At 72.8% G+C, this 114,565-nt stretch carries 99 protein-coding genes and 1 pseudogene (2 of these 100 only partly in view); 35 read left to right on the forward strand and 65 right to left on the reverse strand.

Annotated elements, in window-relative coordinates; translation table 11 throughout:
- The 3 genes from OG933_RS39925 to OG933_RS39935 form a co-directional block, all read left to right on the forward strand.
- Positions 1 to 596, forward strand: the 3' portion of a protein-coding gene (locus OG933_RS39925) for an FAD-dependent monooxygenase (RefSeq protein ID WP_362530976.1). It extends 622 nt beyond the left edge of the window; only the last 596 of its 1,218 coding nucleotides appear in the window; the start codon falls outside the window, past its left edge; its stop codon occupies positions 594 to 596.
- A gap of 110 nt (positions 597 to 706) precedes the next feature.
- Positions 707 to 2,191 (forward strand): MFS transporter, encoded by a 1,485-nt coding sequence (locus tag OG933_RS39930; RefSeq protein ID WP_362530979.1) that lies wholly within the window; start codon positions 707 to 709, stop codon positions 2,189 to 2,191.
- Positions 2,188 to 2,793 (forward strand): TetR family transcriptional regulator, encoded by a 606-nt coding sequence (locus OG933_RS39935; RefSeq protein WP_405631960.1) that lies wholly within the window; start codon positions 2,188 to 2,190, stop codon positions 2,791 to 2,793. Before OG933_RS39930 ends, OG933_RS39935 begins: the two co-directional genes overlap by 4 nt.
- A gap of 25 nt (positions 2,794 to 2,818) precedes the next feature.
- Here the strand turns inward: OG933_RS39935 and OG933_RS39940 are convergent, their stop codons facing one another.
- Positions 2,819 to 4,543, reverse strand: a complete 1,725-nt coding sequence (locus OG933_RS39940; RefSeq protein ID WP_362530984.1) for a cholesterol oxidase substrate-binding domain-containing protein — start codon at positions 4,541 to 4,543, stop codon at positions 2,819 to 2,821.
- 136 nt (positions 4,544 to 4,679) lie between these two features.
- Here OG933_RS39940 and OG933_RS39945 point away from each other — a divergent pair, with 136 nt between their 5' ends.
- Positions 4,680 to 5,663 carry an aldo/keto reductase gene (locus OG933_RS39945; RefSeq protein ID WP_362530988.1) on the forward strand — a complete coding sequence of 328 codons (984 nt, stop codon included), beginning with the start codon at positions 4,680 to 4,682 and terminating at the stop codon, positions 5,661 to 5,663.
- 165 nt (positions 5,664 to 5,828) lie between these two features.
- Complete coding sequence (locus OG933_RS39950; protein WP_405633659.1) at positions 5,829 to 6,254, forward strand: DUF6328 family protein; 426 nt, start codon at positions 5,829 to 5,831, stop codon at positions 6,252 to 6,254.
- Between the two features lie 24 nt (positions 6,255 to 6,278).
- Here OG933_RS39950 and OG933_RS39955 read toward each other — a convergent pair whose 3' ends face one another.
- Both OG933_RS39955 and OG933_RS39960 read right to left on the reverse strand, forming a co-directional pair.
- Positions 6,279 to 7,331 (reverse strand): hypothetical protein, encoded by a 1,053-nt coding sequence (locus OG933_RS39955; RefSeq protein ID WP_405631964.1) that lies wholly within the window; start codon positions 7,329 to 7,331, stop codon positions 6,279 to 6,281.
- A 120-nt stretch (positions 7,332 to 7,451) separates the two neighbouring features.
- Positions 7,452 to 8,423, reverse strand: coding sequence for an LLM class F420-dependent oxidoreductase (locus OG933_RS39960; protein ID WP_362530993.1), 972 nt, complete (start codon positions 8,421 to 8,423; stop codon positions 7,452 to 7,454).
- 95 nt (positions 8,424 to 8,518) lie between these two features.
- Between OG933_RS39960 and OG933_RS39965 the strand changes: the two genes are divergently transcribed.
- Positions 8,519 to 9,985: a serine hydrolase domain-containing protein gene (locus tag OG933_RS39965; protein ID WP_405631966.1), complete on the forward strand. Its 1,467-nt coding sequence runs from the start codon at positions 8,519 to 8,521 to the stop codon at positions 9,983 to 9,985.
- Here OG933_RS39965 and OG933_RS39970 read toward each other — a convergent pair.
- The 9 genes from OG933_RS39970 to OG933_RS40010 all read right to left on the reverse strand — a co-directional run bounded on the left by OG933_RS39970 (position 9,974) and on the right by OG933_RS40010 (position 23,200).
- Positions 9,974 to 11,605, reverse strand: coding sequence for a serine/threonine-protein kinase (locus OG933_RS39970; RefSeq protein ID WP_362531000.1), 1,632 nt, complete (start codon positions 11,603 to 11,605; stop codon positions 9,974 to 9,976). The two genes, OG933_RS39965 and OG933_RS39970, sit on opposite strands and share 12 nt — an antisense overlap.
- A 363-nt stretch (positions 11,606 to 11,968) precedes the next feature.
- Complete coding sequence (locus OG933_RS39975; protein ID WP_362531003.1) at positions 11,969 to 13,024, reverse strand: polyprenyl synthetase family protein; 1,056 nt, start codon at positions 13,022 to 13,024, stop codon at positions 11,969 to 11,971.
- On the reverse strand, positions 13,021 to 14,256 hold the full coding sequence (locus OG933_RS39980; protein ID WP_405631968.1) for a tetratricopeptide repeat protein: 1,236 nt from the start codon (positions 14,254 to 14,256) through the stop codon (positions 13,021 to 13,023). The genes OG933_RS39975 and OG933_RS39980 overlap by 4 nt, the downstream gene beginning before the upstream one ends.
- 147 nt (positions 14,257 to 14,403) lie before the next feature.
- Entirely contained in the window at positions 14,404 to 15,903 is a 1,500-nt protein-coding gene (locus OG933_RS39985; protein ID WP_405631969.1) for a CAP domain-containing protein, read from the reverse strand.
- A gap of 172 nt (positions 15,904 to 16,075) precedes the next feature.
- The gene (locus OG933_RS39990; protein WP_405631971.1) at positions 16,076 to 19,063 is read right to left on the reverse strand and encodes an ATP-binding protein; all 2,988 of its coding nucleotides are present in this window, start codon (positions 19,061 to 19,063) and stop codon (positions 16,076 to 16,078) included.
- Positions 19,064 to 19,198: 135 nt separating this feature from the next.
- Positions 19,199 to 19,552 carry a UBP-type zinc finger domain-containing protein gene (locus OG933_RS39995; RefSeq protein WP_362531014.1) on the reverse strand — a complete coding sequence of 118 codons (354 nt, stop codon included), beginning with the start codon at positions 19,550 to 19,552 and terminating at the stop codon, positions 19,199 to 19,201.
- A complete protein-coding gene (locus OG933_RS40000) occupies positions 19,549 to 21,024 on the reverse strand; it encodes an ATP-binding protein (protein ID WP_362531017.1) in 1,476 nt (491 codons plus the stop codon). The genes OG933_RS39995 and OG933_RS40000 overlap by 4 nt, the downstream gene beginning before the upstream one ends.
- Complete coding sequence (locus OG933_RS40005; protein WP_405631975.1) at positions 21,021 to 22,697, reverse strand: FAD-dependent oxidoreductase; 1,677 nt, start codon at positions 22,695 to 22,697, stop codon at positions 21,021 to 21,023. The genes OG933_RS40000 and OG933_RS40005 overlap by 4 nt, the downstream gene beginning before the upstream one ends.
- Positions 22,698 to 22,843: 146 nt before the next feature.
- The gene (locus OG933_RS40010) at positions 22,844 to 23,200 is read right to left on the reverse strand and encodes a VOC family protein (protein ID WP_362531021.1); all 357 of its coding nucleotides are present in this window, start codon (positions 23,198 to 23,200) and stop codon (positions 22,844 to 22,846) included.
- Between the two features lie 61 nt (positions 23,201 to 23,261).
- Between OG933_RS40010 and OG933_RS40015 the strand changes: the two genes are divergently transcribed.
- Complete coding sequence (locus tag OG933_RS40015) at positions 23,262 to 24,134, forward strand: universal stress protein (protein ID WP_405631977.1); 873 nt, start codon at positions 23,262 to 23,264, stop codon at positions 24,132 to 24,134.
- Between the two features lie 15 nt (positions 24,135 to 24,149).
- Here the strand turns inward: OG933_RS40015 and OG933_RS40020 are convergent, their stop codons facing one another.
- From OG933_RS40020 to OG933_RS40035, 4 genes are read right to left on the reverse strand one after another with little or no spacing between them, the layout of a single operon-like run.
- The gene (locus OG933_RS40020; RefSeq protein ID WP_405631979.1) at positions 24,150 to 25,385 is read right to left on the reverse strand and encodes a DUF4032 domain-containing protein; all 1,236 of its coding nucleotides are present in this window, start codon (positions 25,383 to 25,385) and stop codon (positions 24,150 to 24,152) included.
- 9 nt (positions 25,386 to 25,394) lie between these two features.
- Positions 25,395 to 26,144, reverse strand: coding sequence for an MBL fold metallo-hydrolase (locus OG933_RS40025; protein ID WP_362531030.1), 750 nt, complete (start codon positions 26,142 to 26,144; stop codon positions 25,395 to 25,397).
- Positions 26,145 to 26,194: 50 nt separating this feature from the next.
- Entirely contained in the window at positions 26,195 to 27,406 is a 1,212-nt protein-coding gene (locus OG933_RS40030; RefSeq protein ID WP_405631983.1) for an acyltransferase family protein, read from the reverse strand.
- A gap of 55 nt (positions 27,407 to 27,461) precedes the next feature.
- Positions 27,462 to 28,091, reverse strand: a complete 630-nt coding sequence (locus tag OG933_RS40035; protein WP_362531036.1) for an alpha-ketoglutarate-dependent dioxygenase AlkB — start codon at positions 28,089 to 28,091, stop codon at positions 27,462 to 27,464.
- Positions 28,092 to 28,231: 140 nt separating this feature from the next.
- Between OG933_RS40035 and OG933_RS40040 the strand changes: the two genes are divergently transcribed.
- Entirely contained in the window at positions 28,232 to 28,888 is a 657-nt protein-coding gene (locus OG933_RS40040) for a TetR/AcrR family transcriptional regulator (RefSeq protein ID WP_405631986.1), read from the forward strand.
- A gap of 28 nt (positions 28,889 to 28,916) precedes the next feature.
- Complete coding sequence (locus OG933_RS40045) at positions 28,917 to 30,590, forward strand: FAD-binding dehydrogenase (protein ID WP_362531041.1); 1,674 nt, start codon at positions 28,917 to 28,919, stop codon at positions 30,588 to 30,590.
- Positions 30,591 to 30,693: 103 nt separating this feature from the next.
- Here OG933_RS40045 and OG933_RS40050 read toward each other — a convergent pair whose 3' ends face one another.
- Positions 30,694 to 31,053 (reverse strand): DUF488 family protein, encoded by a 360-nt coding sequence (locus OG933_RS40050; RefSeq protein WP_362531045.1) that lies wholly within the window; start codon positions 31,051 to 31,053, stop codon positions 30,694 to 30,696.
- A gap of 163 nt (positions 31,054 to 31,216) precedes the next feature.
- On the opposite strand from OG933_RS40050, the gene OG933_RS40055 reads away from it, so the two are divergent.
- Genes OG933_RS40055 through OG933_RS40070 form a run of 4 tightly spaced genes read left to right on the forward strand, consistent with a single transcriptional unit; the run spans position 31,217 to position 36,029 of the window.
- Entirely contained in the window at positions 31,217 to 32,635 is a 1,419-nt protein-coding gene (locus OG933_RS40055; protein ID WP_362531047.1) for a M1 family metallopeptidase, read from the forward strand.
- A 57-nt stretch (positions 32,636 to 32,692) separates the two neighbouring features.
- Complete coding sequence (locus tag OG933_RS40060; protein ID WP_405631989.1) at positions 32,693 to 33,451, forward strand: L,D-transpeptidase family protein; 759 nt, start codon at positions 32,693 to 32,695, stop codon at positions 33,449 to 33,451.
- 17 nt (positions 33,452 to 33,468) lie between these two features.
- Complete coding sequence (locus OG933_RS40065; protein ID WP_362531054.1) at positions 33,469 to 34,167, forward strand: response regulator transcription factor; 699 nt, start codon at positions 33,469 to 33,471, stop codon at positions 34,165 to 34,167.
- Positions 34,164 to 36,029 carry a sensor histidine kinase gene (locus tag OG933_RS40070; RefSeq protein WP_405631992.1) on the forward strand — a complete coding sequence of 622 codons (1,866 nt, stop codon included), beginning with the start codon at positions 34,164 to 34,166 and terminating at the stop codon, positions 36,027 to 36,029. Before OG933_RS40065 ends, OG933_RS40070 begins: the two co-directional genes overlap by 4 nt.
- A gap of 292 nt (positions 36,030 to 36,321) precedes the next feature.
- Here the strand turns inward: OG933_RS40070 and OG933_RS40075 are convergent, their stop codons facing one another.
- The gene (locus OG933_RS40075; protein WP_405631994.1) at positions 36,322 to 36,573 is read right to left on the reverse strand and encodes a WhiB family transcriptional regulator; all 252 of its coding nucleotides are present in this window, start codon (positions 36,571 to 36,573) and stop codon (positions 36,322 to 36,324) included.
- Positions 36,574 to 36,676: 103 nt separating this feature from the next.
- Positions 36,677 to 37,894, reverse strand: a complete 1,218-nt coding sequence (locus tag OG933_RS40080) for a saccharopine dehydrogenase family protein (protein ID WP_405631997.1) — start codon at positions 37,892 to 37,894, stop codon at positions 36,677 to 36,679.
- 177 nt (positions 37,895 to 38,071) lie between these two features.
- Here OG933_RS40080 and OG933_RS40085 point away from each other — a divergent pair, with 177 nt between their 5' ends.
- Positions 38,072 to 38,779, forward strand: coding sequence for a TetR/AcrR family transcriptional regulator (locus OG933_RS40085; RefSeq protein ID WP_405632000.1), 708 nt, complete (start codon positions 38,072 to 38,074; stop codon positions 38,777 to 38,779).
- Here the strand turns inward: OG933_RS40085 and OG933_RS40090 are convergent.
- The gene (locus tag OG933_RS40090; RefSeq protein ID WP_362531064.1) at positions 38,769 to 39,671 is read right to left on the reverse strand and encodes a LysR family transcriptional regulator ArgP; all 903 of its coding nucleotides are present in this window, start codon (positions 39,669 to 39,671) and stop codon (positions 38,769 to 38,771) included. The two genes, OG933_RS40085 and OG933_RS40090, sit on opposite strands and share 11 nt — an antisense overlap.
- A gap of 77 nt (positions 39,672 to 39,748) precedes the next feature.
- Here OG933_RS40090 and OG933_RS40095 point away from each other — a divergent pair, with 77 nt between their 5' ends.
- Entirely contained in the window at positions 39,749 to 40,363 is a 615-nt protein-coding gene (locus tag OG933_RS40095) for a LysE/ArgO family amino acid transporter (RefSeq protein ID WP_362272757.1), read from the forward strand.
- Positions 40,364 to 40,489: 126 nt separating this feature from the next.
- Positions 40,490 to 41,794: an MFS transporter gene (locus tag OG933_RS40100; protein ID WP_362531070.1), complete on the forward strand. Its 1,305-nt coding sequence runs from the start codon at positions 40,490 to 40,492 to the stop codon at positions 41,792 to 41,794.
- 14 nt (positions 41,795 to 41,808) lie between these two features.
- Here OG933_RS40100 and OG933_RS40105 read toward each other — a convergent pair whose 3' ends face one another.
- The 3 genes from OG933_RS40105 to OG933_RS40115 form a co-directional block, all read right to left on the reverse strand.
- Positions 41,809 to 42,264 carry a cyclic nucleotide-binding domain-containing protein gene (locus OG933_RS40105; RefSeq protein ID WP_362531073.1) on the reverse strand — a complete coding sequence of 152 codons (456 nt, stop codon included), beginning with the start codon at positions 42,262 to 42,264 and terminating at the stop codon, positions 41,809 to 41,811.
- A gap of 257 nt (positions 42,265 to 42,521) precedes the next feature.
- The gene (locus OG933_RS40110) at positions 42,522 to 44,021 is read right to left on the reverse strand and encodes an aminotransferase class I/II-fold pyridoxal phosphate-dependent enzyme (protein ID WP_405632002.1); all 1,500 of its coding nucleotides are present in this window, start codon (positions 44,019 to 44,021) and stop codon (positions 42,522 to 42,524) included.
- Between the two features lie 51 nt (positions 44,022 to 44,072).
- Positions 44,073 to 44,303: a hypothetical protein gene (locus OG933_RS40115; RefSeq protein ID WP_362531078.1), complete on the reverse strand. Its 231-nt coding sequence runs from the start codon at positions 44,301 to 44,303 to the stop codon at positions 44,073 to 44,075.
- A 192-nt stretch (positions 44,304 to 44,495) separates the two neighbouring features.
- Between OG933_RS40115 and OG933_RS40120 the strand changes: the two genes are divergently transcribed.
- The 5 genes from OG933_RS40120 (at position 44,496) to OG933_RS40140 (ending at position 47,720) form a co-directional block, all read left to right on the forward strand.
- Complete coding sequence (locus OG933_RS40120) at positions 44,496 to 44,939, forward strand: ATP-binding protein (RefSeq protein WP_362531080.1); 444 nt, start codon at positions 44,496 to 44,498, stop codon at positions 44,937 to 44,939.
- Between the two features lie 221 nt (positions 44,940 to 45,160).
- On the forward strand, positions 45,161 to 45,979 hold the full coding sequence (locus tag OG933_RS40125) for a SigB/SigF/SigG family RNA polymerase sigma factor (protein WP_054240930.1): 819 nt from the start codon (positions 45,161 to 45,163) through the stop codon (positions 45,977 to 45,979).
- Positions 45,980 to 46,022: 43 nt separating this feature from the next.
- Positions 46,023 to 46,277, forward strand: coding sequence for a DUF5133 domain-containing protein (locus OG933_RS40130; RefSeq protein ID WP_405632006.1), 255 nt, complete (start codon positions 46,023 to 46,025; stop codon positions 46,275 to 46,277).
- A 146-nt stretch (positions 46,278 to 46,423) separates the two neighbouring features.
- Positions 46,424 to 47,260, forward strand: a complete 837-nt coding sequence (locus OG933_RS40135) for a DUF1206 domain-containing protein (protein WP_362531087.1) — start codon at positions 46,424 to 46,426, stop codon at positions 47,258 to 47,260.
- Positions 47,261 to 47,288: 28 nt separating this feature from the next.
- Positions 47,289 to 47,720: a hypothetical protein gene (locus OG933_RS40140; RefSeq protein WP_020126252.1), complete on the forward strand. Its 432-nt coding sequence runs from the start codon at positions 47,289 to 47,291 to the stop codon at positions 47,718 to 47,720.
- Between the two features lie 18 nt (positions 47,721 to 47,738).
- Here the strand turns inward: OG933_RS40140 and OG933_RS40145 are convergent, their stop codons facing one another.
- Together OG933_RS40145 and OG933_RS40150 are read right to left on the reverse strand one after the other, a co-directional pair.
- Entirely contained in the window at positions 47,739 to 49,985 is a 2,247-nt protein-coding gene (locus OG933_RS40145) for an FUSC family protein (protein ID WP_405632009.1), read from the reverse strand.
- 29 nt (positions 49,986 to 50,014) lie between these two features.
- On the reverse strand, positions 50,015 to 51,391 hold the full coding sequence (locus tag OG933_RS40150; protein ID WP_054240935.1) for an NAD(P)/FAD-dependent oxidoreductase: 1,377 nt from the start codon (positions 51,389 to 51,391) through the stop codon (positions 50,015 to 50,017).
- Between the two features lie 228 nt (positions 51,392 to 51,619).
- Here OG933_RS40150 and OG933_RS40155 point away from each other — a divergent pair, with 228 nt between their 5' ends.
- Positions 51,620 to 52,114 carry a MarR family winged helix-turn-helix transcriptional regulator gene (locus tag OG933_RS40155; RefSeq protein WP_405632011.1) on the forward strand — a complete coding sequence of 165 codons (495 nt, stop codon included), beginning with the start codon at positions 51,620 to 51,622 and terminating at the stop codon, positions 52,112 to 52,114.
- A gap of 7 nt (positions 52,115 to 52,121) precedes the next feature.
- On the opposite strand, the gene OG933_RS40160 is transcribed toward OG933_RS40155, so the two are convergent.
- The 6 genes from OG933_RS40160 to OG933_RS40185 all read right to left on the reverse strand — a co-directional run bounded on the left by OG933_RS40160 (position 52,122) and on the right by OG933_RS40185 (position 57,958).
- Positions 52,122 to 53,855 carry a PP2C family protein-serine/threonine phosphatase gene (locus tag OG933_RS40160; protein WP_405632014.1) on the reverse strand — a complete coding sequence of 578 codons (1,734 nt, stop codon included), beginning with the start codon at positions 53,853 to 53,855 and terminating at the stop codon, positions 52,122 to 52,124.
- Positions 53,852 to 54,958, reverse strand: coding sequence for a SpoIIE family protein phosphatase (locus tag OG933_RS40165; RefSeq protein ID WP_405632017.1), 1,107 nt, complete (start codon positions 54,956 to 54,958; stop codon positions 53,852 to 53,854). The genes OG933_RS40160 and OG933_RS40165 overlap by 4 nt, the downstream gene beginning before the upstream one ends.
- Positions 54,955 to 55,401, reverse strand: coding sequence for an anti-sigma regulatory factor (locus tag OG933_RS40170; RefSeq protein ID WP_362531099.1), 447 nt, complete (start codon positions 55,399 to 55,401; stop codon positions 54,955 to 54,957). The genes OG933_RS40165 and OG933_RS40170 overlap by 4 nt, the downstream gene beginning before the upstream one ends.
- Positions 55,398 to 55,805, reverse strand: a complete 408-nt coding sequence (locus tag OG933_RS40175; RefSeq protein ID WP_362531102.1) for an STAS domain-containing protein — start codon at positions 55,803 to 55,805, stop codon at positions 55,398 to 55,400. The genes OG933_RS40170 and OG933_RS40175 overlap by 4 nt, the downstream gene beginning before the upstream one ends.
- Complete coding sequence (locus OG933_RS40180) at positions 55,802 to 56,701, reverse strand: STAS domain-containing protein (RefSeq protein ID WP_362531105.1); 900 nt, start codon at positions 56,699 to 56,701, stop codon at positions 55,802 to 55,804. The genes OG933_RS40175 and OG933_RS40180 overlap by 4 nt, the downstream gene beginning before the upstream one ends.
- Positions 56,702 to 56,779: 78 nt before the next feature.
- Positions 56,780 to 57,958: a PP2C family protein-serine/threonine phosphatase gene (locus OG933_RS40185; RefSeq protein ID WP_362531108.1), complete on the reverse strand. Its 1,179-nt coding sequence runs from the start codon at positions 57,956 to 57,958 to the stop codon at positions 56,780 to 56,782.
- Between the two features lie 96 nt (positions 57,959 to 58,054).
- On the opposite strand from OG933_RS40185, the gene OG933_RS40190 reads away from it, so the two are divergent.
- Positions 58,055 to 58,528 (forward strand): MarR family transcriptional regulator, encoded by a 474-nt coding sequence (locus tag OG933_RS40190; protein WP_362531111.1) that lies wholly within the window; start codon positions 58,055 to 58,057, stop codon positions 58,526 to 58,528.
- Positions 58,529 to 58,704: 176 nt separating this feature from the next.
- On the opposite strand, the gene OG933_RS40195 is transcribed toward OG933_RS40190, so the two are convergent.
- The 4 genes from OG933_RS40195 to OG933_RS40210 all read right to left on the reverse strand — a co-directional run bounded on the left by OG933_RS40195 (position 58,705) and on the right by OG933_RS40210 (position 67,282).
- On the reverse strand, positions 58,705 to 59,094 hold the full coding sequence (locus tag OG933_RS40195; protein WP_362531113.1) for an STAS domain-containing protein: 390 nt from the start codon (positions 59,092 to 59,094) through the stop codon (positions 58,705 to 58,707).
- 225 nt (positions 59,095 to 59,319) lie between these two features.
- A complete protein-coding gene (locus OG933_RS40200; protein WP_362531135.1) occupies positions 59,320 to 61,692 on the reverse strand; it encodes a SpoIIE family protein phosphatase in 2,373 nt (790 codons plus the stop codon).
- A 132-nt stretch (positions 61,693 to 61,824) separates the two neighbouring features.
- Positions 61,825 to 66,099: a HAMP domain-containing protein gene (locus OG933_RS40205; RefSeq protein ID WP_405632022.1), complete on the reverse strand. Its 4,275-nt coding sequence runs from the start codon at positions 66,097 to 66,099 to the stop codon at positions 61,825 to 61,827.
- 301 nt (positions 66,100 to 66,400) lie between these two features.
- Positions 66,401 to 67,282, reverse strand: a complete 882-nt coding sequence (locus OG933_RS40210) for an RNA polymerase sigma factor SigF (RefSeq protein WP_372481665.1) — start codon at positions 67,280 to 67,282, stop codon at positions 66,401 to 66,403.
- A 200-nt stretch (positions 67,283 to 67,482) separates the two neighbouring features.
- Between OG933_RS40210 and OG933_RS40215 the strand changes: the two genes are divergently transcribed.
- Both OG933_RS40215 and OG933_RS40220 read left to right on the forward strand, forming a co-directional pair.
- Positions 67,483 to 67,854 (forward strand): PRC-barrel domain containing protein, encoded by a 372-nt coding sequence (locus OG933_RS40215; protein WP_327181162.1) that lies wholly within the window; start codon positions 67,483 to 67,485, stop codon positions 67,852 to 67,854.
- Complete coding sequence (locus tag OG933_RS40220; protein ID WP_405632024.1) at positions 67,851 to 68,309, forward strand: ATP-binding protein; 459 nt, start codon at positions 67,851 to 67,853, stop codon at positions 68,307 to 68,309. The genes OG933_RS40215 and OG933_RS40220 overlap by 4 nt, the downstream gene beginning before the upstream one ends.
- Before the next feature lie 69 nt (positions 68,310 to 68,378).
- On the opposite strand, the gene OG933_RS40225 is transcribed toward OG933_RS40220, so the two are convergent.
- Both OG933_RS40225 and OG933_RS40230 read right to left on the reverse strand, forming a co-directional pair.
- A complete protein-coding gene (locus OG933_RS40225; RefSeq protein WP_405632026.1) occupies positions 68,379 to 68,825 on the reverse strand; it encodes an ATP-binding protein in 447 nt (148 codons plus the stop codon).
- A gap of 194 nt (positions 68,826 to 69,019) precedes the next feature.
- The gene (locus OG933_RS40230) at positions 69,020 to 70,924 is read right to left on the reverse strand and encodes an AMP-dependent synthetase/ligase (RefSeq protein ID WP_362531121.1); all 1,905 of its coding nucleotides are present in this window, start codon (positions 70,922 to 70,924) and stop codon (positions 69,020 to 69,022) included.
- 199 nt (positions 70,925 to 71,123) lie between these two features.
- Here OG933_RS40230 and OG933_RS40235 point away from each other — a divergent pair, with 199 nt between their 5' ends.
- Positions 71,124 to 71,213 (forward strand): DUF6480 family protein, encoded by a 90-nt coding sequence (locus tag OG933_RS40235; protein WP_362531137.1) that lies wholly within the window; start codon positions 71,124 to 71,126, stop codon positions 71,211 to 71,213.
- Here OG933_RS40235 and OG933_RS40240 read toward each other — a convergent pair.
- From OG933_RS40240 to OG933_RS40265, 6 genes are all read right to left on the reverse strand, one after another.
- Positions 71,182 to 72,270 (reverse strand): glutamate--cysteine ligase, encoded by a 1,089-nt coding sequence (locus OG933_RS40240; protein WP_405632027.1) that lies wholly within the window; start codon positions 72,268 to 72,270, stop codon positions 71,182 to 71,184. The genes OG933_RS40235 and OG933_RS40240 overlap by 32 nt on opposite strands.
- Positions 72,271 to 72,327: 57 nt before the next feature.
- Positions 72,328 to 74,532, reverse strand: a complete 2,205-nt coding sequence (gene glgB / locus OG933_RS40245) for a 1,4-alpha-glucan branching enzyme (protein ID WP_362531128.1) — start codon at positions 74,530 to 74,532, stop codon at positions 72,328 to 72,330.
- Between the two features lie 5 nt (positions 74,533 to 74,537).
- Positions 74,538 to 75,899: a maltokinase N-terminal cap-like domain-containing protein gene (locus OG933_RS40250; protein WP_020126273.1), complete on the reverse strand. Its 1,362-nt coding sequence runs from the start codon at positions 75,897 to 75,899 to the stop codon at positions 74,538 to 74,540.
- Between the two features lie 28 nt (positions 75,900 to 75,927).
- A complete protein-coding gene (gene treS / locus OG933_RS40255; RefSeq protein WP_327181155.1) occupies positions 75,928 to 77,664 on the reverse strand; it encodes a maltose alpha-D-glucosyltransferase in 1,737 nt (578 codons plus the stop codon).
- A gap of 32 nt (positions 77,665 to 77,696) precedes the next feature.
- Positions 77,697 to 79,652 (reverse strand): alpha-1,4-glucan--maltose-1-phosphate maltosyltransferase, encoded by a 1,956-nt coding sequence (locus OG933_RS40260; RefSeq protein ID WP_405632030.1) that lies wholly within the window; start codon positions 79,650 to 79,652, stop codon positions 77,697 to 77,699.
- Positions 79,653 to 79,727: 75 nt separating this feature from the next.
- Positions 79,728 to 80,027: a DUF5133 domain-containing protein gene (locus OG933_RS40265; RefSeq protein ID WP_078615557.1), complete on the reverse strand. Its 300-nt coding sequence runs from the start codon at positions 80,025 to 80,027 to the stop codon at positions 79,728 to 79,730.
- Positions 80,028 to 80,324: 297 nt separating this feature from the next.
- Here OG933_RS40265 and OG933_RS40270 point away from each other — a divergent pair, with 297 nt between their 5' ends.
- Together OG933_RS40270 and glgX are read left to right on the forward strand one after the other, a co-directional pair.
- Positions 80,325 to 80,843 carry a pep a2 gene (locus OG933_RS40270; RefSeq protein WP_362269995.1) on the forward strand — a complete coding sequence of 173 codons (519 nt, stop codon included), beginning with the start codon at positions 80,325 to 80,327 and terminating at the stop codon, positions 80,841 to 80,843.
- 53 nt (positions 80,844 to 80,896) lie between these two features.
- A complete protein-coding gene (gene glgX, locus OG933_RS40275; RefSeq protein WP_405633662.1) occupies positions 80,897 to 83,032 on the forward strand; it encodes a glycogen debranching protein GlgX in 2,136 nt (711 codons plus the stop codon).
- Between the two features lie 11 nt (positions 83,033 to 83,043).
- Here glgX and OG933_RS40280 read toward each other — a convergent pair whose 3' ends face one another.
- Positions 83,044 to 83,847 carry a VOC family protein gene (locus OG933_RS40280; RefSeq protein WP_362534297.1) on the reverse strand — a complete coding sequence of 268 codons (804 nt, stop codon included), beginning with the start codon at positions 83,845 to 83,847 and terminating at the stop codon, positions 83,044 to 83,046.
- A gap of 118 nt (positions 83,848 to 83,965) precedes the next feature.
- Between OG933_RS40280 and OG933_RS40285 the strand changes: the two genes are divergently transcribed.
- Entirely contained in the window at positions 83,966 to 84,133 is a 168-nt protein-coding gene (locus tag OG933_RS40285; protein ID WP_362534295.1) for a hypothetical protein, read from the forward strand.
- Positions 84,134 to 84,174: 41 nt separating this feature from the next.
- On the opposite strand, the gene OG933_RS40290 is transcribed toward OG933_RS40285, so the two are convergent.
- Positions 84,175 to 84,966, reverse strand: a complete 792-nt coding sequence (locus tag OG933_RS40290; protein ID WP_362534292.1) for a SigB/SigF/SigG family RNA polymerase sigma factor — start codon at positions 84,964 to 84,966, stop codon at positions 84,175 to 84,177.
- Positions 84,967 to 85,255: 289 nt separating this feature from the next.
- Between OG933_RS40290 and OG933_RS40295 the strand changes: the two genes are divergently transcribed.
- The 4 genes from OG933_RS40295 (at position 85,256) to OG933_RS40310 (ending at position 88,107) form a co-directional block, all read left to right on the forward strand.
- Positions 85,256 to 85,726, forward strand: a complete 471-nt coding sequence (locus OG933_RS40295) for a MarR family transcriptional regulator (RefSeq protein ID WP_362534290.1) — start codon at positions 85,256 to 85,258, stop codon at positions 85,724 to 85,726.
- Complete coding sequence (locus tag OG933_RS40300; protein WP_362534287.1) at positions 85,723 to 86,574, forward strand: ATP-binding cassette domain-containing protein; 852 nt, start codon at positions 85,723 to 85,725, stop codon at positions 86,572 to 86,574. Before OG933_RS40295 ends, OG933_RS40300 begins: the two co-directional genes overlap by 4 nt.
- A complete protein-coding gene (locus tag OG933_RS40305; RefSeq protein WP_405632032.1) occupies positions 86,534 to 87,394 on the forward strand; it encodes an ABC transporter permease in 861 nt (286 codons plus the stop codon). Before OG933_RS40300 ends, OG933_RS40305 begins: the two co-directional genes overlap by 41 nt.
- A 191-nt stretch (positions 87,395 to 87,585) precedes the next feature.
- Positions 87,586 to 88,107, forward strand: a complete 522-nt coding sequence (locus tag OG933_RS40310; protein WP_020127049.1) for a hypothetical protein — start codon at positions 87,586 to 87,588, stop codon at positions 88,105 to 88,107.
- Positions 88,108 to 88,141: 34 nt separating this feature from the next.
- Here OG933_RS40310 and hemC read toward each other — a convergent pair whose 3' ends face one another.
- The 12 genes from hemC to OG933_RS40370 form a co-directional block, all read right to left on the reverse strand.
- Positions 88,142 to 89,077: a hydroxymethylbilane synthase gene (gene hemC / locus OG933_RS40315; protein ID WP_362534278.1), complete on the reverse strand. Its 936-nt coding sequence runs from the start codon at positions 89,075 to 89,077 to the stop codon at positions 88,142 to 88,144.
- Between the two features lie 66 nt (positions 89,078 to 89,143).
- The gene (locus OG933_RS40320) at positions 89,144 to 89,617 is read right to left on the reverse strand and encodes a GNAT family N-acetyltransferase (protein ID WP_405632036.1); all 474 of its coding nucleotides are present in this window, start codon (positions 89,615 to 89,617) and stop codon (positions 89,144 to 89,146) included.
- On the reverse strand, positions 89,614 to 90,132 hold the full coding sequence (locus tag OG933_RS40325) for a hypothetical protein (RefSeq protein WP_405632038.1): 519 nt from the start codon (positions 90,130 to 90,132) through the stop codon (positions 89,614 to 89,616). Before OG933_RS40325 ends, OG933_RS40320 begins: the two co-directional genes overlap by 4 nt.
- Positions 90,133 to 90,212: 80 nt before the next feature.
- Entirely contained in the window at positions 90,213 to 90,989 is a 777-nt protein-coding gene (locus tag OG933_RS40330) for an NPP1 family protein (protein WP_142268651.1), read from the reverse strand.
- 155 nt (positions 90,990 to 91,144) lie between these two features.
- The gene (locus OG933_RS40335) at positions 91,145 to 92,101 is read right to left on the reverse strand and encodes an ATP-dependent DNA ligase (RefSeq protein ID WP_405633664.1); all 957 of its coding nucleotides are present in this window, start codon (positions 92,099 to 92,101) and stop codon (positions 91,145 to 91,147) included.
- A 109-nt stretch (positions 92,102 to 92,210) separates the two neighbouring features.
- Complete coding sequence (locus OG933_RS40340; protein ID WP_362534266.1) at positions 92,211 to 92,900, reverse strand: response regulator transcription factor; 690 nt, start codon at positions 92,898 to 92,900, stop codon at positions 92,211 to 92,213.
- Complete coding sequence (locus tag OG933_RS40345) at positions 92,897 to 94,144, reverse strand: sensor histidine kinase (protein WP_405632041.1); 1,248 nt, start codon at positions 94,142 to 94,144, stop codon at positions 92,897 to 92,899. The genes OG933_RS40340 and OG933_RS40345 overlap by 4 nt, the downstream gene beginning before the upstream one ends.
- 197 nt (positions 94,145 to 94,341) lie before the next feature.
- Positions 94,342 to 95,493 (reverse strand): histidine kinase, encoded by a 1,152-nt coding sequence (locus OG933_RS40350; RefSeq protein WP_405632043.1) that lies wholly within the window; start codon positions 95,491 to 95,493, stop codon positions 94,342 to 94,344.
- Positions 95,494 to 95,699: 206 nt separating this feature from the next.
- A complete protein-coding gene (locus tag OG933_RS40355; protein WP_405632046.1) occupies positions 95,700 to 96,740 on the reverse strand; it encodes a zinc-binding dehydrogenase in 1,041 nt (346 codons plus the stop codon).
- Positions 96,741 to 96,867: 127 nt separating this feature from the next.
- Complete coding sequence (locus tag OG933_RS40360; RefSeq protein WP_405632048.1) at positions 96,868 to 97,800, reverse strand: SGNH/GDSL hydrolase family protein; 933 nt, start codon at positions 97,798 to 97,800, stop codon at positions 96,868 to 96,870.
- Between the two features lie 442 nt (positions 97,801 to 98,242).
- Positions 98,243 to 99,292, reverse strand: coding sequence for a YncE family protein (locus OG933_RS40365; RefSeq protein WP_405632051.1), 1,050 nt, complete (start codon positions 99,290 to 99,292; stop codon positions 98,243 to 98,245).
- A 103-nt stretch (positions 99,293 to 99,395) separates the two neighbouring features.
- Positions 99,396 to 101,162, reverse strand: a complete 1,767-nt coding sequence (locus OG933_RS40370) for a hypothetical protein (protein ID WP_405632053.1) — start codon at positions 101,160 to 101,162, stop codon at positions 99,396 to 99,398.
- Positions 101,163 to 101,257: 95 nt separating this feature from the next.
- On the opposite strand from OG933_RS40370, the gene fes (OG933_RS40375) reads away from it, so the two are divergent.
- A complete protein-coding gene (gene fes, locus OG933_RS40375) occupies positions 101,258 to 102,556 on the forward strand; it encodes an enterochelin esterase (protein ID WP_405632055.1) in 1,299 nt (432 codons plus the stop codon).
- On the opposite strand, the gene OG933_RS40380 is transcribed toward fes (OG933_RS40375), so the two are convergent.
- The 8 genes and pseudogenes from OG933_RS40380 to fes (OG933_RS40415) all read right to left on the reverse strand — a co-directional run bounded on the left by OG933_RS40380 (position 102,537) and on the right by fes (OG933_RS40415) (position 113,355).
- A complete protein-coding gene (locus OG933_RS40380) occupies positions 102,537 to 106,436 on the reverse strand; it encodes an amino acid adenylation domain-containing protein (RefSeq protein ID WP_405632058.1) in 3,900 nt (1,299 codons plus the stop codon). The genes fes (OG933_RS40375) and OG933_RS40380 overlap by 20 nt on opposite strands.
- Positions 106,433 to 106,663, reverse strand: coding sequence for a phosphopantetheine-binding protein (locus tag OG933_RS40385; RefSeq protein WP_362534311.1), 231 nt, complete (start codon positions 106,661 to 106,663; stop codon positions 106,433 to 106,435). Before OG933_RS40385 ends, OG933_RS40380 begins: the two co-directional genes overlap by 4 nt.
- A 6-nt stretch (positions 106,664 to 106,669) precedes the next feature.
- Positions 106,670 to 107,299: pseudogene (locus OG933_RS40390) on the reverse strand (isochorismatase family protein); the annotation flags it as partial.
- A 15-nt stretch (positions 107,300 to 107,314) separates the two neighbouring features.
- Positions 107,315 to 108,943 carry a (2,3-dihydroxybenzoyl)adenylate synthase gene (locus OG933_RS40395; protein WP_405632061.1) on the reverse strand — a complete coding sequence of 543 codons (1,629 nt, stop codon included), beginning with the start codon at positions 108,941 to 108,943 and terminating at the stop codon, positions 107,315 to 107,317.
- On the reverse strand, positions 108,940 to 110,136 hold the full coding sequence (locus OG933_RS40400) for an isochorismate synthase (RefSeq protein ID WP_405632064.1): 1,197 nt from the start codon (positions 110,134 to 110,136) through the stop codon (positions 108,940 to 108,942). The genes OG933_RS40395 and OG933_RS40400 overlap by 4 nt, the downstream gene beginning before the upstream one ends.
- A 33-nt stretch (positions 110,137 to 110,169) precedes the next feature.
- A complete protein-coding gene (locus OG933_RS40405; RefSeq protein ID WP_362534232.1) occupies positions 110,170 to 110,949 on the reverse strand; it encodes a 2,3-dihydro-2,3-dihydroxybenzoate dehydrogenase in 780 nt (259 codons plus the stop codon).
- Positions 110,946 to 111,923 (reverse strand): ABC transporter substrate-binding protein, encoded by a 978-nt coding sequence (locus OG933_RS40410; RefSeq protein ID WP_362534229.1) that lies wholly within the window; start codon positions 111,921 to 111,923, stop codon positions 110,946 to 110,948. The genes OG933_RS40405 and OG933_RS40410 overlap by 4 nt, the downstream gene beginning before the upstream one ends.
- Before the next feature lie 133 nt (positions 111,924 to 112,056).
- Entirely contained in the window at positions 112,057 to 113,355 is a 1,299-nt protein-coding gene (gene fes, locus OG933_RS40415; protein WP_405632068.1) for an enterochelin esterase, read from the reverse strand.
- A 188-nt stretch (positions 113,356 to 113,543) separates the two neighbouring features.
- Between fes (OG933_RS40415) and OG933_RS40420 the strand changes: the two genes are divergently transcribed.
- Positions 113,544 to 114,565, forward strand: the 5' portion of a protein-coding gene (locus OG933_RS40420) for an iron chelate uptake ABC transporter family permease subunit (protein ID WP_362534225.1). The gene runs 4 nt beyond the window's last position; the window shows 1,022 of its 1,026 coding nt (coding positions 1-1,022); the start codon lies at positions 113,544 to 113,546; its stop codon lies beyond the right edge, outside the window.

Genomic DNA, 114,565 nt, shown 5'->3' on the forward strand with positions numbered 1-114,565 from the left:
CCCTGGCCGGACTCGGCCTCGACCGGGCGAGCGAGGGCGACGGACTGGCCCGGCTCGAGAAGCTCTTCGCGCACATCCTCGACGGCCGGCCCCTGATCGGCCGCGCCGCCGCCGACGGCAGCACCCAGTGGCTGACCTTCCGCACCCTCACCAACCGCAGCTGGTACCGCGGCAACCTCGTCCTCCTCGGCGACGCCGCCCACACCACGCACTACTCGATCGGCGCCGGCACCACCCTCGCCCTGGAGGATGCCATCGCCCTCGCCGACGCCCTGCGGGAGAGCGCCGACCTGCCGACGGCCCTCGCCCGCTACGAACAGGAACGCAAGTCCGCCCTGCTGTCGCTGCAGAGCGCCGCCCGCTACAGCGCCCAGTGGTACGAGAACCTCACCCGCTACATCCACCTCCCCCCGGAGCAGATGTTCGCCCTGCTCGGCCAGCGTCACTCACCCCTGCTGCCCTACGTCCCGCCCCAGCTGTACTACCGGCTCGACCGGGCCGCCGGACAGCTGGGCGCCCTGCGCCGGTTCAAGCGCTGGCTGGGGCCGAAGCTGGCGCGCGGCGCGCACGCCAGGGCGCTGACCTCGCGAAAGTAGCAGGGAGACCGTCACGGCGACACGGACGGGCATGGGGTGAATGGCAATTCACTGATACGGTGAATTGCCATTCACCCTTTTTCGTTTTCCTTCAGGCCGCTGGAGTGTCCATGGCGTCGCCCGCTCCGATACCCGCCCGGGCAAAGGGAACAGCCGGTCCGCGGGCCCGGTTCACCATCTGGGTCCTGGCGTACTGCGGCATTCTCATGGCGGTCATGCAGACCGTCGTCGTTCCCCTGCTGCCCGACCTGCCCCGGCTGACCGGCGCCTCGGCGGGCGCGGTCTCCTGGATGGTGACCGCCTCACTGCTGTCCGGCGCGGTCCTCACCCCCGTCCTCGGCCGCGCCGGTGACATGTACGGCAAGCGGCGGGTGCTGCTTCTCTCGTTCGCCCTGATGGCCGCCGGCTCGGTGATCTGCGCCCTGACCTCCGACATCGGCGTGCTGATCGCGGCCCGGACCCTCCAGGGCGCCGCGTCCTCCGTCGTCCCGCTGTCCATCAGCATCCTGCGCGACGAACTGCCGCCGGAACGCCGGGGATCCGCCGTGGCGCTGATGAGCTCCACCGTGGGTATCGGCGCCGCGCTCGGACTGCCGGCGGCGGCCGTGGTCGTGCAGTACGCCAACTGGCACGTGATGTTCTGGGTGACCGCCGCGCTGGGCGCGACCGGGGTCGCGCTGATCCGCTGGGCGGTGCCGGAGTCGCCGGTGCGCGAGCCCGGCCGGTTCGACGTGACGGGGGCGCTCGGGCTGGCGGCCGGGCTGATCAGCCTGCTCCTCGCCGTGTCCCAGGGCGGCCAGTGGGGCTGGGGGAGTGCCCGGGTCGTGGGTCTGTTCCTCGCCTCCGTGATCGTCCTCGGCCTGTGGTGGTGGCACCAACTGCGTGCCGAACAGCCCCTGGTGGACCTGCGGTTGGTGTCCCGGCCGAGGGTGGGCCTGTCCCATCTGGCGGCGCTCCTGACCGGCTTCGCCTTCTACGCCAACTCCCTGGTGACCGCCCAGTTGGTGCAGGCGCCCGAGGCCAGCGGGTACGGGCTCGGGCTGTCCATCGTCCAGACGGGCCTGTGCCTGCTGCCCGGCGGCATCACCATGCTGCTGTTCTCGCCGCTCTCCGCCCGTATCTCCGAAAGACGCGGGCCGCGGATCACCCTCGCCGTCGGCGCCGCCGTCATCGCCTCCGGGTACGCCCTGCGCATCGCCGACAGCCGCGACCTGTGGATGATCATGGTGGGAGCCACGGTCGTGGCGACCGGCACCACCCTCGCGTACTCGGCGCTGCCCTCGCTGATCCTGCGTGCCGTCCCGCCCGGACAGACCGCCTCGGCGAACGGCTTCAACGTGCTGATGCGCACCATCGGCCAGGCCACCTCCAGCGCCGCCGTCGCCGCCGTTCTCGTCCACCACACCGGCCTGGTCGGCGGAGTACCGGTGCCGACCCTGCACGGCTATCTGCTGGCGTTCGGCGTCGCGGGCGCGGTGGCCCTGGCCGCGTGCGCGGTGGCGCTCACCATCCCCGGCGACGTCGGACCGAAGGACACCCGGCGGGTCCGCGGCCGTACCCGCTCCGTCGGCGACGGGGCGTTGGAGGGAGCATGAGTGCCGTGAGCACTCCATCCGACGCCTCGGCCGCGACCCGGCCGCCGGTCCCCGCCCGGCGCGACGCCGAGGCGACCAAGGCGGCGATCCTGCGCGCCGCCCGGTACTTCCTCGCCCGACAGGCGCACGCCGACATCACCCTCAAGGCCGTCGCGGAACGCGCCGGGGTGAGCGCGCCGCTGGTCCTGAAGTACTTCGGCAACAAGGAGGCCCTGTTCGCCCGGGTGATGTCCTTCGAGGAGGACGCCGACGCCCTGCTCGACGCCCCGCTGGGGGAGCTGGGCGCGCACATGGTCCGGCATGTGGTGGCGAGCCAGCGCGAGCGCGGCGCCGACCCCGTGCTGCGCATCGCGTTCGCGCCCCTGCACGGCGACCACGGCGACATCCTGCGCGCCAACTTCCGCACCCAGGTCACCGAACGCCTGGCCGCCCGCCTCACCGGACCCGACCCGGGGATCCGCGCCGAACTCGCCGTGGCCACCGTGCTCGGCCTGGGCGTGATGTTCGGCATCGCCCGCGGGAGCGAGCTCAGGGCGACGCCGGTCGAGGACATCGTCGAGCGGTACGGGCCGACGGTGCAGGCCCATCTGGACAGTCGCTGACCGTCGCCGGTCGTCCCCGATCCCCCTAGGGGAACAGCCGCCCGTGCAGGGGCGCGCGGAACACCCGGTGCGGATCGAGCCGTTCCAGCACGGCGGCCGCCTCGTCCCACGCGCCGCCGAAGGACTCGGGCACCGCCGTCCCGAGCACCTCCCCGTCGCTCCACGCGGCCTCGTCCGTGTACGCCCAGCCCTTCGACCACTCCACCCGGGTGCGGGCGTGTGTGCCGTCGTACGTCGAGAGGAGGAAGCGCTCCAGCTCACGGTAGAACGCGTCGGCGTACGGCGTGCCCGGCAGTGTCAGCACGTCCAGCCACACGGCCGTGTCCCACTCGGGGTGGTCCGGGTCGGGCCGCAGTGCGGAGAGCGCCGGCGCCCGGGCACCGGTGAGCCCGGCCTCGGCCGGATCGTCGAGACCGGTCACCCGGATCTCCACCGACCCGTTGACGGGGAAGCGGCCCAGGGCGGCGTACGCGGTCAGCCGCTCCCGGTAGAAGGAGGTGAACTCGCAGACGACACGCTGGACCTGGTCCCGGCCGGTCAGGACCGCGTACCCGTTGGCGTGCACCCGCAGGGTGGTCGGCCTGATGTACAGCAGGGTGTTCTTCGACGGTCCCCAGATGTCCGCCGACAGGGTCGCCACGAGTCCGAGCGCGGCCACGTCGAGCTGGGCGTTGCCGAGCACCGGCGCCAGATACCAGGCCGCGTCCGCGACCATCCGCCCGGCCAGGTCCGCCACCGGCTTCGGCACGTTGTCGGAGAAGGGATAGGGGTACGGCGACGTCACGCGCCGTGAGGTGAGCGGCCTGGCCGGTTCGACGGACCACACCTTGAGCCAGGGGAACTCGGTGAACGCGAACCAGATCGCCTCGACCCGTCCCTCGGCCTCCAGGAAGGCCGCCAGACTCCGCCCCTGCGCGCCGGGCGCCGCGAACAGCTCCTTCGCCGGGATGTCCGTACGGCTCACGCACCGCAGGTTGCTGTTCGCCCCCACCCGCAGCACCACCTCGGTGACCAGCGACCGCCCGAGATGCGTCAGCAGCGCCGCGCAGTCCGCCTCGTCACGGCGGTACGTCCGCAGGGCGTAGGCCCCGCTGTCCGCGTCCCACACCACGGCCGTCAGGGAGAGCACGCGGTTGCTGAGCGAGCCGTACGTCTGTCCGGGCAGCCGCTGCTCGCCCCGTGCCGGTACGGCGGTGCCGTGCGCGTCGACGGCGAGGGCGCCGCCCAGGGTGAGGTCGCCGGGGGCCGGCGCCGCGGTGACTCCGAGACCGTGCCCTTCGAGGTAGGTGAGCAGGGCCTCCAGTGTGACCCCCGTCCCGGCCCGCACCTCGTCGGCCGACTCCAGGGCCAGGCCGGTCAGATGCGCCGCGGTGTCGACGAGCAGGACCGGCGCGTCCGCGGCCAGTCCCTCAGGGACGGTCAGGGGCGACCAGCCGTGCGAGGCGCCCCGGGGCCGGACCGTCCAGCCGTGCCGCCAGGCCCAGTTGACGACCTTCACCGCCCTGGCGGGGTCCTCGGGAGCGCAGGCCCACAGGCCGGTCACGGTGATCTCGCCGTCCCAGTTGCGGTACGCCGTGCGGGAGAGGGGCACGTCCGGGGGGAAGTCCGGCAGCTCCTGCGCCGCGACGGCCGGATCGGCGGCCACCAGGACAGGCGCGCCGAGCAGGGCGGCGGCCGCGGTGCCCAGGAGGCCACGACGGGTCCAGGAGGAGTCTCCCGGCTGATGGTTGCTCACTGAACGATCAGTCACGCGCTCACCGTAGGGGCCCGTCCGCACATACGGCCGCCGTCTCGAACAGCGTCACTCGTGAGGGTGAAAGATTTCCCGGTGGCAGGCCGGAGCGGCCCGTTCCGCACCACGTCACGGCGGATGACAGACTGACGCCATGGACGAGCGCGAATTCGGTAGGTCTGGTCAGCACGCATCCGTCGTCGGTCTCGGCACCTGGCAACTGGGCGCCGACTGGGGAGACGTCGACGACAAGGAGGCGCTGACCGTTCTGGAGGCGGCGGCCGAGTCGGGGGTGACCTTCTTCGACACCGCCGACGTCTACGGCGACGGACGCAGCGAGCAGACCATCGCCACGTTCCTGAGCGGTCGGCCCGACCTGCACGTGCTGGTCGCCACCAAGATGGGCCGCCGCGTCGACCAGATCCCCGAGAACTACGTCCTGGACAACTTCCGCGCCTGGAACGACCGCTCCCGCCGCAACCTCGGCGTCGACCGCATCGACCTGGTGCAGCTGCACTGCCCGCCCACCCCCGTCTACTCCAGCGACGAGGTCTTCGACGCCCTCGACACCCTCGTCGAGGAGGAGCGCATCGCGCACTACGGGGTCAGCGTGGAGACCTGCGCCGAGGCCCTCACCGCGATCGCCCGGCCGGGGGTGGCGAGCGTGCAGATCATCCTCAACCCGTTCCGGCTGAAGCCCCTGTACGAGGTGCTCCCGGCGGCCCGTGAGGCCGGCGTCGGCATCATCGCCCGCGTCCCGCTCGCCTCCGGCCTGCTCTCCGGCAAGTACACCAAGGACACCGTCTTCCCGGAGAACGACCACCGCGCCTACAACCGGCACGGCGAGTCCTTCGACCAGGGCGAGACGTTCTCCGGCGTCGACTACGCCACCGGCGTCGAGGCCGCCGTCGAGTTCGCCGCCCTCGCGCCCGAGGGGTACACGCCGGCCCAGCTGGCGCTGCGCTGGATCATCCAGCAGCCCGGCGTGACCACCGTCATCCCGGGCGCCCGCTCACCCGAACAGGCCCGCGCCAACGCGGCCGCCGCCAAGCTCCCGGAGCTGACCGGGGAGACCCTCGCGGCGGTCCGCGACCTCTACGAGCGGCGCGTGAAGGAGCAGGTCGAGGGACGCTGGTAGCCGGAAGCGGGGCGGCGGACGGAGAGAACCGCCGTTCACGGGGTACTCGCCGGGAGAGAGGGGACCGACCACTCGAACGGGAGGACAGTACACGTGACGGACACGGCGGCGAAGGCCGAGCAGCGCACGGGGCGGGACGAGACCGAGGAGGAGAGAGCCGACCGTATGTGGGGGGAGCTGATCCAGGAGATCAGGGTCGCCCAGACGGGCGTGCAGATCCTCTTCGGCTTCCTGCTGACCGTCGTGTTCACCCCGCGCTACGCGGACCTGCAACACGTCGACCAGGTCATCTACATCGTGACCGTGGTCCTGGGCGCCTGCGCGACGGGCGCCCTCATAGGTCCCGTCTCCCTGCACCGCCTGGTCTCCGGGCGCCGCGTGAAACCGCAGGCGGTGCAGTGGGCGTCCCGGCTGACCTTCGTCGGTCTGCTCCTGCTGCTCGCCACCATGACCGCCTCGCTGCTGCTGATCCTGCGCGTGGCCACCCACGACAAGTTCGTGCCCTACCTCGTCGCGGGTGTGTTCACGTGGTACGCGCTGTGCTGGTTCGTGCTGCCGCTGTGGACGCGCCGCCGCTACACGACGGGCTGACGCCTGACGTGCGCCGACGCCGGACTAACCGGCTTCGGGCGCGGTGCCCCGGGCACCGCGCAGCGCGGTGATGCAGCTGCCGATCGCCTGCTGGAGCTCCTCCAGTTGCTGGACCATGTCGTCCTCGTAGAACTCCTGCGCGTCGACGTCGTCGAAGGTGAGTTCCTCGAACACCTTCGTCGCCCGCTGGAGGCTGCTGTAGAACTTCGTGCGCCGCTCCTGGACGCGCAGCTCGGGGTCGGCCTCGACGGTCTCCACGACCAGGTTCTTCATCGTGTCGTAGGCATCGCTCGCCCACTCGCCCGCGTCCTCGTCGTCGTTGAGCTCGTCGAGCAGCGAGAGGTGGCGTTCGGCCTCCTGGCGCAGCTCGGCCGGCGCGTCGAGGGTCTGTCCGGCGGGCGTCTTGATCTGGCCGGACTCGGCGATCTGACGCACGTACCCGATGCGGTCGGCCGAGCGGCTCTCGGTGGCCACGGCCTTCTTGAGGTCGTCGGTGCGCACGACGTCCCGGGCCAGCTCGATCTGGAGATCGGGGTCCTCCTTGAGGCGGTCCAGGAGGGCGGCGCGGGCCGCGCGGGCGGTCGACGGGTCGGCGAGGATCGCGGCGCGCAGCGCGGTGGGGTTCTCCGCGACCTCCAGCGCCTTCGTCGGACGGATGCCCTCGGCCTCGGCGGCCTCCGCGATGGCGGTGCCGCGCTCCGAGCCGGCGCTGGACCGGGAGACGTAGTAGGTCAGCCACACCTCGGCGTCCGGCAGCTCGACCTCCTGGCCCGGCGCGAGCTCCTCGAAGTGCGGGACGAGACCGTCGTCCGCGGCCCGGTCCCAGGCCTTGTAGTACCGCATGACGCGCTCGGGGGAGCAGCCGGCCAGTTCGGCGAACTCCTTCGCCGACACCTTCGGCGTCTCGTCCGCGCTCTGCCCGCCCGGCCGGACGCTGCGCGCCACCATCAGGCCGAAGGCCCACCCGCCGGTCCGCGCGTAGACGCCGAACTCACGGGCGTCCCGCGCCACGAGGTCGGACAGGGGCGCGGGGGACGTCTCGGGGGACGTCTCGGGCAGGTCGATCGCCAGGGTCACGGATGACTCTCCTCTGCGGGCTGCTGGACGTAGGATCGGCACTGCGAAAGTGCAGACCGGCAGCCTATATGCACCTCTTGGCGATGCTTTGCCGGACCCGGGTGCGGGCCGCGCGGCCCGTCAGCCGAACGCCTTCCGCAGCGCGGGCAGCAGGGTCTTCTCCGACCAGTCCAGGTACGCGGGCTGGCTGTCCCCGCCGATCTGCACCAGGGCGATCTCCGTGAACCCGGCCTCGGCGTACGGGCGTACGGCCTCGACGAAGTCGTCCGGGTCGTCGCCGCAGGGGATCGAGGCGGCGACGTCGTCGGGCGTCACGAACTGGGTCGCCGCGTCGAAGGAGTCCGGGTGGGGCAGTTCGGAGTTCACCTTCCAGCCGCTGCCGAACCAGCGGAATTGGTCGTGCGCCCGCTGCACGGCCGCGTCCCGGTCCGGGCCGTGGCAGACCGGAAGCTGGCCCACCCGCGGCTTGCCCGCGCCGCCGTGGCGGTCGAACGAGGACAGCAGGTCCGCCTTGGGCTCGGTGGCGATCACGAGGTCGGCCAGCCGGCCCGCGAGTGCGCACGAACGCTCGCCGGAGACGGCGATGCCGATCGGCGGCGGCTCGTCGGGCAGGTCCCACAGCCGGGCCGAGTCCACGTCGTAGTGGGTGCCGTGCCGGGTCACATGCCCACCCTCGAACAGCGCGCGGATGATCTCCACGGCCTCCTCGAACATCTCGTGCCGCACGTCCACGGAGGGCCAGCCGCCGCCCACCACATGTTCGTTGAGGTTCTCCCCCGAGCCCAGGCCCAGCCGGAAGCGCCCCTCGGACAGCAGTTGCATCGTGGCGGCCTTCTGCGCCACCACCGCCGGGTGGTAGCGGAAGGTCGGACACGTCACGTACGTCATCAGCGGAATGCGTGACGTGGCCTGGGCGGCGGCGCCGAGCACGCTCCACGCGTACGGCGCGTGGCCCTGCGAGCGCAGCCACGGAAAGTAGTGGTCCGAGGTCACCGAGAAGTCGAAGCCCGCCTCCTCGGCACGCACCACGTGGTCGACCAGGTCACGAGGGCCGGCCTGTTCGGTCATCATCGTGTATCCGATTTGCACCATGGGGCCCGAGTCCCCGGCCACGGGGGGAGGAAACAGGCGCCCGTGACCGGAAAAAGACCGTCGATCATCGTCGTCGTCCGGGAGAGGATGCGGGTATGAGCGCCCGCCCGCTGCCTTCGAGCCCCCCGTCCGCCCAGGGCGTCGACGCCACCGGCGTTCTCGCCTTCCTCGACGCCGTCGAGTCCAGCGGGGCCATCGAGCCGCACAGCCTGATGATCCTGCGCCACGGCCGCCTCGTCACCGCCGGCTGGTGGCAGCCGTACACCCCCGACCGGCCGCATCTGCTGTACTCGCTCAGCAAGAGCTTCACGTCCACGGCCGTCGGGTTCGCCGTCGCCGAGGGGCTGATCGGACTCGACGACCCCGTGCTCTCGTACTTCCCGGAGCTCGACGCGGAGATCACCGACCCGCGCAGCCGCGCGATGCTGGTGCGGCACGTGGCGGCGATGGCGAGCGGGCACGAGGAGGAGACGTACGAACGGGCGCACGCGCTCGACCCCGACGACCTCGTCCGGGGCTTCCTGCTACTGCCGCCGGACCGCGATCCGGGAACCGTGTTCGCGTACAACCAGCCCGCCACCTACGCGCTCGCCGCGATCGTGCAGCGCGTCACCGGAGAGTCGCTCACCGCGTATCTGCGACCGCGGCTGCTGGATCCGCTCGGTATCGGCGAGGTCGCCTGGCTGACCGACCGCTCCGGCCGTGAGATCGGCTTCAGCGGGCTGCACGGCACCACGGACGCGATCGCCCGGCTCGGACAGCTGTACCTGGACCGGGGCGTGTGGGAGGGCGAGCGGCTGCTGTCCGAGGAGTGGGTGGCCGAGGCGACCCGCGAGCACACGGCGACGGCGCCCGGCGCGACGGCCGACGCGGACCGCGCCGACTGGGAGCGCGGCTACGGCTTCCAGTTCTGGCGCTCCCGGCACGGCTACCGCGGCGACGGGGCCTACGGACAGTTCTGCGTGGTCCTGCCCGAGCACGACGCCGTGATCGCCACGACGGCGGCGACCGACGACATGCAGGCCGTGCTCACCCTGGTCTGGGAGCATCTGCTGCCCGCGTTCCGGCCGGAACCGCTGACCGGCCGGGAGGACGCCGACGCGGCCCTCGCACGGCGCCTGGCGCACCTCGCGCTGCCCCCGGTCCCCGGCGCGCCCGCGCCGCCCGAGCGCGACGCGCAGTGGTCGGGCGCCGAGTTCACCCCCAGCGGCGGAGTCTGCGCCGACCAGCCCGGACTGACCGGCGCCGTCGTCACCGGGGGCACCGACGGCTGGACGCTGAGTCTCGTCGAGGAGCCGGGTGACCGGCGACTGGAGCTGCCCCTGGGGCCCGGCGGCGGGCAGCCGGGCGAGGAGCCGCCGCCCACCGCGGTGAGCGGTGGCTGGACCGACGGCGACACCCTCGCGGTGCATGTCGTGTTCCTCGAGACCCCGCACCGCCTGCGGGTGACCTGCTCCCTCGCCGACCGCACGTTCACCGCCCGCTGGGACACGAAACCGCTGCACGGCGCCCCGCTGCGCAGGCTGCGCGCCCCGCGCCGGGCACCCCGGTCAGGCGGCTGAACCCGGCCGGAAGGTCCGCAGGAACGTGTCCAGCGCCTCGCGGTTGGCGCTCTTGCCCCAGTCCGCCGCGGGTGTCGTCCAGCGCAGCGAGAAACTGCGCTGCCCGCCGAGGAGGAAACCGCGGCCGAACGTGCGCACCCGGGCGCCGTCGACGTCCACGAGCCACTCCATGTCGGCGGCCTTGTACCCCTGGTACGTCGTCGCCTCGATGTCGCCGAGCCGACGGAAACCGTCGTCCTTCTTCAGGTTGGGCTCGACGTCCTCGCGCCAGACGGCCACCGGGTCCGGCCCGGCGCTCTCGCTGTAGGTCACCGCGAGGGTGCGCGGGTCGCCGGACGCCCCGAAGGTGACGCGGTACGCCTCATCGGTGCCGCGCTTGGTCTCCAGCGGCTTCCAGCCCTTGGGGAGCGCGACCGAGAAACCCTCGGGCGCCCGGTACACGCGATAGCCCTCGGGGAGGGCGTCGGCGGTGGCGGGCGCCGAGGGGGAGGATTCCGGGGACTCGCTGGGCGACGGGGTGCCCGACGCGGTCGGCGTCGGCGTCGCGGAGTCTCTTTCGCCGGCGTCCTCGCCGGGTGTCGCGGCGGACGCGGACGGCCGGGCCTGCGCGCCGCCCCCCGCGGTGTCGTCGGTGTCGGGCAGCTGGTGGGTCACGGCGAGGGCGGCGACCGCCACGGTGACGACGGCCAGCGCCGTCCCGGCCGCCATGGCCCGGCCGCTCCACCGCGGACCGACGTACCGGGCGGCGGCGCAGGCCCGCTGCAGCCGGGGGGCCTGCATGACGGCGTGCGGGTCCTCGTCCAGCACCCGGGTGAGGGACTGGCGTACGACCGTCCTGGTCAGCCGCTCCCGGGAGTCCTTGCGCAGCAGCCCCTGCACGGTGGGGGTGAGCGAACCGGCCCGCAGCGGGGTGCGCAGCGGCAGCCGGTCCACCCCCTTGAGCGTGCTCTCGGGCCGGTCCCGGTCCCGGTACGGCGGCCGCCCCTCGACCATCGTGTACAGGATCGCGCCCAGCGCCCACAGGTCGGCCGCCGGGCCGATCCGGTCGTCCCGGGCCTGCTCGGGGGAGGCATACGCCGGGGCCGCCACCCGGGGGGCGAGGGTCGCGCCCGCCAGTCCGAACCCGGTGAGCACGAGGGGGCCCCGGGCCCGCACGAAGATCTGACCGGGGCTCAGCTCGCCGTGGGTGATGCCCTCGGCGTGCGCGACCTCGAGCACGTCCAGCAGCTGCAGCCCGATCGCCGCCGCCTTGGCCGGACTGAACGCTCCTTTCTGATCGAGGAGTTGACTCAGCGGCAGACCGTCGATCCACTCGGTGACGGTCCACAGGGAACCCGCCTCCTCCACGGCGTCGACGACCGTGGCGATCCGGCCGGGACACAGCCGCGCCATCGTCTCCGACATGCGCAGGACCCGGTCGGCGGCCTGGCGGGCCTTCTCCTCGCCCTGGCCGGCCGGCAGCCCGATCCCGGTGACCAGGCAGGGCCGGGCCGTCCCGGTGTCCTCGACGTACTCGCCGTACCAGCCGACGCGGTTCGTCTCCTGGTGGACGACGTCGATCAGCCGGTACCTCCCGGCGACCCACTCGTGCGTGGAGACGTGCGTCTTGACCATGGCCATCCCTCGCTGAACCGCCGGCACTCACCTTTCCCAGTGGTACGACCGGCACGAGGGGGTCCGTTCAATTGGACCGCAACTCCGGTGTGATTCCTGTCTTTTATTCAAAAAGGGCGCCGCTTTGAGTCGAGTGCATGTACGAGAAAGGGAATTGCCGGGGGTCGTCCCGCGTTCGTCCTGCGGTGTAACCGCCGGTAAACAAGTCGGCCGGCACTCGTCGCGGTTCTCGGGAACGGCCTTCTCGAGCGCGCTGCATTCCTGCTCGGCGGCCTTCCCGGCGATTTTCCCCAGCAGGCGGAGTCGCCCCGGTACAGCGGCCCGGTCGGGAACCGGCAGCACCTATTGCGCGAGCTCGGCCGGGCCGGGTCAGAGGTCCCGGCGCACCGCGAAACCGATCAGGGAACGCAGGTCGCGTACGGCGCCGGCGGTCAACGGGGCGTCCCCCAGCGCCGACTCGGCGGCGGCGATCTGCCGGCCCGCCTCGGCCAGTGCCGCGGCCCGGCCACCCGCCGCCTCGGCCAGCGCTGCCGCCTCACCCGGGTCGCCGTCCCGCTCCAGAAGCACGGCCAGCCGACGCGCGGCGGGAGCGGGTGAGTCCAGCGCGGCCAGCACCGGGAACGTCTTCTTCCGCTCGCGCAGATCGCCGTGCACGGGTTTGCCGGTGACCGACGGGTCGCCCCAGATGCCCAGCACGTCGTCGACCACCTGGAACGCGACTCCGAGATGCCGCCCCGCCCGGTCCAGCGCGGCCGCCGCGGCCGGGGACGCGCCGGCCAGCACGGCGCCCAGCGCGGCCGCACAGCCCAGCAGCGCACCGGTCTTGCCCTCGGCCATCGCCCGGTAGGCGTCCGGTCGCACCCGCTCAGGACCCGACCAGGGCCGCGCGGCGAACAGCAGGTCGTCGGCCTGCCCGCGGACGAGGTCCCCCAGGGCGCCGGACAGCAGGCGTACGGCGTCGGCGCCGGCCGGGGGCGGCTGGAGCGCGAGGGTCTCCACCGCCAGGGCGAACAGGGCGTCACCCGCCAGGACCGCCGGTCCCGTGCCGTACGCCTTCCACACCGTGGCACGTCCACGCCGGGTCGGATCGCCGTCCATGATGTCGTCGTGGAGCAGGGAGAAGGCGTGCACCAGCTCCACCGCCACCGCCGCGGGCACCCCGGCCCGGGCGGGCGCACCCGCCGCCTCGGCGCCGAGCACCGCGAGGGCCTGCCGTACGCCCTTGCCTCCGGAGCCGGCCGCGGGCACCCCGCCGACCCCGCACCAGCCGAAGGAGTAGCCGGCCATCTCGCCCACCCAGGGGTGCGACCGCCCGACGGCCTCCATGAGCGCGGGTCGCACCAACGCCCGGCAGCGGGCGAGGATCTGGGGAGCGCGGGACCGGGTCGCGGTGGCTTCCCGCACCGTCGTGCCGAGCGCGGTCACCGGCCGACCGCCGCGTGCTCGTCGGAAACCCTGGTCGTGGTCGTGGGTGTGGGTGTGGGTGTGGGTGTGGGAGTCGGAGTCGGCTCCGGTGTCGGAGTGGGGGTCGGTGTCGGCTTCGGTGCCTGTGCCTGTGCCTGTGCCTGTGCCGGTGCCTGTGCATCAGCCTGTGTCGCTGTCGCTGTCGCTGTCGCTGTCGCCGGGGCCGATGTCTCGACTCCCAGTTCGGTCTGTGCCCGGGCGACCATCTCCCGTGCGTGCCGCAGCCCGATGCGCTCCAGCTCCCGTGCCAGTTCGGCCAGTTCGGCCGCCGTCTCCCCGCGGTCGCGGCCCAGCCGGGCCAGCGCCTTCGTCAGGCCGAGCCGGGAGAGTGCCTCGCCGCGCGGCTCGCCCATGGCGCGGAACTCGTCGAGCGCCTGCGTGTACAGCCGCCGCGCCTCGGGGTAACGCCCCGCCCGGTACAGGACGTTGCCGCGCATCTTGTGGTTGTAGGCCAGCGCGCCGGTCAGGTTCATCGCGCGGCAGGACTCCTCGGCCTCCGTCAGCAGGCCGAGCGCGCGTTCGGTGTCCCCGTCCCGCGCGGAGACGATGTCGGCCAGCCCGCGCAGCGCCCAGGCGTGACCGCGGCGGTCCTCGGCGCCCTCGGCGATCCGGGCCGCCTCCTCGAAGAGGGCGTACGCCGTGTCGTGGTCGCCGGAGTTGCGGTGCATCTGCGCGATGCCCTCCAGGGCCCACACCGTGTGCCGCGCCTCGCCGCGCCTGCGCGCCTCGGCCAGCAACTGCTCGTGCAGCCTGCCCACGGCCTCGTAGTCGCCCTGGATGCGCCCGGTCTCCGCCAGCCCGGCCAGCGAGTAGCCGCGGACCACGATGTCGCCGCCCTGCTCGCCCAGCTCGGCCGCGAGCCCCAGCAGCCGCCGGGCCAGCGGGAACGCGCCCCGCTGCCGGGCCAGGGTGCCGCCGCTCCACAGGGCCCACGCCATCGCGGCGATGTCACCGGCGTCCCGGGCCGCCCGGTAACTCGCCTTCCAGGCCCGGTCGGCCTCCCGCACCTGTCCCAGGCGTCGGTGCGCCTCGGCGACCGCGAGCCCCGAGCGGGCCGCCTCGCCGTGTTCCCCGGCCCGCTCCGCCGCCCGCAACCGCTCGGTGCCGACGGCCAGTACGTCGTCCAGCGAGGAGTTCACGGACAGGGTGGTGAGAGCGCCCTGGTACTCCGGGGCGAATGCCTTGCCGTACATCGGTTCCCTTCGGCAGACCACCGGGTGTTCACGTATGCACTCTGTGTATACACGGTGGGTATAGTGCGGTGTGCTGCCGGTCAAGACGCGGGCACGGTGAGGGGGGTTGCCTGTGAGGCGTAGATCACCCCGGGGGCTGGTGGGGTGTCAGGCGCCGAAGAGCTGGGTCCAGTAGGTGCCCGAGGGGCCGCCGCCCGCGAAGCCGACGCCGATGTGGGTGAAGTCGGGCTTGCGGATGTTGGCCCGATGACCAGGGCTGTTCATCCAGCCGTCCATCACCTCGGCGGGGGAGCGCTGGCCGCAGGCGATGTTCTCGCCGATGGTCCGCCGGGTCGAGCCCGCGGCGGCGGCGCGGTCCCAGGGTTGGCTTCCCTCGGGCGAGGTGTGGGAGTAGTAGGCGCGCGCCACCATGTCCGCGCTGTGCGCCTGCGCCGCCGCCGTGAGCAGGGGATCGACGGTCAGGGCGGGCAGCCCGGCCCTCGCCCGCTCACGGTTGGTGAGGTCGACGACCTCGGCCGCGGTCCGGGCCAGGCCGTCCGGGGTGAGCGGGCTCGCCCACAGGGCGGTCCAGTAGGTGTCGCCGGTGCGTGCGTCGGTGGCCCGTGCCAGTGCGGCGTGCCGGAACGCCGGGTCGTGCAGGGTCTGCCGGGCCCGGTCGGTGCGCCGGCAGTACGCGACGAACTCGGCGGTGGTGCGGGGCCCGGAGACCAGGTGCTCGCCGACGGCGAGATACCGGTATCCGGCGGCCGTGACCCGCTGGTGCACCGAGACGCCGTCCGCACCCTCGGTGCCGAGCCGCCCGGCCGCGGCCAGGGCGGCCGCGTGCGCGCGGGCCGCGGAGGCGAGGCGGGCGTCGAGGGACACGGGTGGCGAACCGGCCGTGCCGCGGGAGGGGTTGACGAGGGCGAGGAAGCCATCGGGATCGGAGGCGGACACCGGGGAGCTGCGCGGGGTGGACGAGCCGCGCGGCGCGAAGGCGGGTCCCGGACTCTCGGGGCGGGGGCCGGTCGTCGGCTGTGGGCTCGCGGGGCGGAGGCCGGTAGTCGGCTGTGGGTTCGAAGGGCGTGGTGCGGTCGTCGGCTGTCGGCTCGCGGGGGCGGTGCCGCTCTGCCCGGCGTACCCGCGTGGGGGTCCGGCGGCGGTCCGTTCCCGCGTGGGCGGGCTGTCCTCCGCCACGACCTCCACCCCGAAGTCCCGGGCCAGGCCCGCCAGTCCGTCCGCGTACCCCTGGCCGAGCGCCCGCAGCTTCCAGCCGCCGCCACGCCGGTAGAACTCCGCGAGCAACAGCACCGCCTCGCCCTGTGTGGGCGGTGGCGTGAACCGGGCCAGTACGCGGCCCGGCGCGTCGGTGACATGCAGCGTGGGCAGGGGCAGCCGGGCCAGGGGTGTGCCCGGCTCGGCCGCGCCGACGACCAGCGTGACGCGGGTGGCGCCGGCCCGCAGCCTGTCGGGTTCCAGCGTCAGGGTGTCGCCCCGGAGCAGGGCTCCCGGCGCCTTCGGCTGGTTGTAGAACACGAAGTCGGCGTCCCCCCGGACCTTGCCGCTGTCGTCCGTGACGAGGGCGCAGACGTCGAAGGGGCCGGGCACCCGGGCGGCCAGGGCGCCGCCCGGGAGGGGCAGGTTGCCCCCGGGAACCAACACGTTCATCCTGCCGCCCCGATGTCGTCGTACCGGCCCCGCCGCGGGCCTGTCCGGACAACGGGCGGCAGGCCCACCGGGTTCCTCGCCCGCATTTGTACCCTCGCCCAGCCGCCCAGCCGCCCAGCCGCCCAGCCGCCCAGCCGGCCAGCCGGTCGTGGCCGGGCCGAGGGCGCCCGGATCAGCCCGACGCGCCGATCTCCGGTTCGAGCAGCCGCTCGCGGTAGGCGATCGCCACGGCCTCCGTACGGCTCGCCGCGCTCAGCTTGGCGAGGATGTTGGAGACATGGACGCTCGCCGTCTTGCCGCTGATGAACAGCTCCTCGCCGATCTGCCGGTTGCTCCGGCCGAGCGCGAGCAGCCGCAGGACATCCCGCTCCCGGGCCGTCAGGGCGACCGGACCGCCCCGGGCGGCGGGCCCGGCGTCCGTGAGGCGTCCACGCCGGAGCAGGTCGTCCGCCCGCTCCAGCAGGGGTGCGGCGCCCAGCCGTACGGCCGTCTCCCGGGCGGCACGGGCCTCGGTCGCCGCGTCCTCGCGGCGGCCGGCGGCCAGCAGGGCCTGCGCGTACCGCAGCCGGCAGCGGGCGAGCTCGTAGGCGTCGCCGTAGCCGAACGCCGCCACCGTCCTCTCCCAGGCCGCCGGGTCGGGCCCGGTGGTGGCCCATGCCCACTCGGCCTCCGCGCGGGCCAGCCAGGCGCGCCCCTCCGGACCCTGCGGCACGCCCGTCGCGCCCCGCAGGGCCACCGACCGGGCCGGTTCGAGGAGTTCCGTCGCGATCGCCGACCAGCGGTCGGCCGCCGCCTCGTCCCCGCCGCGCCGCGCCGTGGCCGCCGCCTCGGCGACCGCCGTGAGGGCGAGCGCGGTGAGCCGGACCGTGACGTCCGGGAGCATGCCCGCTTCGTCCGTGAGAGCCTCGACCGAGGACCGCAGCCGGGCCACCGCCGCCTCGGCGTCACCGCTCAGTACCGCCGCGTCGGTCAGCACGATGCCCGCGACGAGCGCCGCCATCCAGTCGAAACGCCCCTCGATCAGGGTCCGGGCCCGGTCGGCGACGCCCTTGTCGCCGCGTGCCAGGCCCACGTACAGGGCGGGACCCACCGCGAATCCACCCGACGCCGGCAGCACCGCCAGATCGGTCGTCGCCGTCCGCAGACACTCGTCCCAGCGGCCCAGCGTGTAGAGCACCAGCAGCTGGAGGTACCGCATCTCCAGCGGATACGGCGAGGACAGCAGCCCCGCCCGGCGGGCGCGGTCCAGGCCCTCGGCCAGCCAGGGCAGGCACTCCGCCAGCTCCCCGGCCTCGAAGGCGCCGATGGCCAGGGTGAACAGGGCCCGCATCTCCACCGGCGCGTTGCCGCCGCGCCGGGCCAGTTCACGCGCCTCCGTCAGCCGCGCGCGGCCCGCGGCGGAGCGGCGGCCGTCGCCCTCGAGGTTGGCCAGTGAGACCAGGAGGTCGGCACGCGCGTCCGTCAGGTCGAGTTGCTCGGCGGCGCGCAGCGCCTGGCGCGCGACCCGCAGGGCGGTCTCGGAGTCACCCACCTGACGGGCCGCCAGGACGTGCGTGGCGGCGGCCCACACCCAGGTCGGCGTCGGCGGTTCGGCGGGGATCATCGCCAACGCCTCGCTGCTGTAGGCGAACGCGGCCGTCAGACTGTCGACGCCCATGAGCGTGCCGGCCAGCGTGTACCGCACGCGTGCGGCGAGTTCGGAGTCGGCGTCCTGGCCGACGCCCGCGAGCGCGGCCCGGGTCAGGGAGACCGCGCGGTGCGCCTCTCCGGCGTGTGCGGCCGCCGCCGAGGCGCGCAGCATCAGCGTGACCCGGTCGGCCGCCTCGCCCGAGGGAAGGGCGGTCGCGGGCACCGACTCCCAGAGGTCGAGCAGGGCCTCCAGATGGCGCAGTTCCTCGGCGGGCGCGCCGACCCGCCGCGCGTGGTCGGCGGCCTCCAGCGAGGCGGCGAGGGCCTCGCCCAGGTCGTGGCTCTCGCGATAGTGGTGGGCGCGCTCCGCCGCGGTCTCGGCCCGGTGGCCCCGGCCGGCCAGCAGAGCGGCGAACGCGCCGTGCAGCCGCGACCGTTCACCCGGCAGCAGATCGGCGTACACCGCCTCGCGGGCGAGGGCGTGCCGGAAGGCGTACGCGCCGTCGTCGCCCGCGACCAGGAGCTGGTGGCCGATGGCCTCCCGCAGTGCCGACTCCAGCTCGTCCTCGGGCAGTCCGACCGCGTCCCGCAGCAGGTCGTGTTCCACCCGCCGGCCGGCGACGGCGGCGGTCCGCAGTACCTGCTGGGCGGTGTCGGGGAGTTGCTCGACGCGGATGAGGAGGAGGTCGGCCAGCCCGCTGGGCATGCCGCCGGCCTCCGTGTCCGTGGCCGCGAGCAACTCCTCCGCGTAGAAGGCGTTGCCCTCCGCGCGCTCCACGATCCGGCGCACCGTGGCGTCCGGCAGCGGCCGGCCCTCCAGGGCGCGCAGCAGCCGGGTCACCTCGGCGTCCGCCAGCGGCCGCAGCTCCAGCCGGTCCACGGCCGGCAGCCGCACCAGCTCCGCCAGCAGCGGGCGCAGCGGGTGCCGGCGGTGCAGGTCGTCCGCCCGGTAGGAGGCCAGGACCGCCAGCCGGTGACCGGAGCCGTTGCCGGTGGACCGCTGGAGGAAGCCCCGGCTGAGCAGGAAGCGCAGCAGGTCCCGGGAGGACTGGTCGGCCCAGTGCAGATCCTCCAGGACGAGGAGCAGCGGGGTGACGTCCGACAGGTCGGCGAGCAGCGCCGCCATCCCCTCGAACAGCCTCAGCCGCCCTTCTCCGCTGCCGGAGCGCGGGGCGGGACCCGCTTCGTCGGCGTCCGTGCCCGCGCCGAGCAGCCGGTCGACCAGGGGATGCGCGGCGAGGACGGCGGCGAACCGCTCGTCGGCGGCGAGCAGGCCGAGGATCTCGGTGAACGGCAGATACGGCAGCCCCACGTCACCGAGGTCGACACAGTGCCCGGTGAGCACGGTCATGCCGGAGCGGGCCGCCCGCGTGGCGACCTCGTCCAGTACCCGGGTCTTGCCCACGCCGGCGTCCCCGGCGATCAGCACCGCGCGCGACTCACCGCCCCGGGCGCGTTCGAGCACGCCGAAGAGCCGGGCGAGCTCCTCTTCCCGGCCGATGAACGGAGTGGCGAACACGGTCTGCGACACGACCCCATCCTGGCACGCGCCACCGACAACGCGGCCCGCGACCAGGAACGGAGCCCTGCCGGGACGATCCCGGGAGCCCTTCCGCGACGTGCTCGACGGCCCGCTGACGGTGGCTCGTTCTCAGCGGGCTCGTTCTCAGCGGTGCAGTGACTGCGCCCAGTTCTCCGGCACCCGCCCGGCCGGGCCCGGCACGGGCTGGTCCGCGGGGTGAGCGGCCGGAGCGGCGAGCTCGGGCCCGGACTCGTACAGCTCGTCGGTGGAGTAGTCCCAGAACCACTCCTCGCCCGGCTCGAAACTGCGCACCAGGGGATGCCCGGTCGCCTTGTAGTGAGCGGTGGCGTGCTGCGCGGGGGAGGAGTCGCAGCAGCCGACATGGCCGCAGCTCGCGCAGCGTCGCAGGTGGAACCACCAGCCGCCCGCCGCGTCGCAGTCCACGCAGCCGGCACTGCTGGGCGGGACGCTCGGGTCGATCGCGTCTACGTCGGTCATGCGGGCTCCTCGGCGGTCTCGGGGTCCGGTGCGCTCTCGGGGTCGGGGGCGGTCAGCGGCAGCAGCACCTGGAAGCGGGTGTCGCCCGGCACGGACTCCACATGGAGGTTGCCGTGGTGCTTGTTGACGACGATCCGCCAGGAGATGTCCAGGCCGAGCCCGGTGCCCTCGCCCACCGGCTTGGTGGTGAAGAAGGGGTCGAAGATGCGGCCCCGGACGTCCGGCGGGATGCCGGGGCCCGTGTCGCGGAACTCCACCAGCAGCCGGTCGCCCTCGCGTGCCGTCCGCACGGTCAACGTGCCCTCGCCGCCTGCGCTGTTGACGGCGAAGACGGCGTTGTCGACGAGGTTCGTCCACACCTGGTTGAGCTCCGCCGGGTAGGCCGGGATCGCCGGGAGCGCACGGTCGTAGTCCTTGACGACCTCGATGCGCTGCCCGATCTTGCCCGACAGCATCAGCAGCGTGCTGTCGAGGAGTTCGTGCACGTCGACGACCCGGTAGGGGGCGCGGTCGAGCTGCGAGTACTGCTTGGCGGCGTCGACGAGGTGCGAGATGCGGTTGGTGGAGTCGTCGATCTCGTCCATCAACAGCTCGGTCTCGACCGTGTAGTTGAGCCAGCCCATCGCGCCCGGCAGGGTGTCCTCGTCGACCGCGGCCGCGACCTGCTCCAGCCAGTCCACGTCCAGCCCGGCCTGTACGAAGGTCGGCGCGATCCGCCAGCCCTCCTGGATGCCGTGGTCGTCGAGCCAGTCGGTGAGGTCGTCCTCCCGGTCGGAGGCCTCCAGCGGGCTCAGCACCGGTGCCTTGGCGACCAGTTCGGCCGTCCGCTCCTGGATCTCGATCAGCCGGGTCAGTGCCTCCGCGTCATAGGCTCCGGAGGCGATGACGGCCAGCTTGTGCCGCATCTTCGCCACCCGCTCCCGCAGCGTCGCGGTGGCCCGCACGGCCGCCGCGGCCGGGTTGTTGAGCTCATGGGTCAGGCCCGCCGACAACGAGCCCAGGGCCAGCAGCCGTTCCCGCTGTCCGACGGCCCGCTGGGTGTTCTTCGAGCCGAAGAACAGCCCCTCCAGCAGGTGCGCCGCCATCGGGAACCACTCCCGCATGATGGCCGAGAACGACTCGGCGGGCAGCACGAAGAACCGCGTCGGCTCGGTCACCCGCATCGAGTTGTTGTAGACCTGCGGCACCTGGTCCCCCAGGTAGGCCTGCATGGCCCCGGCGTACACCCCGCGCTGGGAGGTGCGGCTCACCTCGATGTCGTCGCCGCCGACCCGGCGGTACAGCACGACCGAGCCCTCGACCATCACGTAGAAGCAGGTCGCCGGATCGCCCTCGGTGTACACCGGACCGGGCTCGAACCTCTCCACCCGGCCCTCGCTGCACAGCCGTCCGAGCTGCTCGGGGGAGAGCTTCTCGAACAGGAACAGCGAGCTGATCTCGGTCGGGCTGCACGGCATCAACTGCCCGCTCATGACTGCTCCAGGTACCGGTGGACGAGCATCACGGCCATGGCTCCCTCTCCTACGGCGGACGCGACGCGCTTCGCGGACTCGGCGCGCGCGTCGCCCGCCACGAACACGCCGGGAACACTGGTCTCCAGGTGGTACGGCGGCCGGTCCAGCGCCCAGTCCGCCGGCGGCCGCCCGTCCGGCGTCAGGTCGGGCCCGGCGAGGATGAATCCGCGCTCGTCGCGCAGCACCGTGCCGTCCAGCCAGCCGGTCAGCGGGGCCGCGCCGATGAACACGAACATCCACTGCGCGTCGACGAGTTCGGTCTCGCCGGTCGTCACGTCCCGCAGGGTCAGCTGCTCCAGGTGGCCGTCCCCGTGCGCGGCCGCGACGACCGTGCCGGGGCGCACGGAGATGTTGGGCGACTCGTCGATCTGCTGGATCAGGTAGTACGACATCGACGCAGCCAGGGACTCCCCGCGCACCAGCAGCGTGACGGACTTGGCGCCTCTCGCCAGGTACATGGCCGCCTGGCCGGCCGAGTTGGCGCCGCCCACGATGTAGACGTCCTGTCCCTGGCAGGAGGCCGCCTCGGTGAGCGCCGACCCGTAGAACACCCCGCAGCCGGTCAGGTCGTCGCAGCCCGGCGCCGCCAGCTGCCGGTACGACACGCCCGTCGCGAGGATCACGCTGTGCGCGGCCACCGCCGAGCCGTCCGAGAACCGCACGACGCGCGCGGAGCCGTTGACCTCGAGCCCGGTCACCTCGCGCGCGGTGAGGATCTCGGCGCCGAACTTGGTGGCCTGCCGCCGCGCCCGGTCGGTGAGCTGCGCCCCGGACACGCCGTCCGGGAAGCCCAGGTAGTTCTCGATACGGGAGCTCTGCCCGGCCTGTCCACCGGTCGCGGACCGTTCCACCAGCACGGTGCGCAGGCCCTCGGAGGCCCCGTACACCGCCGAGCCGAGCCCGGCCGGGCCGCCGCCGATCACCACCAGGTCGTAGAAGTCGGCCGTCGGCGTCGTCGCCAGCCCCACGTGGGCGGCCAGTTCGGGCGCGTCCGGCTCGACCAGGGGCGTGCCGTCCGCGGTGACCACCAGCGGCAGCCGCTGCCCGTCGACCCCGGCCGCGGCCAGCAGCCGCTGCCCCTCCGGCTCGTCGGCGGAGTACCAGCGGTACGGCACCTGGTTGCGGGCCAGGAACTCCCGCACCTCCGACGACCGCGCCGACCAGCGGTGCCCGACCACCTTCGTGGCGGGCACGGGCCGGTGGTCGCTCGACCGCCAGGCGTCCAGCAGATCGTCCAGGACGGGGTAGAGCTTCTCCTCCGGCGGGTCCCACGGCTTGAGCAGATAGTGGTCGAGGTCGACGACGTTGATCGCGTCGATCGCCGCGCTCGTGTCGGCGTACGCGGTCAGCAGCACGCGACGGGCGCCCGGATACACGTCCAGGGCCTGCTCGAGGAACTCGATGCCGTTCATCTGGGGCATCCGGTAGTCGGCGAGGATGACCGCCACCAGGTCGCCACGGAGTTTCAGCTCGCGCAGCGCCTCCAACGCGGACTCCCCGGACTCGGCGCGCACGATCCGGTACGTGCCGCCGTAACGGCGCCGCAGGTCACGGGCGACGGCACGGGAGACCCCCGGGTCGTCGTCCACGGTCAGGATGACGGTCCGCGCCGAATCGGCGGCCTGTGCCATACGTCTCCCACCCCGAGAGGGTCGTCACTCACGGCGGCACGGCGAAGCCCGCGCGCCGGCTCCGCCCATCGTATGTTCGATCGCGCCGCTCCGCTCCGGGATACCGGCGGACCGTGCGCTCCGAGGACAGGGCCGGGCACACACGGTCAAGACGGCCGCCGCGCCCCCAGCACGCAGAACTCGTTGCCCTCGGGGTCGACCAGCGTCACCCACGGCTGCTCGCCCTGTCCGATGTCCGTGTGGCGGGCACCCAGGGACAGCAGGCGGGTCACCTCGGCGTGCTGGTCGTCGGGGCGGAAGTCCAGATGGAGCCGGTTCTTGACCGTCTTCGTCTCCGGTACGGGCACGAAGATCAGGCCCGGCAGCCGGTCCCGCTCCGGTCGGATCTCGTACTCGTCGGACGCGTCGTTGATCACCACCCAGCCGAGGGCCGCGGCCCACCAGCGCCCCAGCGCCACCGGGTCGGCCGAGTCGACGACCACTTGCTCCCACTCGAGTGCCATGGCCGAAGCGTAGTGAAGACTGGGCCCGACGGATGTGATCACGACACGAGGAGGCGGCGGGATGACGGTCCCGATCACGGCAGGGGTCGACGGGACGGACGAGAGCCTCGCGGCGCTCGCCTGGGCGGCCCGCGAGGCCGTCCGGCGCGACCTGGAACTGCGGGTGGTGCACGCCTGGCGGTTCCAGCCGAACGCGGCGGCCGACGTGGCGGACCGGGACGCCCAGGAGCGGTGGGTGCGGGACTCCGTGCGGGAGGCCGTCGCGACGGTCGCCGAGCGGCACCCGGCGCTCTCCGTCACCACCGACGTCCAGGAGGGCAGCCCGGTCGAGACGCTCGTCGCCGCCGCGGCGGACGCGGAACTGCTGGTGCTCGGCTCGCGCGGGCACGGAGCGGTGGTCGGGTTCCTGCTGGGCTCGGTCGGCCAGCAGGTGATCGCCGAGGCCGCGCGCCCGGTCGTGCTGGTCCGCGCCGGTGACAAACCGTCGTCCGAGGTGGCCGGCCACGAGATCGTCGTCGGCCAGCACGGCGAGCCCGAGGACAGCGCCCCCGCGCTGCGCTTCGCGTTCGAGACGGCGGCCGCCCGGGGCGCGGGCGTCCGTGCGGTACGGGCCTGGACGCTCCCGCCGGTGTTCGCCTACAGCCCCGGCTCGCTCAAGCTCGCCGACGACGCCGGCGGTCTGGAGCCGTACGAGAAGAAGGCGCTGGCCGCGGCCCTGGAACCGTGGCGGGAGCGGTTCCCCGACGTGCCGGTGGTGGAACACGTGGAGATGGGCAGCGCCGGGCAGGTGCTGCTGTCGGTGTCCGGGCGGGCGCAGCTGATGGTGGTCGGCCGCCGCGCCCATCGCACGGCCGTGGGCGCCCGGATCGGCTCGGTGGCGCACGGCGTCCTGCACCACGCGGACTGCCCGGTCGCCGTCGTGCCCCACGACTGAGTCGCTCCGACCGACTCACTCCGGGATCGTCGGCTCCAGGGTCTCCCGTGCCTTGGGCAGGATCCTCATGATGTAGTCCTCGACCGCCGTGTCGAGCCCGATGTCGTGCTGCGCGTGCTCCGAGAGGTACCAGCGGTGTTCGAGGAGCTCGTGGTAGATCTCCGCCGCGTCCATGGAGCCGCGCAGCTCGAGGGGGACCGCGCGCACGGTGGGCCGGAAGACGTCCCGCACCCAGCGGTGCGCCAGCACCTCCGGACGGGCGGCGAGGGGGTCGCCCGGGGCGTAGTCGTCCTGGGTGGCCATCCAGCTCTCCAGGTCGTTCAGCAGCCGCCGGGCCTGGTTCTCCTCGGTGTCCAGGCCGGTGAGGCGCAGCAGCTGGCGCTGGTGGTGGCCCGCGTCGACGACCTTGGGCACGAAGGTGACCGTGTCGCCGTTGGAGGAGTGCTCGATCTGCATCTCGGCGACGTCGAAACCGAGCTCGTTGAGCCGGCGGATCCGGCGTTCGATGTAGTGGTACTTGCCCGCCGGGTAGACCGAGGTGCGGGTCAGTTCCTCCCACAGCGCCCCGTAGCGGGCGCAGATCTCCGTGCCGAACTCGATCGGGTCCACGGAGGGGTGCAGCGCCCCGGACGCCTCCAGGTCGAGCAGCTCGCCGCTGATGTTGACGCGGGCGAGGTCGAGGTCGTAGTCGCGCTGGCCGGGGCTCAGCTGGGGGTGCAGGTCGCCGGTCTCGGCGTCGACGAGGTAGGCGGCGTAGGCGCCCGCGTCCCGTCGGAACAGCGTGTTGGACAGCGAGCAGTCGCCCCACGCGAACCCGGCCAGATGCAGCCGCACCAGCAGCACGGCGAGGGCGTCCATGAGCCGGTGCATGGTCGCCGGGCGCATGGTCGTCTCGAACATCGAGCGGTACGGCATCGAGCCGCCCAGATGCCGGGTGACCAGCACCGATTCCAGCGGGACGCCGCCCTCGTCGGCGCGGCCGGTCACCACGGCCAGCGGGTCGACGGCGGGGATGCCGAGCCGGTCCAGGTCGCGCAGCAGCTCGTACTCGCGCAGCGCGGGGCGCTCGGCGAGCTCCTTGACGGCGATCACCTCGTCGCCGGCCTGGGCGTAGCGCACCACGTGGCGGGAGATGCCGCGCGGCAGCGGGACGAGGACCTCCTCGGGCCACTCCTCCAGGGGCAGGTGCCAGGGCAGCTCCAGCAGGAGTGCCGGATGCTCCGGGTTGGTGGCGCTGATCTGCAAAGCCATGGCCTGACCTTAGACGGCGCGTTCGCGGGCCTGCTGGGCCGCCGCCTTCACGGACCCCTGGTGCAGCGGACCGTGCCCGGGCAGCAGCAGGTCGGCCGGGAGCCCTTCGATCACGCCCAGGGACTCCACCGCGCGGGCGCGCTCGTGGTGGAACATGTCCGGCAGCAGCTGCGGTCCCGCCAGCCGGGAGGTCGGATGGCCGCTGACCAGGGCGTCGCCGGAGATGACCACGCCCGCCTCCGGGAGGTGGAAGACGGCGTGGCCGTCGGTGTGGCCGGGGGTGTGCACCGGGACCGGGCGGCCGGGCAGGTCGAGCGGGCCGCCGGCGCCGGGAAACGCCTCGGGCGCGGCGACCGGGTGCTGCTCGGTGCCGCCGGAGCGCAGCGCGTGCACCATCCACGGCAGGACGCCGGGCCGCCAGGCGTTCCTCAGCACCTCGCCCACGCTCACCTGCTGGAGGAACTCCCGTCGGGCGTGCGGCACTTCGGCCTCGTGCAGATACACCGGGGTGCCGTAGACGGAGCGCAGGTGCTCGGCGGAGCCCAGGTGGTCGTTGTGGGCGTGGGTGATCAGCACGGCCGCGACCGCCTCCGGCGAACTGCCCACGGAGGCGAGGGAGTCCAGGACCAGCTGCCGGTCTCCCGGGTAGCCGGTGTCGATCAGGGTGACGGCGTCCCCTTCGGTGAGGATCACCCAGTTGGTGTTGCTGCCGTGCACCAGGTAGGTGCCGTCCGCCACTTGCCGTACGTCTGCCCGCATGGCCGTCCCGTGTCCTGGAGATCCGTCGTCGACGGGGACAGCAAAGCAGATCACCGGACGGATGTGGACGGTGGGGTTCCACGCATGCCGAACAGGAATCTCGTCACCCGCGTCCGGCGCACCCCGTACTCGTACACCAGCAGGATCACCGTCAGCGAAGCGGCCACGATCGCCGCGTACTTGACGCCGATCGGCGCCGGCCAGCCGACCACGCCGTAGGCGAAGGCGACGACCACCGGCTGGTGGAGCACGTACAACGGCAGCGCCGCGACCGCGAGATACCCCAGGACCCGGCCGGGCGGCCGGCGGTGCGGCCGGGGCCGGGGCCGGTCCAGCAGTCCCAGGATCGCCAGCACCCAGGCCCAGCCCGCCGCGCCGAACAGTGCCCGGGTCACCAGCGCGAGCGTGGTCCGGTCGGTGAACGGGTCGTCCGCGCTCATGAAACCGGGGGCGGTCGCCGCGAACAGCGCCAGTCCGAGCAGGCCGGCCGGCACGGCCACGCGTCGCGTCCCGGCCCGGATCCGGTCGTCGCCGGACAGCGCGTAGCCGTGGACGAAGAACACCAGGTACGCCCAGCGGTTCCAGCCGGCGTAGCTCTCCTCCATGCCCAGCAGGGAGTCGATCGCGGCGAGCGGGAGGGCGGGCAGGAGCAGCAGGCCCGGTCGGCGCGTCACCGCGTCGCCGATCCGCGGCGCACCGCGGGCCAGTGGGCCCGCGATCGGGGCGAGGAGCAGGCAGAAGGCGAGCAGGAGGACCACGAACCACAGGTGGCCGGTCTCGAAGTGCTCCCCGCGCAGGACGAAGGGGAAGTCGCCGAGGTCGGGGCGGACATCGAAGAAGTGCAGCCAGAACCGTCCGTACGGCTCGTCGTGGCCGGGGTCGGCGGCGCGCAGCCGCAGCCACTGCGGGACGGGGACGATGGTGAGCGTCGCGAGGACCAGCGGGACACCGAGGCGCAGCAGGCGTTCGCGGGCGAATCCGCCGGGGCCGCGCCGGCCGATCGAGTAGTGGGCACCGAGACCGGCCACGAGGAAGAGCATCGGCATCGCCCACACCACCCCGAGCCCCGCGACGACGGTGACGACCTCGGTCGTGTCGCGGTTCTTGACGTAGAAGTCGTCGTCCGGGGAGAAGACCAGGGCGGCGTGGAAGAAGACCAGGCCGACGACCACGAGGGCGCGCAGGACGTCCAGTTCCGTCCGCCGGGGCCGCGCGCTCGCCGGTGCCCCGGCGGTGGACGCGGGCTCCGGCGGGTCGGTCATGCGGTCAAACTACGTACCCCTGAGGGGTAGGGACACAGGTACCGTCGGCTCCGTTTCAGCGCACCCCGCGCGGGCGGAACTGGACGCTGATGCGCGGCCCGGCGGCGCGGGTGGACTTCGGCACGCAGTGCTCCCAGGTCCGCTGGCAGGAGCCGCCCATCACGATCAGGTCGCCGTGTCCCAGCGGGCGCCGTACCGTCTCGCCGCCGCGCGCCGGGCGCAGCAGCAGGTCGCGCGGGGAGCCCACGGAGAGGATCGCGACCATGGTGTCCTCCCGGGCGCCGCGGCCGATCCGGTCGCCGTGCCAGGCGACGCTGTCCCGGCCGTCGCGGTAGTGGCACAGGCCGGCGCTGACGAAGGGCTCGCCCAGTTCCTCGGCGTAGTGCGCGGACAGCGCCCGACGCGCCTGGGTCAGCACCGGGTGGGGCAGCTCCTCACCGGCTCCGTAGAAGGCCAGCAGGCGCGGGACGTCGATGACGTTGTCGTACATCTTCCGGCGCTCGGCACGCCAGGGAACCCCGGTCGCCAGCTCTTCGAACAGGGTGTCCGAGCCGGTCAGCCAGCCCGGCAGCACGTCGATCCAGGCGCCCGCCCCGAGCGTGGTCCGGCGGATCCCGTCGAGGGAGCCGAGACCCAGTTCGTCGGTCTGGTCGAAGAGGGAGCCCTGGAGGTGGTGCGCGGTCATGGTCCCAGCGTACGCCTTAATCGAAAATATGTTCCCTTCGGTTGTCCCGCGCCGGAAGTGGAGGTGATGCGGCTTGCTTCGCAAGGTCTTTCGATACATCGGTGTATCGGATACATTCCCGTATCGAACGGAGGTCCGAGATGGCGGCGGAGCAGGTCGAACAGGCCGAGCAGACCGGGCGGACGACGACCGGGCGCGTCACCAGGCGCCGGGTCCGTACGCGGGCCCGGCTGCTCGACGCCGCCTTCGAGGTGTTCGCGGCCAAGGGCTTCGGGCGGGTCTCCATCGAGGAGGTCTGCGAGGCCGCCGGCTACAGCAGGGGCGCCTTCTACTCCAACTTCGACAGCCTGGACGAGCTGTTCTTCGCCCTCTACCGGCAACGGGCCGACCTGATCGCCGAGCAGGTGTCCGGGGCCCTCGCCCTCGACGGACCCGACCTCGACGTGCCCGCCGCCGTCGACCGGGTCACCGAGGTGCTCCTGCTCGACCTGGACTGGCTCCTGGTCAAGACGGACTTCCTGGTGCACGCCGCGCGCGCCCCGGACGTCGCGCAGACCCTGCTGGAACACCGGGCGCGGCTGCGGCGGGCGATCGCCGACCGGCTCGCCCGGGCCCGGGGCCTCGCCGAACCGCCGGCCGTGCTCGGGGACGTCGACAGCGCGGCGCACGCCGTGGTCGCGGCCTACGACGGAGTCACCGCCCAACTGCTGCTGGACAAGGACGTCGAGGGTGCTCGTGTCTGGCTGAAGCAACTGCTCACCGCGCTGTTGACCGACGGCAGCGGCACCCCGGAATGACATCCTCAGGAGAAAGGCAGCGGACGCCATGGACGCGGACGTCATCGTCGTCGGAGCGGGCCTCGCGGGCCTGGTCGCGGCGCACGAACTCACCAGCAGGGGCCGGCGGGTCGCCCTGGTCGACCAGGAGAACGCCGCCAACCTCGGCGGCCAGGCGTTCTGGTCCTTCGGCGGGCTCTTCCTCGTCGACTCCCCGGAGCAGCGCCGCCTCGGCATCAAGGACTCCTTCGACCTCGCCTGGAACGACTGGCAGGGCAGCGCGCAGTTCGACCGCGCCGACGACGAGGACTCCTGGGCGGTGCGCTGGGCGCGCGCCTACGTCGAGTTCGCGGCGGGGGAGAAGCGGCCCTGGCTCGCCGGGCACGGGATCTCCTTCGTGCCGACCGTCGGCTGGGCGGAGCGCGGCGATCTGCGCGCCGACGGACACGGCAACTCCGTGCCCCGCTTCCATGTCGCCTGGGGCACCGGCACGGGCGTCGTCGAGCCGTTCGTGCGGTACGCCAAGCAGGCGGCGAAGGACGGGCTGCTGACCTTCCACCACCGGCACCAGGTGGACGAGCTGGTCCTGGACGACGGCGCCGCCCGCGGGGTGCGCGGCACGGTCCTCGCCCCCGACGACAGCGCGCGAGGCGTCGCCTCCAACCGCGACCGCATCGGCGACTTCGAGCTGACCGCCCAGGCCGTGGTCGTCACCAGCGGCGGCATCGGCGCCAACCACGAGATCGTGCGGCGCTACTGGCCCGAGCGGCTGGGCACGCCGCCCGCCGAGATGGTCACCGGTGTTCCCGCCTACGTCGACGGCCGGATGCTCGACATCAGTGCCGGGGCCGGCGTCCGACTGGTCAACCGCGACCGCATGTGGCACTACACCGAGGGCATCCAGAACTGGGACCCGATCTGGCCCGGCCACGGCATCCGCATCCTGCCCGGCCCGTCCTCCCTGTGGTTCGACGCCCTCGGCCGCCGCCTGCCCGACCCGTGCCTGCCGGGCTACGACACGCTCAACACGCTCAAGCACCTGCGGACGACCGAGGACATCGCCGGGCACGACCACTCCTGGTTCATCCTCACCCGCAAGATCGTCGAGAAGGAGTTCGCGCTCTCGGGCTCCGAGCAGAACCCCGACATCACCGCCAAGGACCGCAAGGCCGTCCTGCGCGACCGGCTGCTCGGCAAGGGCGCCCCGGCGCCGGTGCAGGCGTTCCTCGACCGCGGCGCGGACTTCGTCATCGCCGACACCCTCGACAAGCTCGTCGAGAAGATGAACGGGCTGACGGAGAAGGCGCTGCTCGACGTGGACACCCTGCGCCGCCAGATCCAGGCCCGCGACCTCCAGATGGCCAACCCGTACGCCAAGGACTCCCAGGTCCAGGGCATCCGCAACGCGCGCCGCTACATCGGCGACCGGCTCGGCCGGGTCGCCACCCCGCACCGCGTCCTGGACCCCGCGGCCGGCCCGCTCATCGCCGTCAAGCTGCACGTCCTCACCCGCAAGACCCTCGGCGGCATCCAGACCGACCTCGACTCGCGCGCCCTGGGCGCCGACGGACAGCCGGTCGAGGGCCTGTACGCGGCGGGCGAGGTGGCCGGCTTCGGCGGCGGTGGCGTGCACGGCTACAACGCCCTCGAAGGCACCTTCCTCGGCGGCTGCCTCTTCTCCGGACGGGCCGCGGGCCGGGCCGCGGCCCGCCAGACGGGCTGAGGGAGGGCCCGACGGGGACGGCCAGGAAGACGGGCTGACGGACGGGCTGACGGCGTGCAGGCGCGCAGGTGGACGGGCCGGCGGCGGGCCCCCTCCCGGACCGTCAGTGCCGGTCCGCCTCCAGCAGGCGGACCAGCACCGCCGTATGGCTCTGCTCCGGGGACTTCGCGGACGTCAGCAGCGTCACCGGCCCCTCGTGGACCGACGCCCGCAACCGGTCGAGCAGTCCGGCCGCCTCGGGCTCGGTCAGCTCCGCCTCGTAGCGGCGCGCGAACTCCTCGTACGACCCCTCGCCCGCGTGGTACCAGCGGCGCAGCTCGGTGGACGGGGTGAGGCCCTTGGGCCACTCGTCCACGCGGGCCGCGTCCTTGGACACCCCGCGCGGCCACAGCCGGTCGACCAGGACCCGCACTCCGTCGTCGGGCTCGGGCGGGTCGTAGACACGACGCACGCGGACACTCATGGGCGGGCCGTCCGTCCGTCATCGGGTGGGCAGGTCCTGCCGAGCGTAGGCCCCGCAGGCCCGCCGACACCGCTCGGCTTGACCTGAATGAGGGGGAAGCCCGGGGCGCCCAGTCCCTAGTCTGAGGACGTTTGATCACACGCCACCCCCCCCAGGAGCGCACGTGACACACCCTCGCAGACGCGCCACCACCCTCCTGCGCCGCGAAACCGTCGCCGTCACCGTCCCCGTCGCCCTGGCGGCGCTGCTCGCGGCGGCCGGACCCGCCACCGCGGCCGGACCGGCGGGCACCGCAGGCGTCGGCGACCCCTACTTCCCGCTCGCCGGCAACGGCGGCTACCACGTGACCCACTACGACCTGACCCTCCGCTACGACCCGGGCAGCCGGCACCTCGACGGCACGGCGGTTCTCACCGCCCGCGCCACCCGGCGGCTGACCCGCTTCGACCTCGACTTCCAGGGGCTGAAGGTCACCGGCCTCACCGTCGACCACGTCAAGGCCGCCCACCGGCGTGACGGCCAGGAACTCGTCGTCACCCCGCGGCGCGCCCTGCGCAAGGGCGAGCGGTTCCAGGTCACCGTCACCTACAACGGCACCCCCGGCCCGGTCACCGACCCCGACGGCTCCCTCGACGGCTGGATCCCCACCGACGACGGGGCCTTCGTCGCCGGCGAACCGCAGGGCGCCATGACCTGGTTCCCGGCCAACAACCATCCCCTCGACAAGTCCTCCTACGACTTCACGATCACCGTCCCCGAGGACCGCGCCGCCGTCGCCAACGGCGTCCTCCTCGGCCGGCGCACCACCCACGGCAGGACCACCTTCCGCTGGCGCCAGACCGAGCCCATGGCCGCCTACCTCGCCACCGCCACCGTGGGAAAGTTCCAGGTCAAGCAGTACACGACCCGTGACGGCCTCAAGGTCTACGACGCCGTCGACCCGCGCGAGGCAGCGGCCGCCGCGCCCGTCGTCGAGCAGCTGCCCTCCGTACTGGAGTGGGAGAGCGCACTGTTCGGGCCCTACCCGTTCCGCGCCGCCGGCTCCATCGTCGACCACGCCCCGGACGTCGGCTACGCCCTGGAGACCCAGTCGCGGCCCGTCTACGACCGGGCCCCCGACCTGAGCACCCTCGTCCACGAGAGTGCCCACCAGTGGTTCGGCGACTCCGTCTCCCTCACCTCCTGGAAGGACATCTGGCTCAACGAGGGCTTCGCCACGTACACCGAGTGGCTCTACGCCGAGCAGCACGGCGGCAGCACCGCCCAGAAGACCTTCGACGCCCTGTACGCCCGCCCCGCCACCGACGGCCTGTGGGCGTTCCCGCCCGGCGACCCCGGCAGCGGCGCGAACATCTTCGACACCCCCGTCTACGCCCGCGGCGCCATGACCCTGCACGCCCTGCGCACCACCGTCGGAGACCGCGCCTTCTTCCGCGTCCTGCGCGCATGGGCCGCCGCGCACCGCTACGGCCACGGCACCACCGCCCAGTTCGAACGGCTCGCGGAACGGGAGTCCGGACAGGACCTCGGCGCGCTGTTGCGGAGCTGGCTGTACGGCCGGGGCAAGCCCGCCAAGCCGTAGGCCGAACAGGCCCCGGAACCTGACGAGTTCCAAACACCCGTCGGGGATGGTCGAGCGATGATCACCCTTCGCCGCCGGGCCGCGCTGCTCGCCGCATCCCTCCTGCTCACCGGATGCGGCGGCGGCGCCGCGGCCACACCGGAGCAGCGGCCCGCCGCCGCCGCCACCGCCACCGACACACCGGCGACGTCCGGCACCCCCGCCCCCGCGATCTCCGTCGAGTCGGCACCGCAGCGGATACCCGGCCTGGGGACGAAGACCTGGGCCGCCGTGCCGGAGGACGCCGCTCAGGTGGTCGTGGTGACCGGCCGGGGCCGCGACTCCCCGCTCTCCACGGTCGTCCTGTACCGGCGGACCGCGGCGGGCTGGCAGGCGGGGAGGAACTGGCCCGCGCACAACGCGCTGCGCGGCTGGAGCGACCACCACCTGGGCGGCGACCTGCGCTCGCCCATCGGCGTCTACGGCCTCACCGACGCCGGCGGGCTGCTGCGCGACCCCGGCACCCGCCTCTCCTACGACCACGGCGTCGGCTTCACCTCGCCCGGCACCGGATTCGAGGGCGAACCGCTGCGGGGTTCCTTCGACTATGTGATCGCGATCGACTACAACCGCGAGCCCGGCACCTCGCCCCTCGACTGGACCCGCCCCCTCGGCGCGAAACGCGGCGGCGGCATCTGGCTGCACGTCGACCACGGCGGCCCCACGCACGGCTGCGTGAGCATCGCCGAGGAGCACATGAAGGAGCTGCTCCTCGTCCTGGACCCCGCCCTGCACCCCGTGGTCGTCATGGGCGACCATGCCTCTCTGGCCCGCTGAACAAACGGAGTTGTCGCGTGTGCGCTCATGTACTGGTCGCCGAGGACGACGCGATGCAGGCCGAACTCATCCGCCGTTCGCTGCTCGCCGAGGGGCACACCGCCACCGTCGTGCACGACGGCGCGGCCGCGCTGGACGCGGTGCGGCGCAACCGGCCCGACCTCGTCGTCCTCGACCTCATGCTGCCGGTCATCGACGGTTTCGGGGTGTGCAGGGTGCTGCGCCGCGACGACGACATCCCGGTGCTCATGCTGACCGCCCGGGCCGGCGAGGACGACGTGCTGCTCGGCCTGGAACTGGGCGCCGACGACTACATGACCAAGCCCTACAGCCCGCGCGAGCTGATGGCCCGCATCCGTACCGTCCTGCGGCGCAGCGGGCGGGCCGGCGCCGACCGGCGGGACGATCCCGTCGTCCGGGCCGCGGGGCTCGCCGTCGATCCCCAGCGGCACGAGGTGCGCTGCGCCGGAGAGCCGGTGGAGTGCACACCGGCCGAGTTCCAGATACTGCTGGCCATGGCCGCCGAGCCTGAACGGGTCTTCTCCCGGCGACAGTTGCTCCAGTGCACCCGCGGGTTCGACCGGGCCTCGACCGAGCGGGCGATCGACGTGCACATCATGAACCTGCGCCGGAAGATCGAGGCCGACCCGCGCAGACCCGTGCGGCTGCTGACGGTGTTCGGCGTCGGCTACAAGCTCAGCGGCGGCCAGGCGTGAACCGCAGCAGTACCCGCACCCGCATACCGCTGCGCAAGCGCCTGCTGGTCCGTCTGCTGATCGCGTCCGTCCTGATCGCCGTGTGCTCGGTGGCCGCCACCGCCTGGCTCGCCGTCACCACCACCACCCGCGCGCTGCGGGAGGAGCAGGGCCAGGCCCTCGCCGACGACATGGACATCCTCGCGCGGCTCAGCGGCTACGCCGCCACCCACCCCGACTGGACGGGCGTCGAGGCGACGGTCCGTGAACTGTCCGCGCGCACCGGCCGGCGCATCGCCCTGACCACCGCCGACCGCAGACCCCTGGCCGATTCCGCGCCGCGCGGCACTTCCCTGCCGCCGAGTGCCGCCGCCACCGTCGACCCGCTGCGCACCGACACCTACAGCGAGCCGGGCGCGCAGCTGAGCGGCACCGACCCGCGCGTGGTGGGCCCCTACCGGCTCACCGCGCTCGAACGCACGAAGCTCGACGCCGCGGCCCGCGCGCGGCAACGCTGCCTCTCCCGCTACGGCGTCGACACGACCGTCACGCACACCCCGAGCGGGCGCCCGGTGGTCACCGCCTCGGACTCCACCGCCATCTCCGGATACGCGTTGGACGAGTGCGGGGACGGGCAGCTCGACACGCCCGCGCCCACGGAGGAGAAGGCGCTGACCGCGCTTCAGGGACGGGCCGGCGGCTGCCTGACCCGGGCGGGCCTGGACCCCGACATCCCCCTGGTGTTCGGCACCGGAGTGCCCGGCGCGTCCGGTAGGGCCCGGACCCTGGCGCCCGTGTGGGCCAAGGTGGTGGCCGGCGGCGCGGATGCCGGCAAGACGACTCTGCGCGCGGCCCAGACCTGCTTCGAGACCGCCCGGCGCGCCCAGCTCGACCCGTACGTCGCCCCGGTCGCCGAGCTGTTCCTCGGCGTCGGGGACGACCTCGCGGCTCCGCGCTGGGTCATGTCCCCGGCCAACAAGGCGAAGGTGGTCGGCGCGGCCGGGCTGGTGCTGGCCGTCACCGTCGCCGTCACCGCCGTCGTCGCCACCCGGCTGGTCCGGCCCCTTCGCGCGCTGACCGAGGCCGCGGGGCAGCCCCCGGACCGGCACGCCCGTGTGCCCGTCACGACGCAGGACGAGACCGGGATCCTCGCGGAGGCCTTCAACGACCTGGCCGAACGCCGGGAGCGGCTGGAGGCCCAGCGCAAGGCCCTCGTCAGCGACGTGGCCCACGAACTGCGCAGCCCGCTCACCAACATCCGGGGGTGGCTGGAGGTCACCCGCGACGGCCTCGTGGAACCCGACACCGAACTGCTCGGCGCCCTGCACGAGGAGGCCCTGATCCTCCAGCGCGTCATCGACGACCTGCGCGACCTCGCGGCGGCCGACGCCGGCACCCTGCGTCTGCACCGCGAACCGGTGCCCGCCGACGACCTGCTCGCCCAGGTCGCCGCCGCCCACCGGGTCGCCGCCGACACGGCCGCCGTGCGCCTGCGCACCGAGACCGAGGGTGCTCCGTGGCTGGACGCCGACCCGGTGCGGCTGCGGCAGGCGCTCGGCAACCTCGTCACCAACGCGGTGCGTCACACCCCGCCCGACGGCACGGTCACCCTGACCGCGCGGGGCGACGGCGACCGTGTCGTGCTGGAGGTCGCCGACACCGGCACGGGCATCGCCGCCGAGGACCTGCCGCATGTCTTCGAGCGGTTCTGGCGGGCGGAGAAGTCACGCAGCCGCCGCACCGGCGGCAGCGGCCTGGGCCTGCCGATCGTCCGCCACCTGACGGTCGCCCACGGCGGCACGGCCCAGGCGACGAGCACCCCGGGCGCGGGCAGCGTCTTCACCCTGAGACTGCCCGCGGCGACGGCACCGGGAGACGGCTGAGGCGGCACGACCGAGGTCGCCGCGGGCCCGGACCGAACCGGGGGACCGAGGCGGTGCGGTCGAGACGCCCCGGCAGACAGCCGCCGGTCGAGCCGGCTGAGGGGGGGGACGAGCGTCACCCCTCGCGGGCGAGGGCCGTCGCGTCGGGCCGGCCGGTGAGCGGCCGGTGAGCGGCCGGTCCCGGCACGGAACCAAGGTCCTGCCGCTGCTTCCGGCCGCCCGGCCCCCGGCTCGCCCGGCTCGCTTGGCTCGCCCGGCTCATGCTCATGGGCCCCCAGGCCCCCGGCCCAGCTCACGAACTGCGTCGGGCGGCCCGTATCCGCCGCTTGAGGGCGCGTCGTTCGTTCTCACTGGTGCCGCCCCAGACCCCGAGGGTCTGATCGGTCTCCATGGCCCACTCCAGGCACTGCTCCTGCACGGGACAGCGTCGGCAGACCGCCTTCGCCTGCTCCGTCTGGAGCAGTGCCGGACCGGAGGTACCGATCGGGAAGAAGAGGTCGGGGTCCTCGTTGCGGCACTCGGCATGCTCTCGCCAGTTGTCCATCGAAGTCACCTGCGATCTCGTCGTATGCGCTTTTCCGGATGAGTTGCTCCCGATCGGGTCACCGGAGGGGCGGCGGTGAAACAGGATGGCCCCGGAAAAGCGTTCACTGCTCCCGCTGCCCCCACGGGGAGCCGTACGCCGTGAGCAGGTCGAGGAACGGACGGGGCGCGAACGCCTCGGGGCCCAGGACGCCCGCCCCGGACCACGCGCCCGTGGCGAGCAGTTCGAGGGCGACCACCGGGTTGACGGCGGTCTGCCACACCACGGCCTGGCTGCCGTACTCGGCCATGGACCACTGGTTGTCGACCACGTGGTACAGGTACACCTCGCGCGGCGCGCCGTCCTTCACGCCCCGTACCCAGGTGCCCGCGCAGGTCTTGCCGTGCATCAGCTCGCCCAGGGTCGCCGGGTCCGGCAGACAGGCGGCCACCACGTCCCGGGGCGAGACGGAGACCGGCCCCGACGCGCTCGGCACGGTCACCGGCGCGGTGCGGTCCAGCCCCAGCAGGTGCAGCGTCTTCAGGGTCTCGATGAACTCGTTGCCCAGGCCGTACTTGAAGGTGACCCGGCGCGCCTTCACCCAGCGAGGCACGAGCAGGACCTCCTCGTGCTCGACGTTCACGCACTCCACCGGCCCGATGCCCTCGGGGAAGTCGAACACCTCGGGCTCGCTGAACGGCGCGGTGGTGAACCATCCCCGGTCGGCCTCGTAGACCACCGGGGGGTTGAGGCACTCCTCGATGGTGGTCCAGATGTTGAAGGAGGGCGCGAAGTCGTGGCCCTCGACGGTGAGGTTCGCGCCGTCGCGGATGCCGATCTCCTCGATCTCGTCGAAGAGTTCGTCGGCGGCGTACCGGGCGAAGACGTCCGACAGCCCCGGCTCGACCCCCATGCCGACCAGGGCCAGGGCGCCCGCCTCGGCCCACTCGTCGGCCTCGGCGAACTGCGCGTCGCCGAGCCGGACGCCGCACTCCTCGTACGGCCGGTCGGGGTGCGGCCGCGACAGGGACATCGCCATGTCGACATAGGTGGCCCCGGCGGTGCGCGCCGCGTGGAACAGCGGCATCACGAACCGCGGGTCGGTGGCGTTGAGCAGGACGTCGCAGCGGTGGCGGGCGAGCAGCTCGGCCACCGCCGACTCGTCGCCGGCGTCGACGCGCTCGGCGTGGAAGCGGTCGTCGCCGTCGAGCGCGGCGACGGCGGCAGCGGCGCGGGCGGGGTCGTAGTCGGCGACCACCAGCGCCTCGAAGAACGGACGGCGGGCTGCGATCCGGGTGATGGCGGTACCCACACCGCCGGCGCCCACGAGAAGGACACGCATGAACAGAACTCCCTCGGCTGAGAATGCGAACGAAGGTGAACAAGCTGAACGAAGGTATGCGAAAGCGTGCTAAGGGGCCCTGAGGCAGATACAACTCCGTGCGTCCACGTAAGGTCAATGGTGTTGGCATAAGAGCGCAGGCCCGCAGAAGGGGCGAGGGGTGAGGTGCGAGGGACCGTGGCCAAGCAGGTCGTACCCGAGGAGAAGCGGCGCCGGCGCCGGCCCACCAGGAGCGGCACCGTGCTGTCCGAACGGCTGATCGTCGAGGCGGCGCTGCGCCTGCTGCGCGAGCACGGCAGCGCCGGCCTGTCCGCCCGCCGTCTCGGCATCGCCCTCGACTGCGACCCCAGCACCCTCTACCGGTACTTCCGGGGCATGGACGAGCTGACCCTGGCCATCGGCGACGCGCTCGTCGGCGAGGCGCTGCGCGGCTGGCGGCCGACGGGGGAGTGGCGCACGGATCTGCACACCGTCGGGCTGCGCATCCACGCCGCCTATGTCGCCCACCCGCAGGCCGCCCAGCTCACCGCGAGCCGGGTGACCGGCCGGGCCAACGAACTCGCCGCCGACGAGGCCGTCCTGGACGTGCTGCGCACCGCGGGGTTCCCGCTGCCGGACACCGTGCGGATCTACCACGCCTTCATCGACCAGACGCTGGCCTTCGCCGCCCTGGACGCCGCGTCCCTGGCCCTGCCCCGGGCCGCGCAGCGCGCGGACGACGCGGTCTGGCGGTCGACGTACGCGCGGCTGCCCGCCGAGACCCATCCCCGGATCGCCGAGGCGGCCCCGCTGCTGTCGACCCGCATGGTGACCAGCGCCTATCCGACGGCACTGGAGATGCTGCTGGACAGTGCGCAGGCGACGCTGACCGGGCTCAGCTCCTGAGGGCCTCGGCCGCCGTCGCCGTCACCGCGTCCGCCACCACCGCCAGCGCCGGGGAATCCAGCTTCCACTGCTGCCAGTACAGCGGGACGTCCAGCGGGTGTCCGGGGGCGAGGGAGACCAGGCGGCCGGAGCGCAGCAGGGGGCCGGCCTGCACCTCGGGCACCATGCCCCATCCCAGGCCGGCGACCACGGCGGTCACGAATCCCTCCGAGGTCGGCACGGCCTGTCGTACCGGACTCGCGCCGCCGACGCCCCGGCGCAGTCCGCGCACGAACGCGTCCTGGAGGTCGTCGCTCCGGTCGAAGGTCATCACGGGTGCCCGGCCGAGGGTTTCGTGCAGCGGGCCGTCGCCCAGGTGGCGGGAGACGAAGTCCGGGGTCGCGGCGGCCAGGTAGCGCATCGTGCCCAGGGTCCGCACGGTGCAACCGGTCACGGCCTCGGGCGACGAGGTCACCGCGGCCATCACCAGCCCCTCCCGCAGGAGTTCCGCCGTGCGGGTCTCGTCCTCGCGGTGCAGTTCGAAACAGAGCTGCGGTTCCCGCGGCACCCGGGTCAGGGCCGGCAGGAACCAGGTGGCGAGCGAGTCCGCGTTCACCGCGACCGTCACCCGGGCCGGCTCGCCCTCGCCGCTCATGCCCAGCTCGGACCGCGTGTCGCGCTCGAGGCGGGCCAGCTGGCGGGCGAACCGGACCACGATCTCGCCGGACTCCGTGGGCCGCACCGGCTTGGTGCGCAGCAGCAGCACCCGGCCCGTGCGCTGCTCCAGTGCCTTGACGCGCTGGCTGACCGCCGAGGGCGTCACATGCAGGGCGGCGGCGGCCGCGTCGAAGGTGCCCTCGTCCACCACCGCGAGCAGGGTCCGCACCTGGTCGAGCGGGAGGTCCGTCATCATCCGGTCATCACGAGGGCTAATGATACGTAAGAATCTTTAGCTGTACGTACAGTGATCGCTTCCCTAGCGTGGACGTCATGTCCCACACCCTCACCGCCGCGGCCGCCGGATTCGGTACCGGTCTGTCGCTCATCGTCGCCATCGGCGCCCAGAACGCGTTCGTCCTGCGTCAGGGCATCCGCCGTGACGCCGTCCTCGCCGTCGTCGGGATCTGCGCCCTGTCCGACGCACTGCTCATCGCCCTGGGTGTGGGCGGGGTGGGCGCGTTGGTGGTGGCCTGGCCCGGGGCGCTGACCGCGGTCGCCTGGATCGGCGGCCTGTTCCTGCTCTGCTACGGGGCGCTGGCGGCCCGGCGGGCGTTCCGGCCCGCGGGTGCTCTGGCGGCCGAGGGGGAGAGCGCGGGCTCCTTGCGCCGCGCCGTGCTGACCTGTCTGGCGCTGACCTGGCTCAACCCGCACGTCTACCTCGACACGGTCTTCCTGCTCGGCTCCGTCGCCGCCGACCGCGGGCCGCTGCGCTGGACCTTCGGTCTCGGCGCCGCCCTCGCCAGCCTGTGCTGGTTCGCCGCGCTGGGCTTCGGCGCCCGGCTGCTCGGCCGGTTCCTGACCCGGCCGGCCGCCTGGCGCGTCCTGGACGGTCTGGTCGCCGCCACGATGATCGTCCTCGGCGTGACGCTCGTCGCCGGGGCCTGACCGCTGATGGCTCGTCATACGCCGTCCGGAATCTGAGATCCCGCGTCCACGGAGCGGTGAAAGCACAGCAGGTGCTGGGATAGTGACCTCCGGACCCGAAAGATGTAACGAGCAACCAGGAATCGCGTGGACACGAGCGAGAGCAGCACCGCACCCGAGGCCGAGGAGGCCGACCCGAGTCCGCAGGACCGGCCCCGGCGCGGCTGGCGCCGCTGGGCGATGGACACCCGACCGCTGCGCCGCCCGGCCTACCGGCGCCTGTGGTCGTCGACCATCGTCACGGCCGTGGGCAGCCAGCTCACCGCCGTCGCGGTACCCAAGCAGATCTACGACATCACCGGCTCCTCCGCCTGGGTCGGCTACGCGAGCCTCGCCGGGCTGGTGCCGATGGTGCTGTTCGCGCTGTGGGGCGGCGCGGTCGCCGACACCGTCGACCGGCGCAAGCTGCTGCTGGTTACCAACAGCGGTATCGCCGTCACCTCGGTGCTGTTCTGGCTCCAGGCGGTCTCGGGGCTCGACTCGGTGGCCGTGCTGATGGTGCTGCTCGCCACCCAGCAGGCGTTCTTCGGCCTCAACGCGCCCGCCCGCAACGCCTCGATCGCCCGGCTGGTGCCTGCGGGCGAACTCGCCGCCGCCAACGCCCTCGGCTCGACCGTCATGCAGACCGGTCTGGTCGCCGGGCCGCTGCTCGCGGGCTCCCTGATCCCCGTCATCGGCCTGCCCGAGCTGTACCTCCTCGACGCCGTCGCGCTGTGCGTGACGCTGTGGGCGGTGGCCCGTCTGCCCGCGCTGCCGCCCCTGGCGAGCGCCACCGCCCGGCGCGCCGGAGTGCGGGAGATCGTGGAGGGCTTCCGCTACATCTCCCGGCACAAGGTCCTGTTGCTGTCCTTCCTCGCCGATGTCATCGCCATGGTCTTCGGCATGCCCCGGGCCCTGTTCCCGCAGCTCGCCGCCGAGACGTACGCCTCCTACGGCGAAGGGCTCGCCCTGGGCCTGCTGTTCGCGGCGATCCCCATCGGCGCGGTGCTGGGCGGACTGTTCTCCGGCACGTTCTCCCGGGCCGGGCGGCACGGCTGGATGGTCATCGGCGCGGTCGTCGCCTGGGGCGCGGCGATCGCCGGGTTCGGACTGAGCGGCAGTCTGTGGCTCGCCGTGGTGTTCCTGGTCTGTGCCGGGGTCGCCGACATGGTCTCCATGGTCTTCCGCGGGGCGATCCTGCTGTCCGCCGCCACCGACGAGATGCGCGGCCGTATGCAGGGCGTCTTCACGGTCGTCGTCGCGGGCGGCCCCCGGCTGGCCGACGCCCTGCACGGCACGGCGGGCGCCGCCTTCGGGCCCCGTGTCGCGGTCGCGGGCGGCGGTCTGCTGGTCGTCGTCTCGATGCTGGGCCTGGCGGTCGCCGTGCCCGCGCTGCGCCGGTACCGCGTCTGAGCCGCGCGCGGGGTCTACAGGTCCCCGTGCCGGTGCGTTGCGTAGTGCTCCATCAGCTTGCCCCGGGTCGTCTCCAGCCGGTGCGCGAGGATCTCGGCCACGATCCGTATCAGCGACATCCCGAGCGCCGGATCCTCGTCGCACAGGGCGAGCACCGGCGGCGCCTCGAACTCGTAGGCCCGTACGGGGCTGAAGGCCTCCGCGCCGAAGTCCCACCGGTACGGCGGGAACAGCCACGACCAGCCCAGCAGGTCGCCGGCGCCGAGGCTCGCGACGGTGACCCGCCGCAGGGAGGTCACCTGCTGGACGAGCGAGACCGCGCCGGAGCGGATGACCCAGAAGCGGTCGGCGGTGCCGCCCGCGTCGAAGATCCGGGTGTCCTCCGCGAAGGACACCTCACGGGCCAGTGTCATCAGATGCTGACGCTGGGGCGGGGGAAGCGCGGTCAGCAGTTTCGTCGCTTTGGTCATGGCCCGGAGCTCCTCGCCGACGATCGGTAGGGGTGCTTCCCCTTCCCATTTCAGCCGCTGCCGACGCCCCGGGCACCTCGGCGGCCCGCACTTTCGCCGCGCGGGCCACGAGGACATGGAAAAGCCCTGGCTGGACGGGGGAGGCCAGCCAGGGCAGCAAAGGGGTGGTGCACGGAGGAGGAGTGGCTACGACCCCGCTCACCAGGTGTGAATGAACCGTAAACCATTCGCGGAGATTCTGCGTACTCGAAACCCGGTCACGTGACCGGTTTCACGCGATGTGCGGTGTCCTGGGCGACGACCCTGATCGTCCGCAGTTCCGGATCGGTCGGATCGGGGAGGTTCATGCCCGCCGCCAGGCCGGTGCTCAGATAGCGCAGCACGGGCTCGGTGAGTCGCTCACCGGGCAGGACGGCCGGGATCCCCGGCGGATACGGCGTGATCATCTCGGCGGCGATCCGCCCGGCGGCCTCGCTCAGTGCCACGTTCTCGGCGGGTCCGAAGAACGCGTCCCGGGGCGGCATCCCCTGCGCCATGCGCAGTTCGGTGGGGCCCGGCACCTCGACCCGCGGGGCCGGGCCCAGGTCGGGCGCGGCATGGGCAAGATCCTTGAGGGCGGCGAGGAGTTCACCGGTCGTCCCGCGGTCGTCGGCGTGGGTCAGCTGCGCGCCGATCCGCCGGTGGTCGGACAGGTGCATGTCCATGAGCTGGTGCTCGCGCAGCCAATCCGCGGCCTGGAACCCGGTGATCCCGAGCCCCTGGACATCGATCACCACGGGCAGCGGATCGAAGTCGTCGGCGAGCCCCGGGCCGCAGAGGTCATCCCGGCCCTCGACGTGCATCCCGTCGATCTCCTCGATCGCGGACCGCACCTCCCGGGCGAGTCCGAGAGCCGCGCCGATCAACCGCTCACCGTGCAGCGCCATCTGCCGGCGCCAGCCGTCGAGTCCGGCGTACAGCAGCACCGAGGGGCTCGTCGTGCCCAGCAGGTCCGCGCGCATGTTCAGCAGTTCCGGGGTGACGAGTCCGCCCTGGAGGTGGAACACCGAACCCTGCTCCAGGCCGCTGCCCATCTTGTGGATGCTGGTCACGCAGATGTCGGCGCCCGCGTCCATCGCCCAGGACGGCAGGTCCGGATGGAAGGGCAGATGCGCTCCCCAGGCCTCGTCCACGACGAGGGGAACCGACCGTCGATGGCAGACGTCGGCGATCGCCCGCAGATCCGCGCAGGCGCCGTACGGAGTGGGGCTGGTGACCAGGGCGCCCTTCGCGTCGGGGTGGATCTCGAAGGCCCTCTCGAACTCCTCGGCCGACGGCGGATGGGCCAGGCGCCGCTCGGCGTCCCAGCGCGGCTCGACCCACACGGGCTCGATCCCGGACAGGATCAGCCCCGACACCACCGACTTGTGAGTGTCCCGCCCGATCAGCAGCTTCTCGTGCGGCCCGGCCACCGACAGCATGGCGGCCTTGACGGACAGCGAACTCCCGCAGGTCGAGAAGAAGGTGTGCTCGGCGTGGACGGCGTCCGCCATCAGCTCCTCGGCGCGCTCCAGCACCCGCCCCCGGGTGAGCCGGTCGTCGAGTCCGCCCGACGCCGGCACATCACCGAGGAAGACCGCGTCCCCCAGCACCGCCCGTACCTCGGGATCGGCGCCGCGGGCCTGCTTGTGCCCCGGCGGGGTGAACGACAACCGGCCTTGACGGCGGTAGTCGACCAGGGCTTCCAGAACGGGCGCTCGCGTGTGATCGGCTGCCATGGGTTCCGGGTGCCCGCGTCGGGCGGGCACAATCGGCCCCGACGGCCCCGGTCAGCGCGGCTCGGCGCTCCGGCCCGGCGTCACGATCTCGTCCAGCACCTTGAGCACCGCTTCGTAGGCGAGACCCCGGGTCCGGGCGTCGGTTGCTTCGTCCGCGCGTTCCGCGTCGGTCCGGGCGAGGTCCGCGCTCCGGGCCCGCCAGGCCAGCAGCTCCTCGTGGGCGCAGGCCCTCGCCCGCTGGATGCGCCGCAGCAGTTCGTCCGAGTCCACCACATCGGTCATCTCTTCCGCCTACCCGGATCGTCGGGACGAATGCTCCCCGTCCGGGAGGTTTGGCCGCCGCGGGGGCGGCCAGCCGCTAAGGAGACGACCGCACCGTCCGGTGGAAGAGAGCGCCGGGTGCGGGGCAGACGCCGAACCCGCCGCGGAGGTGCGGCCGTCCGACCAGCCGGGACCAGTCAGGGGAGCGAAGGGATGCGTACGAACGACTCGACCGACCGTGAGGACGCGCAGGACGGCGCCTTCGGTCGCGGAGGGCACGAGCAGTGCCGGCCGGCCGACGTCCGCAGTGCCGTACGACAGGCGGTGACCGGGCGCTGCGGGACCATCGGCTGCCCGTACGACGAGGACGGGCTCTCGGACGCCCTGCTCGTCGCCTCGGAGCTGACGAGCAACGCCATCCTGCACGGCGGCGGCATCACCGGATTCGACGTCGACATGGACGGTCCGGCCGTGTGTGTCTCCGTCAGCGACCGCAGCGACCGGCTGCCGGTCACCACCGACCCGCTCGACGAACAGGGCCGGCTGCGCACCGGCGGTCGCGGCTGGCCGATCGTCTGCCGGCTGGCCCGCAACGTCAAGGTGGCGTGTCTGCCCTCCGGCGGTAAGCGCATCACCGCCGTCGTCCCCGTGTTCTGACCCCGGCGCCGACCGGTCCGGGCCGTGGCCCGCGAACCTGTGAACGCCTTTCGCGCAGGCGGAGTTTGTTCCTCCAGGGGTAGGGCAGACGGAGGTTCGTGCTTCGGACCGGAGGCGCGCCGACGGGAGCGAGTTGTCGCTCCGGGGCGTCGCACGCGTTCCGGACGGCAGGAGTTCTCGTCGCCAGTCCCTGAAACCACCGTTCAGGAGAGCGATACCGCATGCCTATCGACATGTCGACAAGCCGTCCTTCCGCTTCCGCCCCCACCACCGCGCAGCTACGGCGCACCCATGCCGACGCGCCCGACACCATGAGCCGGTTCGCCCGGCTGGTCACCCTGGAGGAGGGCCCCGAGCGGGACGCCGTACGCGACGAGCTCGTCACCGCCTGGCTGCCCATGGCCCACCGCATCGCCGGCCGTTTCCGCGACCGCGGTGAGGCGATCGAGGACCTGCGGCAGGTCGCGGCGCTGGGACTGGTCAAGGCCGTCGACCGTTTCGACCCCGAGCGCGGCGCCTTCGAGAGCTATGCGGTGCCCACCATCACCGGGGAGATCAAGCGCCACTTCCGGGACCGGATGTGGGCGCTGCGCGTGCCCCGCCGGGTACAGGAACTGCGCAACAAGGTGCGCGTCGCCCGCCGCGAACTCATCCAGAACCCCGGCGCGGCCGAGCCCTCGGTGGCCGACATCGCCACCCACACCGGGCTCACCGAGGACGAGGTGAACGCCGGCCTGGAGGCCCTGGAGAGCTTCAGCACCCTTTCGCTGGACGCCGAGACCTCGGCCGGTGACGACGGCTACAGCCTCGCCGACACCCTGGGCGACTCCGACGCCTCCTTCGACGTCGTGGTCGACCGCGAGTCCGCCAAGGAAGGCCTGCGCCGACTGCCGGAACGCGAGCGCGCCATCCTCTACATGCGGTTCTTCGAAGACATGACGCAGAGCAGGATCGCCGACCAGCTGGGCATCTCCCAGATGCACGTGTCCCGGCTCATCAGCCGCAGCTGCGAGCGGGTGCGCCAGGAAGCTCTGCGCTGACGGCACGACATTCACCCCATCCGAACGGAGGAGAAGCAGACCGATGCTCATGCCGCATCCCGCTGTCCTGCGCAGACTCGTCGACGAGTACGAGGCGCTGACACGATCCGGATCCACCGAGGACCAGCCGCAGGCACAGGCACAGGCGCGTGATCTCGCCTACACGCTGTGCGTGTCCACCGGCACGCGCGACGTCAGGCACGCCCTGGAGACGGCACGTCAATGGCTCGAGGCGGCGTCGGCCTCCGACGCCGCGATACGCCCGCCGACCGACAGAGATCCCCACGTGTACGCCTGACGGGCGGGGTGGACGCGCCGGATCCCGCGTCCACCCCGTTGCTCTTTCGGGCCGGGACACGCTCCAGGAGCGCCTGACGTGTGTACCGCGAGAGCCGGGGCATGCGGATCCCGCAGGAAATCGGGGAGTCATCGGGGAGGGCGAACATGAACACGAGTGCTCTGGCACGCAACGGCAGGGTCGGGGCGGAGCGAGCCGCACGGGGCTCGGTGACGAAGGGCGCCGCCAAGGCGGGGCTCGCCGCGCGGGGCGTCATCTATCTGCTGGTCGGACTGCTGGCCCTGCAGATCGCCTTCGGCGACGGCAGCCAGCAGGCGGACCGCCAGGGAGCTCTGGAGGAGATCTCGCAGAAGCCGTTCGGCGCCGTACTGCTGTGGGCGCTGGGCATCGGACTCGTCGGCATGGCGCTCTGGCGGCTGTCGGAGACCGTCTTCGGCGGAGCCGGCGCCGACGGGCGCAGCGCCAAGAAGCGCCTGCTCGCCCTCGTCCGGTGCGGCTTCTACTCCTTCGTCGCCTACTCCGTGCTGGCCTTCGCCGCCGGATCGGGCAGCGGCGGCGGTTCCGGCGACGAGCAGTCCCGGGACGTCACCGCCCGGGCCCTGGAACTGCCCGCGGGCCAGTGGATAGTCGGCGCGGGAGGAGCGGGGATCATCGTCGCGGGCGTGTGGATCGGCGCTCGCGCCGTCATGCGGTCCTACCGCAAGCACCTGCGGCTGGGGGAGATGTCCCCGCGCATGCGGCGGCTGGTCGACATCACCGGGGTGGGCGGCGGTGCCGCCCGTGGCGTGGTGTTCGCCGCCGCGGGAGTCTTCGCGGTACGGGCCGCCGTCGAGTACCAGCCGGACGAGGCCAAGGGGATCGACGACACACTGCGTTCTTTCGCCGGCACGCCCGCGGGGCCGGGCCTCCTGGCCTGCGTCGCCGCCGGACTCGTGCTCTTCGGACTGTTCTCGTTCGCCATGGCCCGCTGGCGCAAGGTCTGACGTCCGGCTGTGTGGGAACACGGACCAGATGAACGAATCAGAGTTCCCGCGCGACGGACGGCCCGTGGACATGTACCTCGACCTTCTGCGCGTCCGCATGGACAGCGAGGACTATCAGCTGCTGCTGAAGGTCGTCGCACCCGCGCTGCGCGCACTCGAGGAACAACGACCCGAGAGTCTCGACTTCGCCCTCGATCCGGAGGACACCCAGCAACTGCCCCAGGAGATCCGTGACGAAGCCGCCCTGGTCATCGCCACCGCGGTGACCGGCCGGCTGGACAACCAGCTGGTGGAGATAGACGTCGACGGCACCGGCCCGGTCCGGGTGGTCACCGACGCGGGCACCGCGTCCGACCCCACCCGCCTCGCCGAGATCGCCGGCTGCATCCGACAGCGCCACCAGGACACCGAGGAGCTGCGCGGTATCGCGGCGGCGAGCGACATGTCCACGGACTTCTGACCGTGGAAGGACCCGCCGTCACTTCGGCGGAGTCACCGGCACGCCGAGCGGCCGGGCCAGGCCGACCACCGCTTCGTCCAGGCGCTGAAGATGGCGCAGGACACGGTCGGTCACCCGGCCGTAGCGCGGCGTTCCCGGCCCGCCCGGCATCAGCAGCGAGGCGATGCTCGGCCCGGTCAGCACCTCGGCGGCGCTCCGCTCGCCCGCCACGCGCGCGGAGATCGCCCCGATGTTGTGCAGGATGCGCCGCCCGGCGCGGCGCAACCCCGGGTCCGCCACGATCGATCGCTGCGTCGGCAGCAGCTCGGCCATGGCCGCCAGGGTCCGCGCGTGGTACGCACAGGTCTCCAGCAGCGCGACGACGTACTGGGCCGTGTCCCGCCGGGTCCGCAACGGCGTGACCGGGTGGGTCAGGGGCTGCGTGGCCGCCCGCAGATCGGCCAGTGCCTGGTCCAGATCACGGGCCCGGTCCAGCAGCTCGGCCGGGGGACCGCCGCTCAGCTGCTCCACCGCCGCCTCGGTGACATCGGTCAGCCGGTCCAGCACGGTCGTCAGCAGCTCGTTCGTCCGCCGGTCGGTGTGCACCGGCAGCACCAGCGCCGCCGCGACGATTCCGCAGGCCGCCCCCAGCGCCGTCTCCTCCACCCGCAGGATCAGCACCGACATGCTGTAGGTGTGCAGCAGCGTGTACAGCACCCCCAGCGCGGCCGTCACGAAGAACGACATCAGCGTGTACGACAGCGGCGCCGTGTAGAACATCGCGAACACGCACAGCAGCACCACCGCGAACGCCGTCCACGTGTGGTGGCCGACCACCCCCGCCAGCAGGATGCCGGCGACCACCCCGAGCACGGTGCCCAGCAGCCGCCGGTAGCCCTTGACCAGGATCTCCCCGGTGGAGGCGGTGTTGATGAACACGATCCAGCAGGTCAGCACCGCCCAGTACCAGCGGTGCGAGGAGAGCAGCTCGCCGCCGACGATGGCCAGCGACGACCCGACGGCGACCTGCACGGCGGCCCGGGTGGTCGGCCGCCGCAGCCCCGTCTCCTTCCCGGCCGTGTCGGAGTCCTCGTCCTCCTCGCCCGCACCGATCGCGGCGTCCTCCGCGTCCAGTTCCTCGCGGGAGCGCGCCGTCTCGGGACTGTCCTCGGACTCGTCCTGCGGCCCGTCGAGCGCGATCCGCAGCCCCAGCACGGCGCGCGCCGCCTCACCGACGCCCCGGAAGACGTCCTGGACGGCGGGCGACGCCTTCGGCAGGTTCTCCTCGTCCCGGTAGCCGAGCAGCCGGTTGCGGACGTGAGCCGTGGCCGCGCCCTCCGCGACGGAGATCCGCACCAGCTGCCGCAGGGCCCCCAGATCCCGGCGCAGGGCGGCGAGGGCCTCGTCCCGGACGGGGAGATGGCCGCCCTCAGGCAGCGGCGCGCCCGGCAGGTGCAGGGTCAGGGTGTCGGCCCGTTCGGCGCTGCGGGCGGTCAGCAGCAGCAGGCCGAGCCGCTCGGCGGCGATCTCGGCGTCGGCGATCCTGCGCTGCACCAGCCGGGCCGTCGCCTGGTCCGGAGTGCCCTCGTCCAGCCGGCCCTGGATCAGCATCGCCGTCTCGTGCAGCCGGGCGGTGCCCTCGCGCACATGGGCCAGTGCCTTCTCCACGTCGTCCGGACCGGCGTCCAGCAGATCGAGCTGGGCGTCCAGCAACTGCGCGAGCCGCGCCCGGAAGGCCCCGCGCAGCCGCTGGAGGATACCGCTCGGCGTCTGCGGCACCAGCACGAAGCGCGCCAGCGCACTGCACCCGAAGGCGACGGCCAGCACCGCGTAGAACCCCGGCAGGCTCGATGTGGTGACCCCGACGAACAGGGACAGGAAGTAGACCTGGAAGCCGACGAGACCGAGCGCCGTGCCCCGGTCACCGAACCGGCGGCCGTAGACGGCGCAGAAGATCAGGGCCACGAAGAAGAGGTCACCGGCCACCGTCCGGGAGCTGAGCAGCGCCGCCAGCGACATCGACGCGAACGCCACCGGCAGACCCAGCGCCAGCGTGACGGCCTGCCGGTCGCGCTGCTTCTCCCGGATCGCGAACGTGGCGACCATCGCGGCGATGGCCCCCGCCACCAGATGCGAGACGTCCGCGCCCAGCAGCGAGAGCACGGCCAGCGTGAGGGAGATCGCACCGACCGTGCGCAGCCCGGCCGCCAGACGCAGCAGCCCGGGGTCGGATGCCGCGATCCGATCCCGCCACCGTGCACCCGACGACCGTGCCGCCGCTCTCACGCCGCCGTACTCTCTCCCACCGTCCGACCTCAGGCGGTCTCCGACCCGGGCCCCTCGATCTGCGCCCGCACCTGCTCGGGCGTCAGATAGCTGTCCGTGTACTCGAAGTCCTTCAGCTTCGCCGCCCGGCGCGCCTGGAAGCCGGTGCGCACGAAGTCGTCACCCGCGATCGCGTTGAGCGTCCAGTTCGTCAGCACCCGCGCCTTGGCCACCCCCGTGCGCAGCGCCCCCCAGTGGTAGCCGCGGGCCACCGCCTGCGCGGGCAGCCCCCGCAGCTCGATGCCGAGCGGCTTGGAGACGGCGTCGGTACCGCCGAGGTCGACGACCAGACCGAGGTCCTTGTGCACGTACGGCCGCATCGCCCGGCCCCGCAGCGTCGCGATGACGTTGTCGGCGACGACCTTGCCCTGCCGCATCGCGTGCTGCGCCGTCGGCGGGCAGATCGCGCCCTGCTCGCCCTTGGCCTCATCGGGTACGGCGGCGGCGTCCCCGAGCGCGAACACCCCGTCGTTGCCGGGCAGGTTCATCTCCGCGGCGACGGCGAGCCGCCCGCGGACCGTCTCCGCGCCGAGGGTCGCGATGAGCGGGCTCGCGACGACGCCCGCCGTCCAGATCAGGGTCCGGGTCGGGATCACCCGCCCGTCGGTGAAGGTGACCTCCTCCGGGCCCGCCTTGGCGATCGACACGCCCAGCGAGATGTCGATGCCCCGCTTGCGCAGCACCTCCTGCGCGCTGCGCCCGAGCTTGTCGCCGAGCTCCGGCATCAGCTTCGGCGCGATGTCGATCAGATGCCACTTGATCAGGCTCGGGTCCAGGTTCGGATAGCGCTTGACCGCGTTGTGGGTGAGGAGCTGGAGACAGGCGGCGGTCTCGGTGCCGGCATAGCCGCCGCCGACGACCACGAACTGGAGCCGCGAGGTGCGCTCGGCGGGGTCGTGGCTGGCGTCGGCGAGGTCGAGCTGGCTGATGACGTGGTCGCGGATGTACGCGGCCTCGGCGAGGGTCTTCATCCCGAAGGCGTGCTCGGTCAGCCCCGGGATGTCGAAGGTGCGGGTCACGCTGCCGGGAGCGAGCACGATGTAGTCGTAGGGCTCGTTGACGATCTCGTCGGTGATCGTCCGGATGACGCAGACCTTCGACTTGAGGTCCACGCCGATGGCGCCGCCCGGGATGATCCGGGTGCGGTACTTCTTGCTGCGGCGCAGCGAAACGGCGATCGACTGGGGCGTCAGCACCCCTGAGGCGACCTGTGGCAGCAGCGGCAGATAGAGCTGGTAGGCGAACGGCGTCACCAGAGTGACGTCGGCCTCCGCGGCGGAGAGCGCGCGTTCCAGACGTCGAACGCACCCCACTCCCGCGAAGCCCGCGCCCACCACCAGGATCCTGGGTCGTGTCACGATGTCCATCCCTTTCTGCGGCTCCAGGCGGTCTGCCCCGACGTCATGCGCGTGCCCCGCCCGCGGGCGTCTCGCACCTCATCGATCCCACCGCGCCCGGACTGGTTCCGCCAGCCGGGCGAGGCATGCAGACGAACGTTTCTCCTGAGGTCACCGACGTACCCCCCTCAGGGCCTGTGTACGCCCGTTGGCTTCGGGTAGGCCGTCGTACATGACAATCGCGGAGGCCGGAGGATAGTGGCGGTGTGGTGCGCGGACGGCTCCGACGGCCGATGGGACAGTCGTCGGACACAGGCCGGGCAACTCGCCGAAGCGGTGGAGAGCCTGGTGGCCTGCTGGCTCATGGCCGCGGAGGAGACCAGACCCCGGCTGCCCGCTCGGCAGTTGCTGGCGCTGCGGACGGTGAAAAGCCGTCCGGAACTCAACATGACGGCCCTGGCCGAGCACCTGGGCGTCGGTCTGCCCACCGCGAGCCGCCTCTGCGACCGGCTCGAGGCCGCCGGGCTGCTGGAGCGGACCGTGCAGCCCAGTGACCGGCGCGAGGTACAGCTCGTGGTGACCGCCTACGGACAACGCCTGCTCACCGACGTCGCCGAGCGCCGCGTACGGCGCCTGGCCTCCGTGTTCGAGGCGATGACCCCGGCCCAGCGCACCGCACTGGAACACGGCCTCTCCGGTTTCCACCAGGCGCACACGTCGAGCCGGGGATCCGAGAACCCGGCGGACGGCTGACCGCTCCTCAGGCCCCGGGCCGCGGGCGGCTGCCGGGCGGGCCGCCCGCGGATGCGCCCACGTGACACAGCAGCAGGCAGACGTCGTCGTCCCGCTCGGAGTCGCTCAGCATCGGGTCCAGGATGCGCTCCGCCGAACCGTCCAGGTCCGCGTCCAGCTCCTCGGCGCGCAGCGAGCCGAGCGCCGCCGCCAGCCGCTCGATGCCCGGGTCTATGCCCTGGGCCCGGCGCTCGACCAGGCCGTCGGTGTAGAGCGCCAGCGTGGACCCCGGCTCCAACGGCACCGTGTGGTCGGCGATTTCCTGGTGCAGCGGAATGCCGAGCATCGCCCCCGGCTTGGCGTCCAGGGTGCGCACCCGCCCGTCCGGGCCGCGCAGCACGGGCGGCGGATGACCCGCCGCCGCCCACGTCAGCACCGGCTCACCGGGCTGGAAGCGGGCGATCACGGCCGTCGCGTACAGGTCGGGCTGGAGATGGTGCAGGAACATGTGCAGCCGGGTCAGCAGCTCGCCCGGGCTGCCGCCGTCCACGGCGTAGGCGCGCAGCGCGGTCCGTAGCTGGCTCATCATCACCGCCGCGTGCAGCCCGTGGCCCGTCACGTCGCCGATGACGGTGGTCAGGCTGCCGTCGGGCTGCCGGAAGGCGTCGTACCAGTCGCCGCCGACGTTCAGCCCGTAGGTCGCCGGCAGATAGCGGGCCGCGAGCCGCAGGCCGGGGGTGGCCGGCAGGTCGGTCAGCAGGGCGCGCTGGAGGGTCTCCGCGATGTCCCGGTTGTGCTCGAAACGGCGGGCGTTGTCGAGCGCGCCGCCGGCCCGCCGGGTGAGTTCCACGAGCATGACGGCGTCGTCCGGGTTCCAGCGCTCGCCGGGCGCGGTCAGCGTCACGACGCCCAGCGGCGCGCTGCGGGTCGGCAGCGGCACGCACAGCAGGGACCGGCCGGGATGCAGCGCCGACGGCGGCTGGTCGTCCACCCCGGGCAGACCCCCGGGGTGCGCGGCCGCGTACTGCGGCCGTCCGGTGCGGGCCGCGATCACGGCCGCCGCCGCACGCGGAACGGACGACACCCGCTCGTCCTCGGCGTCGAAGAGCCAGACGTCGGCCGTGCGGGCGTACCGCGGCACCAGCAGCTCGGGCAGCAGACGGGCGATCTCCTCGTGGTTGAGGGAGGCCGTCAGCGTCGCGCTGGCGTCGGCGAGGAACGTCAGCCTGCGCCGGGCGTCCTCCGCCTCCCGGCGCGCCGCGCGCTCCGCCGCGAAGGCCTCGCGCTGCGCCCGTCCGGCGGCGTCCAGCTCGGCGTGCAGCGCCAGCACACCCTGGTTGGTCTGGTGCAGCTCCTCCCGGTGGAAGGCGACGAGCTCCTCCTGCTCGGCCAGCCGCTCCAGCACCAGGGCGGTGTCCTCGTCGGCGCCGAGCAGGGCCTCCCCGAGAGCGGTCGCGTCACCCGCCGCGGCGTCGCAGACAGGGCCCGCGGCTGGCTCCGGGCAGGAGGCCGTGACGCACCACGGCCGCTCGCCGTCGGCGGGGGAGGGGGAGACCTCGACCCGCAGCGAACCCCTCGCCACAGTCAGGACGAACCGCCAGCTGCCGCCCTTGGACAGACACTGGCGCAGCCGCGCACCGAGGGCGGCGGCCATCCGGGTGCGTTCGAGGGGCGGTACACCGTGCGCGGCGGCCACCCGCGCGGTGGTGATCCGCGCGCGGGCCGCGTCGCTGACGGTGCCGATCGGCCAGGTGAGATTCATGGACCATCCGGCGGCGTCGGGGACAGGACGGCCACGGCGGTGTCGTCACGTACCGGGCGGGCGGAACTGCCGGCGTCGCGGACCGTCACGGCTGCGGTGACGGCGGGGTCGCAGGACAGCAGGCGGGGGTCGACGGGCGGCGCCCAGCGGCTGGGCAGCCCGTCGCTGTGCAGGACGAGCAGACGGTCCGGGGCCCAGACCGCCTCGGTCTCGGGCAGGCTGGTGGGCCGATGCGCGCCGACTATCCCGGGCCGGGACAGCAGATGGCGCCAGGAACCGCCCTCGCGCAGCCGCGCCCCCACATTGCCGACACCGGCGAACAGCAGCCGTCCGGACCGCAGATCGAGCTGGGCCACCGCGACCGCGGCGCCCCTCGTACCGCGCAGCGCGGTGTCGAGCAGGCGCAGCAGTTCGGCCGGCGGCAGGTGGGGCGAACGCTGTACCTCGTGGACCGCCGTGGTCGAGGCACGGGCCGCCTCGGGGCCGTGGCCCAGCCCGTCGGCCAGCATCAGGGTCAGCCGGTCGCCGTCACGGACGCAGGTCCAGGCGTCCCCGGAACACGCGGCGCCCCGGAAGGGGATGTTGACGCCACCGACCCGCGCGGAGAACGGGGCGGACGCGCCGGAGGTGTCGTCCGGCGCGCCGGCCCCGGCCTGCCCGGGAGCCGGCTCACGGCGGCCGCGGGTACGGGCCGGGCCGCCGATCCGGGCCAGCGCGACCGTCCCGCGGCCCGGGACGCTGTGCAGGTCGAAGTCGTCGGCGAGGCGCCGGCAGGTGCCCAGGCCGGCCCCCAGCGAGCCCGCTGTGGAGAACCCGTCGCCCAGGGCGGTGGAGACGTCGGCCATGCCCGGCCCGTGGTCGACGGCGGCGACCTGCACGACGAGGCTCCCCGGCCGTCCGCCCGGCGGGGTGACCGCCTCCACGAGGAGCTGTCCGCCGCGCGCGTGCTTGAGCAGGTTCGTCGCCAGCTCGGTCGCCACGAGGGCGGCGTCGGCGGTGCGCGACCGGTCCAGGCCCGCCAGCGCCGCCGCGCCCTCCGCGGCCACCCGGGCGTCGCGCACCCGCGTCGAGTCGTGCACCGGGACGTCCCACACGTGCGTCATCGTGGCTCCTCACGCTGCCGCGGCGGGCGGGCCGCCCAGGAGGTCACCGTGACCGTGGTGCCGACCCCGGGCGTGCTGTCGAGGGAGAACTCGTGCACCAGACGACGCGCCCCGCCCAGGCCGAGACCCAGCCCGCCGCCGGAGGTGTAGCCGTCGCTCAGTGCCCGCTCGGGGTCGGCGATACCCGGCCCCTGGTCCCTGAACGTCAGCCGCACCCCCTGGGTCCGCCCGTCGCACACGTGCTCCGCGGCCATCTCACCGCCACCGCCGTACACCAGGGTGTTGCGGGCCAGTTCGCTGGCCGCGGTGACCAGCTTGGTCTGGTCGACCAGGCCGAAGCCGAGCGCCGCGGCGGCCTGGCGCACGTGCTGCCGCACCCACACCAGGTCCAGGTCCGAGCGGATCGGCAGGCGGGCTTCGACGCCCGCGACCGTCCCGCTCACCGAGGCTCCCGACGCGGGCCGCCCTGAGCCGTCATGGCGAGCAGTTCGAGGGCCGCCTCGGTGTTGAGCGCGGTCCGCAGGCCGGGAAGCGAGAGCCCCAGCTCCACCAGCGTGATAGCCACCGCGGGGCGCATGCCGGCCACCACGGTCCGCGCGGCCAGCAGCCGCGAGCTCGCCGCGATCTCCGCCAGGACACGCCCCAGGAACGAGTCGACGATCTCCACCCCGGAGATGTCGATGACCACGCCGGTCACCCGGTTGCGGACGATCTGCTCGGCGATGTCCTGCTGGAGCTGCTCCGCCGTACCGTCGTGCAGGTCGCCCTGGAGGGTGATCAGCAGGACGTCGCCGAGCCGGAGCACCGGCACGTGGGCCGTGCCCGAGAGGGAGAGGTCGTGGTTCACCGGGGACCCGCACCGCCGGGCGTCGCGAGCACGATGTCGGCACCCAGCCGGTTCAGGGCGTACCCCAGGGCGTCGGCGAGGCTCGACCTGGTCACCACCGTGCCCAGGTCCAGGCCGAGGTGCACGATGGTCTGCGCGATGGCGGGCCGGATCCCGGAGACGACGCACTCCGCGCCCATCAGCCGGACGGCCGCGACGGTCTTCATCAGGTGCTGCGCCACCAACGAATCGACCATCGGCACCCCGGTGATGTCCAGGATCGCGAAGCGGGCCTGCTGGTCGACGACCGACTCAAGCAGGGTCTCCATCACGACCTGGCTGCGGGCGCTGTCGAGCGTTCCGATGAGCGGTACGGCGACGATGCCGTCCCACAGCCGGATGACGGGGGTGGCGGCCTCGAGCAGCTCCAGGTGCTGCCGGTCGATGAGGGCCTGGCCCTCGCTCAGCGAGGTCTCCAGGACCACCAGCCGCAGGGTGCCCATGAGCACGGTCAGCAGGGTCGTGCACTCCCTGAGGTGCTCGGGCGTCGCCTCGGGCAGATCGGCCACCAGCAGGTTCACCGCGGGCGGGCGAAGGCCGTCCACCTCGGTGGACACCTGGCCGGAGGTGAGCCCGAAGCGGGCGCGGGAGGCCACCATCCTGGCCAGCTGCTCGCGGACCGCGGTGAATCCGGCCGCGTCCGTGTCGGCCACCCGGCCGGTCTCGGCGACCTGGGCGAGCGCGTCGACGACGACCCGGCCCGCCTCCACCGCCTCGTCCCGCGAGACGGTGAACACCGTGCGGAACAGGGGTTCGTCGGCCCAGCGCTGGGCGATCTGCTCTCGGCGGCGGTGCAGGAACTTCCCGACGTCGCTCGCCGGCGTGGTGTGCTCTGCGGCCGTTTCGTGCTCCGGCACGTGGTTCTCTCCTCTAAGTCTTGGTCGGCTTCTCTGTCGCCACCGCGGGCCCGCCGGAGGCGGATGGTGGGCGGCGGGCTACGACGCGGGCCGTCTCCCGAACCAGTCGAGACACACGACCAGTGCGTCGTCGTCCGGCTCGGGCCTTCCCCGGTGCCCGGTCAGCCCGCGCAGCACCGCGGCCGGGACGTCCGCCGCCGGCAGCAGGGCGGCGTTGCCGAGCGCCCGCGCGAGGGCGTGCTCGCCGTACGACTCGCCGCCCGGCGCCGCGACCCCGTGGACGCCGTCGCTGACGAAGAGCAGCCGGTCGCCGGGCAGCAGGGTCAGCTCCTGGGCGACGTAGTCGGTCTCCTCGAACATGCCCAGCGGCAGCTGCGCGTCGAGGTCCACGAGGGACAGCACCCGGTCGCGCAGGAGCAGCAGTTGTGGTGAGCCCGCGTCGACGACCCGCATCCGCCCCGTGGACAGCTCGATGTCCACCAGCAGGACCGACAGGTGCGCCTCGCCCCGGTAGTGGGCGTAGAGCGCCTGGTCGGCCAGGGCCGCCTGGTCCTCGATCGGGATGCCGGCGCGACGCGCGTTGCGCAGCGCGTTGATGCCGAGGCTGGTCAGCAGGGAGGCCTCGATGCCCTCGCCCATCCCGTTGGTGACGTAGACCAGCAGATGGTCGGCGGACGCCTCCCAGTCGAAGTTGTCGCCGAAGATGGCGTAGGCGGGTTCGAGTTGGGCACCCAGGGCGTACTCCTCCCGGGCACACGAGCGGGCCGGGAGGAGCTGCCACTGCATCTCCGCGGCCAGCGTCAGCCGTTCCCTGCGGCGGGCCCGCGCGTACAGGTCGGTGTCGCGTTCGGCGACGACCAGCTCGTGCCCCAGGAGCTCGGCCAGCTCGGTGAGTTCGGCGAGCGACTCCCGGCTGCGCGCGGGCAGCGTCAGGGACAGCACGCCCAGCCGGTCGCCGCGCACGGTCACGGGCAGATGCGCCCGCACCCGGCCGTCGGCCGGCTCCTCGACGTACGGCTGCTGCGACCCGAAGGCCCGACCCGGCGCACTGCCCTGCACCGGTGCCGACTTCGTGCCGCTCGGCGCGGGCGGCACGGGCAGCAGTACCGTCAGCCCGTAGTCGGCCAGCCGCAGCTCCACGGCCTGTGCCGCGTACTGGGTGCGCAGCACCTGGCTCAGGGCGTCGGGCAGCTGGTGCGGGGCCGCGGAGCGCAGGGCGCGCCCGGCGGCGACGAGTCTGTTCACCTGGTCGGTCACGGCGTTCCCCGGAAGGTCGTGGCGTCGTGCCCGTGGCGCCCCCGGCGGCGGGGGTGGGCTGACAGCCGTCGAGAAGCCTGCGAGAGTGTGACCGTGATGTCCTCCTCCTCGCGCCCGCAGCCGCTCCAGGTGGCGCGTGTGACCTCAGAGGCGGCGGAGCTGTTGGAAGTCCTCTGGGGCCGTGCCTCGACGGCACCGGTCTCCGCCTCCCAGTTGCGCGTGCTGTTCATCCTGGAGCACCACGAGGGCATCAACCTGCGCACCCTCGCCGAGTTCCTCGGGTCCACACCGCCGTCCACCAGCCGCCTGTGCGACCGCCTCCAGGCCGTCGGCTTCGTCGAACGCAGGGTCGCCGCCGAGAGCCGCCGGGAGCTGGAGCTCTTCCTGAGCCGCCGGGGCAGCGCCTTCCTCGCCGACCTCAGATCACGTCGTGAGGCAGCGCTGGAAAGCGTGCTGGAGCAGATGCCCGCCGTGCAGCGCGCGGCGTTGCTGAGAGGGCTGGAGGCGTTCTGTGCGGCCGCGGCCGAACAGATCCACGACTCCGACGCCAGTGACGCCCGTACCGCCTGACGGTGTCCCCGGGTGATCGGGTTCGCCCACAGGCACATCCGTCTTCCCTCCCGCATCACTGTCCCGCTCACTCTGTTGCCTTACGTGCATAGTTGTCAAATGACAAGTATTGGACGGCGGTCGGCCGTCCCTGCGCGCTTTTTTGTATCCGCCGGACGGCCGCCGCCAGGTCCCGGTCAGTCCTGCGGGCCGTCCGGGAGCTGCTGCCGGTCGACGAGCGCCAGAGCCTCGTCGACCTTCTCCGATATGGGCACCGTGAGGCTGACCCCGGTGAGGTCCAGGACCCGGCGCACGGCCGGTGTGGGAGCGATCACGTGCACGCTCCCCGGCAGCCCCCGGGCCTCCTGGTACACCCGCAGGATGATGTTCATGCCGGACGAGTCCATGAACGGAACCGCCGAGAGGTCGAGGAGGAAATGTCGCCGGCCGTGGTGCAGCTGATTGGCCAGATGGGCCTGCAGATCGGTCGCCGTGTCGAGGTCGAGATGACCCTCGACCGTGACCAGGGCGACGTCCTCGCGAGGCAGGGTGACCTCGACGGACAGGGGGTTCTGGGCAATGGACACACGTACCTCCGAAAGCTGACGGTCGGGAGCGTCTACCCCGGTGGGCGACTTCGATGCGCGGCGACGGCCGGCGAGGACGCGCGGGAGGCCGCACGGGACGGTCGTCATCTTTCGTGTGTCCTGCCCTTCCGTCTGCGGATCCCCGACCTGGTGTCGCGCACAGGCGGATACCCCCGAACCTCCCCACCATGCACACACGACGCAAGACCGTCACAGGACGGCTGCCTAGCGCAGCCGGATGCCCACGATGCAGGTGTCGTCGTCCGTGTCGGACCTGCTGTAGGTGAGCAGCCGGTCCAGCTGCTGGTCCAGCGTCGGCGGCACCGTGCGGGCCTGCACCAGCAACTGGGTCAGCGACTCCTCCACGGACCGGTCGCGCCGCTCGATCAGGCCGTCGGTGTACATCAGCAGGGTGTCGTCGGCCGCGAGCTGGACCTCCTCCTCCTCGTACACCGTCTCCGGTACGGCGCCCAGCAGCATCCCCTTCAGCAGGGGCAGCGGCGCCGCCTGGGCGTCCCGCACCAGCACCGGCGGCAGATGGCCCGCCCTCGCCCAGCGCAGGGTGTGCCGGGAGGGGTCGTACAGGCCGCACACGGCCGTGGCCGTGATCGAACCGGTCAGATGGTGGGCGACGATGTTGAGCCAGGACAGCAGCTGACCGGGCCCCGCCCCGGTCACCGCCAGTCCGCGCAGCGCGTTGCGCAGCACCACCATGCTGGTCGCCGCCTCGATGCCGTGCCCGGCCACGTCGCCCACGCACAGCATCACGAGCCGGGAGGGCAGCACGACGGCGTCGTACCAGTCGCCACCCACCAGGTGCTCCTCCTCGGCAGGCCGGTAGCGGACCGCCACCTGGAGCCCGGGGGCCTCCAGGGGCGCCCGGGTGGGCGGCATGATGGCGTGCTGGAGCTGGAGGGCCAGCCTGCTGCGCTCGCTGGCGTGCTGCTCGCTCTGCGCGAGCTGGTCGCGGGTGGCGGCGAGCGCCACCTCCGTCCAGTGCTGCGAGGAGATGTCCTGGTACGCGCCGCGCACGGCGACCAGCCGTTCGTCGGTGTCGAGCACCGGCTCGGCGACGATCCGCATGTGCCGGGTCACCCCGTCCGGCCGCTGGAGCCGGAAGGCGGCGGAAGCCGGACGGCGGCCGTGCAGCAGCGTGCGCAGCAGCCGGCCGACGACGACCGCGTCATCGGGATGGGTGTGCGCGGCCAACTCCTCCAGCGGCACCGGCGGGCTCGACTCGGGCCGCCCGTACAGGGTGAACAGCTGCCCGTTCCAGGTGGTCTCGCCGGTGAGCAGGTCCTCCTCGAAACCACCGATGCGGCCGAGTCGCTGGGCGTTCTGCAGGAGGCTGGCCAGGCGCGCCGTCTCGTCCTCGATCCGCCAGATCAGCAGCACGCAGCTGCCGTGCCGGCTGATGCTGAGGTCCGCGACCGCGGCCAGCGGCACCTCGCCGACCAGCGCGGTCAGACTCATCCGGCGCGCCCGGAACGGCTCGCCGGTGGCGTGCACGCGCTCGATCCGCTGGAAGAGGTCACCGCCGCCGGCGGCCATCGGGTAGGCCTCGAGCAGCAGCGCCCCGTTGACCACCGCGCGGGGCCGGCCCGCGGGGTCGAGGAAGCGGTCGTTGACGTGCTGGATGCGGAAGTCCACGAGCTTTCCGGCCGCGTCGACGTGCGGCACCAGCACCAGGGCCGGGTCGTGCAGCCCGTCCGTCAGGTCCATCAGCTCCGCCGTGTCCGGCAGGACGAGCGGATCCTGGTCGGGGCCCCGGACATGCGAGTACGCCTGGAGCGTGTGGGCACACAGGTCCGCCAGGGCCTCCACCTGGCGCACCACCTGGGGCGGCTGCCGGTCCAGCGGGGCCGGCCAGGCGATCTCCAGGACCCCGTCCACGCGTCCGGCGCTGCCGGCGGGCACGGCCGCGCGGCCGCCGTCCGGGTGCAGATGACGGCCGATGGTGGGCAGCCCGGTCCGGGCCAGCGACTCGATCCACTGGGTCGCCCCCTCGGTGAGGCCGCTGCGGGCCACCGTGGCCACGTCCGGCGGCACGTACCGCCAGCGCTCGGCCTCGCCGGGGGAGAACCCCGCGCTGCCGGCGAGGGTCAGCGAACCGTCGGAGCCCGCCGCCCAGATCGCCACGGCGACCGCGCCCAGCGGACCCAGCGCGTGCTGGAGCAGCGAGTCGGCGACGGCCTGGGTGTCGTGCGCGGCGGCCAGCGCCCCGCTCTCGGCGGCCCGCAACCGCACGGCCGCCGACTGCTCCCCGGGATCCTCCGGCTTTCCGACGGCCGCCAGGAAGGCCTGTGTCACCTCCGACACGCGGTCCTTGGCGGCCTGGTTGATGACGTCCACCGCGAACTCCAGCGGACTCAGGCCGGACTGCCCGGCCAGCACGGACAGCTGCTGTGCCGCCTCGCTCGGGCCGCAGCCGAGGCGCTCCACCAGGATGCCCTTGGCCAGTTCGACCAGGGCGCGCCCGTCGGCCTCCGCCTGGGCCTCCAGGACCTCCCGGCGCAGCCGGTCCACGGTGGCGGCGAGCCGGCCCACGGGTGAGGGCGTGGCGGTGCCCTCCGGCTCCGGCGGGCTCACGCCGTCCACGGGTCCGGGCTGCTCTCCGGCCGGTACGGGCAGGGCCCGGCCCTCGCCGGGTTTGGTGGGCTGTGCGGGAATGCTCACGGTGTGCGGACTCCTCGGCTGGGACGCCTGGTGGCTCGGGCGGGGCGAACGTCCTCAGACGGTCAGCCAGCGTCGGACGCAGGACATGAGGTCATGGGTGTCGACGGGCTTGGTGACGTAGTCGCTGGCCCCCGAGTCGAGGCTCTTCTCCCGGTCCCCGGGCATGGCCTTCGCGGTCACCGCGACGATGGGCAGATCGGCGTACTCGGACATGCGGCGGATCTCCGCCGTGGCGGTGTACCCGTCCATCTCGGGCATCATCACGTCCATCAGCACCAGCGCGATGTCCGGGTTGTTGCGCAGCGTGTCGATCCCCTCGCGCCCGTTCTCCGCGTGCAGCACGCGGATGCCGTGCAGTTCCAGGATCCCGCTGAGCGCGAACAGGTTGCGCGCGTCGTCGTCGACGACCAGGACCGTCCGGCCCACGACGGCGTCGTCCGGGAGGTGCGGCGCCACGTGCTGGGGCTCGTCGGGACGGACCAGGGCGAGCACGTCACCCGGCTGTTCGGCGGAGAGGTGCAACGTGATGCGCTCGCGCAGTTCGTCCAGGCTGGACAGGAACTCCATCGGCTTGCCGGCCGCCCGGGACTGCAGGCTCTCCTCCTGGGCGAGGTCCGCGCGGTGCCCGCTGTGCACGAGCACCGGAACGCCCGTCAGCACCGAGTCGTCGTGCAGGGCCTCGAGGAACCGGGAGGCCTCCGCGTCGGGCATGCCCAGTTCCAGGACGACGCAGTGGCAGGGCTCGGCGGCCAGCGCGCCCGCGGCCTCGTGCGCCCCGACGGCGGTGACGATGTCGACCGGCGCCGCCGACGTGCCGTCCTCCCGGCCGCGTGCCATGTCCGCCACGACGCTCTCGGCGACCAGGGTCAGCAGGCCGCGGGGCCGCTCCTCCACCACCAGCAGCCGACGCGGCCGCCGGGCCGCTCCGACGGCCGTGGGCGTACCGGGGGAGCCGAGGGGGATCGCCGCGGGCGGCCCGGCGAGGGCGCGCTCCACCGGCCGGACCCCGTCGACGACCTCCTGGAAGTCCCGCCGCGCGACCGGCAGGTAGAGCGTGAAGGTGCTGCCCCGACCCGGTGTGCTGTCCACGGTGACCGCGCCGCCGAGCAGATGCGCGATCTCCCGGGTGATCGACAGCCCCAGGCCCGTGCCGCCGTACTTGCGGCTGGTGGTGCCGTCCGCCTGCTGGAAGGCACCGAAAATGGTCTCCAGCTGCTGCTCCGGGATGCCGATGCCGGTGTCCCTCACCCGGAACGCCACCACGGTGCTGCTGCGGACCACGCTGCTCGGCACCTCCTCGTCGGAGGCCGGCTCGATGCGCAGCTCGACACTGCCCTGCTCGGTGAACTTCACGGCGTTGGACAGCAGGTTGCGCAGCACCTGGCGCAGCCGGGAGTCGTCGGTGAGCAGGTCGGCGGGGGCGCCGGTGGCCGTGCTCACCGTGAACTCGAGACTCTTCTGCGTCGTCATGGGGCGGAAGGTCGCCTCGACGTACTCGATGAGCTGCCGCAGCGACACCTGCTCCGGCGAGACGTCCATCTTGCCGGCCTCGACCTTCGACAGGTCCAGGATGTCGTTGATCAGCTGGAGCAGGTCCGAGCCGGCCGAGTGGATGATGCCCGCGTACTCGACCTGCTTCGGCGTGAGGTTGCGCGAGGGGTTCTGAGCCAGCAACTGGGCCAGGATGAGCAGGCTGTTGAGCGGGGTGCGCAGCTCGTGGCTCATGTTCGCCAGGAACTCCGACTTGTACTTCGACGCGAGGGACAGCTGCTGAGCCCGCGCCTCCAGGTCCTGCCGGGCCTGCTCGATCTGGAGGTTCTTCGCCTCGATGTCACGGTTCTGCGCCACCAGCAGGGAGGCCTTCTCCTCCAGTTCGGCGTTGGAGTGCTGGAGTTCCTCCTGCTGGGACTGCAACTCGGCGGACCGGGCCTGGAGTTCGGCGGTCAGCCGCTGGGACTCGTCGAGCAGTTCGTCGGTGCGGGCGTTCGCCACGATGGTGTTGACGTTGACGCCGATGGTCACCCTCAGCTGTTCCAGGAAGTCCCGGTGGAACTGTGTGAACGCGCCGACCGACGCCAGTTCGATGACGCCGAGCACCTGCCCCTCGAAGACGATGGGCAGCAGGACCAGGGCCCTGGGCTCCATCTGGCCGAGGCCCGAGGAGATGGTGACGTAACCGGCCGGCAGTTCGTCGACGATGATCGTCCGGCGGCTGCGCGCGGCCTGGCCGACCAGCGAGCGGCCGAACGGGATACGGGTGGGACGCTCGTCGTCGGCGGGATAGCCGTAGGCGCCCACGAGCCGCAGCTCCGGGCCGTGCTCGCCGTCTTCGGCGAGGTGGAAGGCGCCGAACTGGGCCGACACCAGCGGCACCAGCTCGTCCATGATCAGCTCGGCGACCACGGGCAGGTCGCGGTGGCCCTGCATGAGACCGGAGATACGCGCCAGGTTGGTCTTGAGCCAGTCCTGCTCCTGGTTGGCCCGGGTGGTCTCGCGCAGGGACTCCACCATCGAGTTGATGTTGTCCTTGAGCTCGGCGACCTCGCCGGAGGCGACCACGGTGATCGACCGGGTCAGATCGCCCTCCGCGACGGCGCTCGTGACCCCGGCGATCGCGCGCACCTGCCGGGTCAGGTTCCCGGCCAGTTCGTTGACGTTCTCCGTGAGGCGCTTCCAGGTGCCCGAGACCCCCTCCACCTCGGCCTGGCCGCCGAGGCGTCCCTCGGTGCCGACCTCGCGGGCGACGCGGGTGACCTCGTCGGCGAAGGCGGAGAGCTGGTCGACCATCGTGTTGATGGTCGTCTTGAGCTCGAGGATCTCGCCCCGGGCGTCCACGTCGATCTTCTTCGACAGGTCGCCGCGGGCCACCGCCGTGGTCACCAGCGCGATGTTGCGGACCTGGCCAGTGAGGTTGTTGGCCATCGAGTTGACGTTGTCGGTGAGGTCCTTCCAGGTGCCGGCCACGTTCGGCACCTGCGCCTGGCCGCCGAGCCGGCCCTCGGTGCCGACCTCGCGGGCCACCCGGGTCACCTCGTCGGCGAAGGCGGACAGGGTGTCCACCATCGTGTTGATGACGTCCGCCAGCGCGGCGACCTCGCCCTTGGCCTCGACGGTGATCTTCTGCGAGAGGTCGCCGCGGGCCACGGCGGTGGCGACCTGGGCGATGGAGCGCACCTGGCCCGTCAGGTTCGACGCCATGACGTTGACGTTGTCGGTGAGGTCCTTCCAGGTGCCCGACACCCCGCGGACCGTGGCCTGGCCGCCCAGGTTGCCCGCCGTGCCGACCTCGCGGGCGACGCGGGTGACCTCGTCGGCGAAGGCGGAGAGCTGGTCGACCATCGTGTTGATGGTGTTCTTGAGTTCGAGGATCTCGCCGCGTGCGTCGACGGTGATCTTCTGGGAGAGGTCGCCCTTGGCCACCGCGGTCGCCACCTGGGCGACGTTGCGGACCTGGTTGGTGAGGTTCCCGGCCATGAAGTTGACCGAATCGGTGAGGTCCCGCCAGGTGCCCTTGACGCCCTTGACGTCGGCCTGGCCGCCGAGGCGTCCCTCGGTGCCGACCTCGCGGGCGACGCGGGTGACCTCGTCGGCGAAGGCGGAGAGCTGGTCGACCATCGTGTTGATGGTGTTCTTGAGTTCGAGGATCTCGCCGCGGGCGTCGACGGTGATCTTCTGGGAGAGGTCGCCCTTGGCCACCGCCGTGGTCACCTGGGCGACGTTGCGGACCTGGTTGGTGAGGTTCCCGGCCATGAAGTTGACCGAATCGGTGAGGTCCCGCCACACCCCGGCGACCCCGGGCACCTGTGCCTGGCCGCCGAGGCGTCCTTCGGTGCCGACCTCGCGGGCGACGCGGGTGACCTCGTCGGCGAAGGCGGAGAGCTGGTCGACCATCGTGTTGACGGTCTCCTTCAGCTGAAGGATCTCGCCCCGGGCCGGCACGTCGATCTTCTGTGACAGGTCGCCCTTGGCGACCGCGGTCGCCACCTGGGCGATGTCCCGCACCTGGGTCGTCAGGTTGCCCGCCATGGCGTTCACGGAGTCCGTCAGGTCGGCCCAGGTCCCGGAGACCCCGGGCACCTCGGCCTGGCCGCCCAGGGTTCCCTCGGTGCCCACCTCCCGGGCCACCCGGGTGACCTCGGACGTGAAGACGGACAGCTGGTCGACCATGCCGTTGAAGACGGTGGCGATGTCACCCAGGAGACCGTCCCCGTCGGTGGGCAGCCGGGTACCGAAGTCCCCGTCCCGTACGGCCGTCAGGCCTGCCAGGAGCTGCCTGAGCTCGTGGTCGCCGGGAACCGCGTCCAAGGACTCGGTCGCGTTGCTGGTCATGCCTACCCTCGTTCCGCTCCCCAGGAGCCCCCCGGACGGGGACTCGGAACCGGGCCGCCCAGGTGGACGGCCCCGCATGTCGTACGTGGATTTCCGCAGTTCACGGATGTGCGCGATGAGAGAAATCCGCCGCAGGCTAACCCACCGGAGCGCGGCGCAACAAAGCGTCGCCCACTTTGCACACACAGGAATTCCAGACGACGGGCACCATGCATACACGAACGGAAGCGGGGTACTCGCACAGCTTTGCCCGGGACGGCTGGAAGCCGTCCCGGGCAATGTCACGACCGGAGTTTCGCGGTCAGGCGATCTCGGCCCCCAGCAGGCCGGTCCGCAGCCGCTGCACCATGCGGCTGATCAGTCGCGACACATGCATCTGGGAGATGCCGAGCTCCCTGCCGATCTCCGCCTGCGTCCGCTCCTCGACGAACCGCATATGGATGATCCGCCGCTCCCGCTCGCCGAGTTCGGCGATCAGCGGCGCCAGCGAGTGGAAGTCCTCCACCAGCTCCAGCGCCGGCTCCTCGGCACCGAGGAAGTCGGCCAGCACGGACTCGCCGTCCGCGCCGCCGTCGGAGGTCAGGGCCGCGTCGAGGGAGGCGGAGGTGTAGCCGTTGGACGCCTTGCGCGCCTCGATGACCTCCTCCTCCGACAGCGACATCAGCTGCGAGAGCTCACGGGTGGTGGGCATCCGGCCGAGCCGCGTCTGCAACTCCTCGGTGGCCTTGGCCAGTTCGACCCGTGCCTCCTGGAGCCTGCGCGGCACGTGCACGGCCCAGCTCGTGTCCCGGAAGAACCGCTTGATCTCGCCGACGATGTACGGAATGGCGAACGAGGTGAACTCGACCTCGCGGGTCAGCTCGAACCGGTCGATGGCCTTGATCAGCCCGATCGTGCCGACCTGGACGATGTCCTCCATGGAGTCGCCCCGGCCGCGGAAGCGGGAGGCCGCGTACCGCACCAGGGACAGGTTCATCTCGATCAGGGTGTTGCGTACGTACTGGTACTCGTGGGTGCCCTCCTCCACGACGGCCAGCCGGTCGAAGAAGCGGCGCGAGAGCTCCCGCGCGTCCTTCGGGCTGACCTGGGTGGGCATCTCGATGAGCGGAACCCCTCCGTGCGGGCTCTCCGTGCCCGCCCGCGCTGCCGTGGCCGTCGTTGCGTGTGCCGTCACGGCATTCATGCCGCTCACTCCGTTCGTCGAGCTGGTCGATGACGGAGTCCGTCTGCCCCGGCTTCCGCATCTCATGCCCGTTGTTCCGTACAGACTTTTCCAATGGGTGCTGATACCCCCTCTCTTCGGTCAGGAACGGACAGACATGCCCCCGAATGCGTGCGCCACGGGCGGGTAATGGCAGCTGTGGAGCGCGAGAAGGGAGCAGTGTGACCATCGACGGAATCTGGTCGTACACGCCGGACAGTGGACACGCGGAAGGACAGGACCTGACCGACTATGCCGTCATGACGGCCGACGGCACCCTCGGGCACGTGGAACGCGAGGCCGACCCGCTCGGCATGCGGCATCTGGTCGTCGACACGGGCGTGTGGCTGTTCGGCAGGAGCGCCGTCGTCCCGGTGGGCGTCGTGACGGGCGTCGACCACACGGAACGCAAGGTGACCCTGGGCTGCACCGGGGACGAGGTCAAGGACGCGCCTCGCTTCCGTACCGACAGCGAGACGACGGACCCGGCGTACCTCACCGCCGTCGGTGACCACTATCGCCGGCTGACGCCACGGGGAACGCCATCGGTATGAGGGAAGAGGGACTCGCGCCCGCCCGCTCCGTGCCCGCCCGGGAAACGGCCGGGACGTCGGTGAGGACCGCCGCGGCGGCCCGGGCCCACGCCCGCGCGGTGGTGGACGCCCGGTGGAACCTGTCCACCCGGCCGGCACGCGAGGAGGACGTCATCGACCTGCTGCTGGTCGTGTCGGAGCTGGTGGCCAACGCCCTCCGGCACGGCGGCGGACTGGCCGGGTTCGAGATGACGCCGGTGCGGGACGGGGTCCGGCTGGCCGTGCGCGACCACAGCGACACGGTGCCCGCCGCGGTGGGCGGACCGGGCTCCCGCCCGGCCGGCCACCGGGTGGGCGGCTACGGCTGGCCGCTGGTCGTCCGCCTGGCCCGGGACATCGCCATCGAGAAACAGAACGGCGGCGGGAAGACGATCAGTGTGTTCGTGCCGATCCGGACCGCAGACCGGCCGGGCTGACAGGCGGGCGCGGATTCTCCGCCCCTGCCTCTGCACCCCCGCCCCGCGGCTCCCGCCCTGCCGTCGGACTCACCACGGCAGGAAGACGTGCACGTCCTTCCCCTCGCCCTGGCCGGCCTCGTTCGGCACCACGCTGACCTGACTGCACAGGGTGTGCACCAGATACCAGCCGATACCCCCGCCCCCGCTGTCCGGATGGAACGGCCGCGGAGACGGCGGAGTGCTGTTGGTGTCGTGCAGCGTCACGTGCACCCCGTCGAAGGTGGGGCGCAGGCACAGCTCGAAGGGGCCCGGCGCGTACTGGACGGCGTTCGCCGCCAGCTCCGTGACGATCAGCACGATGTCGTGCCAGCACTCCGGTGCCGTGGGGGGCACGGTGCCGGCCAGCTCATGGAGGAACTCCTCCGTGGCCAGCCGTGCACCCGTCACGTCCTGGGGTTCGCCCTCGAAGCGGGCTGTACGGCTGGGAATCGCCCAGGCGGACAGTGCGTCGTTTCCACGCGGCTCGGTTGCCATGTCGTCAGTGCGGCCCCTGAGTCTCCGGGACCGTCGTCCTTTCTCGTACGGCTCTCTGGCGTCGCCCCTACAGGGTTCCCGAGGGCTGCCAGGCTACGCGTCCGTCATCCGACGGCATACGGTCACGGCAGAACACGATCGCCGGCTCTCCGACCACGCAGCGTGTCCGGATCCGGGTCCACCGGCAGTCCGGATCACCGGAACACGTCGTCGGCGTCGTCCCAGCCCAGCACCTCCTCCGGCGCGGTCTGCCGGGGCAGCCGCGCCCGGGCCTGGTACATCGCCTCGATCTCGGCCGCGTAGTGCGCCACGATCGAGTCGCGGCGCAGCTTCATCGAGGGCGTCAGCAGGCCGTTGGTCTGGTCGAACGCCTGCGGCAGGATGCGGAAGGCACGGATCGACTCCGAGCGGGACACCGTGCTGTTGGCGGCGGCCACCGCCCGCCCGACCTCCTCCCGCAGGGCGTTCTCCTCGCGCGCCTCCCGGCTCTGGGTGTCGCCGTGCAGCATCAGGTTCCCGCGCCAGTGCGCCAGGAAGTCGGGGTCCAGGGTGATCAGCGCGCCCACGCAGGGCCGGTTGTCACCCACGACCACGGCCTGGTGGACGAGCGGATGCATCCGCAACCGCTGCTCCAGCGAGGCCGGCGCCACACTCTTGCCGCTGCTGGTGATGATGACGTCCTTCTTGCGGCCGGTGATCGTGAGGTAGCCGTCCGAGTCCAGGAACCCGAGGTCACCCGTGGCCAGCCAGCCGCCCCACAGCGCGGCCCGCGTCGCGGCCTCGTCGTTGACATAGCCCTGGAACACCGACGGGCCGCGCACCAGGATCTCCCCGTCGTCCGCCACCCGGAGGTCCACGCCCGGCAGGGCCTGTCCGACGGTGCCCGACTTCTCCCGGCCGAGCGGCTGCATCGTGATCCCGCCGCTGGTCTCGGTCAGGCCGTACCCGTCGTGCACATAGATGCCGATGCCCTCGAAGAAGAGGGACAGATCGCGGTGGAGCGGGGAGCCGCCCGACGTGGCGCGGTGGACGCGGCCGCCGAGCGCCGCCCGGAGTCTGCGGTACACCGTCCGCTCGAACAGGGCGTGCTGGAGTCGCAGGTCGAAACCGGGCCCCGAGCCGCGGCCCAGCCGCTGCCGCTCGACGGCGGCCGCGAAGTCCCGGGCCGTCTCCGCCGCCCGCTCGAACAGGGCGCCACGGCCGGCCTCCTGGGCCGCCCGCAGGAAGTTCTTGTAGATCTTCTCGAACACCGACGGCACCGCGTACAGATACGTCGGACGGAAGGTGCGCAGCGACTCGGCGAGCGCCTCCGCGCCGATATCGGGTTCGTGGCCCATCAGGATGCCGCCGCGCAGACACAGGCCCTGGATCATCAGCCCGTACACGTGGGAGAACGGCAGGAAGGCGAGGACGCTCGGCTGTCGGCCGGCGGGCGCGGCCGTGTGCCCCCAGCCGGCCAGCAGCGTGTCGCAGGGGCTGGCCAGGCTGCGGTGGCTCAGCGCACAGCCCAGCGGCCGGCCCGAGGTCCCGGAGGTGTAGGCGATCACGGCGGTGGAGTCGGGCAGCACGATCCGGCGCAGCGAGTCCACGGTGGTGATCGGCACCAACTCGCCGCGCCGCGTGAGTTGTTCGAACGCCCCGGCGTCCAACTGCCAGACGTTCCGCAGCGAGGGCAGGGCCGCGCACACCGACCCCACGGTCATGACACTCTGTTCGTCCTCGACGACGACGCCCACACAGTTGGCGTCCCGCAGGATCCACTCGACCTGCTCGCGCGAGGACGTCGGATAGACCGGGACGACCTCGGCGCCCACCGCCCACAGCGCATGACACAGGACCGTCCACTCGTACCGGGTACGCGCCATGATCGCGACGCGGTGGCCGGGCGAGATCCCGGACGCCACGAACCCCTTCGCCAGGTCGACCACCTCGTCCCGCAGCTCGACGGCCGTCACCTCCTCCCAGCCGGTGGAGGCGCCGTCCGGACGGCGGGAGAGCACGGGGAGTGTGGGAGTGCGGGCGGCTGTCTCGAAGACGGTGTCGGCGAGACCTCCGGTCAGGGGCGTGGTGGCCGGGGGAGCGAGGGCGAAGTCGCGCATGCGCTGCTCCTGAGGTGTACGGGCTGTGACTCCGCCGACGGGAACTGTTATCGACGGTGCCCGAATCTAGCCCAGGTGGGACCGGTTGTGGCCTGGAACGAATAAGTAATCCGCGTTGATGATCTCGGCCTGCCGGGCCCCCGTCACTTCCGGCGTCCTGCCGCCGGTGAAGTCGGCGGTCCGGGGGGACCCGGAGAGCATGAGCCACGCCGATCCCGACCCCGAACGCACCACGGGTCCGGAACCGGGCGGCGGCCTCAGGCCTGGGTCTGCTGCACGCAGGTGGTGACCACCTCGCGCAGACTGCCGGTGCGCTCCCACACCTCGCGCTGCAACCGGGAGCCGTTGCCGTGCCGCAGCAGTTCGGCACAGGAGGCGCGGGCCCGCTCCAGGTCACCGCTGTCCGCCAGCGCGTCCTGGACATGCTCCAACAGAGCCCGGACGACCGTCTCGGCGTGCACCGGCCGCATGGTCACGGGGTGCAGCAGGTCCTCGGTGAGCCCCGAGCGGGCGGCCCGCCAGCCGGCCAGCCGGAGCAGGCTCACGCTGTGGTCCAGCGGCTCCCGGCCGGCCTCCCGGTCCCGGGCGGCGGTCTCGACCAGCCCCCGCACCAGCGTGGCGATCAGCACGGCGGTGTCCGCGTGCAGACAGACGTCCGCCACCCGCACCTCCACCGTCGGATAGCGCGCCGACAGCCGGGCGTCGAAGTAGACCATGCCCTCGTCGAGGATCGTGCCGGTGGCCACCATGTCCGCCACCCGCCGGTGGTACCGGTCCGCCGACCCGAACAGCTCGGTCGGCCCGGCCGACGGCCAGCGCTGCCACACCCGGCTGCGATAACTGCTGTAGTCCGTCTCCGAGCCCTGCCAGAAAGGCGAGTTGGCACTCAGGGCTGTCAGCACCGACAGCCAGGGCCGGATCCGGTCGACGACCGCGACGCCCTCCTCGTCCGAGTCGACGGACACATGGACATGGCAGCCGCACACCATCTGCTCACGCGTCGCGATGCCGTACTGCTCGGCCATCCACTGGTAGCGCCGGTTCATGCTGACGGACGGGCGCACCGGCAACGGCGAGGTGGCGAGCGCGGCGACCGCGCACCCGGCCTCCCGCGCGTGCCGCGCCGCCTCCCCGCGTATGCGGACGATCTCCGCGCCGAGTTCGCCCATGCCCGACTGCGGGTGGGTGTTGAACTCGAGCATCTGGTTGTGCAGTTCCTTCTCGAAGACGTCCTCCTCGGCCCCGCGCCGGGAGGCGCGGGCGAGGACGGCGGCTGACAGGGCCTGGGGCTCCCCGGTCTCCGGGTCGACCAGGAGGAGTTCTTCCTCCACTCCGACGGTGCGCACGGGATGCGGCCTCTCTCTGGCGGGTGGTACGCACCCGAATGCCCCGGCCGGGGCGGTTCACACGGACGACGGCGCCAGCCACACCGTGGCCAGGGGCGGCAGGGTGAGGGCGATCCCCCCGTCCCGCGCCGCGACGGGGCCGGGGTGGACGAGGCCGCTGCCGCCGTAGCACTCGGCGTCGGTGTTGAGCAGCTCGCGCCAGGCCGGCACCCCGTCGGGTACGGCGAGCCGGTAGTCGTGGCGCACGACCGGCGAGAAGTTGCTGACGGCGAGGAGCGGAGCGCCCTGGGCGTCGAGACGGAGGAACGCGAAGACGTTGTCCTCCGCGGCGTCCCCGACCACCCACCGGAAACCGGCGGGATCGGTGTCCCGCTCCCACAGGGCCGGGGTGGCCCGGTAGACCGTGTTGAGATCACGCACCAGGTCCCGCACCCCCCGGTGATCGCCCGCCGACGCGTACCCCGGGTCCAGCAGCCACCACTCGGGACCGTGGGCCTCGGACCACTCCGCGCCCTGGGCGAACTCCTGCCCCATGAAGAGGAGTTGCTTGCCGGGGTGGGCCCACATGAACCCCAGGTACGCGCGGTGGTTGGCGCGCCGCTGCCACCAGTCGCCGGGCATCTTGGAGACCAGCGCCTGCTTGCCGTGGACGACCTCGTCGTGGGAGATGGGCAGCACGTAGTTCTCGCTGTAGGCGTACACCATCGAGAAGGTCATCTCGTTGTGGTGGTACTTGCGGTGCACCGGCTCCTTGGCGATGTACTCCAGCGAGTCGTGCATCCAGCCCATGTTCCACTTGAGGCCGAACCCCAGACCGCCGCTGTCGGTCGGCCGGGTCACCCCTTCCCACGCGGTGGACTCCTCCGCGATCGTCACCACCCCCGGGTTGCGGCGGTAGACCGTCGCGTTCATCTCCTGGAGGAACGCCATGGCATCCAGGTCCTCCCGGCCGCCGAACACGTTGGGCGACCACTGTCCGGAGTCCCGCGAGTAGTCGAGGTAGAGCATGGAGGCGACGGCGTCCACCCGCAGCCCGTCGACGTGGAACTCCTCGCACCAGTAAGTGGCGTTCGCCACGAGGAAGTTGCGCACCTCCACACGCCCGAAGTCGAACTCGTACGTCCCCCAGTCCGGATGCTCGGCCCGCCGGGAGTCACCGGGCTCGTACAGCGGTTCCCCGTCGAACCGGCCCAGCGCCCAGTCGTCCTTGGGGAAGTGCGCCGGCACCCAGTCCACGATCACGCCGATGCCGGCCCGGTGCAGGGCGTCCACCAGGAACTTGAAGTCGTCGGGCGTGCCCAGGCGCGAGGCCGGCGCGTAGAACCCGGTGACCTGGTAGCCCCAGGAACCGGAGAACGGATGCTGGGCGACCGGCATGAACTCCACATGCGTGAAGCCGAGGTCGGCGACGTACGGCGGGAGCTCCTCGGCAAGCCGGCGGAACGTCAGCCCGGGTCGCCAGGAGGGCAGATGGACCTCGTACACGGAGAACGGCGCCACATGCACGGGGACGTCCCCCCGGTGCGCCATCCACTCCTCGTCCGCCCACTCGTAGTGCGAGGCATGGACGATCGACGCGGTGTCCGGCGGCACCTCCGCGCGCCGGGCCATCGGGTCGGCCTTGAGGAAGCGGTGGCCGTGACGCGAGGTGATCTCGAACTTGTACCGGGCGCCCTCGCCGATCCCGGGCAGGAACAGCTCCCACACTCCGGACGAACCGAGGGATCGCATCGGGAAGGCGGTCCCGTCCCAGAAGCAGAAGTCCCCGGCGACGCGCACCCCCTGTGCGTTCGGCGCCCACACCGTGAACCGGGTGCCGGTCACACCCTGGTGGGCCATCGGCTCGGCGCCGAGCGCCTTCCACAGCTCCTCGTGCCGGCCCTCCCGGATGAGGTGCAGATCCAGGTCGCCGAGCGCGGGCAGGAAGCGGTAGGGGTCGTCCACCTTGTGCTCGGTGCCCTCGTACGACACCAGCAGCGTGTACGCGGGCACCGCGTCGAGCGGCAGGACGACGGAGAAGAGACCGTCGCCCTCCGAGACCAGCGGGGTGGGACCGCCGTCGATCACGACACTCACCGCGTCCGCGAAGGGCCGCAACGCCCGGAAGACGATCCCGCCCGGCACCGGGTGCGCGCCCAGCAGGGCGTGCGGATCGTGGTGCGCGCCCGAGAGCAGGCGCCCACGGTCGGCCGGATCCAGCGCGGGCGCCGTGCGCGGGCGGGGACCGGCCGACTCGGGCGGAGAGGTGTCACGCAGGGCCACAGGGGTCAGCCTCCTCGGACGGCGAGTCGTTCGATCGCCGCCATGGGTACGGGCAGCCAGTCGGGACGGTTACGGGCCTCGTACAGCACTTCGTACACGGCTCGGTCCGTCTCGTAGGCACGCAGCAGGGCATGCTTCTTACGGGGGTCCCAGCCCGCGCGGGCCGCGTAGCCGGCGCAGTAGGCCTCCCGGCAGCGGCGCGCCCACTCCGGCCGCCACGGACGGCGCTGGCGGGCGGCGTAGTCGAACGAGCGCAGCATCCCGGCGATGTCCCGGACCGGGGAGTGGGCACTGCGGCGCTCGGCCAGCGGACGGGACGGTTCGCCCTCGAAGTCGATGACGAACCAGTCGCGTCCGGCGCGCAGGACCTGCCCGAGGTGCAGGTCCCCGTGGATGCGCTGGGCGGGCGGGCCGGCGTCGCACACGGAGAGCGCGCCGAAGGCGGTGGTGAGGCCCGGCACGAACGGGCGCAGCGCCGGCACATGGTGCGCGGCCGCCTCCAGCCGCTCCGTCATCGCCGCCGCCGTCCGCCCGTCCTCGGCGTCCGGACCGGCCGGCAGCGCCGCGGCCAGCGCGAGGTGGACGTCCGCAGTGGCCCGCCCCAGTTCCTCGGCCTCCGCCGTGAAGTCCTCCCCGCGGGCGAGGGCCCGCAGCGCCAGCGTCCAGCCGTCCGACGCGTCGGGCAGGAACGGCTGGAGCACGCCGAGCGTCGCCTCCTGCGGGTGGGTCGTGCGGAACCAGGCCACGGGCGCGGGCACCCGCCCGCACCCCTGCCCGGCCAGCGCGACCGGTACCTCCAGATCGGGGTTCACCCCGGGCTGGATACGCCGGAAGATCTTCAGGATGAACGCGTCCCCGTACACCAGCGAGGTGTTGGACTGCTCGGCCTCCAGCAGCCGCGGCGCGAGCCCGGGGGGCAGCGACACGGAAGGGTCGGACTCGAAGCACAGCGGGCCCAGCGTGCCGGGGTGCCGCATCCGCTCCAGGAGCAGATGCGCCGACCGGGGATCCTGCAGCGCGTCATGGACCGTCAGGCCGGCCATCGGCCCGTCCTCGACCCTGCCGATCAGCGCCCGTCCCAGCCGCGGCGACAGGTGTTCCTGGACGCCGAGCAGCAGCTGGTAGCAGTCGCCGGCCGGGGGAGTGCCCCCGGGAGTCGGCACGCCCGACTGATCGGCGTGCACGAGCAGATGCAGACAGCCCGGGTACAGCTCGGTCATCGACAGCATGCGCAGGTCGGTGAGGGGCCGGTCCTTGCCGGCGAACCAGCGCTGCCGCGGCAGCCATTCGCACAGCAGCGCGGCGAGCGGTCCGACGGAGCGGACGCCGCTCGCGCTGCTCGGTCGCAGGGGTGCGGTCTTCGTCACGGTGACCCATCCTTTCCCCGGCGCTCGCTCACAGGCGGCGGCCGATCCGGGACGCGGCTCTGGTGAGCCGGAACCAATAGAAGCCGTGTCCCGCGAGAGTGAGCAGGTAGGGCAGTTCCCCGATGGCGGGAAAGCGGACCCCGCCGAACAGCTCGACGGGATGGCGGCCGTCGAACCGGCGCAGGTCGAGTTCGGTGGGCTGCGCGGAGCGCGAGAAGTTGTGCACGCACAGCACCACGTCGTCCCCTCCGTCGGCCGTCAGGGGGGCCTCGCGAAGGAAGGCGAGGACGGCCGGGTTGGAGGACTGGAGTTCGGTGTAGGTCCCGAGGCCGAAGGCGGGGTTCTGCTTGCGGATCTCGATCATGCGCCGGGTCCAGTGCAGCAGCGAGGAGGGCGACGACATCGACGCCTCCACGTTGGTGACCTGATAGCCGTAGACGGGATCCATGATCACGGGAAGGGACAGCCGCCCGGGGTCGCAGGACGAAAAACCTGCGTTGCGATCGGGTGTCCACTGCATGGGGGTGCGGACGGCGTCGCGGTCGCCGAGCCAGATGTTGTCGCCCATGCCGATCTCGTCGCCGTAGTAGAGGATCGGCGAGCCGGGCAGGGAGAGCAGCAGGGCGGTGAAGAGCTCGATCTGGTTGCGGTCGTTGTCGAGGAGGGGTGCGAGCCGGCGGCGGATGCCGATGTTGGCGCGCATACGCGGGTCCTTCGCGTATTCCGCGTACATGTAGTCGCGTTCCTCGTCGGTGACCATTTCGAGGGTGAGCTCGTCGTGGTTGCGCAGGAAGATGCCCCATTGGCAGCGGGAGGGGATCGCGGGGGTCTTGGCGAGGATTTCCGAGACCGGGTAGCGGGATTCCCTGCGGACGGCCATGAAGATGCGGGGCATGACGGGGAAGTGGAACGCCATGTGGCATTCGTCGCCGCCGGAGGCGTAGTCGCCGAAGTAGTCGACGACGTCCTCGGGCCACTGGTTGGCCTCGGCGAGGATCACCGTGTCCGGGTAGTGGATGTCGATGTCGCGGCGGACCCGTTTGAGGAACTCGTGCGTGGCCGGCAGGTTCTCGCAGTTCGTGCCCTCGGCCGCGTAGAGATAGGGCACCGCGTCCAGCCGGAAGCCGTCGATCCCGAGGTCGAGCCAGAAGCGGAGGGCGGCCAGGATCTCCTCCTGCACGGCCGGGTTCTCGTAGTTGAGGTCCGGCTGGTGGGAGAAGAAGCGGTGGAAGAAGTACTGCTTGCGGACGGGGTCGAAGGTCCAGTTGGAGACTTCGGTGTCGACGAAGATGATGCGGGCGTCGCCGTACTGTTTGTCGTCGTCGGCCCACATGTAGTAGTCGCCGTAGGGGCCGTCGGGGTCTTTCCTCGATTCCTGGAACCACGGGTGCTGGTCGCTGGTGTGGTTCATCACGAAGTCGATGATGACGCGCATGCCGCGTTGGTGGGCGGCGTCGACGAATTCCACGAAGTCGGCGAGGTCGCCGAATTCGGGGAGGACGGCGGTGTAGTCGGATACGTCGTATCCGCCGTCCCGCAGGGGCGATTTGAAGAAGGGTGGCAGCCAGAGGCAGTCGACTCCCAGCCATTGCAGGTAGTCGAGTTTGGCGGTGATGCCTTTGAGGTCGCCGACGCCGTCGCCGTTGCTGTCCTGGAAGGAGCGGACGAGGACCTCGTAGAACACGGCGCGTTTGAACCACTCGGGGTCGCGGTCCTTGGCGGGAGTGTCCTCGAAGGTGTCCGGGACAGGGGAGTTGACGGTCATGGCGGGCTGGGGCCTCCGATCGGCGGTGCGGGTCACCGGACGTGGAACACGTGGGCAGGTGTCCGGCCGGGCTCCAGGCGCACGTAGTTCGTCCTGCCCCAGGCGTAGGTCTCGCCGGTCAGTTCGTCGTGCACGGTCAGGGACGCGCCGTCGTCCAGGCCGAGTTGCGGCATGTCCAACGAGACCGTCGCCTCCTGGGTGTGGTGGGGGTCGAGGTTGACGACCACCAGAACCGTGTTCGAACCCGCGCTCTTGCTGTACGCGATGACGGACGGGTTGTCCGTGCCGTGGAAACGAAGGTTCCGCAGCCAGTGCAGGGCCGGGTGTGTCCGCCGGATCTCGTTGAGCCGGGTGAGCAGCGGGGCGAGACTGTGGCCCGCCCGCTCGGCGGCCGCCCAGTCACGGGGTTTGAGCTGGTACTTCTCCGAGTCGAGGTACTCCTCGCCGCCTTCCTTGAGCGCCGCGTTCTCGCAGAGTTCGTAGCCGCTGTAGACGCCCCAGGTCGGCGAGAGGGTGGCGGCGAGGACGGCGCGGATCTCGAAGGCGGGACGGCCGCCGTTCTGCAGACAGGCGGGCAGGATGTCGGGGGTGTTGGCGAACAGGTTGGGCCGCATGTAGGAGGCGGCGTCCCCCGAGAGTTCGGTGAGGTACTCGGTGAGCTCGTCCTTGGTGTTGCGCCAGGTGAAGTAGGTGTACGACTGCTGGAAGCCGATCTGCGCGAGGGTGTGCATCATCGCGGGGCGGGTGAAGGCCTCGGCGAGGAAGATCACGTCGGGGTCGGTGCGGTTGATGTCCGCGATGACCCGCTCCCAGAACACGACCGGTTTGGTGTGCGGGTTGTCGACCCGGAAGATCCGCACCCCGTACGACATCCAGTGCCGCAGGACCCGCACGGTCTCGGAGATCAGGCCCTTCATGTCGGCGTCGAAAGCCAGGGGGTAGATGTCCTGGTACTTCTTCGGCGGGTTCTCGGCGTAGGCGATGGTGCCGTCGGGCCGGTGGTGGAACCACTCGCTGTGCTTGTGCACCCAGGGGTGGTCGGGGGAGCACTGGAGGGCGAGGTCGAGGGCGATCTCCAGGCCCAGCTCACCGGCCCGCTCCACGAACCAGGCGAAGTCCTCCAGCGTGCCCAGGTCCGGGTGGACGGCGTCGTGGCCGCCCTCCGGCGAGCCGATCGCCCAGGGCACGCCGACATCGCCCGACGCGGCGTTCAACGCGTTGTTGCGGCCCTTGCGGAAGGTCGTGCCGATGGGGTGGATCGGCGGGAGGTAGACGACGTCGAAGCCCATCGCGGCGATGGCGGGCAGCCTGCGCGCGGCGGTGCGGAAGGTGCCGTGCGGGCGCTCGGCGGTCCCCTCCGAGCGCGGGAAGAACTCGTACCAGGCGCCGTACAGGGCGCGTTCCCGCTCGACCAGCAGCGGCAGCGGCTCGGACGCGGTGACCAGCTCCCGCAGCGGATACCGGGCCAGCACGGCCTCGACCTCCGGTGTCAGCGCCGCCGCGTGGCGTTCGGCCACCGGAGCCGAGTCGTCGAGCAGCTTCTTCGCCGCGTCCCGCAACAGGGTGCGCTCCGGTCCGCGCGGGGCCCGGGCGGCCGCCCGCTCGTAGAGCTGACCGCCCTCCTCCAGAACCAGACCCGGATCGATCCCGGCCGGGATCTTGATCTCCGCGTGGTGGCGCCAGGTGGTGATCGGGTCGCTCCAGGCCTCCACGGTGTAGGTCCAGCGGCCCATGGCCTCCAGGGTCACATCGGCTCCCCAGCGGTCGCTGCCGGGGGCGAGTTCGCGCATCGGGGTCCAGGGCCCGCGGCCGCCGTCCGGGTTCTTGAGGACCACGTTGGCGCCGATGGCGTCGTGGCCCTCGCGAAACACCGTCGCGGAGATCCGCACCGTCTCCCCGGTCACGGCTTTCGCCGGCCGCCTACCGCACTCCACGCGCGGTTCGACGTCCCGCACCGGGATACGGCCGATCGCCCTGGTGGACTTCACCCTTGCACCTCCGCTAGCTCGAAAATGGCTTCGTCCGACCGGTGTTGGGCGAACGGACTGCACCTGTGCGGAGCGCTACGTCTCCGCGGGCAGGCAGGGGAGCGGCCGCGTCGCGGAGAGCCGTGCGACGCCGCTTCTCCGGCTCAGGCCCCAGCGCTCCCGGTGGAGGGCGTCGACGCCGGCCCGCAGATACAGCTCGGCGGCGTCCGCCGCCTCCCGGGCGCAGCGCTTGCCCATCAGCACGCAGAGGGTGTAGCCGCAGTCCTCGAAAGCGGCCCGCGCCGTGCGGTCGTCGGGTCGCGCCAGCATGTCCCGCTCCCAGGCCCGGTAACTGCGCAAGGTCCTGGCGACTTCTGTCTTCGCTGGTTGCAGCATCGCGCTGTGCACCTTCCGGGAGTTCAAGCAAGGGGAGGTCGCTCGAGGCGGCCGGGTCGGCCCGTTGCGCGGAGGCGCGAAGTGTCCGACCTTGTGAGGCCTTCACTTATGGTGCACGGCGCATCACCCAACGTCCTGTTGGATCTTGGTTGTGGTGTGCTCGTGTTGCACGAATGGCGTAGCAGCCCCACTGTGGTTGTGACTCTGGAGCGATAACCGCTCACGCTTCGTATTGGGGAACTCTGGCCCGTCGGGCCGAGCAGGAGTGGGAGCCTCGCCGGTGAGGAGCGAACGACGATGAAGACAGCAGTCCCCTGCTACTACCACCTCGATGTGGACGTCTGTCCGGAACGGGTAGGACAGGTCAGGCGCATCCTGGCCGCTCACCTGTCCTACTGGGAGCTCGAGACCCACGTCGAGACCGTCTGCCGCGGCGCCGAGATGCTGCTGACCGCGATCGACGAGCACGCCACGGACAAGCACACCTCGATCGAGATGTGGTGGAACGGACAACACCTGATCACGGCCGTCGGGGGGCGCGACCGCCGGCTGCGTCCCGACCAGGACCTGCGAGCCTGTCTGCAGCGCATCGCCGTGATGAGCGACGGCTGGGGGTGCTGCGCCACCGGCACCGGAAGCCAGGTCATCTGGTTCTCCCAGCGGGCCCGCTCCGGCGAACGTGTCCCGCGGGTGCGGACCGGGCCCGCGCCGAGCCTGCGCGAGGTGCGTCAAGTGCCGCGCGAACTGCCGGTGGCGGCCCTGGCCGCCCCGGCCCCGACGGACGAGGCGCACGGCGCCTTGGAGGCCGCCCGGTGACTTCACGGCCGAACCGGAAGGACCGCAAGGACCGCAGGAACCGGACGGACCGGATGGACCGGAGTGCCGGGGTGCCCGCCTGGAGCGGGCACCCCTTCCCGCTGGGCGCCGACTTCGACGGACAGGGCACCAACTTCGCGCTGTTCAGCGAGGTCGCCGAACGCGTCGACCTCGTCCTCGTCGACGAGGACGGCGCCACCCGCGGTGTCCCGCTGACCGAGGTCGACGGCTTCGTCTGGCACGGCTATCTGCCCGGGATCGGTCCCGGGCAGCGCTACGGCTTCCGCGTGCACGGGCCGTGGAACCCCGGCTCCGGCCACCGGTGCAACCCGGCGAAGCTGCTCCTCGACCCCTACGCGCGCGCCGTCGACGGCCAGATCGACAACCACGCCTCCCTCTTCGAGCGGGCCGGCGACCGCCCCGACCCGGCGGACAGCGCCGGGCACACCCTGCTCGGCGTGGTCACCGACGCCGCCTTCGACTGGGGGGACGACGTGCCGCTGCGGCGCCCTTACGCCGACACGGTGATCTACGAGGCCCATGTACGCGGCCTGACCCGCACCCATCCCGAGGTTCCGCCCGCCCTGCGGGGCACCTACGCCGGTCTCGCGCACCCGGCGGTGACCGAGCACCTCACCTCGCTGGGCGTGACGGCGATCGAGCTGATGCCCGTGCATCAGTACGTGCAGGACGGTGTGCTGACGGACCGGGGCCTGTCCAACTACTGGGGCTACAACACCATCGGCTTCTTCGCCCCGCACAACGCCTACGCCGCCCACGGCACCCGCGGCGAGCAGGTCACCGAGTTCAAGTCCATGGTGAAGGCGCTGCACGCGGCCGGCCTGGAAGTGATCCTCGACGTCGTCTACAACCACACCGCCGAGGGCAACGAGAAGGGCCCCACCCTCTCCTTCCGCGGCATCGACAACGCCTCCTACTACCGGCTCGTGGACGGCGACTGGGGGCACTACTACGACACCACCGGCACCGGCAACAGCCTGCTCATGCGGCACCCGTACGTCCTGCAGCTGATCATGGACTCGCTGCGGTACTGGGTGACGGAGATGCATGTCGACGGCTTCCGCTTCGACCTCGCGGCCACCCTCGCCCGCCAGTTCCACGAGGTGGACCGGCTGTCCGCGTTCTTCGACCTCATCCAGCAGGACCCCGTGATCAGTCGCGTCAAGCTCATCGCCGAACCCTGGGACGTCGGCGAGGGCGGCTACCAGGTGGGCAACTTCCCGCCCCTGTGGTCGGAGTGGAACGGCCCCTACCGCGACGCGGTTCGCGACTTCTGGCGCGCGGAACCCGGCTCGCTGGGCGAGTTCGCCTCCCGGCTCACCGGCTCCTCGGACCTCTACGCCCACAGCAGGCGCCGTCCGCGTGCCGGCGTCAACTTCGTCACCGCGCACGACGGTTTCACGCTGCGCGACCTCGTCTCGTACAACGACAAGCACAACGAGGCCAACGGCGAGGGCAACCGGGACGGCGAGAGCACCAACCGCTCCTGGAACTGCGGGACCGAGGGGCCCACCGACCGCCCGGCGGTGCTGGAACTGCGGGCCAGGCAACAGCGCAACCTGCTCGCCACGCTGCTGCTGTCACAGGGCATCCCGATGATCGGCCACGGCGACGAACTCGGCCGCACCCAGGGCGGCAACAACAACGCCTACTGCCAGGACAGCGAAGTCTCCTGGGTCGACTGGCGGTTGACCGACGAGCAGCGGGGCCTGGCGGACTTCTGCCGGCGCCTCGTCGCCCTGCGCGCCGCCCACCCCGTGCTGCGCCGGCGCCGGTTCTTCCGGGGCGAGACCGTCAGACACGCCCGGCAGCCACTGCCCGATCTCGTCTGGCTGCTGCCGGACGCGCGCGAGATGACGGACCGCGACTGGCAGCGCGCCGACGCGCACAGCGTCGGTGTCTTCCTCAACGGCGATGCCATCGCCGAACCCGACCCCCGTGGCCGGCCCGTCGTGGACGACTCGTTCCTGCTGCTGTTCAACAGCTACTGGGAACCCGTCGTCTTCCGGCTGCCCGACGCCGCCTACGGCGAGCGCTGGACGGTGTGCGCCGACACCACCGAGCCCGACGGCGGCCCGGACGAGACGGAGTACAAGGCCGGCGCGCGGGTGACGCTGGAGGCCCGCAGCCTGATCGTGCTGGCCCGGCCCCCGCGCCGTTCCGACTGAGACCGGGGCGCTCAGCGCCCCCGGCTCGAGGTGACCGTGAACTGGGCGCCGTCCGGGTCGCGCAGCACGGCCTCGTGGGCGGTCTCGATCAGCACGCTGCCGCCGTGTTTCTCGGCCGCCCGGGCACAGGCCGCCACGTCCGCGACGGCGAAGTGGACCTGCCAGTGCGGACGGATCGTGGGGTCGGGCGCCGCCTCCAGCGCGCCCGACTCGATCCGGGCGACCACATCGCCCCGGCTGCGCAGCACGACCTCGCCGCGCTCGTAGTGGACCTCGACGCAGCCGGGGCGGTCCGTGGCCCAGTCGAGGATCTCGCCGTAGAAGATGGCGGAGTCGAAGGCGTCGCGGGTGTGCAGCCTGATGAAGGCGGGCGCGTCCTGCCGCCAGGCCTCCCAGTTGCCGATCAGCTCGCCCTCCCAGATACCGAAGGTCGCGCCGTCCCGGTCGGCCAGCAGCGCCGCCCGGCCCGGCGGCAGCGAGATCGGGCCCACGGCCACGGTTCCGCCGCGCTCCCGGGTCCGGGACGCGGCGTCGTCCGCGCTGGGTACGGCGAAGTACGGCGTCCAGGCGACCGCCATCTGCCACATCGAGGCGACGGCGGCCACCCCGGCGACCGGCACGCTGCCGACCAGTGCCGTGCGGAAGTGGTCGCCGAGCACGCCCCGGCGCCACTCCCAGCCCAGGACGGCCTCGTAGAACCCCTGGGTGGCGTCCAGATCGCGGCTGGTCAGACTCACCCAGCAGGGCGCACCGAACACGGAGTGCGTGGAGACTGATCCCCGCGTACCGGGGGCGGATGTCGGGCGACGGTTCATGGCACTCGCGTTCCTGGTCTCTCGGCCGGCGGGCTGGGCTACCGGGCTGGGCTACCACCAGTGTCCGGCCGGAACCGTCCCGGGCGCCTGCCGAGCAAGCCGGTGGCACGATGGAGCGGTGGCACGAGTACCGCAGGAAACGGCCGACGAAACGGCCCGGATCTTCGCGCTCCAGGAGGAGGCCGAGCAGCTGACGGCGGCGGTCGCCGCCCACGCCGTGGTCGACCAGGCCCACCCGGATTCCCGGCGCGCCCGTCCTGGGCCTTCGGAGTGGCCTTCGGAGTGAGGTCCCCCTGGACCTTCGGAGTGATGCCCCCGGGGTGAGGGTCAGTCCGCCTCGGCGCCGATCTCCTCGCGCAGCCGGGCGAAGCAGCCGCTGAGCAGGCGTGAGACATGCATCTGGGAGATGCCCAGCTGCTCGGCGATCCGGCTCTGCGTCATGCCCGCGAAGAACCGCATGTACAGGATCGTCCGTTCGCGCTCCGGCAGGGCCCGTAGACAGGGCGCCACGGCCACCCGGTCGACGACGGCGTCGTAACCGGGATCGGGGTCGCCGAGGGCGTCCTCGAGCGCGTAGCCGTCGGTGCCGGGCAGTTCGGCCTCCAGCGACAGAGCGGAGAAGCACTCCAGCGCCTCCGCGCCGGTGCGCACCTCCTCCTCGGTGAGCTGCGCGTACGCGGCGATCTCGGCGACGGTGGGCGGACGCCCCGGAGTCGTCTGCGACAGTTCCTTGGCGGCGCTCCGTACCCGATTGCGCAGGTCCTGGACCCGGCGAGGTACGTGCAGCGTCCACATGTGGTCGCGGAAGTGCCGCTTGATCTCACCGGTGATCGTCGGCACCGCGTACGCCTCGAAGGCGCGGCCGCGGTCCGGGTCGTAGTGGTCGACGGCCTTGACGAGTCCCAGGGCGGCGACCTGGTACAGGTCCTCGAGGTTCTCGCCGCGCCCCCGGAACCGGACGGCGATCCGTTCGGCCATGGGCAGCCAGAGGCGGACCAGCTCGTCCTTGAGCGCCTGGCGCTTCGGCCCGTCGGGCAGGCCGGTGAGCCGCACGAACGACTCGCCGGTGTCGGGAGCGTCGTCGTGGGGGTGCTGCTTCGTTCTGACGGTGCTACGCATCACGCGCGCCTTCCTCAGAAGGATGCCGATGGGCATCGGGCACCGTGGGAACCCGCGATCGGAGCCGAACGGGAGAACACCCGGGACCGGCCGCGCGGCGGGATCCCACGGACGTGCCTCCTGTCCGAAGCACTCCTGTCCGGATGCCCGTCATGGAGCTTCTTGAACCATTTTCTCCCTAATTGCCCGGTGTCGCTCCTTGACTCGCACCCCTGACTCGCACCCTTGACTCTCCCTTGGGTCGATCACCTCTGTCGGTTAGCTCTGACACAGAGGTAATCTCGTTCGCGTGGATCAGGAGCGGTGGGACCAGGAGACGTTCCCGGACGAGCTCGCCGACGCGCTCGTCGGCGTCCAGCGGCTGCTCAGACGGCGGCTGCGGGCGGGCCTGACCGTGCCGCGGCTGCGCGGTGCCGAGGTCGAGCTGCTGCGCCTGGTCGAGGCGCGGCCCGGCATCGGCGTCTCGGACGCCGCCAAGGAGCTGTACCTGGCGGGCAACTCCGTCTCGACCCTCGTCAACCAGCTGGTCAAGGACGGCTACCTGGTCCGCGAGACCGACCCCGCCGACCGGCGCGCCGCCCGGCTGCTGCTCACCGAGGCGGCCGAGGCCCGGCTGCGGGCGTGGCGGGAGCGGCGCGCCGCACTCGTCGGCCGGCAGGTCGCCCGCCTGGACGCCGCCGACCGGGAAGCCCTGCGCGCGGCGCTTCCCGCCCTGCGCGCGCTCGCCGTCAACCTGCACGAGGAGGCCGAGGAGTCATGACGACCGACAGTGCCACGGACGCCGTCGCCTGCACCGGGCTCGCCTACGCCTTCGGTGACACGAAGGCGGTCGACGGGCTCGACCTGACCGTCCGGGAGGGCGAGGTCTTCGGCCTGCTCGGGCCCAACGGAGCCGGCAAGACCACCGCCATCCGCTGCATCACGACCCTGCTGCCGGTCCCGTCCGGCATGGTGCGCGTCTTCGGTCACGACACCGCCGGCGACCGCATGGCCGTACGCAGGCTGCTCGGCTACGTCCCGCAGCAGTTGTCCGCCGACTCGGGGCTCACCGGCCGGGAGAACGTCTCCCTGTTCGCCCGCGTCTTCGACGTGTCCCGGCGCGAGCGTGCCGAACGCGTCGACCAGGCGCTGGGCGCCGTCGGTCTCACGGACGCCGCCGACCGGCTCGCGGGCACCTACTCCGGCGGCATGGTCCGGCGTCTCGAACTCGCCCAGGCCCTGGTCAGCGCGCCCCGGCTGCTGATCCTCGACGAACCGACGATCGGCCTCGACCCGATCGCCCGAACGGGTGTCTGGGAGCACATCACCGCCGTACGCGAGGCCACCGGCATGACCGTCCTGGTGACCACGCACTACATGGACGAGGCCGACCAGTACTGCGACCGGGTCGGCCTGATGCACCGCGGCCGGATCCGCGCCCTCGGCACCCCCGCCGAGCTCCGGCAGGGGCTCGGCGAACGCCGGCGCGCCGAGGGCGCGCCGGCCACCGCCCCGCGGCCGACCCTGGAGGACGTCTTCCGGGAGGTCGCCGGCAGCGGCCTCGACGAGCAGGCAGGAGATTTCCGCGATGTCCGAAGCACCCGCCGTACCGCTCAGCGCGTCGGCTGACCGCGCCCGTCCGCAGAACATCGACCTGCTGCTGCGGCCGCCCCGGCCCCGCGTCGGCTGGCTGCTGCTGCCGGCCCGGGTCGCCGCCCTGTGCACCGTCGAACTGCAGAAACTGCGCCACGACCGCACCGAGCTGTACACCCGGGCGGTCCAGCCGGCCCTGTGGCTGCTGATCTTCGGCCAGACCTTCACCCGCATCAAGGCGATCCCGACCGACGGCATCCCCTACATCGACTATCTGGCGCCCGGCATCATCGCCCAGTCCGCGATGTTCATCGCCATCTTCTACGGCATCCAGATCATCTGGGAGCGGGACGCCGGCGTCCTCAACAAGCTGCTCGTCACGCCGACTCCGCGCTCCGCGCTGATCACCGGCAAGGCGTTCGCGGCCGGGGTGAAGTCGGTGATCCAGGCGGTCGTCGTGGTCGTCATCGCCGCCCTGCTCGGTGTCGCCCTGACCTGGAACCCGCTGAAGCTGCTCGGGGTCGCCGCGATCGTCGTCCTCGGCTCGGCCTTCTTCTCCTGCCTGTCGATGACCATCGCGGGCATCGTCCTCAGCCGCGACCGCCTGATGGGCTTCGGGCAGGCGATCACCATGCCGCTGTTCTTCGGCTCCAACGCGCTCTACCCGGTCGACATCATGCCGGGCTGGCTCCAGGCCGTCAGCAAGGTCAACCCCCTCAGCTACGAGGTGGACGCGCTGCGGGGGCTGCTCCTCGGCACGCCCGCGCACCTCGCCCTCGACTTCGGGGTGCTGATCGTGGCCGCCGCGCTCGGCATCGCCGCGGCCTCCTCGCTGCTGGGCCGGCTGGCCCGCTGATCCCGGCCGGGAACGTGATGTGCGGCACGCCCGCGCCAGGCCCTTTCACGGCCTGTCGGCGGATTCTGCCTGCGCACGGCTTGATCAGCGATCAAAAGGGATGAATTCCCTGGCCACAGCGCATTCTGCTCATTTGACAGTGCGATCGGCGCACGGATAGGAAGCAGCCGGTAGAAGTCGAGAGGTGGACTGTGTACGAGCCGAACGTGGTCGGGGACTGGCAGGAGTACGACGAGCATGCCGGTCTGCGGGTCTGCGTCCACCGCCTGGAGCAGAGTGAGCCGCCCAGGGGACGCGACGACGCCGCAGAGGGGCTGACGTACTTCTGCCTGCGGGTGACCGTCGAGAACCGGGGCGGCAAGAACTCCACCATCCACCTCGAGGACGGGCAGATCGACGTACGGCTCGGGCCCGACGGGGAGAGCGCGTTCATCGACTGGCGCAACTCGCAGTTCATCGAGGGCTTCGACGTCTATCCGCTGCGCCGGGCCACCGCGGTGCTGTACGCGGCGGGACCCGAGGCGTCGCTCGCCCAGGTGGACGTCCAGGTCCAGCTGCGGGTCGACGACGACTGGGCCGACCGCCGGCTGTGGACGGGCGGCATCGGCCTGGCCGAGGGATCCGGCGGGGCCCCGGCCGGCGCGGGACGCGACAGCCTGGCCCGCCAGGTCAGCAACTTCCTGCGCGACCAGGCCGAAGAGGGCAGCGCCTGAGGGGTGCCGCGCCCTTCGCCGGGCCGGCGGACGGTCAGTGCGGGATGCCGTCGATGATCTCGCGCGCGCCCTGACGCAGCAGCGACACCGCCACCGACGTGCCGAGGGTCGCCGGATCCAGTCGGCCCGCCCACTCGTGGGCGTTCAGCCGGGTCTTCCCGTCCGGGGTGAACACACAGGCCCGCAGGGACAGTTCGCCGCTGCGGTCCACGCGCGCGAAGCCGGCGATCGGGCTGTTGCAGTGGCCCTGGAGCACATGCAGGAACATGCGTTCCGCCGTGGCCTCCCGATGCGTGGCCGGATCGCCCAGCCCGCTGACGACGTCGATGACGGCGGTGTCGCCCTCGCGGCACTGCAGGGCGAGGATGCCCGCGCCGATCGGCGGCATCATCGTCTCCGGCGACAACACCTCGCTGATCACGTCCTGCCGCCCGATGCGCTCCAGGCCGGACACGGCGAGCAGCAGCGCGTCCGCCTCGCCCGCCGCCAGCTTCTCCAGCCGCCGGTTGGCGTTGCCCCGGAACGGCACACATTCCAGGTGGGGATGGGTGGCGGCGAGCTGGGCGACCCGGCGCACCGAGGAGGTGCCGATCCGCGTCCCGGCCGGAAGCTCGTCCAGGGTGCGGCCACCCGGGTGCACCAGGGCGTCACGGATGTCGTCGCGCTGCAGGAACGCGGCGAACACCGTGCCCGCGGGCAGCGGCCGGTCCGCCGGCACGTCCTTGACGCAGTGCACCGCGAGATCCGCCGCACCGGCCAGCAGCGCCGCGTCGACCTCCTTGGTGAAGGCACCCTTGCCGTCGACCTTCGACAGGTCGCCCATCCACTTGTCGCCGGTCGTCTTCACGGGGACGACCTCGGTGCGCACACCGGGATGCAGGGCGGCCAACTCCGAGCGCACGCGCTCCACTTGGGCCAGCGCCATGGGCGAGTCACGGGAGACGATACGGATCATTTCCGGAACGGACATGCGGGACACGATAGACCCTCGCGGGCCGTGCCCCGTGCCGCTCGTCGGTTCTGCGCCGTCAGAAGGTCACGTCTGGGAGGTCACGTCGAGAACGAAGCGCCGCTTGTCGGTGCCGAGGGCGCCGAGCCGGGCGTAGAAGCGGATCGCCCCGTCGTTCCAGGCCGGGGTCTGCCACTGCACCTCGCTCATGCCCAGACTCCGGGCCTGGGCCGCCACGGCCGCCACCAGCAGGGCGCCCAGACCCAGGCCGCGGTGGCCGGGGGTGAGGAACAGACAGTCCATGTGGAGGTACTCGCGGCCCTCCCAGGTGGAGAGCTCGGGCGCGCAGGTCGCGTAGCCGACGACCTCGCCGTCGGGCAGCTCGGCGACCAGGCAGTACAGCCGGGGCGTCGGGGCGTCGAAGAGGAGCCCGGTCAGCCGCTTCGCGAGGTCGGGCACGGGCGGGGCGGCGCGCTCGTACTCCGCGTGCTGGGCGGCGAGTTCGGCGACGCGCGGCAGATCGGACCGTTCGGCGTGCCGGACCCGTGCGGCGGCGCTCACCTGACGTTCCCCTCGACCGTGTCCGCGCCCCAGGCGGCCAGCCGCTCCCCGAGAGGGCCGGTGCCGTCCAGGACGTGCCGTGCGAAGGCGTCGCGCTCATGGGCCAGGACGGCCGCCTCCCACACGCACGGTGCCAGCCCCACCCGGCCCGGCCGCAGGTCGTCCGGCCGGCCGGCCGGACCCGTGAACACCGCGAGGTCCGACATGTGGCCCTCGATCCAGGTGTGCACCAGGAGGTAGTCACCGTCGCCGCCCGCGTGCACCAGCACGACGGCGAGGCCGAGCGATCCCCGCAGCGCGCCGAGTGCCAGGTGTCCGGCGGCGACCCGCAGCGCCTCCCGGGCGGCGGGCTCCGTCACCGTCCGCCCCGGCGCTTCGAGCGCGTACGCCTTGACCAGGTGCCCGGCGACCTCTTCGGTGCCCAACGGCCGGGCGGTGCGGGCGTGATGATCCTCGGCGAGGGCGAGCAGCTCCTTCGCCGGCACGGCCGGCGGCAGTTCGTCGTGAAGATCCATCCGGACATCATGGGGGCGTGCGTGCGCCGCCGTCCACGGTCGGGGAGCGCGCACCCCGGCCCGCGGACGGCGGCCGGGGCTCACGCGGCGGGATCGAAGGCGATCCCGGACGGCTTCGCGGAGGAGAGGTGGTTGTTGAAGTTGGCGTCCTTCAGGCCGAAGTTGGCGCTGCCGAAGTCGTACGCGCTCAACTTGTCCCGCAGGCCCGCCGGGTAGCCGTTCCAGCCGACCAGCGGCGGGTACTGCCAGGTGCCCTTGTGGTTCTCCGGCGGCTCGTCATTGGAGTTCGCGAGCCGGAAGCAGTGCGTGCTGATGCCGTCCTTGTGGTAGACGATCTTCGCGTGCGAGCCGTCGAAGCGGACGCCGGAGGCCGCGGTCACGGTGAACGAGCCGTGGTTGGACGTCGAGACGTACTGGACCTGGCCGTTCTGCACCCAGATCACGACGTGCTCCCAGTCGTGCCGGTGTCCGCCGATGCTGCTGCCCGCTATGGCCTGGTCCTTCTCGAAGTAGAGGCCGTACAGGTACGCGCACCAGCCGTTGTTGCACTTGTAGCGCGAGTAGCTGTTGGTGTTGTCCAGGTCGGAGGCGTCCCGGCAGCTGCCGTTGAGGGCGCCGGTCGGGTTCAGCCCGCCGTTGATCGTGCCGTCGGGGCCGATGGCGGGGGTCGAGTAGCAGCCGTCCGTGTCGTAGTCGAACGCGGGCTGATACGTCAGTTCGGCGGCTTCGGCGTTGGACGGCAGGGCCGTCGGCGGGGCGGCGAAGGCGACCGACGGGAGGGCGACGACGAGTGCGGCGGCACCGGCGAACCCGGTGAGCCACCTCCTGCCGTGGACCTTGAACTTCGATGACGACACTGCGTCCTCCTCGGGGTTTCGGGCGCAGCCGAACGGCTGTGTGGGGAGAGGGAGTTGAAAAGCAGCTCAGCTTCCCCGGTTTTCCCTTCCACGCCAAGAGGTCGCAGGGGTATCAGTGGTGAAGCACAGCCCAATACTTGGCTGCTGAGGTGAGGTCAGGCGGAAATGTCCGGCAGGTCCGCCGCCGACTCCTCGGGGGTCAGGTCCGGCCGCAGCCGCAGCCAGGACGGCTGGCGCAGCAGCCCCGCCCGGGTCCGCGTGCTGTACCGGACCTCGCCGACCAGCCGGGGCACGACCCATCGCGCGCCCGGCGCCTGCGGTACGGCGTCGAAGGGGCACTCGTCGGTCGCGGCGGCCCGCAGGAGGGCCGCGAGTTCGACCCGCTCGGCCTCGCTCCAGCCGGTGCCCACCCCGCCGACGTACCGCAGTCCCGTCGCGGCCCGCTGCCCCACCAGGACGGCGCCGGGCAGCCCGGTCAGCCGTCCCTTGCCCGGCAGCCAGCCGCCGACCAGGACGTCCGCGACGCGCATGTTCCGGATCTTGATCCAGGCGCGGGAGCGCACCCCCGGCTCGTACACCGAGTCCAGACGCTTGCAGACCAGCCCCTCCAGGCCGTGGGCGCGGGTCGCCTCCAGGGCCTCCCGTCCGTGTCCGACCAGGGCGCTCGGCGTCGACCAGAACGGCCCGTCCAGCGCCAGCGCCTCCAGCCGGGCCCTGCGCCGCGTGTACGACAGCGGGAGGAGGGACTGCCCGCCGAGCTGCAGCACGTCGAACAGCACGAGGTGCACCGGTGCCGTCGCCGCCAGCCGTGCCGCCTTGCCCGGTGCCTGGACCAGGCCCATCCGGGACTGGAGCAACTGGAAGTCGGCCCGGCCCTGTCCGTCCAGGGCGAGGACCTCGCCGTCCAGTACCGCCGGCGTGGCGCCGAGCGCCGTGGCCAGCGGCCGCAGCTCGGGATAGGCGCCGGTGATGTCCTCCCCCGAACGGGCGCGCAGGGTGATGCTCCCGTCTCCGGCGAGGTACACCACGGCCCGCTGCCCGTCCTGCTTGGTCTCGTAGGCCCAGCGCGCGTCCTGGGCGACGGGCGGCAGCCGGCCCGGGGTGGCGAGCATGGGGGCGATGAGAGGGAGGGTCACGGGTGAGTTGTGGACGCGGCCGGGCCGAAGCACGCGGAACCGGCCGCGGTTTCGCCTGAACGGCGGCGCTGTGCGGGGCGGGCGCTCAGTGGTCGCCGGGCAGCGGCTCGGGCGCGCGGACCAGCCCCGACTGGTAGGCGATGACGACCAGCTGGGCGCGGTCCCGGGCGCCGAGTTTCGTCATGGCGCGGTGCACATGGGTGCGGACCGTCAGCGGGCTGACGAAGAGCTCGTCGGCGATCTCCTCGTTGGAGCGGCCCTCGGCGACCCGGGCCGTCACCTCGCGCTCGCGTGCGGTGAGCCCGGCGAGGTGCTCGGGGAAGCCGAGCCGGGCGCTCTCCGCGGGGGAGGCGAGGAAGCGGGCGATCAGGGAGCGGGTGGCGAGCGGGGAGAGGAGCGACTCGCCGGAGGCGACGGTGCGGATCCCGTCGAGGAGGGCGTCGGCGGTGACGTCCTTGCCGAGGAAGCCGCTCGCGCCGGCCCGCAGCGCCCGGGCGACGTACTCGTCGATCTCGAAGGTCGTCAGGATCAGCACCCGGGTGCCGGACAGGCCCGGGTCGGCGCAGACGTCGGCGGTGGCGGCGAGGCCGTCGGTGCCGGGCATGCGGATGTCCATCAGGACCACGTCGGGGCGGTGCAGCCGGGCGAGGTCGACCGCCTGGGCGCCGTCGCTCGCCTCGCCCACCACCTCCATGTCGTCGCAGGTGTCGATGAGGATGCGGAAGGTCGCCCGGAGCAGGGCCTGGTCGTCGGCGAGCAGCACGCGGATGGTCATGGCGTCCGTTCTGTGGGTGCGGGAGTGTCGGGGTACAGGGGCAGCCGGGCGGTGACCCGGAAGCCGCCCTCGGGGCGGTGGCCGGCCCGCAGGGCACCGCCCACGGACTCGGCGCGCTCGCGCAGACCGATCAGGCCGAACCCGCGGCCGTCCTCGATCGGAACGGGCCCGGCGGGCTCACCGGTTCCGGCGGTTCCGGCCGTTTGGGCGGTTCCGTCGTCGGTCACGGTGATCGTCAACCGGTCGCGGTCGAAGCACAGCCGCACCCGGGCCGTCCGCGCGCCCGCGTGCCGGGTGACGTTGGTCAGCGCCTCCTGGACGATGCGGTACGCCGTCAGGTCCACGCCCGGGGTGAGCGGCCGCGCCGTGCCCTCGGTCGCGACCCGCACGTCCAGGCCCGCGCCCGCGCACGTCCGGGTCAGCTCGGCCAGCTGCGCCAGGCCGGGACTCGGGGCGAGCGGGGCGTCGCCCTCGTCCGCCCTGCGCAGCAGATTCACCGTGGCCTTGAGCTCGCGCAGCGCCGAGGAGGTCGTGCCGGCCAGATCGTCGAGGATGCCGTGGGCGCGGTCGGGATGGGTGCGCGCGAGGTGCGCCGCGGTACCCGCCTGGGCGTTCGCGAGAGTCAGGTGGTGGGCGACGACGTCGTGCAGCTCACGGGCGATGCGCACGCGCTCCTCGACGACACGGCGGTGCGCCTCCTCCTCGCGGCCCTGCTCGGCGTACTCGGCGCGGGCCTGGACGGCGTCGACGTAGGCGCGTTGGAGGCGGACCAGGTTGCCGGTGACGACCGGGAACAGCAGCCAGACCGCGGGACTGATCGTCTTCATCGGCCAGGGATGGTGCGCGACGGGGTCCGCCAGCAGGGCGGTCGGCACGATCACCGCGAGGGCGGCGCAGTAGTGGCGGCGCGACGAACGCCGCCCGGCGCGCACGGTCAGCCGGTACAGGGCGAGCATGAGCGGGCCCAGCAGCAGTGGGGTGATGAGGTGGCCGAGCGCGATCGCGGCGGCCGCGCCGCCGGTCGTCACGGCCACGACCGCGCCGGGGCGGGTGCGCTGCCACCGCAGCAGAGTGCCGCAGGAGAGCAGTCCGAGGGCGATCGTCGGGCCCGCCGTGTCCGGCCGGCCGGCGCCGGGAACGGTGAACTCGCCGCCGAAGAGGAAGGCCGCGAACAGCAGGACGGCCGTCATGGTGTCGACGGTGCGGGTGTGGTCGTCCGCGTAGCGCTGCCAGGGGATGCACATCGGCTGTCTCCGGTGGGGGCGTGGACCCGGTGTGGACGGCGTGCGCCGCGCACGAGGGGCGCGACCCGCCCCGGCGCGCCGTCCCGGGCGGTTCCCCTCCGGGCAGGCGGGAGGGCGGTCGCCCGTCGGCGCGGGCCTCCGGGTGGCGCGGTACGGGCCGCCGCGACGGCCGTACGGCGGGGCGGCCTTCTCGGCGTTCACCACACGCACGGCAGCTCCACCTCGATCACCGTCGGCCCGCCCACCGGGCTGCTCACCCGCACGGTCCCGTCGAGCGCGGCGACCCGGCGCCGCATGCCCAGCAGCCCCGAGCCGGCGCCCTCGTCGACGCCGCCGCACCCCTCGTCGCGCACCCGCACGCTCAGCCCTGCCCGGGAGCGGGCCAGCACGACCTCGGCCCGGTCCGACCCGCTGTACTTCGCGGCGTTGGTGAGCGCCTCGGCGATCACGAAGTAGGCGGCCGCCTCCACCGCGGCCGGTGCCCGGGGCCCGTCGGGGAGCCCGTCGGTCCGCACGGTCACCCCGAGTCCGCTGCTGCCCGCCAGCGCCCGTACGGCCCCTTCGAGTCCCCGGTCGGTGAGGATCGGCGGGTGGATGCCGCGTACGACGTGCCGCAGTTCGGTCAGGGCCTCCTCGGCCTGGTCCTGCGCGTCAAAGAGCAGCTTCCGCGCGGTGTCGGGATCGGCCCCGTAGGCCCGCTGGGCCAGGCCGATCCGCATCGACAGTGCGACCAGCCGCGCCTGGGCGCCGTCGTGCAGGTCCCGCTCGATCCGGCGCAGTTCGGCGCCGTGCGCGGCGACCGCGTCCGCCCGGGTCGCGGTGAGCTGCTCGACCCGACTGGCCAGCAGCGCCTTGGGGGAGGGGCTGAGCAGGGCGGCCGACCACCCCGCCTCCAGGTCGGCGAGCCGGACGAGCAACGGCAGGACCAGCGCCTCGCGGCCCAGCAGCGCGCGCCGCACACCGTCGACGAGGAGCCCCGCCGGCCACAGCGGCAGCATGAGCACCGTCAGCCAGCCGTAGGCGTAGTACGCCCCCAGCCAGCGCAGATCGGTGAGCGTGCAGGGATCCCTCACGGCCGTCCGGAGCCGCTCGCGCAGCGGACCGGTGACCGTTCGGTACGCCTCCGGTATCTCCCGGCCGGTCCAGGAGGCCGTCGAGCGCCGCTTGGCCCCGGCGATCCGGCGGATCAGCAGCACGGTCTCGGGCAGCAGCCAGATCCCGACCCCCGTGACCGCGCCGGTGGCGGCGATCAGCAGGACGGTGATGAAGATGTACGACCCGAAGGCCATGGCGGCGGCCAGGAAGAGGTGGACCGTGGCCCGCGCAGCCTGTCGCAGGGTCGCGCGCATGGAGTGCCATTCCTCTCGTGAAGAGAAGAGAAGAGAAGAGAAGAGAAGAGAAGAGGGGGAGGGGGACGTGGGACGTGGGAGAGAGGGACCTGAGGAAAGGGGACCTGAGGAAAGGGGACATGGGGGAAGGGGACATGGGGAGGAGGAACCGCGCGGGCCGCCGGCCGGTGGGACACCCCGGACCGGCGGACCCGTGTGCGGAGGTCCTAGTCGTCCAGCGTGACGACGACCTTCTCCGCCGCGCCCGGCGTCAGGGCCAGTTCGAAGGCGCGGGCGGCCTCGGAGAACGGGACGCGGTGGCTGATCAGCTTGGCGAACCGCTCCTGGTGCTCGACCAGTTCCGGGGTCACCTCGAAGATCTCGGTCGGGTAGCCCTGGGAGGCGATGAGGGTGAGCTCGCTGCGGAGCATGCCGCCGAGGTCGATCTCACCCTTCTTCTGCACGGCCACCATGACCAGCTTCGCGTGCCACTTCGCCGACTGCACCACGGTGTTGAAGACGACCGGGGCGCCGGCCGCGTCGATGAAGACGTCGGTGCCCGGCCGGGGCTGGCCGAGGGCGTTGGCGCTCTGCCCGTGCAGCTCGGTCAGCCGTGCGGCCACGTCCTCCTTGCCCGAGTCGATGACGGCGTCCGCCCCGACGGCCAGTGCCTTCTCCAGCCGGGAGGGGATGACGTCGGCGACCACCACGTGCTCCACACCGCGCAGCTTCAGCCAGATCGCCGCGCCCAGACCGATCGGCCCCGCGCCGAACACGACGACCTTGTCGCCCGGCCCCGCCCCGGAGCGGTTGACGGCGTGCCGGGACACGGCCATCGGCTCGTTGAGCGAGGCCACGTCGAACGGCACGGTGTCGGGGAAGACCGCGACGCTCCTTCCGACCTCGGCGTTCTCGATCAGCAGGTACTCGCTCATCCCGCCGAACTTCCCGCCGCAGCCGATGATGCCGGTGGGCGCGTCCTGCGGGTTGACGACCACCCGGTCGCCCGCCTTCAGGCCGTCCACCTCGGCGCCGACCTCCACGACCTCACCGGCCGGCTCGTGGCCGAGCGCCACGGGGATCAGCTCGCCGCCCAGGTGGGCCCGGGCGGGCATGCCGCCCATGTGCAGGAAGGTGACGTCGGTGCCGCAGATGCCGCAGGCGCGGATCCGTACGAGCGCGTCCTTGGGGCCGGGCACCGGGCGCTCGACGTCCACGACGTCGATCTTGCCGGTTCCGCCGGTCCGGACGGACTTCATCGTGCTCATGGGGGAGCCTTTCTCGCTGGAGTAACTCGGTTGCCGCAGACAGGTGGTGCCGGGCTCGGGGGAGCCCTGACGGAAATCCGGGGGACCGCGGCCCGCTCGCCGGGCCGGGGCCGGGAGGCCGCGCACGTCAGACGCCGAGGGTCTTGAGCACGGCGTCCGCCATGCCCCGCTCGCCGCGTTCGTTGGGGTGGACGGAGGCGGCCGGGGCCCGCGGCACGAGCGGTTCGACCCAGCGCACCTGACGGCCGGCGCAGGCGTCGCGCCCCACCGAGGGCGTGTACGTGTCGACATAGCCGGCCCCCGCCCTGCCGGCCCGCTCGCGCAGCATGCTGTTCAGCTGCCGCTCCTTGTCGTGCAGGTAGGTGATGTCGCCGGCGGCGAGGCCCATCTCGGCGCCGCAGCCGGTGGTGTGCGGGGGCAGGATCGCGGGATAGCCCACGACGTAGACGCGGGCCTTCGGCGCGCGTCGCCCGACCTCGGCGAGGGCCGCGGCCAGCCGTCGTCCCGCCGCCTCTGTGCGCCGCTGTACCTCGTCGGTGCCGTCGGAGACGTACCGGGCCCGGCAGGGCGCGTCCCCGGTGGCGTCCTTCCCGTCCGTCAGGCCGCTCAGCGCGAGGTGCAGCACTCCGGACGTCACGCAGCTCTTCACCAGCGAGGCGAATCCGATGTCGTTGCCGCCGATGCCGAGGGTGACCAGCCTGGTCCGCTCCGACAGGGCGGCCAGTTGCGCCGGGTTGGTGCCCCGGTCCGTGGACTGGGCCGAGCTCAGGTCCGCGACGGTCGCGCCGGTGCAGCTGACGTCACGGAAGTCGGTGGCGGGCAGGGCCAGGCGTCGGGCGACGAGCGCCGGGTAGTTGCGGTCGGAGCGGTCACAGCCGGCGGGGCTGCCGCCCTGGTCCGGGATCTCGGGACCGGCGGTGTAGGAGTCGCCCAGCGCCACGTACGGGCCGCCGGGCGGCGCGGACTCGGGAGAGCTGTCGTGCCTGCTGATCACGATCGCGGTGGTGAGCACGCCGCAGGCGAGCGCGCCGGCCAGCGCGGCTCGTACGGAGGTCTTCATGGCAGGGGTCCTGTCTGTCGTCCCGGGTGATCCACGCCGTGCAGCTGTGGTCGTGGAACTGTGCTCGGCCGGGGGAGAAGCGGCCGGGGCGGCCGAGCGTGCGTGGAGGGTCGGAGGCGTCCCGGGGCCCGGCGCCGGGCGGGGTGTGTCGGCTGCCGGGCCCGGGGACCGCGCCGATCCCCGTCCCCACGGGTTCGGCGGCCGGGAGCCGCCTCCGCTCAAGGCGGCTCCCGGATTGCTTGAGTTAGGCAAACACATCTGGATTACTTGAGTCAAGCAAGCGAGATGATTTACTTGAGTTAGGCAATCAGAAGGATGGGGTCGAGATCATGTCCCCCGCACGACCGGTGATGCCGCCCGGCGTCCCGGGCCGACGCGGGGGAGCGGGCGAACGGCGAAGGGCCCCGGCAGGCGGTGCGAACCTGCCGGGGCCCGGACGTGACTAGTGCCCGAGGCGGATCACGGTCAGCTGGTCCTCGCCGTTCGCGCCCGCGCCCGACTTGTCGACCACGTAGGCGACGCCGTCGGCGACCTCCACGTGGTTGGGGTTGGCGCCGGTGGCGACGGTCTCCTCGACGACGCCCTTGCGCGGGTCGACCACCGTCGCGGTGGCGGCGGTGCGGTTGACCACGACGACATCGCCCGAGCGGTCGTCGGTGGCGACCGACAGGGTGCCCGCGCCGGTGGCGACCGACCTGGTCACCGTGCCGGTGCGGAGGTCGACGACCGAGACGCCGCCCGCCGTCTGGTCGGCGGTGTACGCCGTGCGGCCGTTCTTCGCCAGCGAGATGGAGATCGGTCCGTCACCGGTCGGGATGAGACGCGGGGTGTCGGAGGCGCGGTTCACCTCGATGATCCGGTCGTTGGACAGGTCCGTCGCGTACACCGTGCCCGTCTTCCCGTCGACCGCGAGACCGGCCGGGCCGGAGCCCTCGACCGTGACGCGCTTCTTCTCGGTGAGCGTCTTGGAGTCGTACGCGACGAGCGTGCCGGCGCTGAACGCGGAGGCCCACACCGTGTTGTGCCGCTCGTCCACGACGATCTCGCGGGCGTGTCCGACGTTCGGCAGCGTGGCCAGGTGCGCGCCGGTCCGCTGGCTGTAGACGGCGACGGTGTTGCTGCGGGTGTTGGTCACCCAGACGGTGTTGTGCTCGTCGTCCACGGCCACGCCGTACACGGCCTCACGGGCGCCGGTGGTGGCGTCGAGGACCGGCGGGAGGATGGTCTGCTCGACCGTGAGGGTCTTGGGGTCGACCTTCAGCAGGCTGGTGCTGGTGGCCGCGCGGCCCACGGCGGTGGTCACCCAGAGCGCGTCGTTGCGCTCGGAGTACGCCGACTGGTACTGCCCGGTCGCCAGCGGCAGGGTCGTCGCGGAGAATGCCGTCGAGTGGGCCGACGCGGTCCCCGCCAGCGCCAGGGTGCTGCCGGCGGTGAGAGCCACGGCGATCGCCGCCGAGGCCACGGTGCGACGACGGCTGATACGGGTGGTCATGATGGATGTGCTCCCTTGTGTGCAGCGTTGATGATGAGAGATCCGGGGTTGCACCCCGACCGGCACGCAAGGTGCCGGAGCTTGTGGGGGCCTTGATGACCCGTCAGTCGCCGGAACCGGCCGCGGCGGGGCGGCGGCGCACGACGAACAGCGTGGTGGCCGCGGCCCCGGCGGCGCCGCCGGCCGCCGCGGCGGCCGCGGACCAGGCGATGGTGGCGTAGGAGACAGGGGTCTGCGCCGAGGCCGCCGCCGCGAGGGTCCGCTCCTCCGTCGGGCCGGGTGCGGTGGTCGACGAGGACGACGCGGAACCGGTGTCGGCCGCGCCGGTCACGGTGAAGGCGACCTTCAGCGAGGTCGGCGGGTTCGGGGCGAGGAAGCGCAGCCAGTGCGCGCCGCCGGAGGTGCCCGCGGGGACGGTGACGTCACCCTCGTGCGAGCCCTGCGCGTCGGCCTTCCACTGGCCGAGGATGTCCTCGTCGTCGAGCTTGACGGTGACGGTCTCGCCGGCCGGGAACTTCGTCACCTCGAAGTGCAGCGTCCCGCCCGCCTGCACCCGGCTGGCGGTGATCTGGGCCTTCGCGCCGGCCGAGTTGGTGGCGGAGGCCGGCTCGCCTGACGCGGCCGGCACGGGCGTCGCCGACGCGCCCGTCGTGCCGCCGCCGCCGCCGCCGCCGTCGGCGGCGGCAGCCGCCGCGGAGGCCGACGAGGACGTGACGGTGAAGGACGCCTTGAGGCTGGTCGCCGGGTTCGGGGCGAGGAAGCGGAGCCAGTGCGCGCCGGCCGGGGTGTCCGAGGGGACGGTGACCGTGCCCGAGAACGCCCCGTCCGAGCCGATGCCGCCCTGCCACTGGCCGATGATCTCCGCGTCGTCCAGCTTGACGGTCAGCTGCTGCCCGGCAGGGAAGCCGGTCACCCGGAAGGAGACCTTGCCACCGGCGGCGACGCGTGTTCCCGCGGTGAGCGAGACCGACGGGGAGGACGAGCCGGACGAGCCGGATCCGCCACCGGAAGCCGAGCCACCGATGGAGCCCGTGCCGCCCGTGGAGCCCGTGGAGCCCGAGCCACCGGTGGCAGCGCTGCCACCGCTCCCCGAGTCGGTGCCGCCGCTGCTGCCGCCCGTGCCGCTGCCGCCCGTGTCGCTGCCGCCGCCGCTGGTGGCCGCCGCCGTCACCTTGAGGTCGGCCTTGAGGCTGGTCGCCGGGTCCGGGGCCAGGAAACGCAGCCAGTGGGCGCCGGCCGAGGTGGACGCGGGGATCGTCACCGAGCCCGAGAAGGTGCCGTCCGCGGCGACCGCCTTGCCGAACTGGGTGAGGATCGACGTGTCGTCCAGCTTCACCGTGACCGTCTGGCCCTCGACGAACCCGGACAGGCCGAACGCCACCTTGTCGCCCGCCGTGACCGACGCGCCGCCGGTGAGGCGCACCGCGGGTCCGGCGGTCGGGCCGGGCGAGGGAGAGGGGGAGGAGGACGCCGTGGTCACGGTGAGGTCGGCGCTCCTGACGCTCGTCTGCGGGGCGAGGAACCGCAGCCAGTGCCCGGCGCCGGCGCCGGCGGCCGCCGGAACGGTCACCGCCCCCGTCACGGTCCCGTCGTCGCCGATCGTGAACTGCTTGAGCAGGGTCGTGTCGTCGAACTTCACGCTGAGCGTCCCTCCGGCCGGGAACCCGGCGACGGTGAAGGACACCTCGCCACCCGCCTGGACGGTGTCCGCGCCGAGCGTGACGGCAGGCGAGACCGCGTCGGCGGCGAGCGCCACGAGGGGGGCGGGCCGGCTCCCGGCGACGGGCAGGGCCACGGCCAGAGTGCCGAGCCCGAGGGCGGTTCCGGCGGTGAGCGCGAGGACCCGGCCGCCGATTCTGTGAGAGGTCATGAGAACTGCTCCTGGCAGATGAGGGAGATGTGCCGCACGGCAAGCGGAAAGAGGGTGAAGTTAGGCTTCCTTATCGAATGAGGGAGTCTGTTGGTATGTCCTGGTCCGCGCCGCCCGAGGGCACCCCGCACCGTCCGCCCCGGCTGCCGCGACCGCACACGGTTCCGCGCCTCGCGCGACCGGCCTGCGCGCTGCCCGGCCCGGACGGCGTCGAGGAGTTCTGGTCCGAGGTCCGCCGGCGCGGCACCCCGCTCGTCGGCCCCGACCCGCAGGGCAGCGAGGACCACCGCGCCGTCACCTGGCTGTGGCGCGGCACCCCGGCCACCCGGGCCGTGCAGGTCCTGCCGAACAAGCTCGGCGATCCGCGCGCGCCCGAGGACAACCTGATGGAGCGCGTCCCCGGCACGGATGTGTGGCACTGGACGCTCCGCCTGCGCCACGACTGGCGCGGCACCTACGACCTTTACGTCGACGAGGGCGACGAGGGCGACGGGGGCGACGGGGGCGACGGGCCGGACCGGGGCACGCCGGGAAGCCCGGCCCACTGGCAGTGGCTGCGCACCCGCCGCCGCCCCGACCCGTTCAACACCCGCTCGCTTCCCCATCGTTGGGACGGAACCCCCGTCCCGTACGCCGAACTCCCCGCCGCTCCCCGGGCGGTGGACTGGGAGCCGCGGCCGGACGTGCCCCGGGGCACCGTCACCGAGCACACGGTGCCGAGCGCGCTGCTGGGCGGCACCCGCCGGTACCGGCTGTACCGGCCCGCGGGCACCGAGGGCCGGCCGGAGCGGCTTCCGGTGCTGGTGCTGCTCGACGGTGAGCACTGGCAGCCGCGGCTCGGTGTGTCCCGGCTCCTCGACACCCTCATCGCCGACGGACGGATCCCGCCGACGGCCGCCGTCCTGCCCGAGGCGGTGGACGAGCCCACCCGCTGGCGTGAACTCGCCTGCCGCCCCGAGTACCTCGGCTTCCTCACGGACGAACTCCTGCCGTGGGCCGCGAAGTCGGTCCCCCTGACCGACGATCCGGCGCGCACCGTCATCGCCGGCCAGAGCCTCGGCGGGCTCACCGCCGCCTACGCGGCCCTGGCCGCCCCGCACCGCTTCGGCAACGCCCTGGTGCAGTCCGGCTCGTTCTGGTGGCCCGTCGGCCCGGAGCCGGAGTGGCTCACCCGGACCCTGGCCCAGGGCCCCCGTCCGGCGGCGCGCCTGTGGCTCTCCTTCGGCGAGCAGGAGTGGGTGGCGCTGCCCGCGGCCCGCCGACTGAGGGACGTCCTGCAGGCCCTCGGCTGTCACGATTCCTCCTACCGGGAGTTCAACGGTGGTCACGACTACCTCTGCTGGCGCACGGAACTGGCCGACGGACTGGTGCAGCTCATGAGTCCAGCTCCTTGAGGCGGGCGGCGAGATGGACGGCGACCTCGTCGAGGTGGCGGTCGGCCATCAACCGAGGGTGGGTGCAGTCCAGGTCGTGGTTGACGATCACGCCGCTCACATGCGGCCGCCACGCCTCCCGGGTCAGCCAGTCCTCGGCGCGCGGGGCGGCGGCCGTGAAGAACAGCAGGTCGCCGTCGAAGACCCGGTGCCGGTGCTCGCGCATCATGCGGGCGTGGTTCGGCACGATGTCGACGATCCGCGAGAGCGTGTGGTCGGCCAGCCCCGCCAGCGGGCTGCCGGCCCGGCGCAAGGTGGCCAGGACGTCCTCGCGGGTCCGCTCGCCGGTGCGGTCGAAGCCCGCCATCCGCAGGACGGCGGTGAGGGCGTCGCCCTCCTCGGGCGCGGGTCGTTCCCGCCACTGCTCGGCCGGGAACGCGTCGAGCAGGGCCAGGAGTTCGACCTCCGCGCCGGCCTCCTGCAGCAGAACGGCCACGGCGTGCGCGAGGATCCCGCCCACCGACCAGCCCAGCAGCCGGTACGGCCCCCGCGGCCGGACCTCCCGGATCCGCCCGGCGTAGTCGGCCGCCTCCTCCAGCAGGGTGGCCGGCAGCGGCTCGTCCCCGGACAGTCCGCGCGCCTGGATGCCGTACACCGGCTGGTCGGGTCCGAGGCGCGCGGCGAGCCCCGCGTAGCACCAGGACAGCCCGCCCGCCGGATGGATCGCGAACAGCGGCGCCCGCCCGCCCCGCGCCCGCAGCGGCAGGACGACGTCCAGGGCGTCCCGCGAGGCCGGGCCCGCCGCCTCGATCCGGCCGGCGAGCGCGGCCGGGGTCGGCGCCTCGAAGAGCGAACCGATGGTCAGTTCGGCCGCACACTCCTCCCGGACCCGCGCCACCAGGCGTACCGCGAGCAGCGAGGTGCCGCCCAGATCGAAGAACGCGTCGTCGGGACCGACCTGCCCGACGCCCAGCACCTCCGCGAACAGCCGGGTGAGAACCTCCTCGGTCCCGCTCGCCGGGCGCCGTCCCTCGCCTCCGGCCCCGCCCGAGAAGACCGGGGCGGGCAGCTCACGCCGGTCCAGCTTGCCGTTGGGGCTCAGCGGGAACGACTCCAGGACCAGCACGGCGGCCGGCACCAGGTGCTCCGGCAGCTCCCGGGCCAGCGCCGCCCGCAGGGCCACGCCGTCGGCGTCCCCGGTGACATAGCCGACCAGCCGGTCCTCGACGACCACCGCGCAGGCGCCGTCGACCCCCGGCCGGGCGGCCAACGCGGCCTCCACCTCGCCGAGTTCGATGCGCTGCCCGCGCAGCTTGACCTGGTGGTCGGTGCGCCCGAGGTACTCCACCTCGCCGTCGGCGCTCCAGCGGGCGAGATCGCCCGTGCGGTACATCCGGCTGCCGGGCGGCCCGAACGGGTCGTCGACGAACCGGGACGCGGTCAGTTCGGGGCGGCCGAGATAGCCGTCCGCCAACTGCCGTCCGGCCAGGAACAGTTCACCCGGTACCCCGGGCGGGCAGGGCCGGCGGGCCGCGTCCAGCACGTACAGCCGGGTGTTCCACACCGGCCGCCCGATCGGCACCGGGCCCGCACCCCGTGGTGCGACGGCGTGGAAACTCACGTCGACGGCGGCCTCGGTCGGTCCGTACAGGTTGTGCAGCCCGACTCCCGGCAGCGTCCGCCCGAAGGCGTTCGCCGTCTCGCGGGGGAGCGCCTCGCCGCTGGCGAACACCCGGCGCAGTGCCGCACGGCAGTCGGCCGCGCCCGGCTCGGCCAGGAAGAGCTGGAGCATCGACGGCACGAAGTGGCAGGTGGTGACGGCCTGTTCGCGGATCAGCCGGGCCAGGTACGCCGGGTCCCGGTGTCCGCCGGGCTCGGCCACGACCAGCGTCGCGCCCGTCCGGAGCGGCCAGAAGAACTCCCACACGGACACGTCGAACGAGGAGGGCGTCTTCTGCAGGACCCGGTCACCGGCGTCCAGGGCGTACTCGTGCTGCATCCAGCGCAGCCGGTTGTCGATCGCCCGGTGCGACACGACCACACCCTTGGGCCGGCCCGTGGAGCCGGAGGTGTAGATGATGTACGCGGGATGGGCGGGGGTGAGCGCCCGCGCGGGGGTCACGGCCGGCTCCGCGGAGAGGTCCAGCACGTCCAGGGACACGACCGGCGTCCTCCCGTCGGGCAGCCGGTCGGCGCGGTCGGTGACGGCGCACACCGGGGAGGCGTCGTCGAGCATGTAGGCCAGCCGGGGCGCCGGGTAGTCCGGATCCAGGGGCAGATAGGCGGCACCCGCCTTCAGCACGGCGAGCAGGGAGACGATCAGTTCCGTGGAACGGGGCACCGACACCGCGACCGACGCGCCCGGCCCGGCGCCGAGGGCCTGGAGGTGGTGGGCCAACCGGTTGGCTCGGGCGTCGAGTTCGGCGTAGGTGAGTGACGTGGTGCCGTGGACGAGCGCGGTGGCGTCCGGTGTGCGGGCGACCTGTGCCTCGATGGGCCCGATGAGGGTGGTGGCGGGGACCGGCTGCTCCGTGCGGTTGAACTCCTCCAGGACCAGGGCCCGTTCGGCGGGGGTGGCGACGGTGTGGGCGGCGAGCGGCAGGTGCGGGTCGCTCGTCGCCAGCCGCTCCAGCAGCCGCAGGAACCGGTCCTGATGGGCGGCGAGATCGGCGTCGTCGTACAGGGCCGGGTTGCCGTCGTGGTCGATGCGCAGGCCGCGGCCGTCGGCGCGGTCGTAGACGTTGACGGTCAGGTCGTCGACCGGGCCGGCGGACAGGTTGCGGGCCCGGGCCGGGGTGCCCGCGAAGTCCACGCCGTAGTCGAAGGGCATGATGTTGACGAGCGGGCCCACCAGGCCCCGGCTCTCACCGAGCAGCCCCAGATCGCGCCGGATGTCCTCGTACCGGTAGCGCTGGTGGCGGCGCACCTCACGGATGCCCAGCACGACCTGGCGCACCAGGTCGGCGAAGGCCGCCTCGGGGGTGACGGTCAGCCGCAGCGGCACGACGTTCATCACCATGCCGGGCACCCGCAGCGCCACCGAGCCCATCCGGCCCATCAGCGGCAGGCCCAGCACCACGTCGGACTGCGCGGTCGCCCGCGAGGTGTACAGCGCCTGCGCGGCGACGAGCACGTCCGGCCAGGTCGCCCGCAGCCGGGACGCCACACCCCGGAGCGTCTCGGTGACCTCGGGCGAGAGGTGCGCCGTCCGGCGGCGGAACGTCCGTGACGGCAGCGCCCCGCGCCCCGCGAGCCGGGGCGCCTGCGGGCGGTCCCCGAACGCCTGCGTCCAGTACGCGCGGTCCGCCGCGAAGGCCGCCGAGGAACGGTAGGCGGCGTCGTCCGCGACCAGGTCGGCGAGCCGGCCGAAGGAACGGACGGGCGGCTCCTCGCCGCGCGCCAGCGCCGAGTACACCTCGGCGGTACGGCGCACCAGCAGGGAGTAGCCGAAGCCGTCCATGACCAGGTGGTGGATGCGCTGGTACCACAGCCAGCGCTCCTCGCCGCCGGTCACGCGGAACAGGGCGTGCCGGAACGGCGGCCCGGCCGCGAGGTCGCACCGCTCCTCCAGGTCGGCGCGCATCCACGCCCCGGCCTCTTCCTCGTCGCGGACGTCGAGCACCGTGAGGGGCTGCTCGACGGCGTCCACGACGCGTTGGCGCGGCCCGTCGGGCGTGTCCTCGATCCGTACCCGCAGCGACTCCGCCTCCTCGGCGACCCGCCGCAGCGCGTCGGCGAACAGCGCCGGATCGACGGGGCCGTCCAGGCGCAGACACTCGGCGGTGTTCTGGGCGGGGCTGAGCGGGTCCAGGGCCTGCGCGAACCACATGCCCGACTGGGCCGCGGTGAGCGGCAGCACCTCCTGCGGCAGGTCCGCGGTGCGGGCGGGGCCGGCGCTCATACGGTGGCCCCCAGCAGCGCGGCCCAGGCCTCGACGGCCGGCCGCTCGGCCAGGTCCGCGAAGTCCGCGGTGACGGCGTGCTCGCGGCGCCAGCGTTCCAGGAGGGCCATGATCCGGACCGAGTCCAGGCCGAGGTCGAGGAGGTTGTCGTCGACGGGGATGTCCGCGGGGTCCTCGCCGAGCACGTCGGCGACGTCGGCGCGGATCCGTGCCACGGTCAGGGGCATCGTCCGGACCTTCTCGAACAGTGCGTCGGTGGTGGTGACGCACGCGCAGCGGCCCGCCGCCCAGCGCAGGGCCATGTCGTGGTCCGCACGGGAGAAGTCGGCCACGGCGTCGGCGACCACGAACGCCTGGACGTCCCGCATCCACGCGTCGCAGGCGCTCATCAGCACACCGATGTGCGCGTACACGCCGACGATCACGAGCTGGTCGCGGCCGGTGGAACGCAGCAGCTCCGCCAGCTCCGTGCGGACGAACGCGCTGTACTTCCATTTCGTGAGCACGGTGTCGCCCGGCTCCGGCGCCACCGCGTCGGGCACGGCGAGCGCCACCGGGTCGTCCGCCACGCCCGGACCCCAGAAGTCGAGCTGCAGCCCCCGCTCCTCGGGGCTCTGGCCGCCGCGCTGCACCGAGTAGACGACCGGCACGCCGAGCCCGCGGGCCGCCTTCGCCAGCCGGGCGGTGTTGGCGAGCAGACCGGTCAGCGGTTGTTCGCCGGCCGGGAACGCGGAGAGGAAGTGCTGCTGGAGATCGTGCACGAGCAGGACGGCGCGGGCGGGATCGACCTTCCAGGTCACCCGGTTCGCGGGCAACTCGTGGGCGGACGGCAGCGGATAGGGGGAGATGGCGGGAAGTGCCATGGGAACACGGGCCTTTCAGTGCTGCTCGGCGGACGACCGCAGCTGCTTCTTGTTGACCTTGCCGACGCCCGTGTGGGGGAAGGCGTCGACGAACTCGACGAGATCGGGGACCTTGTAGGCGGCGACACCGCGCTCACGCACGAACCGCTTCACGGCGGCCGGTTTCAGCGGTTCGGCGCCGGCGCGCAGGATCACGTAGGCGAGGGAACGCTCACCCAGGTACGGGTCGGGGACGGAGACCACCGACACGTCGTGCACCGACGGATGGGCGAGCACGATGTTCTCGATCTCCTCCGGCGCGATCTTCTCGCCGCCCCGGTTGATCTGGTCCTTCGCCCGTCCCTCCACGACGAGATGACCGCTCGGCGTGCGCCGGACGATGTCTCCCGTGCGGTAGAACCCGTCCTCGGTGAACGCCCTCGCGTTGTGCTCGGGCGCCTTCCAGTAGCCGCGGATCGTGTACGGGCCCCGGGTCAGCAGCTGCCCGAACTCGCCCTCGGGGACGTCGTGTCCGGCGTCGTCGACGATCCGGACCTCGTCGTCCGCGGAGATCGGCCGGCCCTGTGTGGTGACGACGGTCTCCGGATCGTCGTCCAACCGTGTGTAGTTGACGAGCCCCTCGGCCATCCCGAAGACCTGCATCAGCCGGCACCCCAGGGCGGGTTCGAGGCGACGGGCCGCCTCGGCGCTGTACTTCGCGCCGCCCACCAGCGTCAGCTCCAGGCTGGACAGGTCGTACCGGCTGGCTTCGGCGGCCTCCGTCCACACCAGCGCCAGCGGCGGCACCAGCCCCGTCATGGTGATCCGCTCCTGCTCGACCAGCGCGAACGCGGTCGCCGGATCGGGCTTCGGGCACAGCACCGTCGTACCCCCGGCGTACAGCGCCCCGAGCCAACCGGGCGAGCTCATCGGGAAGTTGTGGGCCGCCGGCAGTACGACGAGGAAGCGGGTGTCCGCGTCCACGCCGCAGATCTCGTTCGATCCCCGGAGCGAGTACAGGTAGTCGTCGTGGGTGCGGGGGATGAGCTTCGGCACGCCCGTCGTACCGCCGGAGAGCTGAAGGAACGCCAGCTCGTGCGGCCGGGGTCCGACCGGCTGCCCGTCGGGCGTGCACGGCACCTCGGACAGCGGGGTGTGCTCACCCGGCTCCCCGGCCACGAACACGTGCCGCAGCGCCGGGGCGTCCTTGCGTACCCGGGAGGCGAGCTCCCGGTGGTCGAAGCCGGCGTGGGTGTCGGGGACGACGTACGCCACGGCCTCGGTGAAGGAGCAGAACCAGGAGATCTCCGTGTACCGGTGCGCGGGCAGCGCGAACACCGGCAGCGCGCCGATCCGGAAGAGCGCGAACACCACCTCGACGAACTCGCCGACGTTCGGCAGCTGGACGACGACCCGGTCACCGCGGCCGATCCCGCGCGCCGCGAACCCGGCGGCCAGCCGGTCGGCGCGCTCGTCGAGCTCCCGGTAGGTCCAGGTGCGGCGCTGCGGGGCGGGGTCGACCAGGGCGACGCGGTCGGGGTGCGCGGCGGCCCGGTCGCGCAGTACGCCGCCGAAGGTCCGGCCTCGCCAGTGGCCCGCGGCCCGGTAGCGTGCCGCGAACGCGGCGGGCCAGGTGGGGGCGTCCACGCCCGGGGTGAGGGTCACAGCCCGGCCCCCACGGCGTGCAGGAACGTGCGGAACTTGGCGGCGGTCTCCGCCGTCTCGGCCTCCGGCGTCGACTCGGCGACGACGCCGGCGCCCGCGAACAGCCGCAGCGTGCGGCCCTCGGCCTCGGCGCAGCGGATCGTCACGACCCACTCGCCGTCGCCGTCCGCGTCCTGCCAGCCCACCATGCCCGTGTACGGTCCCCGGTCGAACGGCTCGGAGGCGGCGATCACCGCGCGGGCCACGTCCGTCGGCGTGCCGCACACGGCGGGCGTGGGGTGCAGCGCCGACGCCAGGTCCAGCGCGGTCACGTCCGGGTCGCGGAGCTCCCCGGTGACCGTCGTCGACAGGTGCCACAGCGCGGCGGTGCGCACCAGCGTGGGCCGGGTCGGCACCTCAAGACGGGTGCAGAACGGCGCGAGCGCCTCCTGTACGGCGGTCACGACGACGGCGTGCTCGTGCAGGTCCTTCGGGGAGTCCAGGAGCGCCGCCGCGCGGCGTACGTCCTCGGCGAGGTCGTTGCTGCGGGGCGTGCTGCCCGCGAGGGGGTTGGCGGTCAGCAGGTTGCCGCGGCGGGAGACGAGGAGCTCGGGGCTGGCGCCGACGAGGGTGCGGCCGGGGCCGCTCGGTACGGCGAAGGAGTAGCCGTCCGGGTCGCGTCGGGCGAGCCGGCGCAGCATGGCCGGCAGGTCCGGCTCGCGCGAGGAGGCCAGTTCCAGGGTGCGGGCGAGGACGACCTTGTCGAACTCGCCGGCCCGCATCCGCGCCACGGCCGTGGCGACCGCCTCGCCGTACCGCTCGGGCGGGGGCACCTCCCGTACCCGCCAGTCCGGCCGGTGCTCGTCGCGGGGCACGGGCAGCGCGATCAGCGGGTCCTCGCGCAGCGGCGGCGCCCAGTGCACCATGTCCGGCACCGCGAGCGCGGGCGGGGCGTCGGGGGCGAAGGGCAGCGAGCCCATGACGACCGGCGGCGGGGCGTCCGGCCGGCGCAGCGCGTCGAGGACGTCCTGGACGCGGTGCGCGAGCGGGCTCGTGCCGTGGGGTATCCCGGCGGCGCTGCCGCGGCCGAGCAGGGTGTGCCGGGGCGAGGCGAGGAAACGGTCCGTGGCGGGCCGGTAGGCCTCCAGGAGGGCCGTGGCCGCGCCGGGGGACAGGAGAGAGGGAGCGGGGTGGTCACGCAGTGAGGCAGACATGGTGTGTCTCCAGTGGGGGACGTGCGGGCGGGATCAGGCCCGGAGGGTGGCGCCGCCGTCCACGTACAGGTCGTGCATGGTGATGTGCCGGGCGCGGTCGGAGACCAGGAACACGACGGCGTCGGCGACGTCGGCCGGTTCGGCGATGCGGCCCAGCGGGATGCCGGTGCGGTGGGTGGCGAGGTCGCCCTCGACGACGCGCCGGGCCGCGGCCCCGGTGTCGCCGTTCCACAGGGCGCGCTGCATGTCGGTGAGGGTCGAGCCGGGGGAGACCGTGTTGCAGCGCACGCCCCGCGCGGCCACCTCCAGGCCCAGGCATTTGGTGAACATGACGGCGGCGGCCTTCGAGGCGGCGTAGGCGGCCATGCCCGAGCGGGGGACACCGGCCGCGTTGGAGGCGACGGTGACGATGCTGCCCGCGCCGCGTCCGGTCATCCGGCGGGCGGCCGCGCGCGAGACGTGGAAGACACCGCCGGTGTTGACCGCGAAGGTCGCCGTCCAGTCCTCCTCGGTGAGGTCCACGACCGGCGAGCTCCGCAGGATCCCGGCCACGTTGACGACGATGTCCAGTGGTCCGGACTCCTGTTCCGCCGTGTCGACCAGGGCCTCCACCGCCGCCGCGTCGGTGACGTCCAGCGCGCGGGCGGTCACCCGGCCCGGGTACCTCGCGGCGAGCGAGCGCACCCCGTCCGGGTCCAGATCGGTGGCCAGGACCCGGGCGCCCTCCTCGACGAGGGCGGCGGCCACGGCGGCCCCGATGCCCCGTCCGGCGCCCGTCACCAGGGCGAACCGGCCGTCCAGCCCGGCGCTCACGAGGCGAGCGCCTCGGTGAGGTCGGCCAGGACGATCCCGGCCGCCAGCGGGCCGCCCGCGCTGTTCCACGCCGAGCCCTGGACGACCACGACATGCCCGGCCCGCTCGGCCTTCAGCCGGCCGAAGTTGGGCACCTTCCTCGCCTCGGCGTACGCCTTGTCGCCGTCCGCCCGGTCCCCGAGGGTGCCGAAGAACAGCCAGTCCCCGTCGACGGTGGACAGTTTCTCCAGGCTGACCGGCTCGCTGTGCCCGGCGCTCGCGCCCTGCTGGTCCGCCGGGCGCGTCAGCCCCAGGGAGGTCAGCGTCGAACCCACGTGGCCGACGCCCTTGCCCACCACGGACGGTGCCCCGTTCTGCCAGCGCACCACGCTGACGACGGCGCCCGCGTTCGTGCCGAGTTTCGCCTTGGCGGCGGCCACGTCGGCGTCGAAGCCGCTGAGGATCCGCTCGGCGTCGGCCTTCTTGTCCAGGGCGTCGGCGGTCGCGGTGAACGCCTTCCTCCAGTCCTCGTTCAGTGCGGCGGTGACCACGGTCGGGGCGATGGCCTGGAGCTTGGAGACCTCACTCTTCACGGCCGTCGTCTCGTCGAGAAGGATCAGGTCGGGCCGCAGCGCGGCCACCTTCTCCAGGTCGGCCTCGGCGACGGTGGCGACCACCTGCGCCTCGGCGGCCTTGTCGGCGAGATAGGTGGAGACGCCCTGCTGTCCGCGTCCGGCGGTGGCGCCGACGGGCTCGATCCCCAGGGCCAGCGCCGCGTCCAGGGTGGGTTCGCTGAGCGCGACGACCTTCGTCGGCGCGGCCGGCACCTCGACCTTGCGGCCGGTCGCGTCGGTGATCGCGCGGGTGCCCGCCGCCGCGTCGCCGGCGCCTGCGTCCGTCCCGTCGTCACCGCAGCCGGACAGGAGCAGGGCTCCCGTCACGACGGCGGCGGCGGACGTCAGGACCGCCCGGCGGGAGGTACGTGCAGAGGACATCGGATGAGCTCCTTGAAGACGAAGACGAAGACGAAGACGAAGGGGAAGGGGAAGGGGAAGGGAAGGGGAAGGGGAAGGGAAGGGGAAGGGGAAGGGAAGGGGAAGGGGAAGGGAAGGGGTAGCGGGGAGGGAGTCAGGCGCCGAGCAGCCGCGCCAGGCCGTCGGCCAGCGCACCGTGCCAACAGGCGTAGTCGTGGCCGCCGTTGTACTCGGCGTAGGTGACCCGGTGGCCTGCCCGGCGCAGCGCCCGGTACAGGGCGCGGCTGTGGTCGACCATCGGGCCCTCGTGCAGACCGACGTCCAGGTGGACGGCGACCGACCGCGGGCCCGAGGCGGCGTACCGCGAGACCAGCCAGGGCACGCCGAACACCGGGGGTTTGGCGCCCCGGGGCGGCGGCAGACCGGGCCGCCACCACAGCGAGGTGGACTGGGCGAGGACGTTGCCGAAGCGCTCCGGCCGCCGGTACGCGGCGTGCAGCGCCGTGACCGCGCCCAGGCTCTGGCCCGCGACGACGGTCCGTGCCGGGTCGGTGGTGAGCGGCCAGCGGCCCGCCGCCCAGGGCAGCAGTTCGTCCGCGAGGAAGGTCACGAACGGTTCGCGCGCGCCCAGTTCGCGCCAGCGGGTGTCCCGGTCCACCGCGTCCGGGGCGAGCACGGCGAGCGGGGGCAGTGTCCCGTCGGCGACGAGCGCGTCGAGTGTGCGGCCGAGGCCGAGCCGGCCGAACCACATGTCGCCGTCGCACAGCACCAGCACGGGCAGCGGGGGCCGGTCCCCGCCGTCGTGTTCCGGCGGCAGGTACACCCAGGTGTCGCGGTCGCCGCCGAGTGCCGGGGCGCTCACCCGGTGCCGTTCCACCCGTCCCTCCGGTCCGCCGCCCGGCCGTTGGGTCCGGGGCGGGGGAGGTGCGTCGGGCAGGGCGAAGACCGAGCCGTCCGCCCCGTGCCGACGGGTCGGCACCCGGCGCCGGTTGAGCGGGTCCGCGGCCGCGTGCACGGACAGCGACCGCAGCAGCTGCTGCAACCGGCCCGGATCCGTGGGCGGTTCCTTGGTCGAGATGTCGGCCGCCATCCGGTAGGAGCCCCGGTGGTCGGCCCGCAGCCGCAGCCCGAGGTGCCAGACGTCGGTGCCGGGCACGTGCTCCAGCAGCGCGTCGGCGAGCCGGTCGCGGTCGACGATGCGGTTGGCGTGCAGCAGGACCTGACGGGTGGTCCGGTGCCCGCGCCACAGGAAGGTCACCGCCCGGTGTCCGGGCCATCCGTCGAGCTCCTCCACGAGCGGGGTGCCGAGCTGTTCGGCCTCGCTCCAGAAGGCGGCCGTCAGCGCCGTCCGCCGTACCGCGTCGGCGGGTTCCAGGCGTTCGAGGTCCTCCAGGAGCCGCGCGACCCGCGGACCGGTGACGTGCACGGGCCGTACGGAGTCATGGGTGCTCACCGGCGCGGCGGTGGGGTGCAGGGCTGGTGGTGGGCCCGCGTTCATCTGGGTCCTCCGGACATCTCTCCCCCTCGTTTTTCGCCCCGGAGCAGGCCAACAGGCGTGCGTCCCGGGGTAGTCGGGCATACGACAGCACTCGGTCGACAAAATCGTCAACAACCAAGGTTAGGTTAGCCTAAGCTAAGCACATGTTCGTTGGATCGCACCCCCGCGCCGGAAGAAAACGGCCACCCCTGCGCACCGCGGGACTGCTGCTGGGCCTGGCGCTGCTGCTCGCGGCGACGGCCCTCTCGCTGGCCGTGGGCACCCAGCAGATACCGCTCCATCAGGTCTGGTCCGGCCTGTTCGCCCCCACCGGCACCGAGAACGACGCGATCGTGCGGGACCTGCGGCTCCCGCGCACGCTGACCGGCGTGGCCGTCGGGGCGGCCCTGGGGCTCGGCGGCGGTCTCATGCAGACCCTGACCCGCAACCCCCTCGCCGACCCGGGCCTCCTCGGTGTCAACGCGGGTGCCGCGGCCGCCGTGGTCACCGCGATCAGCGTCCTCGGCATCACCTCGTTCACCGGCTACCTGTGGTTCGCGCTGGCCGGCGCCGCCCTCGCCGCCACCGCCGTCCAGGCCCTCGGCGGCGGCCGGTACGCGACCCCGGTCCGCCTCGCCCTCGCCGGAACCGCCGTCAACGCGGCCCTGTTCGGCTACGTCAACGGACTCCAGCAGTGGGATCTGGGCACCCTTGACGAGATGCGGTACTGGGCCGTCGGCACCCTCGCCAAACGTGATGCCGGCCTGCTGCTCACGGTGCTGCCGCTGCTCGTGGCCGGAGCAGCCCTCGCGCTCGCCCTGGCGCGCCCGCTGGGCGCTCTCGCCCTGGGTGACGACGCCGCCCGCGCCCTCGGCACCCGGGTGCGCCGCACCCGCGTGCTGTCCGTCGTCGCCATCACACTGCTGTGCGGCGGCGCGACCGCCCTGTGCGGCCCGATCGGCTTCGTCGGGCTGATGATCCCGCACGCGGCCCGCGCCTTCTGCGGCCCCGACCCGCGGTGGCTCCTGCCGTACTGCGCGCTCTACGCGCCCGTCCTGCTCCTGGTGTCCGACGTGCTCGGCCGGATCGTCGCGGCGCCCTCGGAGATCGAGGTCGGCACGGTCACCGCGTTCCTCGGCGGCCTGCTCTTCATCCACCTGGTCCGGCGGCGGAAGGCGACCCAGCT

It is taken from the genome of Streptomyces sp. NBC_00016, assembly GCF_045040885.1.
GTDB lineage: Bacteria > Actinomycetota > Actinomycetes > Streptomycetales > Streptomycetaceae > Streptomyces > Streptomyces coriariae.

Coding starts and splice junctions, on each gene's coding strand:
- OG933_RS39930 (WP_362530979.1), top strand. CDS start 707: ATGGCGTCGCCCGCTCCGATACCCGCCCGGGCAAAGGGAACAGCCGGT.
- OG933_RS39935 (WP_405631960.1), top strand. CDS start 2,188: ATGAGTGCCGTGAGCACTCCATCCGACGCCTCGGCCGCGACCCGGCCG.
- OG933_RS39945 (WP_362530988.1), top strand. CDS start 4,680: ATGGACGAGCGCGAATTCGGTAGGTCTGGTCAGCACGCATCCGTCGTC.
- OG933_RS39950 (WP_405633659.1), top strand. CDS start 5,829: ATGTGGGGGGAGCTGATCCAGGAGATCAGGGTCGCCCAGACGGGCGTG.
- OG933_RS39960 (WP_362530993.1), bottom strand. CDS start 8,423: ATGGTGCAAATCGGATACACGATGATGACCGAACAGGCCGGCCCTCGT.
- OG933_RS39965 (WP_405631966.1), top strand. CDS start 8,519: ATGAGCGCCCGCCCGCTGCCTTCGAGCCCCCCGTCCGCCCAGGGCGTC.
- OG933_RS39970 (WP_362531000.1), bottom strand. CDS start 11,605: ATGGCCATGGTCAAGACGCACGTCTCCACGCACGAGTGGGTCGCCGGG.
- OG933_RS39980 (WP_405631968.1), bottom strand. CDS start 14,256: ATGTACGGCAAGGCATTCGCCCCGGAGTACCAGGGCGCTCTCACCACC.
- OG933_RS39985 (WP_405631969.1), bottom strand. CDS start 15,903: ATGAACGTGTTGGTTCCCGGGGGCAACCTGCCCCTCCCGGGCGGCGCC.
- OG933_RS39995 (WP_362531014.1), bottom strand. CDS start 19,552: ATGACCGACGTAGACGCGATCGACCCGAGCGTCCCGCCCAGCAGTGCC.
- OG933_RS40000 (WP_362531017.1), bottom strand. CDS start 21,024: ATGAGCGGGCAGTTGATGCCGTGCAGCCCGACCGAGATCAGCTCGCTG.
- OG933_RS40005 (WP_405631975.1), bottom strand. CDS start 22,697: ATGGCACAGGCCGCCGATTCGGCGCGGACCGTCATCCTGACCGTGGAC.
- OG933_RS40010 (WP_362531021.1), bottom strand. CDS start 23,200: ATGGCACTCGAGTGGGAGCAAGTGGTCGTCGACTCGGCCGACCCGGTG.
- OG933_RS40015 (WP_405631977.1), top strand. CDS start 23,262: ATGACGGTCCCGATCACGGCAGGGGTCGACGGGACGGACGAGAGCCTC.
- OG933_RS40020 (WP_405631979.1), bottom strand. CDS start 25,385: ATGGCTTTGCAGATCAGCGCCACCAACCCGGAGCATCCGGCACTCCTG.
- OG933_RS40025 (WP_362531030.1), bottom strand. CDS start 26,144: ATGCGGGCAGACGTACGGCAAGTGGCGGACGGCACCTACCTGGTGCAC.
- OG933_RS40030 (WP_405631983.1), bottom strand. CDS start 27,406: ATGACCGACCCGCCGGAGCCCGCGTCCACCGCCGGGGCACCGGCGAGC.
- OG933_RS40035 (WP_362531036.1), bottom strand. CDS start 28,091: ATGACCGCGCACCACCTCCAGGGCTCCCTCTTCGACCAGACCGACGAA.
- OG933_RS40040 (WP_405631986.1), top strand. CDS start 28,232: ATGGCGGCGGAGCAGGTCGAACAGGCCGAGCAGACCGGGCGGACGACG.
- OG933_RS40045 (WP_362531041.1), top strand. CDS start 28,917: ATGGACGCGGACGTCATCGTCGTCGGAGCGGGCCTCGCGGGCCTGGTC.
- OG933_RS40050 (WP_362531045.1), bottom strand. CDS start 31,053: ATGAGTGTCCGCGTGCGTCGTGTCTACGACCCGCCCGAGCCCGACGAC.
- OG933_RS40060 (WP_405631989.1), top strand. CDS start 32,693: ATGATCACCCTTCGCCGCCGGGCCGCGCTGCTCGCCGCATCCCTCCTG.
- OG933_RS40075 (WP_405631994.1), bottom strand. CDS start 36,573: ATGGACAACTGGCGAGAGCATGCCGAGTGCCGCAACGAGGACCCCGAC.
- OG933_RS40080 (WP_405631997.1), bottom strand. CDS start 37,894: ATGCGTGTCCTTCTCGTGGGCGCCGGCGGTGTGGGTACCGCCATCACC.
- OG933_RS40090 (WP_362531064.1), bottom strand. CDS start 39,671: ATGATGACGGACCTCCCGCTCGACCAGGTGCGGACCCTGCTCGCGGTG.
- OG933_RS40095 (WP_362272757.1), top strand. CDS start 39,749: ATGTCCCACACCCTCACCGCCGCGGCCGCCGGATTCGGTACCGGTCTG.
- OG933_RS40105 (WP_362531073.1), bottom strand. CDS start 42,264: ATGACCAAAGCGACGAAACTGCTGACCGCGCTTCCCCCGCCCCAGCGT.
- OG933_RS40110 (WP_405632002.1), bottom strand. CDS start 44,021: ATGGCAGCCGATCACACGCGAGCGCCCGTTCTGGAAGCCCTGGTCGAC.
- OG933_RS40115 (WP_362531078.1), bottom strand. CDS start 44,303: ATGACCGATGTGGTGGACTCGGACGAACTGCTGCGGCGCATCCAGCGG.
- OG933_RS40120 (WP_362531080.1), top strand. CDS start 44,496: ATGCGTACGAACGACTCGACCGACCGTGAGGACGCGCAGGACGGCGCC.
- OG933_RS40125 (WP_054240930.1), top strand. CDS start 45,161: ATGCCTATCGACATGTCGACAAGCCGTCCTTCCGCTTCCGCCCCCACC.
- OG933_RS40130 (WP_405632006.1), top strand. CDS start 46,023: ATGCTCATGCCGCATCCCGCTGTCCTGCGCAGACTCGTCGACGAGTAC.
- OG933_RS40135 (WP_362531087.1), top strand. CDS start 46,424: ATGAACACGAGTGCTCTGGCACGCAACGGCAGGGTCGGGGCGGAGCGA.
- OG933_RS40140 (WP_020126252.1), top strand. CDS start 47,289: ATGAACGAATCAGAGTTCCCGCGCGACGGACGGCCCGTGGACATGTAC.
- OG933_RS40150 (WP_054240935.1), bottom strand. CDS start 51,391: ATGGACATCGTGACACGACCCAGGATCCTGGTGGTGGGCGCGGGCTTC.
- OG933_RS40160 (WP_405632014.1), bottom strand. CDS start 53,855: ATGAATCTCACCTGGCCGATCGGCACCGTCAGCGACGCGGCCCGCGCG.
- OG933_RS40165 (WP_405632017.1), bottom strand. CDS start 54,958: ATGACGCACGTGTGGGACGTCCCGGTGCACGACTCGACGCGGGTGCGC.
- OG933_RS40190 (WP_362531111.1), top strand. CDS start 58,055: ATGTCCTCCTCCTCGCGCCCGCAGCCGCTCCAGGTGGCGCGTGTGACC.
- OG933_RS40205 (WP_405632022.1), bottom strand. CDS start 66,099: ATGACCAGCAACGCGACCGAGTCCTTGGACGCGGTTCCCGGCGACCAC.
- OG933_RS40210 (WP_372481665.1), bottom strand. CDS start 67,282: ATGAATGCCGTGACGGCACACGCAACGACGGCCACGGCAGCGCGGGCG.
- OG933_RS40220 (WP_405632024.1), top strand. CDS start 67,851: ATGAGGGAAGAGGGACTCGCGCCCGCCCGCTCCGTGCCCGCCCGGGAA.
- OG933_RS40225 (WP_405632026.1), bottom strand. CDS start 68,825: ATGGCAACCGAGCCGCGTGGAAACGACGCACTGTCCGCCTGGGCGATT.
- OG933_RS40230 (WP_362531121.1), bottom strand. CDS start 70,924: ATGCGCGACTTCGCCCTCGCTCCCCCGGCCACCACGCCCCTGACCGGA.
- OG933_RS40235 (WP_362531137.1), top strand. CDS start 71,124: ATGAGCCACGCCGATCCCGACCCCGAACGCACCACGGGTCCGGAACCG.
- treS (WP_327181155.1), bottom strand. CDS start 77,664: ATGACCGTCAACTCCCCTGTCCCGGACACCTTCGAGGACACTCCCGCC.
- OG933_RS40265 (WP_078615557.1), bottom strand. CDS start 80,027: ATGCTGCAACCAGCGAAGACAGAAGTCGCCAGGACCTTGCGCAGTTAC.
- OG933_RS40270 (WP_362269995.1), top strand. CDS start 80,325: ATGAAGACAGCAGTCCCCTGCTACTACCACCTCGATGTGGACGTCTGT.
- glgX (WP_405633662.1), top strand. CDS start 80,897: ATGGACCGGAGTGCCGGGGTGCCCGCCTGGAGCGGGCACCCCTTCCCG.
- OG933_RS40280 (WP_362534297.1), bottom strand. CDS start 83,847: ATGAACCGTCGCCCGACATCCGCCCCCGGTACGCGGGGATCAGTCTCC.
- OG933_RS40290 (WP_362534292.1), bottom strand. CDS start 84,966: ATGCGTAGCACCGTCAGAACGAAGCAGCACCCCCACGACGACGCTCCC.
- OG933_RS40300 (WP_362534287.1), top strand. CDS start 85,723: ATGACGACCGACAGTGCCACGGACGCCGTCGCCTGCACCGGGCTCGCC.
- OG933_RS40305 (WP_405632032.1), top strand. CDS start 86,534: ATGTCCGAAGCACCCGCCGTACCGCTCAGCGCGTCGGCTGACCGCGCC.
- hemC (WP_362534278.1), bottom strand. CDS start 89,077: ATGTCCGTTCCGGAAATGATCCGTATCGTCTCCCGTGACTCGCCCATG.
- OG933_RS40325 (WP_405632038.1), bottom strand. CDS start 90,132: ATGGATCTTCACGACGAACTGCCGCCGGCCGTGCCGGCGAAGGAGCTG.
- OG933_RS40335 (WP_405633664.1), bottom strand. CDS start 92,101: ATGCTCGCCACCCCGGGCCGGCTGCCGCCCGTCGCCCAGGACGCGCGC.
- OG933_RS40340 (WP_362534266.1), bottom strand. CDS start 92,900: ATGACCATCCGCGTGCTGCTCGCCGACGACCAGGCCCTGCTCCGGGCG.
- OG933_RS40345 (WP_405632041.1), bottom strand. CDS start 94,144: ATGTGCATCCCCTGGCAGCGCTACGCGGACGACCACACCCGCACCGTC.
- OG933_RS40350 (WP_405632043.1), bottom strand. CDS start 95,493: ATGCGCGCGACCCTGCGACAGGCTGCGCGGGCCACGGTCCACCTCTTC.
- OG933_RS40355 (WP_405632046.1), bottom strand. CDS start 96,740: ATGAGCACGATGAAGTCCGTCCGGACCGGCGGAACCGGCAAGATCGAC.
- OG933_RS40360 (WP_405632048.1), bottom strand. CDS start 97,800: ATGAAGACCTCCGTACGAGCCGCGCTGGCCGGCGCGCTCGCCTGCGGC.
- OG933_RS40365 (WP_405632051.1), bottom strand. CDS start 99,292: ATGACCACCCGTATCAGCCGTCGTCGCACCGTGGCCTCGGCGGCGATC.
- OG933_RS40370 (WP_405632053.1), bottom strand. CDS start 101,162: ATGACCTCTCACAGAATCGGCGGCCGGGTCCTCGCGCTCACCGCCGGA.
- fes (WP_405632055.1), top strand. CDS start 101,258: ATGTCCTGGTCCGCGCCGCCCGAGGGCACCCCGCACCGTCCGCCCCGG.
- OG933_RS40380 (WP_405632058.1), bottom strand. CDS start 106,436: ATGAGCGCCGGCCCCGCCCGCACCGCGGACCTGCCGCAGGAGGTGCTG.
- OG933_RS40385 (WP_362534311.1), bottom strand. CDS start 106,663: ATGCCCCTGACCGTGGCACGGATCCGCGCCGACGTCGCCGACGTGCTC.
- OG933_RS40400 (WP_405632064.1), bottom strand. CDS start 110,136: ATGTCTGCCTCACTGCGTGACCACCCCGCTCCCTCTCTCCTGTCCCCC.
- OG933_RS40410 (WP_362534229.1), bottom strand. CDS start 111,923: ATGTCCTCTGCACGTACCTCCCGCCGGGCGGTCCTGACGTCCGCCGCC.